At 61.9% G+C, this 115343-nt stretch carries 102 protein-coding genes, 2 tRNA genes and 1 riboswitch (2 of these 105 cut by a window edge); of the genes, 52 read left to right on the top strand and 52 right to left on the bottom strand.

Annotation, left to right across the window (positions count from 1 at the left end):
- The 3 genes in view from thiB to SM765_RS12405 are tightly spaced (each overlapping or abutting the next) and all read left to right on the top strand, a layout consistent with a single transcriptional unit that may run on beyond the window.
- A protein-coding gene (gene thiB, locus SM765_RS12395) for a thiamine ABC transporter substrate binding subunit (protein ID WP_274838093.1) crosses the window boundary here: on the top strand, window positions 1-690 show its 3' portion. Its footprint begins 288 nt before the window's first position; only the last 690 of its 978 coding nucleotides appear in the window; the start codon falls outside the window, past its left edge; it ends in the stop codon at window positions 688-690.
- On the top strand, window positions 666-2222 hold the full coding sequence (locus tag SM765_RS12400; protein ID WP_274838092.1) for an ABC transporter permease family protein: 1557 nt from the start codon (window positions 666-668) through the stop codon (window positions 2220-2222). The genes thiB and SM765_RS12400 overlap by 25 nt, the downstream gene beginning before the upstream one ends.
- Window positions 2209-2901, top strand: a complete 693-nt coding sequence (locus SM765_RS12405; RefSeq protein WP_274838091.1) for a thiamine ABC transporter ATP-binding protein — start codon at window positions 2209-2211, stop codon at window positions 2899-2901. Before SM765_RS12400 ends, SM765_RS12405 begins: the two co-directional genes overlap by 14 nt.
- 122 nt (window positions 2902-3023) lie before the next feature.
- Here SM765_RS12405 and SM765_RS12410 read toward each other — a convergent pair whose 3' ends face one another.
- Window positions 3024-3473, bottom strand: a complete 450-nt coding sequence (locus SM765_RS12410) for a 6,7-dimethyl-8-ribityllumazine synthase (RefSeq protein WP_065271908.1) — start codon at window positions 3471-3473, stop codon at window positions 3024-3026.
- Between the two features lie 82 nt (window positions 3474-3555).
- A riboswitch (FMN riboswitch) is annotated at window positions 3556-3814 on the bottom strand.
- A gap of 58 nt (window positions 3815-3872) precedes the next feature.
- On the opposite strand from SM765_RS12410, the gene SM765_RS12415 reads away from it, so the two are divergent.
- A complete protein-coding gene (locus SM765_RS12415) occupies window positions 3873-4481 on the top strand; it encodes an FMN-binding negative transcriptional regulator (RefSeq protein WP_274838090.1) in 609 nt (202 codons plus the stop codon).
- A gap of 34 nt (window positions 4482-4515) precedes the next feature.
- On the opposite strand, the gene SM765_RS12420 is transcribed toward SM765_RS12415, so the two are convergent.
- The 3 genes from SM765_RS12420 to SM765_RS12430 all read right to left on the bottom strand — a co-directional run bounded on the left by SM765_RS12420 (window position 4516) and on the right by SM765_RS12430 (window position 6346).
- Window positions 4516-5241 (bottom strand): anti-sigma factor, encoded by a 726-nt coding sequence (locus SM765_RS12420; RefSeq protein ID WP_274833126.1) that lies wholly within the window; start codon window positions 5239-5241, stop codon window positions 4516-4518.
- Window positions 5226-5780 (bottom strand): sigma-70 family RNA polymerase sigma factor, encoded by a 555-nt coding sequence (locus SM765_RS12425; RefSeq protein ID WP_368981540.1) that lies wholly within the window; start codon window positions 5778-5780, stop codon window positions 5226-5228. The genes SM765_RS12420 and SM765_RS12425 overlap by 16 nt, the downstream gene beginning before the upstream one ends.
- 146 nt (window positions 5781-5926) lie before the next feature.
- A complete protein-coding gene (locus SM765_RS12430; RefSeq protein WP_274838088.1) occupies window positions 5927-6346 on the bottom strand; it encodes a DUF7282 domain-containing protein in 420 nt (139 codons plus the stop codon).
- Window positions 6347-6519: 173 nt separating this feature from the next.
- On the opposite strand from SM765_RS12430, the gene SM765_RS12435 reads away from it, so the two are divergent.
- From SM765_RS12435 to SM765_RS12455, 5 genes are all read left to right on the top strand, one after another.
- Entirely contained in the window at window positions 6520-7122 is a 603-nt protein-coding gene (locus SM765_RS12435) for a glutathione S-transferase (protein WP_065271912.1), read from the top strand.
- A 214-nt stretch (window positions 7123-7336) separates the two neighbouring features.
- Window positions 7337-7897: a ubiquinol-cytochrome c reductase iron-sulfur subunit gene (gene petA, locus SM765_RS12440; RefSeq protein ID WP_065271913.1), complete on the top strand. Its 561-nt coding sequence runs from the start codon at window positions 7337-7339 to the stop codon at window positions 7895-7897.
- Window positions 7898-7908: 11 nt separating this feature from the next.
- Window positions 7909-9240, top strand: a complete 1332-nt coding sequence (gene petB, locus SM765_RS12445; protein ID WP_065271914.1) for a cytochrome b — start codon at window positions 7909-7911, stop codon at window positions 9238-9240.
- A gap of 19 nt (window positions 9241-9259) precedes the next feature.
- Complete coding sequence (locus SM765_RS12450; RefSeq protein ID WP_065271915.1) at window positions 9260-10051, top strand: cytochrome c1; 792 nt, start codon at window positions 9260-9262, stop codon at window positions 10049-10051.
- A gap of 98 nt (window positions 10052-10149) precedes the next feature.
- Window positions 10150-10572, top strand: coding sequence for a GFA family protein (locus tag SM765_RS12455; protein ID WP_274838087.1), 423 nt, complete (start codon window positions 10150-10152; stop codon window positions 10570-10572).
- Between the two features lie 33 nt (window positions 10573-10605).
- Here SM765_RS12455 and mtaB read toward each other — a convergent pair whose 3' ends face one another.
- Both mtaB and dapF read right to left on the bottom strand, forming a co-directional pair.
- A complete protein-coding gene (gene mtaB, locus SM765_RS12460) occupies window positions 10606-11868 on the bottom strand; it encodes a tRNA (N(6)-L-threonylcarbamoyladenosine(37)-C(2))-methylthiotransferase MtaB (protein ID WP_274838086.1) in 1263 nt (420 codons plus the stop codon).
- Window positions 11865-12707, bottom strand: coding sequence for a diaminopimelate epimerase (gene dapF / locus SM765_RS12465; RefSeq protein ID WP_274838085.1), 843 nt, complete (start codon window positions 12705-12707; stop codon window positions 11865-11867). Before dapF ends, mtaB begins: the two co-directional genes overlap by 4 nt.
- Before the next feature lie 188 nt (window positions 12708-12895).
- Here dapF and SM765_RS12470 point away from each other — a divergent pair.
- The 11 genes from SM765_RS12470 to SM765_RS12520 all read left to right on the top strand — a co-directional run bounded on the left by SM765_RS12470 (window position 12896) and on the right by SM765_RS12520 (window position 24777).
- Window positions 12896-12971: transfer RNA gene (locus SM765_RS12470), tRNA-Lys, on the top strand.
- A gap of 281 nt (window positions 12972-13252) precedes the next feature.
- The gene (locus SM765_RS12475) at window positions 13253-14449 is read left to right on the top strand and encodes a class I SAM-dependent methyltransferase (RefSeq protein ID WP_274835208.1); all 1197 of its coding nucleotides are present in this window, start codon (window positions 13253-13255) and stop codon (window positions 14447-14449) included.
- Window positions 14450-14791: 342 nt separating this feature from the next.
- Window positions 14792-15808, top strand: coding sequence for an ABC transporter ATP-binding protein (locus tag SM765_RS12480; RefSeq protein ID WP_274833134.1), 1017 nt, complete (start codon window positions 14792-14794; stop codon window positions 15806-15808).
- On the top strand, window positions 15805-16899 hold the full coding sequence (locus SM765_RS12485; RefSeq protein ID WP_274835207.1) for an ABC transporter ATP-binding protein: 1095 nt from the start codon (window positions 15805-15807) through the stop codon (window positions 16897-16899). The genes SM765_RS12480 and SM765_RS12485 overlap by 4 nt, the downstream gene beginning before the upstream one ends.
- 66 nt (window positions 16900-16965) lie before the next feature.
- Window positions 16966-18492 carry an ABC transporter substrate-binding protein gene (locus tag SM765_RS12490; RefSeq protein WP_274839017.1) on the top strand — a complete coding sequence of 509 codons (1527 nt, stop codon included), beginning with the start codon at window positions 16966-16968 and terminating at the stop codon, window positions 18490-18492.
- A gap of 88 nt (window positions 18493-18580) precedes the next feature.
- Complete coding sequence (locus SM765_RS12495; RefSeq protein ID WP_065271933.1) at window positions 18581-19525, top strand: ABC transporter permease; 945 nt, start codon at window positions 18581-18583, stop codon at window positions 19523-19525.
- Between the two features lies 1 nt (window position 19526).
- A complete protein-coding gene (locus SM765_RS12500) occupies window positions 19527-20408 on the top strand; it encodes an ABC transporter permease (protein WP_274838083.1) in 882 nt (293 codons plus the stop codon).
- 17 nt (window positions 20409-20425) lie between these two features.
- Window positions 20426-22216, top strand: a complete 1791-nt coding sequence (locus tag SM765_RS12505) for a gamma-glutamyltransferase family protein (protein WP_274838082.1) — start codon at window positions 20426-20428, stop codon at window positions 22214-22216.
- The gene (locus SM765_RS12510) at window positions 22213-22959 is read left to right on the top strand and encodes a DUF1028 domain-containing protein (protein WP_274829942.1); all 747 of its coding nucleotides are present in this window, start codon (window positions 22213-22215) and stop codon (window positions 22957-22959) included. The genes SM765_RS12505 and SM765_RS12510 overlap by 4 nt, the downstream gene beginning before the upstream one ends.
- Window positions 22960-23055: 96 nt before the next feature.
- Window positions 23056-23796 (top strand): FadR/GntR family transcriptional regulator, encoded by a 741-nt coding sequence (locus SM765_RS12515; protein ID WP_065273639.1) that lies wholly within the window; start codon window positions 23056-23058, stop codon window positions 23794-23796.
- 42 nt (window positions 23797-23838) lie between these two features.
- Window positions 23839-24777 (top strand): acetamidase/formamidase family protein, encoded by a 939-nt coding sequence (locus SM765_RS12520; RefSeq protein WP_274838081.1) that lies wholly within the window; start codon window positions 23839-23841, stop codon window positions 24775-24777.
- Window positions 24778-24816: 39 nt separating this feature from the next.
- Here SM765_RS12520 and SM765_RS12525 read toward each other — a convergent pair whose 3' ends face one another.
- The 8 genes from SM765_RS12525 to atpD are packed head-to-tail and all read right to left on the bottom strand — an operon-like array spanning window position 24817 to window position 31197.
- Window positions 24817-25698 carry a F0F1 ATP synthase subunit gamma gene (locus tag SM765_RS12525; RefSeq protein ID WP_274838080.1) on the bottom strand — a complete coding sequence of 294 codons (882 nt, stop codon included), beginning with the start codon at window positions 25696-25698 and terminating at the stop codon, window positions 24817-24819.
- Window positions 25685-27325, bottom strand: coding sequence for a F0F1 ATP synthase subunit alpha (locus SM765_RS12530; protein ID WP_274838079.1), 1641 nt, complete (start codon window positions 27323-27325; stop codon window positions 25685-25687). Before SM765_RS12530 ends, SM765_RS12525 begins: the two co-directional genes overlap by 14 nt.
- Window positions 27291-28073 carry a F0F1 ATP synthase subunit B family protein gene (locus SM765_RS12535; RefSeq protein WP_065271940.1) on the bottom strand — a complete coding sequence of 261 codons (783 nt, stop codon included), beginning with the start codon at window positions 28071-28073 and terminating at the stop codon, window positions 27291-27293. Before SM765_RS12535 ends, SM765_RS12530 begins: the two co-directional genes overlap by 35 nt.
- A gap of 4 nt (window positions 28074-28077) precedes the next feature.
- Window positions 28078-28368: a F0F1 ATP synthase subunit C gene (locus SM765_RS12540; protein WP_065271941.1), complete on the bottom strand. Its 291-nt coding sequence runs from the start codon at window positions 28366-28368 to the stop codon at window positions 28078-28080.
- A 2-nt stretch (window positions 28369-28370) separates the two neighbouring features.
- Complete coding sequence (locus SM765_RS12545) at window positions 28371-29108, bottom strand: F0F1 ATP synthase subunit A (RefSeq protein ID WP_274838078.1); 738 nt, start codon at window positions 29106-29108, stop codon at window positions 28371-28373.
- A 19-nt stretch (window positions 29109-29127) separates the two neighbouring features.
- A complete protein-coding gene (locus SM765_RS12550) occupies window positions 29128-29421 on the bottom strand; it encodes an AtpZ/AtpI family protein (protein ID WP_274838077.1) in 294 nt (97 codons plus the stop codon).
- Window positions 29418-29807, bottom strand: coding sequence for a F0F1 ATP synthase subunit epsilon (locus SM765_RS12555; protein ID WP_274838076.1), 390 nt, complete (start codon window positions 29805-29807; stop codon window positions 29418-29420). The genes SM765_RS12550 and SM765_RS12555 overlap by 4 nt, the downstream gene beginning before the upstream one ends.
- Window positions 29797-31197 carry a F0F1 ATP synthase subunit beta gene (gene atpD, locus SM765_RS12560; protein WP_274838075.1) on the bottom strand — a complete coding sequence of 467 codons (1401 nt, stop codon included), beginning with the start codon at window positions 31195-31197 and terminating at the stop codon, window positions 29797-29799. Before atpD ends, SM765_RS12555 begins: the two co-directional genes overlap by 11 nt.
- A 207-nt stretch (window positions 31198-31404) precedes the next feature.
- On the opposite strand from atpD, the gene SM765_RS12565 reads away from it, so the two are divergent.
- From SM765_RS12565 to SM765_RS12575, 3 genes are all read left to right on the top strand, one after another.
- The gene (locus tag SM765_RS12565; RefSeq protein WP_065271946.1) at window positions 31405-31842 is read left to right on the top strand and encodes a hypothetical protein; all 438 of its coding nucleotides are present in this window, start codon (window positions 31405-31407) and stop codon (window positions 31840-31842) included.
- Between the two features lie 70 nt (window positions 31843-31912).
- Complete coding sequence (locus SM765_RS12570) at window positions 31913-34657, top strand: cation-translocating P-type ATPase (RefSeq protein ID WP_274838074.1); 2745 nt, start codon at window positions 31913-31915, stop codon at window positions 34655-34657.
- Window positions 34644-35381, top strand: coding sequence for a sulfite exporter TauE/SafE family protein (locus SM765_RS12575; RefSeq protein WP_274835196.1), 738 nt, complete (start codon window positions 34644-34646; stop codon window positions 35379-35381). Before SM765_RS12570 ends, SM765_RS12575 begins: the two co-directional genes overlap by 14 nt.
- On the opposite strand, the gene SM765_RS12580 is transcribed toward SM765_RS12575, so the two are convergent.
- The 6 genes from SM765_RS12580 to SM765_RS12605 form a co-directional block, all read right to left on the bottom strand.
- Window positions 35382-35627, bottom strand: a complete 246-nt coding sequence (locus tag SM765_RS12580; RefSeq protein ID WP_274829950.1) for an acyl carrier protein — start codon at window positions 35625-35627, stop codon at window positions 35382-35384.
- Window positions 35624-36787, bottom strand: a complete 1164-nt coding sequence (locus tag SM765_RS12585; RefSeq protein WP_274838073.1) for a dihydrolipoamide acetyltransferase family protein — start codon at window positions 36785-36787, stop codon at window positions 35624-35626. Before SM765_RS12585 ends, SM765_RS12580 begins: the two co-directional genes overlap by 4 nt.
- Complete coding sequence (gene pdhA, locus SM765_RS12590) at window positions 36784-38787, bottom strand: pyruvate dehydrogenase (acetyl-transferring) E1 component subunit alpha (protein ID WP_274833150.1); 2004 nt, start codon at window positions 38785-38787, stop codon at window positions 36784-36786. The genes SM765_RS12585 and pdhA overlap by 4 nt, the downstream gene beginning before the upstream one ends.
- Complete coding sequence (gene acsA, locus SM765_RS12595; protein ID WP_274838072.1) at window positions 38784-40535, bottom strand: acetate--CoA ligase; 1752 nt, start codon at window positions 40533-40535, stop codon at window positions 38784-38786. The genes pdhA and acsA overlap by 4 nt, the downstream gene beginning before the upstream one ends.
- Window positions 40536-40704: 169 nt before the next feature.
- Window positions 40705-43977: an efflux RND transporter permease subunit gene (locus SM765_RS12600; protein ID WP_274838071.1), complete on the bottom strand. Its 3273-nt coding sequence runs from the start codon at window positions 43975-43977 to the stop codon at window positions 40705-40707.
- On the bottom strand, window positions 43974-44990 hold the full coding sequence (locus SM765_RS12605) for an efflux RND transporter periplasmic adaptor subunit (RefSeq protein ID WP_082996059.1): 1017 nt from the start codon (window positions 44988-44990) through the stop codon (window positions 43974-43976). Before SM765_RS12605 ends, SM765_RS12600 begins: the two co-directional genes overlap by 4 nt.
- Before the next feature lie 351 nt (window positions 44991-45341).
- Between SM765_RS12605 and SM765_RS12610 the strand changes: the two genes are divergently transcribed.
- Together SM765_RS12610 and SM765_RS12615 are read left to right on the top strand one after the other, a co-directional pair.
- A complete protein-coding gene (locus tag SM765_RS12610; RefSeq protein WP_274838070.1) occupies window positions 45342-47531 on the top strand; it encodes a thiamine pyrophosphate-dependent enzyme in 2190 nt (729 codons plus the stop codon).
- Window positions 47528-48562, top strand: a complete 1035-nt coding sequence (locus tag SM765_RS12615) for an ACP S-malonyltransferase (RefSeq protein ID WP_274838069.1) — start codon at window positions 47528-47530, stop codon at window positions 48560-48562. Before SM765_RS12610 ends, SM765_RS12615 begins: the two co-directional genes overlap by 4 nt.
- 3 nt (window positions 48563-48565) lie before the next feature.
- On the opposite strand, the gene SM765_RS12620 is transcribed toward SM765_RS12615, so the two are convergent.
- Window positions 48566-49000: a MerR family transcriptional regulator gene (locus tag SM765_RS12620; RefSeq protein WP_274838068.1), complete on the bottom strand. Its 435-nt coding sequence runs from the start codon at window positions 48998-49000 to the stop codon at window positions 48566-48568.
- 73 nt (window positions 49001-49073) lie between these two features.
- Here SM765_RS12620 and SM765_RS12625 point away from each other — a divergent pair, with 73 nt between their 5' ends.
- A complete protein-coding gene (locus SM765_RS12625; RefSeq protein WP_274838067.1) occupies window positions 49074-49700 on the top strand; it encodes a cation efflux transmembrane domain-containing protein in 627 nt (208 codons plus the stop codon).
- A gap of 63 nt (window positions 49701-49763) precedes the next feature.
- Here the strand turns inward: SM765_RS12625 and SM765_RS12630 are convergent, their stop codons facing one another.
- Window positions 49764-51266, bottom strand: coding sequence for a malonate--CoA ligase (locus SM765_RS12630; protein WP_274838066.1), 1503 nt, complete (start codon window positions 51264-51266; stop codon window positions 49764-49766).
- A 133-nt stretch (window positions 51267-51399) separates the two neighbouring features.
- Entirely contained in the window at window positions 51400-51966 is a 567-nt protein-coding gene (locus tag SM765_RS12635; protein WP_274838065.1) for a hypothetical protein, read from the bottom strand.
- Between the two features lie 129 nt (window positions 51967-52095).
- Here SM765_RS12635 and SM765_RS12640 point away from each other — a divergent pair, with 129 nt between their 5' ends.
- Together SM765_RS12640 and SM765_RS12645 are read left to right on the top strand one after the other, a co-directional pair.
- Complete coding sequence (locus SM765_RS12640; protein WP_274838064.1) at window positions 52096-53037, top strand: DMT family transporter; 942 nt, start codon at window positions 52096-52098, stop codon at window positions 53035-53037.
- Between the two features lie 91 nt (window positions 53038-53128).
- Window positions 53129-53626: a GNAT family N-acetyltransferase gene (locus SM765_RS12645; protein WP_274839018.1), complete on the top strand. Its 498-nt coding sequence runs from the start codon at window positions 53129-53131 to the stop codon at window positions 53624-53626.
- A 90-nt stretch (window positions 53627-53716) separates the two neighbouring features.
- On the opposite strand, the gene SM765_RS12650 is transcribed toward SM765_RS12645, so the two are convergent.
- A complete protein-coding gene (locus SM765_RS12650; RefSeq protein WP_274838063.1) occupies window positions 53717-55279 on the bottom strand; it encodes an alkaline phosphatase D family protein in 1563 nt (520 codons plus the stop codon).
- 139 nt (window positions 55280-55418) lie between these two features.
- The gene (locus SM765_RS12655) at window positions 55419-55850 is read right to left on the bottom strand and encodes a MarR family winged helix-turn-helix transcriptional regulator (protein ID WP_274838062.1); all 432 of its coding nucleotides are present in this window, start codon (window positions 55848-55850) and stop codon (window positions 55419-55421) included.
- A 112-nt stretch (window positions 55851-55962) separates the two neighbouring features.
- Between SM765_RS12655 and SM765_RS12660 the strand changes: the two genes are divergently transcribed.
- On the top strand, window positions 55963-56391 hold the full coding sequence (locus SM765_RS12660; RefSeq protein WP_274833161.1) for an organic hydroperoxide resistance protein: 429 nt from the start codon (window positions 55963-55965) through the stop codon (window positions 56389-56391).
- A gap of 101 nt (window positions 56392-56492) precedes the next feature.
- Here the strand turns inward: SM765_RS12660 and SM765_RS12665 are convergent, their stop codons facing one another.
- Window positions 56493-57359, bottom strand: a complete 867-nt coding sequence (locus SM765_RS12665) for a branched-chain amino acid aminotransferase (RefSeq protein ID WP_274829965.1) — start codon at window positions 57357-57359, stop codon at window positions 56493-56495.
- A 161-nt stretch (window positions 57360-57520) separates the two neighbouring features.
- On the opposite strand from SM765_RS12665, the gene SM765_RS12670 reads away from it, so the two are divergent.
- The 5 genes from SM765_RS12670 (at window position 57521) to dxs (ending at window position 61992) form a co-directional block, all read left to right on the top strand.
- The gene (locus SM765_RS12670) at window positions 57521-58033 is read left to right on the top strand and encodes a MarR family winged helix-turn-helix transcriptional regulator (RefSeq protein WP_065271965.1); all 513 of its coding nucleotides are present in this window, start codon (window positions 57521-57523) and stop codon (window positions 58031-58033) included.
- Window positions 58030-58731, top strand: coding sequence for a response regulator (locus tag SM765_RS12675; RefSeq protein ID WP_065271966.1), 702 nt, complete (start codon window positions 58030-58032; stop codon window positions 58729-58731). Before SM765_RS12670 ends, SM765_RS12675 begins: the two co-directional genes overlap by 4 nt.
- Before the next feature lie 155 nt (window positions 58732-58886).
- On the top strand, window positions 58887-59135 hold the full coding sequence (locus SM765_RS12680; RefSeq protein WP_065271967.1) for an exodeoxyribonuclease VII small subunit: 249 nt from the start codon (window positions 58887-58889) through the stop codon (window positions 59133-59135).
- A 4-nt stretch (window positions 59136-59139) separates the two neighbouring features.
- On the top strand, window positions 59140-60024 hold the full coding sequence (locus SM765_RS12685) for a polyprenyl synthetase family protein (protein ID WP_425537309.1): 885 nt from the start codon (window positions 59140-59142) through the stop codon (window positions 60022-60024).
- A 39-nt stretch (window positions 60025-60063) separates the two neighbouring features.
- Window positions 60064-61992 carry a 1-deoxy-D-xylulose-5-phosphate synthase gene (dxs, locus tag SM765_RS12690; protein WP_274838061.1) on the top strand — a complete coding sequence of 643 codons (1929 nt, stop codon included), beginning with the start codon at window positions 60064-60066 and terminating at the stop codon, window positions 61990-61992.
- Between the two features lie 78 nt (window positions 61993-62070).
- Here the strand turns inward: dxs and SM765_RS12695 are convergent, their stop codons facing one another.
- On the bottom strand, window positions 62071-62958 hold the full coding sequence (locus tag SM765_RS12695) for an SDR family oxidoreductase (RefSeq protein ID WP_274838060.1): 888 nt from the start codon (window positions 62956-62958) through the stop codon (window positions 62071-62073).
- Between the two features lie 125 nt (window positions 62959-63083).
- Between SM765_RS12695 and SM765_RS12700 the strand changes: the two genes are divergently transcribed.
- On the top strand, window positions 63084-65090 hold the full coding sequence (locus SM765_RS12700; protein WP_274838059.1) for a hydantoinase/oxoprolinase family protein: 2007 nt from the start codon (window positions 63084-63086) through the stop codon (window positions 65088-65090).
- A gap of 75 nt (window positions 65091-65165) precedes the next feature.
- Here the strand turns inward: SM765_RS12700 and msrA are convergent, their stop codons facing one another.
- Together msrA and msrB are read right to left on the bottom strand one after the other, a co-directional pair.
- On the bottom strand, window positions 65166-65681 hold the full coding sequence (gene msrA, locus SM765_RS12705) for a peptide-methionine (S)-S-oxide reductase MsrA (RefSeq protein ID WP_274835181.1): 516 nt from the start codon (window positions 65679-65681) through the stop codon (window positions 65166-65168).
- Window positions 65678-66127 carry a peptide-methionine (R)-S-oxide reductase MsrB gene (msrB, locus tag SM765_RS12710; protein ID WP_065271970.1) on the bottom strand — a complete coding sequence of 150 codons (450 nt, stop codon included), beginning with the start codon at window positions 66125-66127 and terminating at the stop codon, window positions 65678-65680. Before msrB ends, msrA begins: the two co-directional genes overlap by 4 nt.
- 164 nt (window positions 66128-66291) lie before the next feature.
- On the opposite strand from msrB, the gene SM765_RS12715 reads away from it, so the two are divergent.
- Entirely contained in the window at window positions 66292-66816 is a 525-nt protein-coding gene (locus SM765_RS12715; protein ID WP_425537264.1) for a glutathione peroxidase, read from the top strand.
- A 7-nt stretch (window positions 66817-66823) separates the two neighbouring features.
- Here the strand turns inward: SM765_RS12715 and SM765_RS12720 are convergent, their stop codons facing one another.
- From SM765_RS12720 to ade, 4 genes are all read right to left on the bottom strand, one after another.
- Window positions 66824-67723 carry a DMT family transporter gene (locus tag SM765_RS12720; RefSeq protein WP_274838058.1) on the bottom strand — a complete coding sequence of 300 codons (900 nt, stop codon included), beginning with the start codon at window positions 67721-67723 and terminating at the stop codon, window positions 66824-66826.
- A 165-nt stretch (window positions 67724-67888) separates the two neighbouring features.
- Complete coding sequence (locus SM765_RS12725; RefSeq protein ID WP_065271973.1) at window positions 67889-68182, bottom strand: HU family DNA-binding protein; 294 nt, start codon at window positions 68180-68182, stop codon at window positions 67889-67891.
- 142 nt (window positions 68183-68324) lie between these two features.
- Window positions 68325-69791 (bottom strand): AMP nucleosidase, encoded by a 1467-nt coding sequence (locus SM765_RS12730; RefSeq protein ID WP_274838057.1) that lies wholly within the window; start codon window positions 69789-69791, stop codon window positions 68325-68327.
- Entirely contained in the window at window positions 69788-71590 is a 1803-nt protein-coding gene (gene ade, locus SM765_RS12735; RefSeq protein ID WP_274838056.1) for an adenine deaminase, read from the bottom strand. The genes SM765_RS12730 and ade overlap by 4 nt, the downstream gene beginning before the upstream one ends.
- A 182-nt stretch (window positions 71591-71772) precedes the next feature.
- On the opposite strand from ade, the gene SM765_RS12740 reads away from it, so the two are divergent.
- Window positions 71773-72543, top strand: a complete 771-nt coding sequence (locus SM765_RS12740) for a class II aldolase and adducin N-terminal domain-containing protein (RefSeq protein WP_274838055.1) — start codon at window positions 71773-71775, stop codon at window positions 72541-72543.
- Window positions 72544-72586: 43 nt separating this feature from the next.
- On the top strand, window positions 72587-73786 hold the full coding sequence (locus tag SM765_RS12745; RefSeq protein WP_274838054.1) for a hypothetical protein: 1200 nt from the start codon (window positions 72587-72589) through the stop codon (window positions 73784-73786).
- 3 nt (window positions 73787-73789) lie between these two features.
- Here the strand turns inward: SM765_RS12745 and SM765_RS12750 are convergent, their stop codons facing one another.
- Window positions 73790-74728, bottom strand: a complete 939-nt coding sequence (locus tag SM765_RS12750) for a GlxA family transcriptional regulator (RefSeq protein ID WP_065273644.1) — start codon at window positions 74726-74728, stop codon at window positions 73790-73792.
- A gap of 78 nt (window positions 74729-74806) precedes the next feature.
- Here SM765_RS12750 and SM765_RS12755 point away from each other — a divergent pair, with 78 nt between their 5' ends.
- From SM765_RS12755 to SM765_RS12765, 3 genes are all read left to right on the top strand, one after another.
- Window positions 74807-75970, top strand: a complete 1164-nt coding sequence (locus SM765_RS12755; RefSeq protein WP_065271978.1) for an acyl-CoA dehydrogenase family protein — start codon at window positions 74807-74809, stop codon at window positions 75968-75970.
- Between the two features lie 353 nt (window positions 75971-76323).
- Window positions 76324-78363: an acetate--CoA ligase family protein gene (locus tag SM765_RS12760; protein WP_274835174.1), complete on the top strand. Its 2040-nt coding sequence runs from the start codon at window positions 76324-76326 to the stop codon at window positions 78361-78363.
- The gene (locus SM765_RS12765) at window positions 78360-79160 is read left to right on the top strand and encodes a carnitinyl-CoA dehydratase (RefSeq protein ID WP_274838053.1); all 801 of its coding nucleotides are present in this window, start codon (window positions 78360-78362) and stop codon (window positions 79158-79160) included. Before SM765_RS12760 ends, SM765_RS12765 begins: the two co-directional genes overlap by 4 nt.
- Window positions 79161-79269: 109 nt before the next feature.
- Here SM765_RS12765 and queG read toward each other — a convergent pair whose 3' ends face one another.
- From queG to SM765_RS12790, 5 genes are all read right to left on the bottom strand, one after another.
- Window positions 79270-80322: a tRNA epoxyqueuosine(34) reductase QueG gene (gene queG, locus SM765_RS12770; RefSeq protein ID WP_274838052.1), complete on the bottom strand. Its 1053-nt coding sequence runs from the start codon at window positions 80320-80322 to the stop codon at window positions 79270-79272.
- 21 nt (window positions 80323-80343) lie between these two features.
- Window positions 80344-81009: an FtsZ-binding protein FzlA gene (gene fzlA, locus SM765_RS12775; RefSeq protein ID WP_065271982.1), complete on the bottom strand. Its 666-nt coding sequence runs from the start codon at window positions 81007-81009 to the stop codon at window positions 80344-80346.
- A gap of 64 nt (window positions 81010-81073) precedes the next feature.
- Complete coding sequence (mtgA, locus tag SM765_RS12780; protein WP_065271983.1) at window positions 81074-81808, bottom strand: monofunctional biosynthetic peptidoglycan transglycosylase; 735 nt, start codon at window positions 81806-81808, stop codon at window positions 81074-81076.
- 313 nt (window positions 81809-82121) lie between these two features.
- On the bottom strand, window positions 82122-86654 hold the full coding sequence (gene gltB / locus SM765_RS12785; protein ID WP_274838051.1) for a glutamate synthase large subunit: 4533 nt from the start codon (window positions 86652-86654) through the stop codon (window positions 82122-82124).
- 75 nt (window positions 86655-86729) lie between these two features.
- Entirely contained in the window at window positions 86730-88169 is a 1440-nt protein-coding gene (locus SM765_RS12790) for an NAD(P)-dependent oxidoreductase (protein WP_065271985.1), read from the bottom strand.
- Between the two features lie 238 nt (window positions 88170-88407).
- Here SM765_RS12790 and SM765_RS12795 point away from each other — a divergent pair, with 238 nt between their 5' ends.
- Complete coding sequence (locus SM765_RS12795; protein WP_274838050.1) at window positions 88408-89211, top strand: undecaprenyl-diphosphate phosphatase; 804 nt, start codon at window positions 88408-88410, stop codon at window positions 89209-89211.
- A gap of 100 nt (window positions 89212-89311) precedes the next feature.
- Here the strand turns inward: SM765_RS12795 and SM765_RS12800 are convergent, their stop codons facing one another.
- Complete coding sequence (locus tag SM765_RS12800; RefSeq protein ID WP_274838049.1) at window positions 89312-90301, bottom strand: complex I NDUFA9 subunit family protein; 990 nt, start codon at window positions 90299-90301, stop codon at window positions 89312-89314.
- A 242-nt stretch (window positions 90302-90543) separates the two neighbouring features.
- Here SM765_RS12800 and SM765_RS12805 point away from each other — a divergent pair.
- A tRNA-Leu gene (locus SM765_RS12805) sits at window positions 90544-90630 on the top strand.
- Window positions 90631-90741: 111 nt separating this feature from the next.
- Here the strand turns inward: SM765_RS12805 and SM765_RS12810 are convergent.
- The 3 genes from SM765_RS12810 to SM765_RS12820 form a co-directional block, all read right to left on the bottom strand.
- Window positions 90742-92925 (bottom strand): methyl-accepting chemotaxis protein, encoded by a 2184-nt coding sequence (locus SM765_RS12810; RefSeq protein ID WP_274838048.1) that lies wholly within the window; start codon window positions 92923-92925, stop codon window positions 90742-90744.
- A gap of 305 nt (window positions 92926-93230) precedes the next feature.
- The gene (locus SM765_RS12815) at window positions 93231-94103 is read right to left on the bottom strand and encodes a ribokinase (RefSeq protein WP_274838047.1); all 873 of its coding nucleotides are present in this window, start codon (window positions 94101-94103) and stop codon (window positions 93231-93233) included.
- Between the two features lie 521 nt (window positions 94104-94624).
- A complete protein-coding gene (locus SM765_RS12820) occupies window positions 94625-96880 on the bottom strand; it encodes an NADP-dependent malic enzyme (protein ID WP_065271990.1) in 2256 nt (751 codons plus the stop codon).
- 323 nt (window positions 96881-97203) lie between these two features.
- On the opposite strand from SM765_RS12820, the gene SM765_RS12825 reads away from it, so the two are divergent.
- Window positions 97204-98025: a flagellin N-terminal helical domain-containing protein gene (locus SM765_RS12825; RefSeq protein WP_065273645.1), complete on the top strand. Its 822-nt coding sequence runs from the start codon at window positions 97204-97206 to the stop codon at window positions 98023-98025.
- A gap of 111 nt (window positions 98026-98136) precedes the next feature.
- On the top strand, window positions 98137-100770 hold the full coding sequence (gene mutS, locus SM765_RS12830; protein ID WP_274838046.1) for a DNA mismatch repair protein MutS: 2634 nt from the start codon (window positions 98137-98139) through the stop codon (window positions 100768-100770).
- 101 nt (window positions 100771-100871) lie between these two features.
- On the opposite strand, the gene SM765_RS12835 is transcribed toward mutS, so the two are convergent.
- Window positions 100872-101432, bottom strand: coding sequence for a nucleotide exchange factor GrpE (locus SM765_RS12835; protein WP_065271992.1), 561 nt, complete (start codon window positions 101430-101432; stop codon window positions 100872-100874).
- A 9-nt stretch (window positions 101433-101441) separates the two neighbouring features.
- Window positions 101442-102506 carry a heat-inducible transcriptional repressor HrcA gene (gene hrcA / locus SM765_RS12840; RefSeq protein ID WP_065271993.1) on the bottom strand — a complete coding sequence of 355 codons (1065 nt, stop codon included), beginning with the start codon at window positions 102504-102506 and terminating at the stop codon, window positions 101442-101444.
- Window positions 102507-102649: 143 nt separating this feature from the next.
- Between hrcA and rph the strand changes: the two genes are divergently transcribed.
- The 4 genes from rph to SM765_RS12860 are packed head-to-tail and all read left to right on the top strand — an operon-like array spanning window position 102650 to window position 105495.
- Window positions 102650-103363: a ribonuclease PH gene (gene rph, locus SM765_RS12845; protein ID WP_065271994.1), complete on the top strand. Its 714-nt coding sequence runs from the start codon at window positions 102650-102652 to the stop codon at window positions 103361-103363.
- Window positions 103360-103974: an RdgB/HAM1 family non-canonical purine NTP pyrophosphatase gene (gene rdgB, locus SM765_RS12850; protein WP_274835166.1), complete on the top strand. Its 615-nt coding sequence runs from the start codon at window positions 103360-103362 to the stop codon at window positions 103972-103974. Before rph ends, rdgB begins: the two co-directional genes overlap by 4 nt.
- 8 nt (window positions 103975-103982) lie before the next feature.
- On the top strand, window positions 103983-105137 hold the full coding sequence (gene hemW, locus SM765_RS12855) for a radical SAM family heme chaperone HemW (protein WP_274838160.1): 1155 nt from the start codon (window positions 103983-103985) through the stop codon (window positions 105135-105137).
- A gap of 4 nt (window positions 105138-105141) precedes the next feature.
- On the top strand, window positions 105142-105495 hold the full coding sequence (locus SM765_RS12860; RefSeq protein WP_274829988.1) for a YbaN family protein: 354 nt from the start codon (window positions 105142-105144) through the stop codon (window positions 105493-105495).
- Here the strand turns inward: SM765_RS12860 and SM765_RS12865 are convergent.
- The 7 genes from SM765_RS12865 to SM765_RS12895 all read right to left on the bottom strand — a co-directional run bounded on the left by SM765_RS12865 (window position 105485) and on the right by SM765_RS12895 (window position 112940).
- The gene (locus SM765_RS12865; protein ID WP_274835165.1) at window positions 105485-106381 is read right to left on the bottom strand and encodes a ParB/RepB/Spo0J family partition protein; all 897 of its coding nucleotides are present in this window, start codon (window positions 106379-106381) and stop codon (window positions 105485-105487) included. The two genes, SM765_RS12860 and SM765_RS12865, sit on opposite strands and share 11 nt — an antisense overlap.
- Window positions 106382-106394: 13 nt before the next feature.
- Window positions 106395-107204, bottom strand: coding sequence for a ParA family protein (locus SM765_RS12870; protein ID WP_274829989.1), 810 nt, complete (start codon window positions 107202-107204; stop codon window positions 106395-106397).
- Window positions 107197-107814: a 16S rRNA (guanine(527)-N(7))-methyltransferase RsmG gene (gene rsmG / locus SM765_RS12875; RefSeq protein WP_274835164.1), complete on the bottom strand. Its 618-nt coding sequence runs from the start codon at window positions 107812-107814 to the stop codon at window positions 107197-107199. Before rsmG ends, SM765_RS12870 begins: the two co-directional genes overlap by 8 nt.
- Complete coding sequence (gene mnmG, locus SM765_RS12880; RefSeq protein WP_274838045.1) at window positions 107811-109685, bottom strand: tRNA uridine-5-carboxymethylaminomethyl(34) synthesis enzyme MnmG; 1875 nt, start codon at window positions 109683-109685, stop codon at window positions 107811-107813. Before mnmG ends, rsmG begins: the two co-directional genes overlap by 4 nt.
- Window positions 109686-109697: 12 nt before the next feature.
- Window positions 109698-110984: a tRNA uridine-5-carboxymethylaminomethyl(34) synthesis GTPase MnmE gene (gene mnmE / locus SM765_RS12885; protein ID WP_274835162.1), complete on the bottom strand. Its 1287-nt coding sequence runs from the start codon at window positions 110982-110984 to the stop codon at window positions 109698-109700.
- A gap of 31 nt (window positions 110985-111015) precedes the next feature.
- Window positions 111016-112287 carry a transcription termination factor Rho gene (gene rho, locus SM765_RS12890; RefSeq protein WP_065272000.1) on the bottom strand — a complete coding sequence of 424 codons (1272 nt, stop codon included), beginning with the start codon at window positions 112285-112287 and terminating at the stop codon, window positions 111016-111018.
- 197 nt (window positions 112288-112484) lie between these two features.
- Complete coding sequence (locus tag SM765_RS12895) at window positions 112485-112940, bottom strand: CopD family protein (protein ID WP_274833187.1); 456 nt, start codon at window positions 112938-112940, stop codon at window positions 112485-112487.
- A gap of 414 nt (window positions 112941-113354) precedes the next feature.
- Here SM765_RS12895 and SM765_RS12900 point away from each other — a divergent pair, with 414 nt between their 5' ends.
- The 3 genes in view from SM765_RS12900 to coaE are tightly spaced (each overlapping or abutting the next) and all read left to right on the top strand, a layout consistent with a single transcriptional unit that may run on beyond the window.
- A complete protein-coding gene (locus SM765_RS12900; protein ID WP_274835312.1) occupies window positions 113355-113954 on the top strand; it encodes a Maf family protein in 600 nt (199 codons plus the stop codon).
- Complete coding sequence (locus SM765_RS12905; protein ID WP_274829995.1) at window positions 113951-114784, top strand: shikimate dehydrogenase; 834 nt, start codon at window positions 113951-113953, stop codon at window positions 114782-114784. Before SM765_RS12900 ends, SM765_RS12905 begins: the two co-directional genes overlap by 4 nt.
- Window positions 114781-115343 carry the 5' portion of a dephospho-CoA kinase gene (gene coaE, locus SM765_RS12910; RefSeq protein WP_274835161.1) on the top strand. It continues 31 nt past the right edge of the window, so the window shows 563 of its 594 coding nt (coding positions 1-563); the start codon lies at window positions 114781-114783; its stop codon lies beyond the right edge, outside the window. Before SM765_RS12905 ends, coaE begins: the two co-directional genes overlap by 4 nt.

Below are 115343 nucleotides of genomic sequence, written 5' to 3' on the forward strand. Positions count from 1 at the left end.
TTTGCGGATCATTCGGTCAGCGCCGAGTTCGATCTGCCCATCGCCTGGGAAGACGCGACCTTTGTGCCTTATGACTGGGGCTATTTCGCCTTTGTCCACAATGCGGATGCCGATGTGCCGGGCGATTTCAAATCTCTGGCCGCCAGCGACACCCGGATCGTGATCCAGGATCCGCGCTCCTCCACCCCCGGTCTGGGCCTGTTGATGTGGGTGAAGGCCGCTTACGGGGATGAGGCGCCTACGATCTGGGAAGGTCTTGCCGACAATATCGTCACCGTGACCAAGGGCTGGTCCGAGGCCTATGGCATGTTCCTAGAGGGCGAGGCCGACATGGTGCTCTCCTATACCACCTCGCCCGCCTATCATCTGATCGCGGAAGAGGACGCCAGCAAGGCGGCCGCGTCGTTTGACGAAGGCCACTACATGCAGGTCGAAGTCGCCGGCAAACTCGCCGCGAGCGACCAGCCCGAGCTGGCCGATCAGTTCCTTCAGTTCATGGTCTCGGATGCCTTTCAGTCCGTCATCCCCACCACCAACTGGATGTATCCGGCGGTGACACCCGAAGACGGTCTGCCCAAGGGATTTGAGACACTGATCACCCCGGAGAAATCGCTGCTGCTGCCCGCCGATCAGGCTGCGGCTGTGCGTGATGCGGCGCTGGACGAATGGCGCGGCGCGCTCAGCCGCTAAGCCCGGCTGCGGGATATGGCGCCGCCCTGCTGGTGGCGGCGCTGATCCTTGGCACGCTGGCAGCGGTTGCCTTGCGCGCCGAACCCGGGCGCGGGCTGGTCACCGCCGATTGGGCGGCCGTGCGGTTCACGCTGCTGCAGGCGGGCCTGTCGGCGCTGTTCAGTGTCGCCCTTGCGGTGCCCGTGGCCCGCGCGCTGGCGCGGCGGCGCTTTGCCGGGCGCAGCCTGCTGATCGCCCTTTTGGGCGCACCCTTCATCCTGCCGGTGATCGTTGCCATCCTTGGCCTGCTCGCGGTCTTTGGCCGCGCGGGCTGGGTCAGCGATGCGTTGGGACTGTTCGGACTTGAACCCCTCAGCATCTATGGTCTGCACGGTGTTGTGCTGGCCCATGTCTTTTTCAACCTGCCGCTGGCAACGCGGCTGATCCTGCAAGGCTGGCAGGAGATCCCCGCCGAACGTTTTCGTCTGGCCGCACAACTGGACGCAGGTCCGCGCGCCATGTGGCAGCTTTTGGAGGCACCGATGCTGGCCCGGGTGGTGCCCGGCGCGCTGGCTGTTGTCTTTGCCATTTGCCTCTCCAGCTTTGCCGTGGCGCTGACGCTGGGCGGCGGTCCCCGCGCAACCACCATTGAACTGGCGATCTATCAGGCCTTCAGTTTCGATTTCGATCTGGGCCGCGCGGCGCTGTTGTCGGCGGTGCAATTGCTGCTGACCGCGCTGGCGGCCATGATCGCCCTGCGCGCCCCGGTGGGCGAAGGGTTCGGCAGCGGGCTTGACCGAATGCTGCGCCGCTGGGACGGGCGCGGCGCCATGGCGCGCGGCTCTGATGGCTTCTGGATCCTCTTTGCCGCCCTGTTCCTGCTCCTGCCGCTGCTGGCGGTGGTACTGTCAGGGCTGCCGGGAGTGCTGTCGCTGCCCGCCTCGGTCTGGCAGGCCGCGGGGGCCTCAATCCTGGTGGCAGGCGCCAGCACCCTGATCCTGCTGGCGTTGGCCCTGCCGATGGCGCTGGCGGCGGCGCTGGGGCGCCCAATGCCAATGGAGATCGCCGGACTTCTGGGACTTGCCGCCTCTCCGCTGGTGATCGGCACCGGGCTGTTCATCCTGATCTATCCTGTGGCCAGCCCCTTTGCGCTGGCGCTGCCAGTGACGGCGCTGGTCAATGCGGTGATGGCGCTGCCCTTTGCCATGCGGATCCTGATCCCGGCGGCCCGCGATGTCATCACCCGGCACCGGCGGCTTGCGCTCTCTCTTGATATGACCGGGCGACCCTTTATCCTGTGGGTGGTCCTGCCGCGTATGCGGGCGCAGATCGGATTTGCCGCCGGGCTGGCGGCGGCGCTGTCGATGGGGGATCTTGGAGTCATCGCCCTTTTTGCCGATCCCGAGGTCGCCACCCTGCCCTTGCAGGTCTACCGGCTGATGGGCGCCTACCAGATGCAGGCGGCAGCGGGCGCGGCGCTGGTGCTGCTGTGCCTGTCGATGGGGGCCTTCTGGATCCTGGACCGGGGAGGACGCTGGCATGCTGAAGCTTGAACATATCCGCATCGACAATGGCGGCTTTATCCTGACTGCTGATTTCGCGATTCCCCCCGGCGCGCGGGTTGCGGTCATCGGCCCTTCCGGCGCGGGCAAGACCACCCTCATCGAGGCCGTCGCCGGGTTTCTGCCCCTCTCCGGCGGGCGGATCCTCTGGGGAGAGAGCGATATCAGCGATCAATTGCCCGGCAAGCGTCCGGTCGCCATGCTGTTTCAGGATGGCAATCTGTTTCCGCATCTGACTGCGGCGCAGAACGTCGGGCTGGGCCTGCAGCCGAACCTGCGACTGAGCGATGCCGAACACGCCCGCGTCGCGCAGGCGCTGGAGCGAGTCGGTCTTTCAGGCATGGAGGCGCGCAAACCTGCCGCCCTGTCCGGCGGACAGCAAAGCCGCGTCGCGCTGGCGCGGGTGCTGGTGCAGGGGCGGGATATCCTGCTGCTGGATGAACCCTTCGCGGCACTGGGTCCTGCCTTGAAGGCCGAGATGCTGGATCTGGTGGCGGAACTGGCAACGGAGAGCGGCGCAACGCTGTTGATGGTGAGCCATGACCCCGGCGACGCCCGGCGCATTGCCGATCAGGTGGTGCTGGTGGCCGAGGGGCAGGCTCATCCGCCCCGGCCAACGGCGGATCTTTTGGACAACCCGCCGCCTGCCTTGAAGGCTTATCTGGGGTAGTTTGTTTTCAGAAGGGCAATTCAGCGTCCGACCGAGGTGGAAGCGGAACGCGCCCGCCGTGGGGGCGGGCGGACGCGTGCCTGCCGCTGAAGCGGCAGGCTGTTGGTCACAAATACGAAGGTTTACGCAGCCTGCGCCAATCCCTTTGCCTGTTCCCGCGTCTTGGTGATCATCAGCGCAGCCTGCGCCGCCTCGCGGCCCTTCTGAACGAAATGGTCGCGGTAGATCGCCATGTGGTGATCGGTTTCCTGGAAATGATGCGGGGTCAGCGAGACGGACAGCACCGGCACGCCGGTGTCCATTCCTGCACGCATCAGCCCGTCCACGACCGCCTGCGCAACGAAATCATGCCGGTAGATGCCGCCATCCACCACCAGCGCGGCGCAAGCCACGGCGGCGTATTGGCCGGTCTTGGCCAGCTCCTGCGCCATCAGCGGCATCTCGAATGCGCCAGGCACGTCAAAAACATCGATCTGCTCGGCCGGGATCAATTCCTGAAATCCTTCGAGCGCGCGATCGACGATATCGGCGTGCCAATTGGCCTTGATGAATGCATATCGGGTGTGTGTCATGGTTATCTCCTATAGGTTCGACACGTCACCCAAGGCGATAACGAACGGCAGGAGCCCCGCCCCGAAAAAGGCAGTCCCTGTCGCACGTTCTCTTCCATCCGGACTATAACCGTCGGCTCTGGCCTCTCACCAGATCTGCTTGTCACTTTCCTGACTGCTCCACAGCTTAATCCGAAAACCGGTTCCCACTTTTCTGGCTGTGGACGCGCTTGTCCAAGCCACCGGAACCGATGTTCGTCTCATTGGCTGTGGGTTCACGCCCCGAAAAGCCGCTCGCGGGCTGACGGGGACACGCCCCGCATACCGCCGGTGGGGAATTTCGCCCCGCCCTGAGAACAGGCGGAACTTGCCAACAGCGGGCCGGTGTTTCAAGTCTGTTCGCGACGTCAGGAGATCAATATGCACCCCAATCCCATTTATCATGATGCAGACCGCGCGCAGAATCTCGATTTTGCCCGGACGCGCGCCTTTGGCGTGCTGGCGGTTTCCACGGCGGAGGCGCCGCTGATCAGCCATGTTCCATTTTTGCTGAGCGAAGACGGCACCTCTGCCGATCTGCATCTGGTGCGGTCGAACCCGATCACCCGGATGCTGAAAACCCCGCAGCCTGCGCGGCTGGCCGTCAGCGGGCCGGATGGCTATGTCTCGCCCGATTGGTACGGGCTGGCCGATCAGGTGCCGACGTGGAATTACGTGGCTGTGCATCTGACCGGCAGGCTGGAGCAGCGCCCGCAAGATGAACTGCTGGATCTTCTGGACCGGCAATCGGCGTATTACGAGGCGCGGTTGCTGCCAAAACCACCCTGGCACAGCGACAAAATGGAGCCGGAGGCGCTGGAACGGATGATGCGGATGATCGTGCCGGTGCGGCTCAGCATCGAAACGGTGGAGGGCACCTGGAAGCTGAGTCAGAACAAGCCTGAGCCCGCCCGCACGGCGGTCGCGGATCAGATCACCACCGGTTTTGGCGCCGAGCTGGATGATCTGGCCCGGATGATGCGCCCCTGATCCCCGGACTGCCCCGCGCGGGTCGGGGCAGCAATCACAGGGTCTCGACGGCGGCCGCAGCCAGAACCTCGCCGGTGGGGGCACCGGTGGGCGAGCCGCCTTCCGGTTCGTCCGAGATCGCCAGCGTCGCCCCGGCAAACTGCTGCGCCAGCTCCGCAGGCAGGGTCACGAAAATCTCATTCTCTTCCGGCAGCACCCCAAGGGAGACCGGCGCCTCGGCCCCGTCGGCGATCAGCCACAGTTCCAGCGCCCGGCCGGGACGCGGCGCGCCCTGATCACGCCGGATCAGCAGAAGGTTCTGCTCCGCATCGAGCCCGGCGGCCACGAAGAGGTCGCCATCGGCCGAGGCCAGATCAACATGATAGGCCGGCGAGAAATCCGGGCGCGACAGAATCGGCACCAGCACCAGCGCCGCCACCATAACCAGCGCCGCCGCCAGCGCGCCAAGCCCCATGCGCCAGGCCGATAAGATGCGCCGCACGCCTTCTGGACCTTCCGGCGCGGCGTCGATCTGCGCCATCAGCGCCGCCTTCACCCGGGCGGGTGGCGCGGTCTCGGGCACCTCTTCGGCAAGGCTGGCAAAATGCGCCTCCCAGCGATGCACCTCTTCCCGCAGGGCAGGCTCCGCCGCCAGGCGCGCCTCAAAGCTGCGCCGTGCCTCGGCATCCAGAAGATGCAGCACGTATTCGGCGGCGAGGAACTCGTCGTCGAAGGGAGGCTCTGCCTGAGGGGTATCGGTGCCGCTCATCGGGTCAGACATTCTTTCAGTTTCTGGAGGCTGCGACGCAGCCAGGTACGCATCGTATTCAGCGGAACGCCATGGCGTTCTGCCAGGGTCTGGTAATTGTCTCCTTCCAGATAGGCGCCGCGCACGGCCTCTGCACGGTCCTGCGGCAATTCCTCCATGCAGGCGTTCATGCGGGCCTGCTCGGACCGGGCAATGGTAGTGGCTTCGGGGCCGGGGTTACTGTCCGGCACCTGCTCCAGCAGATCACCGCCGTAGCCCTGACCGGACATCCGCGCCTGACGGGCCCGCAGCTGGTCAATCGACAGGTTCCGGGCGATGGTGATCAGCCAGGTCATCGGACTGTGCCCGGTCACCGCATAGCTATCCGCCTTGGCCCAGATCCGCAAAAACACCTCTTGCAGGGTATCTTCGGCCTCGCCGCGGTTTTTCAGCACCCGCAGGCAGACGCCGAACAGTTTGGCACTGGTCGCATCATAGAGCGCTGCGAAAGCACGCCGGTCGCGCAGGGCGATTCGTGCGATCATCGTCTCGATCTCTGCTGGTGTTGTCATATCTGCCCGGCCCTGATTTCCCATCTAGGTAGACAGGTCGCACAGAAAGTCAAAACACCCGGCGCAGAACGCCGGGTGCCCTGCCTCCGCTCTTAGTCTTGCAACCAAGAAGGAGGCATCTGGCCAGCGGTCAGCCAATGTCTGTTTTACTTGGCGGTGATGACGGTCATCACCAGGTTGCCGTCCATCTTGACCGGGCCGTCTTCCTTGGCGCCAAGCGTGTATTCGAACATGCCGGTCTTCATGCCGCCGTCCTCGCCGTGGACCATCAGCATCAGCATGTCCCCTGCCGCGACCTCTTCGGTCAGGATGGCGGCGACATCGGCGGTTTCACCTTTGCGCAGCGGCGCGTGCCCCACAACCGGGCCCGGCTTCATGTCGGCATTGGTGCGGTGCACCACCAGCCAGCCGTTTGCGGGCGCCACAACCTGGCTGGCGCTGACCATGCCGTTTGCAACCGACTGATCCTCAGCCATGACCATGGGCTTCATATGGCCACCGGCGAACACCGGGGCGGACAGGGCGGCAGTGGTTACCAGAGCGGCAGACAGAATAGCGGATTTCATTGTGAAACTCCTTCCAAGAGATGTGTTTCAAGCGTTCGAATTGGCGAACCAATGTCGGTTCACCCCGAACTCACGCAGCCGCCGCGAAAAAGTTTCAGCGCGCCCCAGATTTTTTTCACATTGTATTGTCCCGCTGGCGATCTAGGGTGGCGGCAAACCTTGGGAGGTCCATCATGAAACTCTTTCACTCGCCCGCCTCGCCCTTTGTGCGCAAAGTCATGGTGCTGCTGCATGAAACCGAGCAACTGGAGGATGTGGACATTGTCGATGTGCACACCACGGCCATCGCCCCCAGCGACGATCTGAAGGCCAGCAACCCGCTGGCCAAGATCCCGGCGCTGACCCGGGCCAGCGGGCCAACCCTTTATGACAGCCGGGTGATCTGCGCCTATCTGGACCATCGCGCGGGCAGCAATCTTTATGCGCGTTCCTGGGACACCAAGGTGCTGGAGGCGACCGCGGATGGCATGATGGATGCAGCGGTCCTGATGACTTATGAACGGCGTCTGCGTCCCGAAGGCATGGTCTGGGAAGACTGGATCGAAGCTCAGCTAGGCAAGGTGCTGGGGGCCTGCTCGGCGCTCAACAGTCGCTGGATGGCGCATCTGAAAGGACCGCTGGACATGGGGCAGATCGCCGTCGCCTGCGCCCTCGCCTATCTCGATTTCCGCCACCCGACCTCGAACTGGCGCCACGGCAACGAGGCGCTGGCGGACTGGTTCGCGGAATTCGAATCGCGTCCCTCGATGCAGGCCACCCAGCCGCCAGCCGCCTGAACCGCAGCCTGCGACCGGGGATGGGCCTGTCAAAACAACAGTGGCTTTTGTGACAGTCTGTAAAAAGAAACTGCCCACGCGACACAACGGCGCGTATATCACGGCTGGACGAAAGGGCTTCTCCCCGCTAGATACGCGCGATAAGGCACTGCGGGTTTCTTGCAGTGTATGCGCATGTTTGCCCTAAACGGGCGCTGGAATTGGAGAAAACCTCGTGTCCCACGCAGAAGACAACGAAGGAACCCGGAGAGATTTCCTCTACTACGCCACTGCCGGCGCCGGGGCAGTCACCGCAGGTGCCGCAGTCTGGCCCCTGGTCAATCAGATGAACCCCTCTGCTGACGTCAAGGCGCTGTCCTCGATCATGGTGGACATCAGCGGCGTGGAAGTGGGAACACAGATTTCCGTAATGTTCCTTGGTAAGCCGGTGTTCATCCGCCGCCGGACCCAGGCCGAAATCGACGAAGCCCGGGCGGTTGAACTGTCCGCGCTGATCGATCCGGCCTCGGAAAACCCGAACAAGCCGGGCACCGACGCATCGGACGAGAACCGCACCATGGACGAAGCCGGCGAATGGCTGGTCATGATGGGTGTCTGCACCCACCTCGGCTGTGTGCCGCTGGGCGATGGCGCTGGTGACTTCAACGGCTGGTTCTGCCCCTGCCACGGTTCGCACTACGACACCGCAGGCCGGATCCGCAAAGGCCCCGCCCCGCAGAACCTGCACGTACCGGTCGCCGAGTTCCACGACGACACAACCATCAAGCTGGGATAAGGAGACGCCACATGTCCGGTATTCCGCACGACCATTACGAACCGAAGACTGGCGCAGAGAAGTGGCTGCACAGCCGCCTGCCCATCGTCGGTCTGATCTACGACACAATCATGATCCCCACCCCCAAGAACCTGAACTGGTGGTGGATCTGGGGCATCGTTCTGGCCTTCTGCCTGGCGCTGCAAATCGCCACCGGCATCGTGCTGGTGATGCATTACACTCCGCATGCTGATCTGGCCTTTGCCAGCGTTGAGCACATCATGCGTGACGTGAACGGCGGCTTTATGCTGCGCTACCTGCACGCAAACGGCGCCTCGCTGTTCTTCATCGCGGTCTACATCCACATCTTCCGTGGCCTGTTCTACGGCTCCTACAAGGCGCCCCGCGAAATCACCTGGATCATCGGCATGCTGATCTTCCTGATGATGATGGGCACCGGTTTCATGGGCTACGTTCTGCCTTGGGGTCAGATGTCCTTCTGGGGCGCGACCGTGATCACCGGCCTGTTCGGCGCCATTCCCTTCATCGGTGAGCCGATCCAGACCTGGCTGCTGGGCGGACCCGCTGTTGGCAACGCGACGCTGAACCGCTTCTTCTCGCTGCACTACCTGCTGCCCTTCGTGATTGCTGGCCTCGTGATCGTCCACATCTGGGCTTTCCACACCACCGGCAACAACAACCCGACCGGTGTTGATGTCCGTAAAGGATCCAAGGAAGAAGCCGAAAAAGACACCCTGCCGTTCTGGCCCTACTTCGTGATCAAGGATTTCCTGGGTCTGGCCATCGTTCTGGTGATCTTCTGGGCCGTCGTCGGCTTCATGCCGAACTACCTGGGTCACCCCGATAACTACATCGAAGCCAACCCGCTGGCGACGCCTGCACACATCGTTCCCGAATGGTACTTCCTGCCGTTCTACGCGATCCTGCGTGCCTTCACCTCCGAAGTCTGGGTGGTTCAGATCGCCTCCTTCATCACCGGCGGTATCGTCGATGCGAAGTTCTTCGGCGTGCTGGCCATGTTCGGTGCCATCGCGGTGATGGCTCTGGCGCCCTGGCTGGACACCAGCCGCGTGCGTTCGGGTCGCTACCGTCCGATGTTCAAGTGGTGGTTCTACCTGCTGATCATCGACTTCTTTGCCCTGATGTGGCTGGGTGCGATGCCCGCAGAAGAGCCCTATGCATCGTTCTCGCTGATCGCATCGGCTTACTGGTTCGGCTACTTCCTGGTGATCCTGCCGCTGCTGGGTGTCATCGAGAAGCCGACCGCAATGCCGGCCACCATCGAAGAGGATTTCGACGCCCACTATGGCAAGAAATCCGGCGAAGCCACTCCTGCCGAGTAATCTAGAAGGACAGCTACCCATGTTGAAGAAACTCGCAACCGGTGCCGCCTTCGCTCTGGCGCTCATTCCTGCCGCAGGTTTTGCGGCAGGCGGAAGCGGCCACGTGGAGGACTTCCAGTTCTCTTTCGAGGGCCCCTTTGGCACCTATGACCAGAACCAGCTGCAACGCGGTCTGCAGATCTACACCGAGGTCTGCTCGGCCTGTCACGGTCTGAAGTTTGTGCCGCTGCGCACCCTGTCCGACGAAGGCGGCCCCGGCCTGCCCGAGGATCAGGTCCGCGCCTATGCCGCTGAAAACTTCGAAGTGTTCGATGCCGAGCTGGACGATTTCCGCCCCGCAAAACCGGTTGACCACTTCCCGGCGAACACCTCGCTCGGCGCCCCCGACCTCAGCCTGATGGCCAAGGCGCGCGCCGGTTTCCACGGTCCCTACGGATCGGGTCTGAACCAGCTGTTCAAAGGCATGGGCGGTGCCGAATACATCGCCTCGCTGCTGGACGGTTACACCGGTGAGACCAAGGAAGAAGCAGGCACCACCTTCTACGGCAACACCGCCTTCCCCGGCGGCTGGATCTCGATGGCGCCGCCGCTGTCGGATGAGCAGGTGGAATTTGCTGACGGTCACGCCAACGACGTGCACCACATGGCGCAAGACGTCGCGGCCTTCCTGATGTGGACCGCAGAGCCCAAAATGATGGCCCGTCAGACCGCCGGTTTCGTCGGCGTACTGATTCTGACCGTTCTGTCGGTACTGCTGTACCTGACCAACAAACGCCTCTGGGCGCCCCACAAGGGCAAGAAGACCTCCTAAGCCAGGTCTTCCCCTGATGCAGAAACAGAAAACCCCCGCCAATGGCGGGGGTTTTTCTTTGTGGTTGCGGCACCAGCCATGCCCTCTAGGGTCTGTCCATGACCAGATACACCGGAAAATGCCTTTGCGGCGCCGTCACCTATGTAGCAACAGGGCAGCCGCGCGTTGTCGCGCAATGCCATTGCGAGGAATGCCGAAGGATCAGCGGGACAGGTCACACAGTCGGCGCCATGTTCCCGATAGAGGCCGTCACCATCAGCGGTGAAGTCAGCACCTTCAGATACCAGTCCGGAAAGGCCTCAGAGGTTACCAAGGCCTTCTGCGGTAGCTGTGGATGCCCGATCTACGGACAGAACACCCGCACCCCCGATCACCTGACCCTGTCGCTTGGCACGATGGACGATGCGGAGGGTCTGGAGGTCGAAGTCGTCGTATTTGCACGCGACCGGCAGCATTGGGACCAACTCGGCCCTGACGTGCTCTCCTTTGCAGGCCAACCCGACTGGACGCCCGAAGGCTGATCCCCGCGCAGAAGCGCAGGGAGGGCCGATTATTCAGGCAGTCAGCTGGCCCTTGGAGGCGCCTGTGATCACCGCAGTCACGATCTGCCCCTCATCCTGCGCCGCTTCGAAGGTCACCTCAGTGAACTGCTCTGTGCGGCCCATATGGGGGTTTTCCATCAGGATCCGATGCGTGCGCCCTACCTGCGCAGCAAGGTGTTTCTGAACCTGCGCATCGCCTGCGGCGCGCAGACGGGCAGCGCGGTCCTTGATCACCTTGCCATCCACCTGTTTGGGGATTTTCGCCGCAGGCGTGCCTTCCCGTTTCGAATAGGGAAAGACATGCAGCCAGGTCAGATCGCAATCCGTCACCAGCTTCAGCGAGTTTTCGAAATGCGCCTCACTCTCGGTCGGAAAACCGGCAATGATATCGGCACCAAAGGTCATATCGGGGCGCAGTTTACGCGCCTCCTCGGCAAATCGGATGGCATCGTCGCGCAGATGGCGCCGGGCCATACGTTTGAGAATCATGTCGTCGCCATGCTGCAGGCTCAGGTGCAGATGCGGCATCAGACGCGGCTCGGTGGCGATAGCCTGCATCAGATTCTCGTCCACCTCGATCGAATCGATGGATGAAATGCGCAAACGCGGCAGATCCGGCACCAGCTTCAGGATCCGCATCACCAGATCGCCCAGTTTCGGCTCAGCAGGCAAGTCCGCACCCCAAGAGGTCAGATCCACCCCGGTCAGCACCACCTCGTTATAACCCTTGTCCACCAGCCGCTTGATCTGGTCCACCACCACACCAGCAGGGACCGAGCGCGAATTTCCGCGGCCATAGGGGATGATGCAGAAGGTGCAGCGGTGATCGCAGCCGTTCTGAACCTGCACATAGGCGCGGGAGCGGGTGCCGAATCCATCGATCAGGTGGCCTGCGGTTTCGGTAACCGACATGATGTCATCGACCTGAACCTTCTCGGTCTCGCCAATGAAATCAGGCCCCTTTGCGATCTCAGCCCAGGTGTCCGGCTGCATCTTTTCGGTATTGCCGATGACGCGGGTAACCTCTTCCATCGCGGCAAAGGTCTCGGGCTCGGTCTGGGCAGCGCAGCCAGTGACGATGATCGGCGCCTCCGGGTTTTCCCGGCGCAGGCGACGGATTTCCTGGCGCGCCTTGCGCACCGCCTCGGCCGTCACCGCGCAGGTGTTCACCACCACGGCATCCTCCAGCCCCGCCGCGCGGGACAATTCCTTCATCGCCTCGGTTTCATAGGCGTTGAGGCGGCAGCCCAGCGTGGTGAACTTGGGCGCTGTCATCGCAGCGAATCCAGGAATTCGGCGGTGAAGGTGCCGCTGAAGACATGCATGGTCGGACCGGTCATCCAGACACCATCCTCGCGCCAGTCGATCCACAGGGTGCCCCCATCCAGGTCAATGCGCACCCGGCGCCCTGTGAGGCCCCTGCGGGCCGCTGCAACCGCTGTGGCGCAGGAGGAGGAGCCAGAGGCCAGAGTCACGCCCACACCGCGCTCCCACACCCGCATACGGATATGATCAGGGCCGACAATATGGGCCACCTGCACGTTGGTACGTTCAGGGTAGAGCGGATGATGCTCATAACGCGGGCCGAACTCCGCCAGCGGGATGAGATCGGCGTCCTCGACAAAGAAGGTACAATGCGGATTGCCCATACCAGTGGCCGTCGGCCCGCCCTCGATCGGCAGCTCCAGCGTGTCCATCTCCTCGGCCAGCGGAATTTCCTGCCAGTCCAGCTGCGGCTGGCCCATATTGACCGAAGTCAGGCCCTCGCCCGCTTCGCGCGCATAAAGATCACCGCGGTCGGTGGTCAGGTGCAGCGCATCCTTGCCGGTCTCACGCATCAGATGGCGGGCAATGCACCGGGTGGCATTGCCACAGGCCGCCGAGGTCGAACCATCCGCATTGTAGAAGGTCAGATGCGCATCGCCTGCACCGTTTGAGATCACAGCGAGTTGATCGAACCCCACACCGAACTGCCGGTGCGCGATTCCCTGCGCCAGCGCGGGCGTGATCGCGATGTCCTGCGCACGCGCGTCGACAACGACAAAGTCGTTGCCCAGCCCGTGCATCTTCATAAAGGGGAAACCGATGTTTTCTGTCATGCTCATGGCGGGCATATAGACCTCGTGCAAAGATGAATCCAGCCTTGTGCCAATAATCTTGAAAAAAGGGGTTGACCCCCCGCCGTACTCCCCCTAGATACGCCGCCTATCGGGACAGCATGGATGACCAAGCCAAGCGACACCGACGCGAATTAAGCGCTTGATCCTTCGGGAGTATTTCGCTTAGACAGCACAAAGATAGTGGGCCGTTAGCTCAGTTGGTAGAGCAACTGACTTTTAATCAGTGGGTCGCAGGTTCGAATCCTGCACGGCTCACCACTTTCTTCAAGACACTCAAATCACTGATCACACACCGATAGATACATCGGTGCGAATGCTCCGGTTTTCCCGGACGCAAACCATCCCCGAACGATAACCACGCCTGCACACGCTTGCCGCAACTGCCCAATCCAGACGCAGAAGTTCGGCGTGATTCCCTCTTCACAACCGCCCCCCCTCCAACCTTCGCCCAAGGCACAAGCCATGCGGACCTCAAAGCTTTCCTTAATCCTCTTGTGGCAGGACTCGGGCACAAAAAGTGACTAGAAGGGTCAATCTGAATGACGAAGGCTTCAATTTCCTCCTGCCCGGTTTGCGAGAATGCACTTGGGAATCTGACGCTTGAGCGCCGCCCGCAGGTCCCCTCGCTTCAGAACGTCGCCCTGGAAACCCCGGATGCCGCGCGAACATTTCCGACCGGGGCGCTGCATATCCTGCGCTGCGCTGCCTGTGGTTTCGTCTGGAACGATGATTTTGACCCGTCCCATATTTCCTATGATGCAGGATACAACAACGACGTCACCGCATCACCCTATTACCTGGCCCACCTTGATGCCATGGCCGACCGAATTCTCGCCTCGGTGCCCGAAGATCAGCCCATTCACTATGTTGAAATCGGCTGTGGCGAGGGCGATTTCATGGCCCTGCTTCACGCGCGTGGAAAAGGCCGTGTTGCCTCGCTGACCGGATTTGACCCTTCGTTCACCGGCGATGACAACCTGCCTGACGGCGCCGTGGTCCACCGGGTCATGTTCACCCCCGATCAGATCGATAAAATTCCCGCAGAGGCCAATGTCATCTGCTCACGCCACACGATCGAGCATATCAACGATGTTCAGGCCTTTGCCGAGGCGCTGGCGGCGTCAATGACGCCGGAGCGGAGCCTTTTTCTGGAAACGCCGGACGCCGATTGGATTCTGCGCAACCTGGCCTTTCAGGACTTCTTCTACGAGCATTGCTCGATCTACACGCCAAGATCCGTTGCAACGCTTCTGGCCCGCCATGGGTTGGCCTGTGAGGTCACGCCCGTCTATGACGATCAGTACATGTGGATCTCGGCCCGGATGAGGCCGTCACAGGAGGCATCCGACCCCACCCTGCCGACAATCGACGATGCCGCGGCCAAACGGTATGTGTCCGAGACCAATCAAATCAGGTCTCAGTGGCAAGGCTATCTTGAGACCCGGCGCAAGGTGGGGCCCATCGCGCTTTGGGGTGCGGCTTCCAAGGGCGTGACCTTTTCCCTGCTTTTCAACAGCGCAGAGGACGCGCCGATTGACTTCGCCATTGATCTCAACACTGCAAAGCAAGGCTGTTTCATGCCGATAACCGCCACTCCGATCCTCCCGCCCGAAGCGGCGCGCGATCAGGGGGTGCGGACCATCATTATCATGAACCCCAATTACGAGGCCGAGATTCGCCAGCACATCAGCGACCTGGGCTGTGGCGACGTGGAAATCACAGTTCTCAATCACTAGCGACAGATCCCAAAGGCGCATTCCCAGCATCGGGCGCGGCGTGAGCGCGATCACGCCGCGGGCCTGCCGCTGCGTCCGGCGTTTTCAGCTCTCCCTTTTTCAACGAGGCGTCCGTGCGTTGCCCGCTGAAAAACAACCCTTTCCGCCACCCGCCAAAGCTGAGCGCGCCCGCTGCGCCTGAACCTTCGGCACACCCCTTCCTTCCCGCCTGCCTAAATTTTCGTCAGATTTTCCCGGTGGTCCGCCTGGATGATATCGAGGGCGTTGACAGCTGCCCAATTTGAACCAATAGTGAATTGGTACAAATGATCCAGACCAATCCAAAGGCCGGGGAGGCCGCATATGCCAACAGGGCAGATTCAGACAGATGCAGAACCGGCGGATATTCTGCGCCTCGAAGACTTTACACTGCGGTTTCGTGGCCAGGAGAAGGCCACCGTCAACGGTATGAGCCTGAAAGTCTCCCCCGGTGAAATCCTGTGTATCGTCGGCGAATCGGGTTGCGGCAAAAGCGTAACCGCAATGTCGATCATGGGGTTATTGCCCAAAGGATCCTCAGAAGTTCTGTCCGGAAATCTCGATTTCCTTGGGAAATCCTACGATCTGCGTCAGGAAAACCTGCCCGCCGATCAACGTGGCAATCAGATCGCGATGATCTTTCAGGAACCGATGACCTCGCTCAACCCGTCCTTCACGGTTGGTGACCAGATCGCAGAAACCGTGCTGCAGCATCAGGGTGGTACCCGGGCCGAGGCAATGGAACGCGCCCATCAGATGCTGGAGAAGGTCGGCATTCCCGCGCCACGTCAACGGCTTGGCGAATATCCGTACCAATTGTCCGGTGGTATGCGTCAGCGGGTGATGATCGCCATGGCGCTGGCCAATGATCCGCAGCTGCTGATCGCCGATGAACCCACCACCGCGCTGGATGTGACCATTCAGGCGCAGATCCTTGATCTGATCTGCGATCTGCGCCGCGACACCGGCATGGGCACCATCATGATCACCCATGATCTGGGGGTCGTTGGCGAAGTGGCCGATAGCGTTGCCGTCATGTACGGCGGGGAAGTGGTCGAACAGGGCTCCACCAAGGAAATTTTCGCCAATCCCCAGCATCCCTATACCATCGGCCTGATGAGCGCGATGCCGCGCCTTGATCGCCCCGGCGAACGTCTGGCCACGGTACCCGGTTCGGTTCCGGCGATCCGCAACATGCCCGAAGGCTGCCGGTTCCGCTCGCGCTGCGCCTTTGCCGCTGCCGCCTGCAGCACGCGGCCCGATCTCCGAACGCTTGCAGACGATCACAGCGTCGCCTGCCATTTCGCCCCTCTGGAAACCCATGTGGCGGTGCAGGCATGAGCAGCAAGGACATGATTCTCCGCACCGACGCGCTGACCAAACATTTCGGCGGCGGCGGTTTTCTGAAAAAATCCCCCGTGGTGCAGGCAGTCGACGGGATCTCGCTTGAGGTGAAACGCGGCGAGACCTTTGCCATCGTCGGCGAATCCGGTTGCGGCAAATCCACCCTCGCGCGGCTGCTGATGCGGCTGCTGGAGCCCACGTCGGGGGAGGTCGTCTTTGACGGCAAGGATATCAGCCATGCCGCCGGACCGGATCTGACCCGGCTGCGCCGCGATATGCAGTTCATCTTTCAGGATCCGTTTTCCTCGCTCAACCCGCGCATGACCGTGGGCAAGCTGATCGCAGAACCGCTGGAGGTCCACGCCCCCGAGCTGAGCGCCGCCGAACGCCGCGCCAAGGTGGCCGACATCATGCAGAAGGTCGGCCTGCCCGCAGAACACGCGGGTCGCTATCCGCATGAATTCTCCGGCGGGCAGCGGCAGCGGATCGGTATTGCCCGCGCCCTGATCACCGGACCAAAACTGGTCATCGGAGACGAGCCGGTCTCGGCGCTGGATGTCTCGGTACAGGCGCAGGTGATCAACCTTCTGGGTGATCTCAGCCGCGAACTGGGGGTAACGCTGGTCGTCATTGCCCATGATCTGGGCGTGATCCGCCACATGAGCGACCGTGTCGCCGTCATGTATCTGGGCCGTATCGTGGAAATGGGCACCGCCGAAGAGGTCTTCAGCGCCCCGCGCCATCCCTACACCCAGGCTTTGCTGGCCTCGATCCCGGCGCCCCGCGCCGAGGGCGAGGACCGCATCACGACCCTGACTGGCGAGATGCCCAGCCCCGCTGCACCGCCGCCCGGCTGCCGGTTTCACACCCGCTGCCCCTTTGCGCGGCCGGATTGCAAAACCACGGTGCCGGATCTTTCGACTGTTGAGGGCGCATCACATCAGGTGGCCTGCCACCACTGGCAGGAGATCGACGCTCCGGCCGGTGCGCCGCAGCAGGCCCCCCATTCCGCCGCTGCCGAAGAACGGTTTGCCCTGTACCGCGCCGCCATCGAAGGCGCCAAGGTCACCCCGCTGACGCCGGAATAATCCCAACAGACCCCCCCCAGAACCAACCGTAACCAAAAGCAAGACCCGACAGAGAGGACCAAGACGATGAAACACTTGAAACCCACCCTGATGGCTGCCCTTCTCGGCGCCACCGCATTGGGGATGATGACCACCGGCGCCAGCGCCAAGGATCTGCGCATCGGCCTGCAATCGGACGCCGACGTGCTGGACCCCGATCAGTCGCGCACCTTCGTGGGCCGCATCGTCTATGCCTCGCTCTGCGACAAGCTGGTCGACATCACCCCGGATCTGGAAATCATCCCGCAGCTGGCCACCGCATGGCAGGTGTCCGAGGATGGCATGTCCGTCACCATGCAGCTGCGCGAGGGCGTGGTGTTCCACGATGGCACCCCCTTCAACGCAGAGGCCGTGGCCGCGAATATCGAACGCTCCAAGACCCTTGATGAATCACGCCGCAAGTCCGAGCTGTCCTCGATCACCACGACCGAAGTGACCGGCGAGTATGAGATCAAGCTGAACCTCAAAGGCCCCGACGCGACGCTTCTGGCGCAGCTGGCCGACCGTGCCGGCATGATGATGTCGCCCACCGCCGCTGCGGCAGCAGGCGTGGATTTCGGCCTCAACCCGGTCTGCTCCGGTCCGTTCAGCTTTGAAGAGCGTGTCGCCCAGGACAAGATTGTCCTGAAGCGGTTCCCGGACTACTGGAACGCCGACAAGATCGCCTTTGACAGCGTGACCTTCCTGCCGATCCCGGACACCACCGTGCGTCTGGCCAACCTGCAGTCGGGTGATATCGACATGCTGGAGCGTCTGGCCGCCACTGATCTGGCACAGGCCAATGCAGATGCGAATATCGCTGTCGCCGACGCGGTTTCGCTGGGCTATCAGGGCATCACCTTCAACCTCAACAACGGTGAAAAGGGCGACAACCCCTGGGGCAACGACGCGCGCCTGCGTCAGGCGTTCAGCTATGCCATCGACCGCAACGCGATCAACCAGGTGGTCTTTGAAGGCGCCTTTGCCGCTGGCAACCAGCCCTATCCGCCGACCTCGCCCTGGTATGACGCCGACTACCCGGTTCCGGGCCGCGATGTGGCCAAGGCCAAGGAACTGCTGGCCGAAGCCGGGTATCCTGATGGTCTGGAGCTGGAAGTTCAGGTCCCCAACACCACCGTTCCGCTGCAGCTGATGCAGGTGGTTCAGGCCATGGCCGCCGAAGCAGGCATCGACGTGAAGATCGTCTCGAAAGAGTTCGCCACCCTGCTAGCCGATCAATCCGCCGGTGACTACACCGCCAGCCAGATCGGCTGGTCCGGCCGGGTCGATCCCGATGGCAACATCCACCAGTTCATGACCACGAACGGTGGCCTCAACGACAGCAAATACTCGAACCCTGCCGTGGATGAGGCGCTGAACGCGGCCCGCGTTGCCGCCAGCACCGAGGCCCGCAAGGCGTCCTATGATGCCGCGCGCGACGTGCTGGTCGAGGAATCGCCGATTGTCTACCTCTACCATCAGACCTGGATCTGGGCGCATAACACCAATCTGGAAGGCTTCACCGCTTATCCGGACGGGATGATCCGCCTCGAAGGCGTCACCTGGAACGAGTGATACCCACCCTGCGCCGCCCCGCCCTGCGCGCGGGCGGCGCAGATCTTCTGGCCCTTCGGGGTCGCAGCCAATCCGTCAGGTCTGCCCGATGTTCCTGTTCCTCATGCGCCGCATCCTGATCGCGGTGCCCACGATCATACTGATCTCGATCTTTGTCTTCGCCCTGCAAAAGCTGCTGCCGGGGGATCCGCTTCTGGTGCTGGCCGGAGAAGAGCGCGACCCCGAGGTACTGGAGCTGCTGCGCGAGAAATACCGCCTGAACGATCCCATCATCGTGCAGTATTTCACATGGATCACCAATGCCCTGCAGGGAGACCTCGGGATTTCGCTGCGCACCAACCAGCCGGTCACCGAGCTGATGATGCAGAAACTGCCGGTGACGCTGCAACTGGCGGCGATGTCGATGATCTTTGCCCTGACTATCGGCGTACCTGCGGGCATCCTGTCGGCCTACCGCAAGGGTACGCTGACCGATTACCTGGCCAATGTGGTTGCCCTTTCGGGTCTGTCGATCCCCAACTTCTGGCTTGGCATCATGCTGATCCTGCTGGTGTCGGTGAAATGGCAGCTGCTGCCCGCATCCGGCTATGTGCCCCTGTCCGAGGATTTCGCCCAGTCGATCCGCACCATGTTGATGCCTGCCTTCGTGCTGGGCACCGCCCTTGCCGCCACGATGATGCGGCACACCCGCTCGGCCATGCTGGGCGTGCTCAGCGCCGATTACGTCCGCACCGCCCGCGCCAAGGGGCTGACCGAACGCCGCGTGGTCCTGAAACACGCCTTCCGCAACGCACTGACCCCGATTGTCACCCTGACCGCGCTGCTGTTCGGCGAACTGGTGGCTGGCGCCGTCCTGACCGAGCAGATCTTCACCATTCCCGGCTTTGGCAAGATGGTCGTCGATGCGGTGTTCAACCGCGACTATGCGGTGGTGCAGGGTATCGTTCTGGTGACCGCGGTCGGCTTTATCTTTATGAACCTTCTGGCCGATGCGCTGTATTTCATCCTCAATCCACGGCTGAGAGGGCAATAATATGACCGAAGCAACAGCCCCCTTCACCCCCGAGCAGGATGCGATCAGCGACGGCAGGAACCGCGTCTGGAAGAAGTTCCGCTCTCACCGCAGCGCCCTGTTCGGCGGCATTCTGGTGGCCTTCTTCGTGGCGATTGCCCTCTTGGCCCCCGTGCTGCCGATCCCCGATCCCGCCGCCACCGACTGGGGCGCCGTGCGCAAGGCGCCTTCGGCCGCCCATTGGATGGGCACGGATGAGATTGGCCGCGATGTGCTGTCCCGCCTGATCTGGGGGGCGCAGGCCTCGCTTCTGGCCGGTGTGGTCTCGGTCGGGATTGCCCTCGCCCTTGGCGTGCCGCTCGGCATTCTGGCCGGCTATTTCGGCGGCTGGACCGATGCGGTGATCTCGCGCTGCACCGAAGCCCTGCTGGCGGCTCCCTTCCTGATCCTGGCGATTGCGCTGGCGGCCTTTCTTGGTCCGTCGCTGACCAATGCGATGATCGCCATCGGGATCTCGGCCACGCCGATCTTCATCCGCCTGACCCGCGGGCAGGTGCTGACCGTGCGCTCCGAAGACTACGTGGACAGCGCCCTGGCCATCGGCCTGCCGACGCCCAAGATCCTGCGCCGCTATATCCTGCCAAACGTGCTGCCGCCGATCCTCGTGCAGGCAACGCTGACCATTGCCACGGCGATCATCGCCGAGGCCTCTCTGTCCTTCCTCGGCCTTGGCCAGCAGGCGCCCGCGCCCAGCTGGGGGTCGATGCTGAACACAGCGAAAAATTTCCTCAATCAAGCCCCCTGGATGGCCATGTGGCCGGGCATCTCGATTTTTCTCGTGGTGCTGGGCTTCAACCTTCTTGGCGATGGTCTGCGCGATGCGCTGGACCCCCGCGAGCACTAGACCAAACGGAGACATAGATGTCCGATTTTACAACACGGCCCGAAATCCGGGGCACCTTCGGGGTCGCAACCTCGACCCATTGGATTGCCTCGACCGTCGGCATGAGCATTCTGGAAAAGGGCGGCAACGCATTTGACGCCGCCGTCGCAACCGCGCTGGTCCTGCAGGTGGTCGAACCACATCTGAACGGTCCGGCCGGCGATATGCCCGCGATCTTCCACAAGGCGGAAACCGGCGAAACCAAGGTGGTCTGTGCACAGGGCGTGGCGCCCAAGGCGGCGACCATCGAAGCCTACACCGAACAGGGGCTGACCCTGATCCCCGGTTCGGGTCTGCTCGCAACCGTTGTTCCCGGCGCCTTTGACGGCTGGATGATGATGCTGCGCGACCACGGCACCATGTCCCTGCGCGAGGTGCTGGAACCGGTGATCGGCTATGCTCGCGATGGCCATCCGGTGCTGCCGCGTGTGGCCAATACCATTGCCGGTCTGCAGGAATTCTTTGAAACCGAATGGCCGACCTCGGCTGCTGTCTGGGCCCCGGGTGGCGAAGCGCCGAAACCCAACGCCCTGTTCAAGAATCCAGATCTGGCGCGCACCTATGAACGTCTGGCCGAAGCGGGCGAAGCCGCAGGTGAGGACCGTGTCGCCCAGATCGACGCCGCCCGCACCGAATGGCGCGAAGGTTTCGTGGCCGAGGCGATCTTTGACTATCTGAAAGAGGCCCATGTGATGGATGTCTCGGACGAGAAACACAGCGCGGTGCTGGCGCCCGACGACCTGAAGGACTGGCGTGCCACCTATGAGGACACCCTGTCTTACGAATACGAAGGCTGGACGGTGCACAAGACCCACGCCTGGAGCCAAGGGCCGGTGATGCTGCAGGGCCTTGCCATCCTCAAAGGCTTTGACCTTGGCGCGATGGATCCCTTCGGCGCCGAGTTCGTGCACACCGTGACCGAAGCGATGAAGCTCGCCTATGCCGACCGCGAGGCCTATTACGGCGACCCTGCCCAGTCCGAGATCCCGATGGAGTACCTCCTGAGCGAGGAATACAACGCCGAGCGCCGCAAGCTGATCACCGACAAGGCCTCGACCGAGCAGCGCCCGGGACGGGTGCCGGGCTTCGAACATCTCGCCGACGCCTATGTCGAGCGCGCGGCGCGGGACTTCAACGTCGGCCAGGTGGCGGCGCAGGAACCGACCATGTCGCACCTCACCGAAAAGCGCGGCGATACCGTGCATCTCGACGTGATCGACCGCTGGGGCAACATGGTCGCCGCGACACCTTCAGGCGGCTGGCTGCAAAGCTCCCCGGTCATTCCGGGCCTCGGCTTCCCGCTCAACTCCCGCGCCCAGATGTTCTGGCTGGAGGACGGTCTGCCGACCTCGCTGGCGCCGGGCCGCCGCCCCCGCACCACCCTGACCCCCAGCTATGCGGAAAAAGACGGTGTGCAGATGGTCTTTGGCACCCCCGGCGGTGACCAGCAGGACCAGTGGCAGCTGATCTGGTTCCTGCGTTTCGTGCATTTCGGCATGGAACTGCAGCAATGCATGGATGCGCCGCTGTTCCATTCCATGCACTTCCAGGGATCCTTCTTCCCACGCGAAGTGCGCACCGCCGAAATGATGGTCGAGCCCAACTTTGGCGAGGCGGTAATCGCCGACCTGCGCGCCCGGGGTCACAACGTCGTGGTGGCGGATCCCTGGACCGTCGGCCGCCTGACCGCTGCCCTGCGCGAGCCGGACGGCATGCTGCGCGCGGCGGCGACCCCGCGCCTGATGCAGGCCTATGCGGTCGGCCGATGACCTGGTCGCTGATTGCCAAGAATCCCGAGGATGGCGCGATCGCTGTGATCGTCGCCTCCCGGTTCTTCGCCTGCGGCGCGGTGGTGCCCTTTGTCGGGCCGACTGTCGCCGTGGCGTCGCAGGCCTTCTGCAATCCGGTCTGGGGCACCGAGGGACGCAGGCGCATGGCCGCCGGTGAAAGCGCCCAGGCGGTGCTCGCCGATTTCGCCCTTCGCGATCAGGGGCAGGCGATCCGCCAGGCCCATATGATGGATGCCGAAGGTCGCTTTGTCGCCCATACCGGCGCCGATTGCGTCGACTGGGCCGGGCACCTCTTGGCCGAGGATCATTCGGTGGCGGGCAATATGCTGACCGGCCCCGAGGTGATCGAGGCAACCTCGGCGGCCTACAAGGACAACGCGGATCTGCCCTTTGCCGAGCGTCTGATCGTGGCCATGCAAGCCGGAGAGGCCGCAGGTGGCGACAAACGGGGCCGTCAGGCCGCCGGACTGGTGATCCATCGCGGACAAGAGCATGCCTGGCTCGACATCCGGGCCGATGACCACGCGGACCCCCTAGGTGAGCTGGCCCGCCTCTGGGAGGTCGCGCAGGAACGCTATGTGCATTTCTCCAAGGGCATGCCCACGGCCGAGAAGTTTTCTGGCCTGCCCACCCGCGAAGGCATCGACGCCGATATCGCCGCGGCAGAGGCCCGCCGCATCGCAGAAGGACGCCCCAGCAAATCGCAGGCCGTCGATTATTGATCAAACAGCGCCCGGTATGCCCCGGGCGCTGTTGTTTTTACCCTTTGCGCCATTTTTTGCTTCAATATGCAGACCCTGTCTGAGAAAAAGTCTGTCATGTCATCACACTCCCGCAGCTCGTCTATCGAGCCGATCAAACAAAAGGTTCTGGCCCTGATCAAATCGGGCAGCCTCGCCGCGGACGGAAAACTGCCCACCGAACGGGTTCTGTCGGAACAGTTCGACGTCAGCCGCAGGGCGGTGCGTCTAGCCCTCGACAGTCTGGAAGAACAGGGGCTGGTCTGGCGCAAACAGGGCAAGGGCACCTTTGCCGGACAGCCCGCCGACCCAACCGGAGACCTCGCAGCCAAGATCGCCGGGGAAACCAACGCGCTACAAGTGATGGAAGCGCGCCTGTGTATCGAGCCGGAGCTTGCCGCGCTGTGTGCCAAACGGATGCAGCCGGATGAGCTGATGCGCCTGCGCCGTCTGGCCCAGCGGCAGTTTGAATCCAACGGTCCGGAAGCGATCGAACTTTGGGATGGCGCCTTTCACCGGCTGATCGCCCAATGCGCCCGCAACCGGCCATTGCTGACCTCCTTTGCCCTGCTTGACCGGATCCGCGAGAACCCGGAATGGATCCGCATCCGCGCCCGTGCCCGAAGCGGCCCGTCGCTGGAAGTGTCGCATTGCGAGCACGTGACCATCATCGAGGCGATTGCCACCGGCGACAGCGATGTGGCCCGCACCGCCATGCGCGAACATCTGACCACCCGCTTTGACGCGCTGCGGAGCGAAATGGACCCCGGCGACGACAGCTGGGAGACCGAACTGTTCGACATAGACACCGGCAAGTAACAGCGGCGTACAGATCACAACGGAACCGGCAGGAGACGCATCATGACATCCACCCTTCCCGCATCGGTGCAGAGCTGCCACTGGGGCTTTTTCGACGCGGCCCATCCGCCTGCCCTGTCCATCGACAGCGGCGAAGAGGTCATCATCGACACCGTCTCGGGCGGCCCCGACATGTTGCCCGGAGATGGTTTTCACGTGCCGCCGGAATTGCTGGAAATTCACGCCGCCGGTCTGCCGGGCATGCCGGGCCATATCCTGACCGGCCCGGTCGAGGTGCGCGGCGCCCAGCCGGGCGATGTGCTGCAGGTCGATATCCTCGATATCTCGCTACGGCAGGACTGGGGCTACAACATGATCCGGCCCTTGGCCGGGACGCTGCCGCTGGAATTTCCCAAACGCCAGCGCACCATCCTGCCGCTGGACGCCGAGCGGCAACTGGCCCACCTGCCCTGGGGCACCGATCTGCCGCTGGCGCCGTTCTTTGGGGTCATGGGGGTGGCGCCGTCGCCGGAATGGGGGCGGATCTCCACCATCGAGCCGCGTCGCCATGGCGGCAATATCGACAACAAGGAACTGATCGCGGGCACCACCCTGTACCTGCCGGTTCTGGCACCGGGCGCGCTGTTTTCCTGTGGCGATGGTCATGCCGCGCAGGGCGATGGCGAGGTCTGCGTCACCGCCATCGAAACGGCGCTGCGCGGGCATTTCCGCCTGACCCTGCGCAGGGACCTGTCGCTGGACTACCCACAAGCAGAAACGCCATCGCATCACATCACCATGGGCATGCATCCCGATCTGGATGTCTGCGCCGAAATGGCCCTGCGGGACATGATTGCCGTGGCCGAGGCGCGATTGGGGATCAGCCGGGAAGACGCCTATATGCTCTGCAGTCTCGCCGCCGATCTGCGCATCACCCAGACGGTGAACCGCGAAAAAGGTGTGCATATGATGATGCCGAAAAGCCAGCTGCAACGCCCGTAACGGCGCCTGTATCCAGTCCGCCGCGCCGACACAGGACTGTCAGGCTGGATCACCCTGATCCACCGCCTCGAAACCTGAAATGATATCCAGTAGTTCGCGGGTAATTTCCTCCTGCCGTTTCTGGCGATAGGCATCCATCAGCTCTTCGCGGTGATCGCTGATATTGCCTTCCGCCCGGCGCATGGCAGCCAGACGCGCAGCGTGTTCGCTGGCCAGGGATTCGGCAAGCGCGCGATAGATCTGCACAAAGATCCGCTGCCCGATCAGCCAGGAGAACAGCTTGGTCGGCGCCATGCGGTAGGTCGGCAGGCTGCGCGATGGCCAGGGTTTGCGGGCCAGAGCATCGAGATCCCCGCGCGGCACCGGCAGCAGCGGCCACTCGGTCGGCACCGCCAGCGAAGCCCCGGCGCGGCGGTTGAACAAAAGCGAGACTGTCCCGACGCCCGCTTCGGTCCAACGGTCGATTTCCACCGCAACCGCATGCACCGTGGCCGTCAGACCGGCGGCCGATCCGGGCAGCGCAAACAGCGCATCGGGCATATGCCCTTCTGCCTCCATATGCGCGGCCACCCGCTGGCCCAGCACGCAGAGGCGGCAATCGCTTTCCTCCAAGAGCCGCGCGACCGCGCGACCACCAATTCGGTCGTTGAACCGCCCGCATAGCCCCCGGTCAGAGCCGATGACGATCAGCGCCGATCCCGGCGCCACCTCTGCGGGTGACCCCACCTGCGGCTGCAGAGACTGATCACGCAGCACAGCCCGCAACCCAAGATCCACCGTGCGTTCATACTCCAGCATCGCCGCAGCGGCGCGTTCGTACTGGCGGATACTGACCGAAGAGAGACTTTTCATGGTGCGTACGATGGAATGGATCTCGGCGGTGGTGTGCATCCGCGCCGAAAGCGCCTCAAGCGTCTGCATCACCCACTCCTTCGCGCCGCGGCGAATGCGGATCATCGGGATAGAACCCGGTCAGCGCCGCCTGCATCGCCGTGATCAGGGCCGCCCGCTGCGCCGGGTCCAGCGGCGCGCCGCCCTCGATGGCATCGCAGATCTCGGGACAGGTCCGGCGGGCGGCCCGAGCCGCATGCAGCCCCGCATCGCTGACCCTGTCAGCAGGAATGGCATCGAACAACCCTTCGGTCGCGGCCAGCAGCGCCGCGATCTGGTCCGCCACCTCAAGCAGGTGATGTTCACGCTGCTTGAGGATTTCCCGCACCCGCAGCCCCCGGTCCAGCCGCTGCCGTGTCTCGGCATCGATCTGGGTGCCAAAGCGGGCAAAGGTCTCCAGCTCTTCGAATTGCGCGTAATAGAGCCTCAGATCTCCCGCCACGGCGCGAAAGGCAGGCAATTGCGCCTTGCCGCCAACGCGGCTGACCGAGGTGCCGATGTCGATGGCCGGCAGCCTGCCCTTTTCGAACAGCGAGGGCGACAGGTAGATCTGCCCGTCCGTGATGGAAATGAGGTTGGTGGGAATAAAGGCGGAAATATTCTGCGCCTGAGTTTCGATCACCGGCAGAGCAGTCAGCGAACCGCCACCGTGTTCTTCGCGCAGCGGGGTGGCGCGTTCCAGCAGCCGCGAATGAATATAGAAAATGTCACCGGGATAGGCCTCGCGGCCGGGCGGGCGGCGTAACAGAAGCGACAGCTCGCGATAGGCGCGGGCATGGCGGGTCAGATCGTCATAGACGATCAGCACATCACGCCCTTCGTCCATGAAATGCTCAGCCATGGCAGTGGCCGCATAAGGCGCGATGAACTGCAACCCCGGCGCGTCCTCTCCGCCGGCCACCACGACAATGGTGCGCTCCAGTGCGCCGCCCTTGCGCAGGCTATCGATCACCCGCGCCACCGCCGAAGCCCGCTGCCCGATGGCGCAATAGATCGAGATCACCCCGGTGTCGCGCTGGTTCAGGATGGTATCGACGGCGATGGCCGTCTTGCCGGATTGCCGATCACCGACGATCAACTCGCGCTGACCACGCCCGATGGGCACGGCGGCATCGATCGCCTTGATCCCGGTCTGCAGCGGCACGCTGACCGGGGCGCGGTGCATGATGGGCGGGGCCGCACGTTCGATGGGGGCGCGGTCGCGGCACTGCAACGGTCCAGCACCATCGATGGGCTGCCCCATCGCATCGACAACCCGCCCCAGCAGCGCGGCACCAACCGGTGTGTCAACGACGCGGCGTGTGCGGTGCACCTTGTCACCGGGGCGGATGCCGACGCTGTCACCCAGTACAATTACCCCGATGCGGTCGGTAGCCAGGCTGGAGGCGATACCAGTCTGCCCACCGGCAAAGACCACCAGCTCATCCGCCCTGAGGTCGGGAAACCCGGCGATCCGCGCAATGCCATTGCCAACAGAAAGCACCCGGGCAACATCGGTGATTTCGGCCACCGGGGCGGTTTCGGCAAGGATCCGGTCCATCCGGTCGACCAGCCCTGCGGCAATCCGGCCCGCCATGCCCTGCCCGTCTGTGCGCTTGTCATTGCGCCCGCCGTTCTGCCCGTCATGCGGCATCGGCAGCCTCGCTTGCCACGGCATCCAGGCTTTCTTCGATCAGCAGGCCCAGCCGGTCCAGATAGCGCCCTGCCGACCAGTCCAGCACCTGATGGCCCAGCGTCAGACGGATGCCAAAGGTGACATCCCCGGCGGTGGCATAATCCACCTTTATACCCTCTGCGATCTCGTCGTGGATGGCGCGGGTCAGGTGGCGCCGCGCCGCGCTTGGCAGCTCCATGCTGCATTCCACCAGCGCCGCCCCCGGCATGCCTTCCGCTGCCCGTTCCAGCCGCCTGCGCTCCTCAAGGTCGAGCGAGGACAATTGCCGGGCGAACTCTGCCGCCATCTGCTCCGCCAGATCGGCCCCGGCGAAATCCGCCAGAACACGGCGCAGCGCCTGCCCCACGTGGGCGGCTGTGCGCTTTTGCATCTCCAGCACGATTTCAGTGCGGTCCTCCTGCAAATGGTCCAGCCAAGCCGCACGTTTCTGCTCCATGTCTTCGCGCAGATCGGCCTCCAGCTCTTGGCGCAACGCCTCGGCTGCGGCGCGGGCCTTTGCCATCTCGGCCTCCCTATGGCTGTCCAGCGCCTGCCGCTCGGCCCGCAGCGCTTCGGCTTCGGTGACAGCCTCTTCACGCACGCGGCGCGCATCGCCAAGCCGCTCGGCAATCCGTTGTTCCCGCTCGGCCATTGCCTTGGTCACAGGCCCGTAGAGAAAGCGTTTCAGCAACCAGATCAGAACGAGGAAGTTCACCAGTTGCGCCGCGACGGTCAGCCAGTCGATCTGCACCGGATCATCCTCCGCCCGGGAGCGCCGCAGTCAGAGCGGCGATGTCCACGAATGGGTTGGCAAACAGCAGAATCATCGCCACCACGAAACAGTAGATCGCGGTGGATTCGATCATCGCAAGACTGACGAAAAGGGTGCGGGTGATCGTCGGGGCGGCGTCCGGCTGCTGTGCAAGGGACTGCAGCGCCTGCGCCGCGGCCCGGCCTTCGGCCAGCGCGGGGGCGATGGCACCGATGGTGATGGTCAGCCCCGCCGTGACAATCGAGGCGATGGCGATCCAGACGGAAGCGTCCATGATCAGGGTTCCTTTCGTGTTTGGCTGTGACCGGTTTGGTTGGCAGGGGAGGCGCCAGCACCAGACGATGGCGATCGGCTGCTGCGGGCGCCCGAGGCAATGTAAACCATCGCCAGAACGGCAAAGATATAAGCCTGAATCAGGCCAGTCAGCAGGCCCAGAACCTGCATGACCACCGGGAAGAAGAACGGCGCCACGCTGATCAGGATGCCGACGATGATCGTGCCGCTCATGACATTGCCGTATAGGCGCACGGCCAGAGCAACGGTCCGCGATGCCTCTGACACCAGATTGAAGGGCAGCATGATGGGGCTGGGCCGCACATAGGTCTTCAGGTAACCGCCGATCCCCTGCCGAGCGATGGAAAAGGCGGGCACTGCCACCAGCACCGCGATGGCCAGCGCCGCAGTGGTGGAGAGGGAGCCGGTAGGCGGCACATAGCCAGGCACCACCGACAGCAGGTTGGCGGCGGCGATGAACAGGAACAGGGTTCCGATAAAGGGCAGATAGCGCGCGCCGTCACCGCCGCTAATCTCGGAAATCTGGTCGCGGATGGCGGTAACGATGACCTCCAGCATGACCTGCCAGCGGGAGACCTTTTCGCCCGTCGACAGGCGCGAGGTGACCAGCCAGGATCCGGCGGCCAGCAGCGCCATCACCAGCCAAGTGAACGCCACGGTGGCGGTCAGCTGCAACCCGTGCCATTCGGCCAATACCCATTGATCGGGACTGATCTGCATCACGGTGTCTCCGCCTGTGTCATTCATCACTCCCTTCGCGCTGCACCCAGTACCAGGCGTTGAGACAACCCAGCGCCGCACCAGCCAAAAGCAGGATCAGCGTCCAGGACCGGTGCGACTGGACGTGTCCATCGATCCAGACGCCCAGCGCGACGCCCAGAACCACCGGCACCGCAACTGACCAGCCGACAAGACCGAACATCCCCAGCCCATAAAGCGCGCTGCGCTGCGGGTGTTTTTGTGCCACCTGTTTCCGACGGGCCTTGCGGACGATCTCTTCCGCCTCCTCTGCGTCGGGCCGTTCGCCGTTCATAGCGCCTGCTCCAACTCCAGGAACCGGCGCACGATCTGTGCCTCCAGCCGAGCCAAGGCGGCGCGGGCGGCCCGTTCGCTTTGCTCGGCGGCGCGGAAATCGGCCTGCGCCCGCTGTTGCACCGTCTGCAGATCATCGCCCAGCACCGCGCCGGAGGTGGAGACCAGCACCTCATCCCCGACCTTCACCAGTGTTCCGGAATGGATCCCAGCATAGCGCACCTGCCCGCCCTTCTCCTCGTAAGTCAGGATGCCCGGGGCCAGCTGAGAGACATAATCGATATGGTGCGGCAACATCCCGAATGCGCCATCCGGCCCTTCGGCCACGATACGCACAACCTCCAGATCAAGGCACATCCGGTCGGGCAGCAGGATCTTAAGCCGCATGTCCCGCCCCCTCTTTCTGCGCTAGATCCGCCACGGTTCCGATCATGTAAAAGGCGCTTTCGGGGTGGTCGCGGAATTCATCGTTCAGGATGCGCTCACAGGAGGTCAGCGTGTCGCTCAGCGGCACGAAACGCCCCGGTATGCCGGTCATCTTTTCGGTGGAGTAAAACGGCTGTGTCAGAAACCGTTCGATCTGCCGGGCGCGGCGCACGGTGGCGCGGTCCGTTTCAGAAAGCTCCTCCAGCCCCAGCATGGCGATGATATCCTTGAGATCCTCGTACTCGGCCAGCGTGTTGCGCACCGCGCTGGCGATCATGTAGTGGCGGGTGCTGACAACCCCCGGCGTCAGCATCCGGGAAAAGGATTTCAGCGGGTCGATGGCGGGATACAGCCCTTCGGAGGCCTTCTTGCGCGACAGGGTGATCGAGGCTGACAGGTGCGAAAACGTATGCGTCGCCGCCGGGTCGGTGAAATCATCGGCCGGCACGTAGACCGCCTGAATCGAGGTCATGCTGCCCCGGCTGGTGGAGCAGATCCGCTCTTCCAGATCGGCCAGCTCGGTGCCCAGCGTCGGCTGATAACCCACCCGCGACGGGATCCGCCCCAGAAGGCCCGAAACCTCGGAGCCGGCCTGCACGAAACGGTAAATATTGTCGATCAGCACCAGAACATCGCGGTTCAGATCGTCGCGGAAATACTCGGCAATGGTCAGGGCCGCATGGCCGACGCGGAACCGCACGCCGGGGGTTTCATTCATCTGGCCAAAGACCATCACGGTGCGGTCCAGCACCCCGGCCTCCTCCATGTCGCGATGCAATTCCTCGGCTTCGCGGCAGCGTTCCCCGATGCCACAGAACAGGCTGATGCCCTCGTATTCGGCGACCATATTGTGGATCATCTCGGTGATCAGAACGGTCTTGCCGACACCGGCGCCCCCGAACAGCCCCGCCTTGCCGCCGCGTTCCAGCGGGCTGAGCAGGTCAATCGCCTTGATCCCCGTCTCAAACAACTCACCCTCGGCCCGGCGCCGGGACAGCGGCACCGGCGTGCCATGGATCGATCGGCGCGGCATGTCACCGGGCAGCGGGCGTCCGTCAATGGGATCGCCGAACAGGTTGACCATGCGTCCCAGCAGGGCAGGCCCCACCGGCACCGAGAGCGGCAGACCGGTGTTGCGCACCGGCATGCCAAGGCGCAGCTCCGTGTTGGGGTTCAGGATCAGCCCGCGCGCAGTCTCCCGCCCCGGCAGGCTGGCGACCTCGATGGTGATCGCGGGATCGGACAGGGTGACCAGACGAGTGCCGATTGCAGGCAGCTCTGCTGCGAACCGGACATCGGCGATGCTGCCCTCGATAGCAGTGATATGGCCAATGGATGCGCTGTCGGACACGTCGGATCCTTTTGTTGCACCTGTGCTGCAAGCCTATCAGAAACAGGCGTTTGGTGCTGATATTATGACCCATCGGCACATTCACATTGATTGGAGTCAATTCAATGACACGGGAATCAGACTATTCTGCCTATGATTTCCGCACCCGGGCGGAGCGGATCCGCTACACCCGGTGTTTGTCTTATGACGCACAACCAAAGGTGTCCCATGGCCAAAACTCAATCTGAATCGAAAACTTCCGGCGGCTTTGATCAGGCGGCGCAGGCTCTGTTTTCCGCCAATCCTCTGCTGGGCCCGCAGGCGCATCAATTCTGGGAAGTCCAGGAAAAGATCCTGCAAGAGGCCGAACAATTTTCAAAACACTGGTTCGACCGCCGCCACACGGCGGCCCGCACCGCATTGCAGGCCACGGCAGAGCTGTTCGGCACTGCTCCGGTCGATCCGGGTGCGGCGGCCAAGGTGCTGCACGACTGGCAGATGCAATCCGCCGAGCGGGTGGCCGAAGACGTCCAGGAATGGGTCGATTTCTGCACCCGCAGTGCAGAATATGTCACCGCCGGTGAAGTCAGCGCCAATAAGGAAACGCTGGATTCGGTCTCCGCTGCGGTCGAGGATGCAGAGCACGGCCACGCAATTCCGGTGTGACCCGGCCGCCACCTGACATTTCCGGATGGGCAGTTTCCAGGTTGTCCCGCACCGCGTGACGGAGAGTGATATGGCACCGGTGACGGGCACAGCACCAGACGCCTTGCCTTTCGCCCTGCCTGCAGCGGATGTCGCTGCGGCGCTGGCCTGCGATCCGACCCGCGGCCTGAACGCCGCCGAAGTTGCCGCCCGCCGCGCCCACCACGGCAGGAACCAGCTGCGGGCCCAAAAGCCGCAAAGCGCGCTGCTGCTTCTGGCGCATCAGTTCCGCAGCATCATCATCTGGCTGCTGGCCATGGCAGCCGGGCTGTCCTTTGCTTTTGGTGACATTCCAGAAGGTCTGGCGATCCTGGTGGTGATCCTGTTCAACGGCGCCATCGGTTTTTTCACCGAATTGCGCGCGGTCCGCTCGATGGAGGCATTGCTGCGCATTGCCGAGGTCAGGACGCTGGTGCGCCGCGACGGCAGAGTGCGCCGGATCGATGCCCGCGCGCTGGTTCCGGGAGATATCGTGATCCTCGATGCCGGAGACATCGTCACCGCCGATCTCCGTCTGCTTCAGGCCTCGAACCTGCAAAGCGATGAATCGATCCTGACCGGGGAATCCCTGCCCGTTTCCAAGAGTATCGACCCGGTCGCCCCGGAGGCCGGGATCCCGGACCGTCACAACATGGTGTTCAAGGGGACCGCGATCACCCGCGGCGCCGGAGAGGCCATCGTCGTGGCCACCGGAATGACAACCGAAATCGGCCAGATCAGTGCCCTGACAGAAACCGCCGAGGCCGAGATATCGCCACTGGAGCGGCGGCTGGACAGGCTCGGCCACCGGCTGGTCTGGCTGACGCTGGCTCTGGCCGCGTTGATGATCGCAGCGGGCGTTCTGCGCGGTCACGCGCTGATCGACATGATCCGCACCGGCACGGCGCTGGCGGTGGCGGCGGTGCCCGAAGGCCTGCCGATCGTCGCCACCCTCTGTCTGGCGCGCGGCATGTGGCGCATGGCGGCGCACAATGCGTTGATCACCCGGTTGTCCTCGGTAGAGACTCTGGGGGCAACGACGCTGATCCTCACTGATAAGACCGGCACACTGACAGAGAACAAAATGGCGGCGGTGCGCTACCTGTTCGAAGGCGCCGAGGTCCGGCCCGCGAAAAATGCCGCCGCACCGGCTGACGACCGCTTCGATCTGGCGCTGCGGATCGGGGTTCTGTGCAACAATGCCGAAACCGGCAATTCGGCCACCGGAGACAGCGCCAGCGGTGAGCCAATGGAGGTTGCACTGCTGCACGCCGCCCAAGCAGCCGCGATGACCCGTGCGGGGCTTGAGCAAGATTTTCCCCAGGTGGCCGAACACGCCTTTGACCCCGAGCATAAGATGATGGCCAGCGTCAACCGCGCCGCGGACGGGGACCGGGGCGGGTTCATCTACGCCATCAAAGGCGCGCCCGAAGCGGTGATCGAAGCCTGCGACACTCACTTGCTGCCGGATGGTCCGGCGCCGCTGGACGGCCCAGCGCGGCAGGAATGGGCAGCCCGGCAAAGCGCCGCCGCGCGCGAGGGGTTGCGGCTGCTGGCGCTGGCAATCAAACACTCCGAAATACCCGACGAAAATCCCTATCAGGGCCTGACGCTGGTGGGGTTGGTGTGTTTCCTTGACCCGCTGCGCGCTGATGTGCCCGATGCGATCCGCGCCAGCCTGGCGGCCGGGGTGCGGGTCGCGATGATCACCGGCGATCATGCAGACACCGCGGCAACAATTGCGCAGGACGCCGGTTTAACTCTGGGCGACCTCACGGTGATCGAAGGCGATGACCTGCGGGATTTCGACCCTGATACAGCGGATTCTGCCTTGCGTGACAGGGTGCTGGCGGCAGATGTCTTTGCCCGTGTGGCGCCGGAAACGAAACTGACACTTGTGCGCCTGTTCCAGCAGGCCGGGCATGTGGTTGCCATGACCGGCGATGGCGTCAACGATGCCCCGGCGCTGAAGAAATCGGACATCGGGATCGCCATGGGTAAACGCGGTACACAGGTCGCGCGCGAGGCCGCCGATGTGGTGCTGAAAGACGATGCCTTCGGCACCCTGATTGAGGCCATGTGGCAGGGGCGGGTGATCTTTGACAATATCCGCAAATTCGTCGTCTACCTGATGTCCTGCAACGTCAGCGAGGTGCTGGTTGTCGGCATCGCCGTCGGCGCCGGTCTGCCCGCACCGCTTCTGCCCTTGCAGATCCTGTTCCTGAACCTCGTGACCGACGTGTTTCCAGCCTTTGCACTGGGGCTGGGCAAAGGAGACAGAGCGATCATGTCCCGGCCGCCCCGCGATCCCTCGGAGCCCATTGCCGGACGGCCGGAATGGGCGTTGATCGGTGTTCTCAGCCTGCTGATCACCGGCGCGACACTGTCGGGGTTTGCTCTGGCGCTCTACTGGCTGCGACTGGAGACCGGGCAGGCGATCACGGTGGCCTTCGTGACACTGGCCCTGACGCAGCTGTGGAATGTCTTCAATGTGCGGGGGAACAGCGGGCGACAACTTGTCAACGACGTGACGGGGAACCCATACATTTGGGCAGCGCTGGCCCTTTGTGCTGGTCTGGTGGCACTGGCGTTGTGGCTGCCGTCGCTGTCGGCGCTGCTGGATCTTCCCGACCCCGGCCTGTCGGGATTGGGTCTGGCTGCAGCGCTCAGCCTGGTGCCGTTGATTGCCGGGCAAATCCTGCTGTTGTTCAACCTCACACCGGGACGTGACCGCGAGCAGGGAACGCAGCCGTCAGGCCGGGCCAGCCTTCGGGGGCGCGACGTTGAACGCGGTTGATCTGCTTCTGGCTGGATCCGTGGTTTTCACAGCGGCCTTTCTGCGTGGTTATTCGGGGTTCGGTTTTTCGACCGTCCTGATGGCAGGGCTGATCTTCTGGCTGCCTGCCAGCCAGATCGCGCCGATGTCCATCGCGCTTGAGATCATCGCATCTCTGGGACAATCGCGCAGCGTGCTCAGGGATGTGGAACGCCGCGCCCTTGCCTATCTGCTGCTGGCCGGGTTGATCGGCAATCCAATCGGGGTGGCACTGCTGGATCATGTACCGGATCAGGCGATGCGGATCGGCGTGCACGTCTTGATCATCGGCGCGGTTCTGACGCTGCTGCTGCGGCCCATCCGGCCCACAGTTCCAACCGCCATGGTTCTGTCCCTCGCCGGCTTCATTGCCGGTGTGGTCAATGGCGCCACTGCAATGAGCGGGCTGGTGCTGGGCCTGTTCTTCACCACAACCGCGATCAGTTCACGGGCCATGCGGGCGACGATGATCGCCTATTTCTTCTTCACCGATCTCTGGGCTGGCGCGCTTCTGACGGTATCCGGTCATTACAGCGGGCAGATCCTTTGGCATATCGCAGCCGCCCTGCCCCTGCTGTTCATCGGCCTGTGGCTGGGCTCAATCTGTTTTGCCCGCTATGGAAGCCACGACAGGCGTTTTCGCCGCATCGTGCTGTGGCTGCTTCTGGCGCTGTGTCTTATCGGCTTGGGCCGGGCTCTACTGTAGTCAGGACACCCTGGCGGAGAGATACTCCACCAGATGATCGAAACTGTCCATCTGGGGATAATCCGCTTCGGGCATCTCCAGAGCGAACCGTTTGCCCAGCGCGGTGACGAGGTTCAGGAAATCGATTGAATCGATGTCGAACTCATCCCGCAGATCGGCGCTGCTGTCGATGTCGTCCAGCGGGATATCCGGCGCGATCCGGGTCAGCTCTTCGCCAAGGGCCTGTTCTATCTCGGTGCGGGTCATAGGGTTTCGGGCTCCTGTAGAAATCGGTCGATGGCGCGCAGGAACAGCGCGCCGCGATGGCCGTCGCTGACGCGGTGGTCTGCGGCCAGTGTCAGGGTTGCGATCTGGCGCGGCACCACCTTGTTTTCCACCACCCAGGGGCGCAGCGCGGGCGTACCGATGCCGACGATGGCCACCTGTGGTGGGTAGATTACCCCAAACAGCCCGTCGATGCCGCGGTCCCCCAGACTGGTGAGGGTGATGGTGGCATCCGACAATTCGCGCGCCTTGAAGCGGCCCGCGCGCACCCGTCCGATCAGATCGCGCATCTGCGCCATCAACCCGTCGCGCTCCTGCGCGGCCACATCGAACAGCGCGGGCGCCACCAGCCCTCCACCGCGCAGCGCGATGGCAAGACCGATATGGGCCTCCTTGGCTGGGGTGAAGGTGCCACCTTCGAAATGGCCGTTGAACTCGGGGTATTTCTTCAGCGCCCGCGCCATGGCGCGCAGGTAGAACACCGGCGGTAGCACACGGTCCTCGGGCGCGCGGGTTTCGTTCATCTCAGTGATGAAGTCATCAAGCGTGGTCAGATCCACCTGATGGCTGAGGTAGAAATGCGGAATTTCCCGTTTGGAGCGCGACATCGCGGCGGCAATCGCCTGCCGCATGGCGCTGAGGCCAGTGTCCTGCGGCGCAGTCTTGCCGCCTGCCGTGATATGGGCGGCGACATCTGCGTGGTGGATCGGCTGGCCGGTGGGGACGGAGATTGCACTGAGGTCCACACCCTTTTCAGCCGCCAAGCGTCGTGCCGCTGGAGAAGCGACAATGCGTGTACCGGTGGGAACAGATGGTGCCGGTTGCGGAGGCTCTGCGACCGCCCGGAGTTTGGGCTTTTCGGACTCTGGCACAGGCGCAGATTCAGCAGTCCGCCCATCTGCTGTCTCCCCGGTATCGATCCGTGCCAGCGGCGTTCCTACGGGCACGCTCTCCCCGATGCCAACCAGCCATTCCGTCACCGTTCCGGTCTCGTAGCACTCTATCTCGATGGCGCCTTTCTGGGTTTCCACCACGGCTATGATATCGCCGTGCGTGACGGGTTGGCCCACGGCCACCACCTGTTCCATCAGGGTGCCCGCCTCCATATCCGCCCCAAGCGAGGGCATGAGGAAATCGCTCATGGGGTCGCCCCCATCACCCGGCGAACGGTGGCGAGGATCTCCGCCACCTGCGGGATCGCCGCCTGTTCCAGATGCGCCGCATAAGGGATCGGCACCTCGGCGCTGCACACCCGGGCCAAGGGGGCGTCCAGATCCCAAAAGGCCTCTTCCGCCAGGATCATGCCAATCTCAGCGGCCAGGCTGCCGCTCTTCCAACCCTCATCCACCATTACCGCGCAGCGGGTCTTGCGCACCGAGGACAGGATCGTCTCCCGGTCCAGGGGCCGCAGGGAGCGCAGATCGATCACCTCGGCGTCGATCCCTTCCTGCGCCAGCGCCTCGGCCGCCTCCAACGTCTTGAACAGGGATCCACCATAGGTGATCAGCGAGATATCGGTGCCCTCCCGCCGGACCACGGCGCGGTCGATATTCACCGGACCAGCATTCTCCGCCAGCTCCCCCTCGCGGTTATAGAGCATGACGTTTTCAAAGATCAGCACCGGGTCAGGATCGTTGAGTGCGGTCCAGAGCATGCCACGCGCGTCCTCCAGCGTCGCAGGCGCCAGCACCCGCAGGCCGGGGATATGGGCATACCAGCCTTCCAAAGAGTGCGAATGCTGCGCCGCCAGCTGCCGCCCCGCGCCGGTGGCCATGCGGATCACCACCGGCACCCCGAACTGGTTGTTCGACATATGGCGGAAGGTGGCGGCGGTGTTGAGGATCTGGTCCAGCGCCAGCAGCGAGAAGTTGACCGTCATCACCTCGACGATGGGCCGCATCCCGGCAATGGCAGCGCCAATCCCGGCGCCAGTGAAACCGGATTCCGACAGCGGTGTATCGCGGATGCGGTCCTCACCGAACTGATCGAGCAGCCCCTTGGAGACCGCATAGCAGCCACCGTAACGGCCAACGTCCTCTCCCATCAGGAAGACACGGGAATCGCGGGTCATGGCATCGATGATGCTCGCGCGCACTGCGGCGCGGTAGGTGGTGGTGACAGGTTTTCCGGGCGGCGCGACTTCGGGCGGCGCGGGCCGATCAGGCGACATTACATATTTGGCGAGGTCCGCCACCGGCTCCTCTGTGCCACTCTCGGCAAAGGCGACGGCCTCGGCAATCTCGGCATCGACCTCAGCGGTGATGTCATCCACTTCACCCGCGTGCAGCAGATGATTTTCCTCGGCCCAGGTCTGGAAGCGCACGATTGGCCCCTTGGCGCGCCAGTCGGCGACCTCCTCCTTGGGGCGGTAAAGCTGGGCATCGAACATGGAATGAGCGCGGAAACGGTAAGTGCGGCATTCCAGAAATTGCGGCTTGCCGGAGTCGGCAATCGCCTTCAAAGCCTTCCGCGCAGCGCCTTCAACGGCGACGATATCCATGCCATCCACAACGTGGCTGTCGATGCCATAGCTGGCCGCCTTGGCGTGAATGTCGGTCTGCGATTCCGAGCGGTCCAGCGCCGTGCCCATGGCGTAGCCGTTGTTTTCGCAGACAAACAGAACCGGCAGATCCCAGAGGGCCGCAAGGTTCAGGCTCTCGTGGAACTCCCCTTCGGCAACCGCGCCTTCGCCAAAGAAACAGGCGGTGACGGCTTCGGCCCCTTGCATCCGGTCGGCCAGCGCAAGGCCAGCGGCCAGAGGCAAGCCACCGCCGACGATGGCATTGCCGCCGTAGAAATTGTGATCGCGGCTGAACATGTGCATCGAACCGCCCCGCCCCCCGGCGCAGCCTTCGGCCTTGCCGTACATTTCCGCCAGGACGCGGCCCATGGGCACCCCGCGCATCAGCGCATGACCGTGTTCGCGGTAGGTGGCGACCACCCGGTCCTGCGGGCTGAGCAGCGGGATGATGCCCGCCGCAACCGCTTCCTCCCCATCATAGAGATGCAGGAACCCACGGATTTTTTCGCGGGAGTAGAGTTCGGCGCATTTGTCCTCGAAATGGCGGATGCGGATCATCGCCTTCAGCAGATCGCGGACATGGACGTGGTCAAGGCGGGGTTTCACATGGTCGATGCTCATGTCTCGTCACTTTCCAGGGTTGAGATATCGCCCTCGGGCAGTCCCAGCTCGCGTGCTTTCAGAAGGCGGCGCATGATCTTGCCGCTGCGGGTCTTGGGTAGGTTCTTGCGAAAGGCGATCTCTTTCGGGGCGACCGCGGGCCCCAGCCGTTTGCGGGCGTGCCCCAGCAGATCAAGCCGCAGATCCTCATCCGGCTCATACCCCGGTTTCAGCGCCACATAGGCCTTCACCAGCTCACCCGCGGTTTCATCGGGAATGCCGATAACACCGACCTCGGCAACGGCCTCATGCTCCATCAGGGCGCTTTCGACCTCAAACGGGCCAATCAGATGCCCGGCGCTTTTGATCAGGTCATCAGCGCGGCCCACGAACCAGAAATACCCGTCCGCATCGCGCATCGCGAGGTCACCGGTCAGGTACCAGCCATCGCGGAAGCATTTGTCATAGCGCGCCTGTTCATGCAGGTAGCCACGCATCATCGACGGCCAGCCGGGACGCAAGGCCAATTCTCCCATCGCCTGCGGCTCGGTCAGGGCGCGCAGAGAGTCTCCTTCCGGGTCCATTTCGACGATTCCCGCCTCGATCCCTGGCAGCGGCCTTCCCATTGAGCCGGGTTTCACATCCATCGCGGCATAATTGGCGATCATGATCCCGCCGGTTTCGGTCTGCCACCAATTGTCGTGGAACGGCTGGCCAAAGGCCGCGTTTCCCCAGATCACCGCCTCGGGGTTCAGCGGCTCGCCGACGCTGGCCATGAACCGCAAGGCGGGGAAATCACGCCCCTGAAGCGCCTCGGTGCCAGCCTTCATCAGCATGCGGATGGCTGTTGGCGCTGTGTACCAGACGTTGACGCCCTCGCCTTCCAGAATGTCATACCAGCGAGCGACGTCAAACTCGGCCTCGTCAACGATCATCGAAACGCGGTTGGTCAGGGGCGCGACGATCCCGTAGGACGTGCCGGTAACCCAGCCCGGATCGGCGGTGCACCAATAGGTATCGCCCGCCCGCAGATCCAGTGCGATGCGCCCGGTCCAGTTGTGGGCGACCACCGCCTGATGCACATGCACGACGCCCTTCGGCTTACCCGTGGTGCCCGAGGTAAAATGCAAAAGGGCAGTGTCCTCGGGGTCCATGGCTTCGGTGGTGAACTCCTCCGAGGCATCCGCCATCAGGTCGGTCAGCGGCAGGGTATCCTCTGCCGCCTCGTCGATGACAAAGACCTTCCGCAGATCCGGCAGATCCGGGCGCAGGGCTTTCACCTTGCGCTTATAAAGCCGCGCGGTGGTGATCAGCGCATTGGCACCGCCGATCTCCATCCGCGAGCGGATCGGCTCGGGGCCAAAGGCCGAAAACAGCGGACAGAAGGTGCAACCTGCCTTCAGCGTGCCAAGGGCGGCGATGTATAGCTCCAGCACCCGCCCCAGCAAGGCATAGACCCGATCACCCTTTTGCAGACCCTGGCTACGCAGCATATTGGCGAAGCGGTTGGTTTCCGTCTGTAGCGCGGCGTAGGTAAAATCCTGCTGAGAGCCCGATTTCGAAATCCAGCGCAGCGCCAGCTGCTCCCCATGGCCGGATGCCACGTGGCGGTCCACGGCCTCATGCGCGATGTTCATCCTGCCATCGGACAGCCCATCAATCAGCGCCTGCGCGTCGTCCCAGGAAAACCCGGCGCAGAGGGTATCGTAATCGGTCATATTGGCAGCGGCCCTGACGCTGTCCGGTTTTGTGATCGGCGCTGTCGCCATGGTGATCCTCCCCTCCGCTTGCCGCGCCACGCCGGGGCGCGTCTTTGACAATCATAGGTGGCGGGATGGCCCGCGCAGATGACCAGGATCAAAGCGCGGCGCTTTTCCCTCCTTCTGGAAACGACCGGCGATAGGGGCACGGCGGGGCAAGCCCCGCCAAACCGATGCACTATGCCGTGTCGCGACCGCCGCGGAACGCCCAGTAGATCGCCGGGATGACCAGCAACGTCAGCGCGGTAGAGGTCGCCAGCCCGAACAGCAGTGAAATCCCCAGCCCCTGGAAAATCGGATCGACGAGAATAAAAGCCGCGCCCGACATCGCCGTGATCGCCGTCAGGAAGATCGGCAGGAAGCGCACGCCCCCCGCCGCCAGCAGCGCATCATGCAATGATCGCCCGTTGTCCTGTTCGCGGCGGATGAAATCCACCAAAAGGATCGAGTTCCGCACGATAATCCCGGCAAGGCTGATGAAACCGATCATCGATGTCGCCGTGAAGGGCGCATCCATCGCCCAGTGGCCCAGGGTGATCCCGATCAGAGTCAGCGGGATCGGCGTCATGATCACCAGCGGTAGCTTGAAGCTGCGGAACTGGCCGACGATCAGGAAATAGATCCCGATGAGCGCCGCACCAAAGGCTGCGCCCATATCGCGGAAGGTGACATAGGTGACCTCCCACTCGCCATCCCACAAAAGGATCGGATTGCTCTCATCCATCGGCTGACCGTAAAGGGTGACCTCGGGCTTCATCCCCTCGGGCCAATCGCGGGCGTCGATCTCCTCCTGCACCGCGATCATGCCGTAAATCGGCGCTTCGAACCGGCCCGCCAGATCGGCGGTGACCATCTCCAAATCCAGCCCGTTCTTGCGGAACACCGGCCATGAGCCCTGCTCGACCGAGACGCGTACCACCTCGCCCAGTTCCACGTTGCCCTCACCGATGCCGGCGGGACCACGGGCGGGCAAGGGTGTCGCCAGCAGCGCTTCGGTGACCTGACGGCGCTCCTCGCTCAGCTTCAGACTGATCGGGATGGGCCGCACCCCGCCGCCGCGCTGGGAATAACCAACAGTGGTGCCATGGAACAGCAGCGACAGTGTGTCATAGACCGCGCTTTGCTCCACCCCGTGGAAATCAAGGCTGGCCTGATCGATCTCGATCCGCAGCCGTTCGGGCGGGTGACCGAAACTGTCGTCCACATCGACGATGAAATCCACGTCCGTAAAGATCTCGCGCAGGCCGGTGGCCACCTCGCGGCGGGTTTCAGGATCGGGGCCATAGACCTCGGCCAGCAGCGTCGCCAGAACCGGCGGTCCGGGCGGCACCTCGACCACCTTGACCGATGTGCCTGCGGGCAGATCCACCTCGGCCAGCCGCGCGCGCAGGTCCAGCGCGATGGCATGGCTTTGGCGATCACGCTCTTCCGAGTCGGCCAGGTTGATCTGCAGGTCGCCCAGTTCCGGGTTCTGCCGCACGAAGTAATGCCGCACGAGGCCGTTGAAGTTGAACGGCGCCGCAGTACCTGCATAGGCTTGGATGCTTTCGATCTCGGGGATTTCGGCAGCCGCCTGCGACAGTGCGAACAGGGCGCGCTCGGTGTCTTCCAGTGTCGCGCCTTCCTGCAGATCGACGATCACCTGCACTTCGGACTTGTCATCAAAGGGCAGTAGTTTCACGACCACCGACTGGGTGCCGAACAGGGTGACCGAGGCCCCGGTGGCCACAAAGACGAGGATCAGGAAAATGGCCGCGCCGCTGCGGCTGGCCAGCAAGGGCCGGGCAATGGCGCGATAGATGCGGGCCATGCGGGAATCCTCGCCGTGACCATCCTCTGCCCCATGAGCCGCAACAGCGCCCGGTTTCTGCCGCTGAAGCCGCAGCATGATCCAGGGTGCAAAGATCACCGCCACGAAAAAGCTGAGGATCATCGCCGCCGAGGCATTGGTGGGAATGGGACTCATGTAGGGGCCCATCATGCCGGAGACAAACAGCATCGGCAGCAAGGCAAAAACGATGGTGAGCGTGGCGATGATGGTCGGATTGCCCACCTCGGCTACCCCGCGCAGGGCGACCTTGGTCTTGTCGCCATTGGGATCCAGCCGCCAATGGCGGGCAATGTTTTCCACCACCACGATGGCGTCATCGACCAGGATTCCGATCGAGAAGATCAGCGCGAAGAGCGACACCCGGTTGATCGTGAACCCCATCAGGTAGGAGGCGGCAAAGGTCATCAGGATGGTGGCGGGAATGATGATCAGCGTCACCACCCCTTCACGCCAGCCGATGAATACCACGATCATCAGGAAGATCGACACGCTGGCCCCCGCAAGGTGCGAGAACAGCTCGTCCGATTTCTTCTGCGCCGTCTCACCGTAGTTGCGGGTGACCTCAACCTCCAGCGCATCGGGCAGGAAATCGCGTTCGGCGATCTCCAGCCGCTGCAGCAGCTCCTTGGCCACGTTGACAGCATTGGCGCCTTCGCGTTTGGCAAAGGCAAGCGAGACCGCCGGTCGTGGTGTGGCCTCTCCAGGGTGCAGGGTCCAGGCGCGGTTGTCGGCATCGGCGGGCGCAATGCTGACGCGGGCGACGTCCTTGACGTAGACCGGACGCCCGTCACGGGTGGTGACCAGCAAAAGGCCGAGATCGGGCTGGCCGACCAGGCTCTGCCCGCTCAGCAGATCGCGGGAGGCACCGGTCTGGCGCACCCGGCCCAACAGCTCGGAGCGGTTGGCATTGCGCACCTTCTCGGCCAGTTGCTCCAGCGTGACACCATAAAGGGCAAGCGCCGCCGTGTCCGGCTCCACCCGGATTTCCGTGCGGCTGTCACCGACGATATAGGTGCGGCCCACGTCCTCAGCCTTGGACAGTTCCGACATCAGCTGCGAGGCGACTTCGCCCAGGTTTGCCCTGTCCCACCGCTCTGCCTCATCGCGCGGCAGATCCGCGCGCGGGGCGAGTGACAGAACCAGAATAGCGACGTCGTTGACCCCGCGCCCGATGATCAGAGGCTCCGGAATGCCGATGGGCAGTTGGTCGAAATTGGCTCGGATTTCGGAATGCACCCGCAGGATGGCGTCATCCTCTGGAACGCCCACCTCGAACCGGGCGGTGGCCATGATACGATCATCAAAGCTCTGGCTGTAGACATGTTCGACGCCGGGCAGGCGCTGCAGCAGTGCCTCGATCGGTTTGGCGACAAGCTCCACCGCGTCATCGGCGGCCAACCCGTTGGCCTGGATGAAGACATCGACCATGGGCACCGAGATCTGCGGCTCTTCCTCGCGCGGCAGCAGCAGCAGGGCCACAAACCCCAGAATCAGAGCCGCAATCAGCAGCAGCGGCGTCAGCGGTGAGTTGATAAAGGCGCGTGAAATGGAACCCGCAATGCCCAGCGATTCCCCGGCCCCGTCATCGGTGCGCGCGTCGGTGTTGGGTGTCGTGCTCATTGCTGCGCCGCCTCATAGGGGGTCAGCCGGTCGCCGGGCTTCAGCCCCGCCAGAACCTCGATCCCGCCATCAACACGCACGCCAGGCTGCACCACCACTTCGGCATCGCTGTCCAGCCGGGCAAAGGTGACGCCATGGCGCTGCTGCAGATACCCTTCGGGCACCACGATGGCCGGACGTTGCCCGGTGGCGATCAGCAGCCGCACCCGTTCCCCGACAAAGAAATCGCCCAGCCCTTCGGCCTCCACATCGACCACGACCTGACCGGCCACCAGCTCGGGATAGATCTTGGCGACGCGTCCGTCGCTTTGCACCTCGGTGTTGGTCAGCGCGCCGCGCGCCAGAATGCGCACGGTTTCACCGGTTTCCAGATAACGGGCGTGGCGTTCCGGCAATTCGGTGCGCAGCACGAAATTCTCGGTGGCGATGGTGGCGATGGTTTCGCCGGGATTGACGAACATGCCGTCCACCACCGGCACGCTGAGGATCCGACCCGCTTCGGGCGCCAGCACGATCCCCTCGGCCTGACGCGCCTGCAACAGATCCCGCTGGGCCTGCTGGGCGGCCAGATTTTCCTCGGCCACGTTCAGCGCCGTCTGCGCCTGATCCACCGCCGTCTTGGGCGAAGCGCCCCGCTCGCGCAGCTCCAAGGCGCGGGTCAAATCGATCCGCGCAAGGGCGATCTGCGCCTCCAGCGCCCGGATGCCGGCCTCGACCCCGGCGATCTCAAGCGCCAGCTTTTCATCGACGATCCGCGCCAGGGTCTCGCCGCTTGCGACGCTGTCGCCTTCCTCCGCGCTCAGCTCGTACAGGTTGCCGGACAGGCGGGCGCGGGCCAGGGCGCGTTTCACGCTTTCGACCTTGCCGAACACAGGCCGCCAGTCAGAGACCTCGGTCATCTCAACATCAAAAGCCTGCGCATGGACCCCGTTTGAGGCCAGCAGGCAGATCACCGGCAGCAAGGCACGCAGTGATGAAATTCGGAGCGGCAAGGCTCGGGGCGAAAAGCGCATATTCGTTCCTCTTCAGGGCCTGGGGTCGCGCAACATGACTGGTTCCGCACCGAAAGCTTTGGCCGACACATTCGCAGGGCGAAATGTATCGGGCTTTGACCTAGCTCAACCAACCATCCCAAAGGTTGCATGAAAAACAAAGCTTTTGATCATGGAAACGCCGAAAATTGCGCCCTGATGGGGCCGGTCCGGGAGCGTTCCCCCGTTGAAACCCAACCTTGATCCTTTCCAAATCGCCTTTGACATACGCTCACTCATTCCATTGCGTCATGAATTGAGCTTGCATACTCATTGGAAATCCGCCCCCATCTGGAGGATAACCCCAACCGGACACTGACATGAGGACATCAGATGGATCGCGCCCAGATCGTGCATCAGAATTTTCTGGACCGGGTTGCAGCCGGACAGTTGCCAGCCGGAGCTTCACCGCGCAGCGGGCTTGCCCCCGATACAGCCGTCGCGGTCTACCGCGCCCAGGTGCTGAGCCGGGCGCTGGATCTGACCAGCCGCGCCATGCAGAAGGCCGGTGAGGGGTTCTATACCATCGGATCCTCGGGACACGAAGGCATGGCTGCCGTTGCCCGCGCCCTCCGCGCCGATGACATGGCCTTCCTCCATTACCGCGACGCCGCCTTCCAGATTGCCCGCGCCGATCAGGTGCCGGGGCAGCGCATCGCCTGGGACATGCTGCTGTCCTTTGCCTGTTCTTCCGAGGATCCCACCTCGGGCGGACGGCACAAGGTTCTGGGCTCCAAGGCACTGATGATCCCGCCGCAGACCTCCACCATCGCCAGCCACCTGCCCAAGGCGGTCGGTGCCGCCTATTCAGTGGGTGCGGCCCGGCGCCATCGCCCGGAACACCAGCTGCTGGCCGATGACAGCATCGTCATGTGTTCCTTTGGCGATGCCTCGGCCAACCATTCCACCGCGCAGGGCGCGATCAACGCGGCGGGCTGGACCTCGGTGCAGTCGATCCCGCTGCCGCTTCTGTTCGTCTGCGAGGATAACGGGATCGGTATTTCCACCAAGACGCCCACCGGCTGGATCGAAGCCTCGATGGCGGGGCGGCCCGGTATCAAGTATTTCAAGACCGACGGGCTGGATCTTTGCGAGGCCTACGCCACTGCGCTGGAGGCCGCCGAATACGTGCGGACGCGGCGCAAGCCCGCCTTCCTGCACCTGCGCACCGTGCGTCTTTATGGCCATGCGGGCGCCGATGTGCCCACCACCTATCTGGCAAAGTCCGAGGTTGAAGCCGACGAGGCGAACGATCCGCTGCTGCACTCCGTGCGCCTTCTGGCCGAGGCAGGCGCGCTGGAGCCGCAGGAGGCGTTGAAGATCTATAACGACACCTGCGACCGCGTGGAACGCATCCGGACCGAGGTCGTCACCCGCCCGCATCTGAAGACCGGCGCCGATGTGGCCGCCAGCCTGATCCCGCCCGCGCGGATCTGCGCGCCGACCAATGGCGTGCCACCGGAAAAACGCGCCGAGACCTTTGGCAGCGACATGCGCGCCATGGACGAGCCGCAGCCGATGTCCCGCCTGATCAACTGGGCACTAACCGATCTGATGCTGGAGCATGGCGAAATCGTCATGATGGGCGAGGACGTGGGCCGCAAGGGCGGCGTCTATGGCGTAACGCAGAAGCTGCACCAGCGGTTCGGCCCCGACCGGATGATCGATACGCTCTTGGATGAACAATCCATCCTTGGGCTGGCCATAGGCATGGGCCACAACGGCTTCCTGCCGATGCCAGAGATCCAGTTCCTCGCCTATCTGCACAACGCCGAGGACCAGATCCGCGGCGAGGCGGCGACGCTACCGTTCTTTTCGAACGGGCAGTTCTCGAACCCGATGGTGCTGCGCATTGCCGGGCTTGGCTATCAAAAGGGTTTTGGCGGGCATTTCCACAACGACAACTCCTTGGCCGTTCTGCGCGACATTCCGGGGATCGTCATCGCCTGCCCCTCGGACGGGGCCGAGGCCGCGATGATGATGCGCGAAGCAGTTCGCCTTGCCCGCGAGGAGCAGCGGGTGGTGGTCTTTGTCGAGCCTATCGCACTTTATCCCATGCGCGACCTGCATGAGACCAAGGACGGCGGCTGGATGCGCGCCTACCCTGCCCCGGATCAACGCATTGCACTGGGGGACGTGGGCATAGATGGCGATGGCACCGATCTGGCCATCGTGACCTATGGCAACGGGCGGTATCTTTCGACACAGGCCAAGGCAGAGCTGGAAGCCAAAGGCATCAAGACCCGCATCATCGATCTGCGCTGGCTGGCGCCGCTCCCGGCGGAGGCGCTGCTGGAGGCCACCAAAGGCTGCAAACACGTGCTGATCGTCGATGAATGCCGCACCACCGGCAGCCAGTCCGAGGGGTTGATGGCGCTATTCACCGAAAACGGCGTCACGTCGCTCGCCCGCCATGCGGCGGGGGATTGCTTTATCTCGACCGGGCCCGCCTATGCGGCCACTCTGCCGTCCAAGGATAGCATTCTGGCCGCCGCCCTTGACCTGACCGGAGGTGCAAAATGACCCGCAAGGCCGTACTGATCTGCCCCGGACGGGGCACCTACAACAAACCCGAACTCGGTTACCTGCACCGCCACCATGGCGACAAGGCCGCGCTGTTTGCGGGCTTTGACGCCCAGCGCGGCGCCGCAGGACAGGAAGAGGTCACCACGCTGGACGGGGCCACCCGGTTCTCGGTCTCGAAATATTCCCGCGGAGATATCGCATCGCCGCTGATCTATGCTGCTTCGCTGGCAGATGCGCAGTCTCTGGCGAAGGATATCGAGGTTGTCGCGGTCACTGGCAATTCCATGGGCTGGTACATTGCCCTGGCCGCCGCCGGGGCGCTCAGCGCCGAGGACGGCTTTACCGTGGTCAACACCATGGGCACGCTGATGCAGGAGCAATTGATCGGCGGGCAGCTGGTCTATCCTTTCGCAGGTGCAGACTGGCAGAACGATCCCGCCCGCAAGGCGGAGCTGCTTGCGATCGTGGCCGAGATCAACGCTCGCGCTGGTCACGACCTGGCCCTGTCTATTGATCTGGGCGGTATGCTGGTCTTGGCCGGGAACGAGGCGGGCCTGTCTGCCTTTGAGGCTGCCGTGCCGGTGGTCGAAGAGCGGTTCCCCATGCGCCTGGCCAATCACGCGGCCTTCCACACCGCCCTTCAAGCCCCCGTCGCTGCCGAGGGGCGCAAACGTCTGGCCGCGGGCATGTTCAGCCAGCCCAAGGTGCCGCTGATCGACGGGCGCGGTCATGTCTGGTGGCCCGGCGCCACCGATACGCAGGCGCTGTGGGACTACACGCTGGGGCATCAGGTGGTGGAGCCATACGATTTCACCCGTGCGGTGCAGAACGCAGCGCTAGAGTTTGCGCCGGATCTCTTCATCGTCACCGGCCCCGGCACCACGCTGGGCGGCGCGGTGGCGCAATCGCTGGTGCACGCGGGCTGGCAGGGTATGAGTGGCAAGGCTGATTTCAAGGCACAGCAGGCCAAGGCGCCCTCCCTGATCTCCATGGGCGATGATGCGCAGCGCGCGATTGTAACGGGTTAGGGTCTAATCAGCCCTGCGAACAGGCTCGTGATCGGCGGCGCATTGGCTGTGATCGCCAAGCGCCGTCAGCACCTTGCAATGACCGCCATTGCCCCCGTCACACAGATGGGAAATACGCTCCAGCTCTGTCGCCAGTTGCTGTAGCCGTGCAATGCGCGCGCGCACCTGATCAAGCTGCGCGCGGGCGATGCGGTTGGCCTCGGCGCAATCCTCGCCCAACTCACCATCCAAGGCCATCAGCACCTTGATGTCCTCCAGCGCAAAGCCAAGGTCGCGGGCGTGTTTGATAAAGCCCAGCGCCTCCAGCCCCTCCTGACCATAGCGGCGCTGGTTGCCCGCATTGCGCCCAGCAGGCGGCAACAAGCCGATCTCCTCGTAGTATCGGATGGTGGGCACCTTGACCCCGGTGGCCTTGGACAGCGCGCCGATGGAAAACATCGTGGATCCCTCTTGAACCTCTAGTGACTAGAGCCATTAGGTTGACCTCGAATCGGAACAAAGGACAAGGGCAATGGCAGGATGTTGCGGGCATGAGGCGCGGTTTGACGGGGTTTCAGCGGCCTATAAACGACGTCTCTGGATCGTGATCGCGATCAACGCGGGCATGTTCGCGGTGGAGATGGGCGCGGGCCAGATGGCAGGCAGTCAGGCGCTGAAGGCGGACGCGCTGGATTTCCTCGGCGATGCGCTGACCTATGGGATCTCACTGGCCGTCATCGGTGCCAGCCTGCGCACCCGCGCGCTGGCGGCGCTGGCAAAGGGGATCAGCCTCTTGTTGATGGGGATTTGGGTGTTCGGATCGACCCTCTACCACGTGTTTGTTCTGGGCGTGCCACAGGCCGAGGTGATGGGCGTCATCGGGTTCATGGCCCTGGCGGCCAATGTGACCTCGGTCCTCTTGCTGGCGGCCTATAAGGACGGGGATGCCAATGTACGCTCGGTCTGGCTGTGTTCGCGCAACGATGCCATCGGCAATGTGGCGGTGATGATCGCGGCGCTGGGGGTCTGGGGGACAGCCACCGGCTGGCCGGACCTAATCGTGGCCGGGATCATGGCAGGGCTGTTCCTGAATTCCGCCTGGCAGATCCTTGTGCAGGCCATTCAGGAACGCCGCGAGGATCTGGCGCATCAGCACTAAGGACTAGGGCGGTGCCTGCCGGGGGGCAGGCAGGCGCAGCCCGACCTATCGGCCGGGCGAAACTCAGGCAAACAGCCCGGCGTAATCTTCGCGCAGGGCCTTTTTCTGCACCTTGCCCATGGTGTTGCGCGGCAGGGCATCGAGCAGGATCACCTCTTTGGGCTGCTTGAACTTCGCCAGATGCCCCGAAAGCGCGGCCTTGACCGCCTCGGGGCTGGTGCCTTCGCCCGTGGGGACAACCACGGCCACCACTGCCTCGCCGAAATCAGGATGCGGCACGCCGATCACCGCGCTTTCCAAGACGCCGGGGAGATCGTCGATCAGACTTTCCACCTCTTTGGGGTAGACGTTGAAGCCGCCGGTGATCACCAGATCCTTTGCCCGGCCGACGATGGTGACATAGCCGTCTTCGTCCATGCGGGCCATGTCGCCGGTGATGAACCAGCCATCAGGCAGCAGCTCCTCGGCGGTCTTTTCCGGCATCTGCCAGTAGCCCTGAAACACATTGGCCCCGCGCACTTGGAGGACGCCAGTCTCACCCGTCGGAACTTCCTTGCCCTCCGCCATGATCCGCGCCTCGACCCCTGGCAGCGGGAAGCCGACGGTACCGGCGCGACGCTCGCCGTCATAGGGGTTCGAGGTACTCATATTGGTTTCGGTCATGCCGTAACGTTCCAGAATACGGTGCCCGGTCCGGGCCTCCCATTCCTCATGCGTGTCCACCAACAAAGGCGCCGAGCCGGAGATGAACAGGCGCATGTTCTCGGCGCGTTCGCGCGTCAGGCGCGGATCCGCCAAGAGGCGCGTGTAGAAGGTCGGGACCCCCATCAGCGCCGTGGCGCGCGGCATGGCGTCGAGGATCTCGTCTGCGTTGAAGCCCTTGAGAAACACCAGCCGCGCGCCCGCCAGCAGCGCCACATTGGTGGCCACGAACAGCCCGTGAGTGTGAAAGATCGGCAGCGCGTGGATCAATACGTCCTGCTCGGTGAACTGCCAGTAGTCGCGCAGCATCAGCGAGTTCGACGCGAGGTTCTCATGGCTCAGCATCGCCCCCTTGGAGCGCCCGGTGGTGCCCGAGGTATAGAGGATCGCCGCCAGATCATCCGGCCCGCGCGGCACCGGATCAAAGCCGCCACGCCCCACGACGGCATCGGTCAGGCTGCCCAGACCCTTGCCATCCAGCGTCACCACGCGGGCGTCACCTGCGATTTCGGCAATGTCATCTTCGCGGGCGGGATCGCAGACCACCACGCGGGGGCTGGCATCGCCCAGGAAATAAGCCACCTCGGGCGTTGTATAGGCGGTGTTGAGCGGCAGAAAGACGCCCCCGGCCATCACCGTACCAAGGTAAAGCTGGATCGCCTCGATGGTCTTTTCCACCTGCACCGCCACCCGATCACCGGGCTGAACCCCCATCGCCACCAGCGCCGCCGCGTTGCGCTCGGCGCCTGCAAACAATTCGCCGAATGTCATGCTGGCCCGCGCCGGGAAAGTGGCGAAATTGCGCGTCTCGTGGCCAATTGAGGCGGCCCGCAGCCGGGAAATCAGGTGGTTGGCATCATACATCGGCTGGCTCCTTCATCAACGCAGGTATCTGCGCCAGAGCGGGGCGGGAAATCAAGCCATTGAGCGTGGTCGTGTCTGCTAATCGTGTTGGTTCGGTTTGAGGCCCTTAGTGACACACTATTAGAAGAAGGTGCTATTTTCTGGTGATGGTTGTGTTGACATCCAGCGGCTCACCATCAGAAGAAAAAGTGACTCCGACCGACACACTGTGGGCAAGCAATCGGTCCAGAAACCCGACTCGAATTGGCCCGCTTATTGGAGCACCGGCGCTCACCAGAACACCATCATCGTCGCGATTGTAAAACCTCATCGAGCTCGACTTGTTTTCAATCAATGTCGCTTTGAAACCATTCAGGTTGAACCAGTTGGCCATTTGTTCGGGATTGTTCAGTTTTGCGGCCAATAGGAAAACACAGACATTCACTTTCTCCAATGTGTTTAGATGGTTCCAGCGCATCAGAGAAGAACCGTACCGTGGTTCGCCCCCAGTATCCGCAACGCAACCATCGACATGTTGAAATTTGGCCAGAGCCGTCTGGTATCGACGAAACTCAGGGGCGCTCAATCTTTCGACTTGTTGGCTCAGTGGCATCCCAAAGATAAGGAACTCTGGTGCGTCATTGTCTTCTGCAGAGCCAACGGAAGGCAACAGAAAGACACTCATCATAGCCAAAATGATCGTCCGCACTTTTTTCTTCATGGTCTTGAGGTTGGTCCAGAAGGCGCGATTATTCAAGATACCGAACGACAGACATGTCCACACCACCACCCAACACGATTTGCAGACATCTCCTTGATCTTTGCCTCGTACAGGCGCAGGTTTCTGCCCATGACGAAATCCTTAACATCGCATCGACCTATTCTGGCGATTCTACTCAAGGTGGCGGCCATCGGGTTGTTCACCATGCTCTCGGCGCTGATCAAGGCCGTGACCGAGGATGTTCCGACGGGCGAAGCAGTGTTCTTTCGCTCCTTCTTTGCGATTCCCGTCATCGTTGTCTGGCTCGCCCTGCGCGGTGATCTGCGCGATGGGCTGAAGACCAAGAACCCGATGGTGCATGTCTGGCGGGGTCTGGTCGGGACCTCGGCCATGGGGATGACCTTTCTGGGGCTTGGCCTCTTGCCCCTGCCAGAGGTCACGGCCATCGGCTATGCCACGCCGATCTTCACGCTGATCCTGGCGGCGATCTTTCTGGGGGAGACCATTCGTCTGGTGCGGATCTCGGCGGTGGCCATCGGCCTTGTCGGGGTGATGATCATGATCTGGCCGCGGCTGGGTTCGGGCGCGGATCTGTCGGACGGGGCAACGCTGGGCGCGCTATTGGTGCTGGGCGCGACCATCGCGCGGGGGTTCGTGCAGATCCACGTGCGCCGCATGGTGATGACCGAACCCACCGCCGCCATTGTCTTCTATTTCTCGCTGACCGCCTCGGGCCTTTCGCTGCTGACGCTGCCCTTTGGCTGGGTCATGCCCAGCGCCGAGGTTCTGGCGATGCTGATCGGGGCGGGGCTTGTGGGCGGCATCGCGCAAATCCTCGTGACCTCATCCTACCGGTTTGCGCCTGCCTCGATGCTGGCGCCCTATGATTATGTCTCGATGATCTTTGCCATCCTGCTGGGGTATTTCTGGTTCGAGGAATTGCCCACCTTTATCATGCTGGCGGGGGCGACGCTGGTCATTGCGGGCAATGCACTGGTGATCTGGCGCGAAAGCCGCCTGGGGCTGGAGCGCGGCAAGGCGCGGGCGCTCACCGATCCCAAGGGCGGATAGGTCAGGGCGACAACGACAATGTGATTGGCGTGGATATGTTGCACCGCGCCACTATGCGGCGCAGTGACCATACCCGCCACGGATCGCCGTTTTGACTGAACCCTCTCCCATATCCCGCCGCCCCGCGATCACGCTGACGCGCCTGACAGATGTACCGCCCGAGCAGGTTCTTGCGCATATGTCCGATCCACGCGTGGCCACGCATCTGCCCTTGATGACGACAGGCTGGGACGCGGCCATGGTGCGCCATTTCATCGAAGTAAAGGAGACGCGCTGGCAACAGGACGGCTTGGGTCACTGGGCGATTCTGGCCGATGGGGCCTATGTGGGATGGGGCGGCTTTGAAAAGGAAGGGGAGGAATGGGATCTCGGGCTGGTTCTGCGGCCAGACTGCTTTGGCCTTGGGCCGCGCATCTCGCGGCACCTGCTGGAGTTTGCACGACATGATGCGCGCATTCCCTATGTCACCTTCCTGTTGCCCCCTTCGCGCAAATCGCTGGGTGCCCTGTCCCGGCTGGGTGCGCGGTTTCTGGAAGAGATCGACTACGATGGCTCCCGTTTCCTGAAATTCCGTCTCGATACTGCCTAAAGGCTTTGGCACGCCGCGATGAACGACATTGGCCCGGGACAATGCCCCGGGCCGTTGGGTCTGTGACTGCTCCCAGTCCTGATGGGCTGATCAGATGCTGGGGCCCTTGGGGTCCAGCGTGATCTTCCACAGCTCCTGATCGGCGCGGTCCATCAGGCGCACGGTCATCTGCTGGGTGGCACCGTCGATGTCCACAAGGCCGAAGAACTGCAACCCTTCGGAGGGCGGCAGGTTGGCTTCGCCCTCTTTCGGGGCCTTCACGAATTTCACCTCGGGACCAAAGGTGCCATCCAGCGCGTTCGGGCCGAATGTACCGGCATGGAGCGGGCCGGAGACGAACTCCCAGAAGGGGTCGAAGTCCTGGAAGGCGGCCTTGTCAGGGTTGTAGTAATGCGCCGCGGTGTAGTGCACATCGGCGGTTAACCAGACGATGTTGTCGATCTTGGCGGTCTTGATGAAGCGCAGCAGGTCGGCGATTTCGAATTCGCGGCCCTTGGCGCTGCCATCGTCACCGTTCGAGATCGCCTCGACCCGCTCACCATCGCGCACAACCAGACCGATGGGCATGTCACAGGCGATGACCTTCCAGGTGGCGGTCGATTTCGCCAGCTCACGCTTGAGCCATGCGATCTGCTCGGCGCCCAGAAGCGTGGTGGCCTCATCCGCAGGGTTTTCCTGCAAGCCAAGGCTGTTGCCCGCGCGATAGCTGCGCAGATCGAGGAAGAAGACGTCCAGCATCGGACCATAGCCGATCTTGCGGTAGACCCGGCCGGGTTCTGCGGGCGTGTAGCTGATCGGGGTCATCTCGTGGAAGGCCTTGGCCGAGCGGGCCGCCAGCACGTGCACGTTCTTCTCGGTGTAACGGTCGTCGCCGCTCAGATCCTTGGCGTCGGACCAGTTGTTCACCACCTCGTGGTCATCCCACTGGAAGAAGGTCGGGCAGAGCGCGTTCATTGCGCGCACGTGCTCGTCCATCATGTTGTATTTCCACTGGCCGCGGAATTCATCGAGGGTTTCGGCCACTTTGCGCTTTTCCTCGATCAGGGTGGAGTTCTTCCAGATCAGCTGACCGTCCTTTTCGACCTCGTCCTGCATCGGGCCATCGGCATAGATGGTATCGCCCGAGTGGATGAAGAAATCGGGGCGGTGCTGGGCCATGGTCGCATAGGTGCGCATGCCTTCGTCATCGATGCCCCAGCCCTGACCGGCGGTGTCGCCCGACCAGGCAAAACGCACATCGCGGCGCGCGGTCGGCGCGGTGCGGAACTGACCGACGATGGGGTCCGATGTCGCCTGCAGATCGTTCAGATCCGCAGCCACAAAACGGTAGAAGATATCCTGATCCGACGGCAGGCCATCAACCATGCGCTTGACGGCGAAATCGTTGCTGGGGCCTGCGGTCAGCGGCGCCAGCTGGCGCGCATTGGCAAAGCTTTCGGTGGTGGAGACTTCCATCATCACCCGCGCGGGGCGGTCGGTGCGGGTCCAGATCATGCCGGACATGGTGTCCACGTCGCCGGACTGAACGCCGTGCGTAAAGACCGGGCGTGCCGAAGCACGCGAAATCGAGGGCGCCGCCAGCGAGGCAGCAAAAGCGGTACCGCCCGCCAGGAAAGCCCGGCGGCTGGGGCGCATAAAGCGATGAGAAGACATGAGATTCCCCTGTCTGTTACATTGGATAGGTGGCGCCAGACAGACCGCGCCAATGTAAAATCTTTCCGTGCTCAAAATGAAACTTTAGCGAACGTTTTGTGACCCCCTGCCCGCGCGGTAAAAGGACGGGCTGGCCAGGTCAGGCGGAGTCCAGCCGCGCACGCAGGGCGTTTACCCGGTCGCGCAATTCGATCAGCTCATTCAGATCGCCGCCCATCGCCTCGATGACGCAGGTGGAAATTTCCTGCGCCTCGGCCTGCAGGGCCTGCCCCTTGTCGGTCAGGGACACGATCAGGCTGCGCTCATCCTCGGGATTGCGGCGGCGGGTCAGGTAGCCTGCGCTTTCCATCCGCTTCAACAGCGGCGTCAGCGTATTGGTTTCCAAATCCAGCCGCTTGCCCAGATCGCTGACCTTCTGTTCGTCCTGCTCCCACAGGGCCACCAGCACCAGATACTGCGGATAGGTCAGGCCCAAGGGCGCCAGCAGGGGACGGTACAGCCGCGTCAGCGCGTGGTTCGCCGAATAGAGCGAAAAGCACAGAAGATCGTCGATTTTCAGGGTCCTGTCCATGTCTTCAGATTTATGTCGCGCACGCTTTAATCGCAAGCGGTTGATTTTCGGCCTGTGATCCCTATTTAAATCGTACACGATTTAATCGCACACGACTCAAATAGGAGACAACATGTCCATCACCCCGATCTACACCGCAGGCGCCACCGCAACCGGCGGCCGCGACGGCAAGGCCAGCATCCACGGTAGCGAGGTTCATTTCGATCTGGATCCGCCCCGCGAAATGGGCGGCGGCGGTAAAGGCAGCAACCCGGAACAGCTTTTCGCCGCCGGATATGCGGCTTGCTATATCGGTGCGATGAAATTCGCCACGACCCAGGACACATCCCTGGCCAAGGTGCCCGACGATGTTTCTGTCGATGCTGCGGTTGGCATCGGCCCGCGCGCCGAAGGCGGCTTTGGCCTGTCGGTCACCCTCAAGGTCTCCATGCCCGGTGTGGACAAGGCCGAAGCCCAGCGCATCGCCGATGCGGGCCACGCCATCTGCCCCTATTCCAACGCCACCCGCGGCAATATCGAAGTCACAACCGAGGTGGTTTGACCCGCCCGCTACCGGGCGCCCACCGCATCGCAGGTGCTGAAACGGAAAAAGCGCGGGCCAATCGGTCCGCGCTTTTGCATTTTACCAACAGATCTGACGGATCAGCTGCGCACCAGCGCCTCATAGGCCTCGGCGATCTCGCGGGTCAGCGCGCCGACTTCGAACGTGTAGGGGCCGATCTCGCCCACCGGGGTGACCTCGGCAGCGGTGCCGGTGAGCCAGCACTGTTCAAAGCCTTCCATTTCCTCGGGCATGATGTGGCGCTCGTGCACGGTGATGCCACGGTCCTTCAGCATGCCGATCACGGTCTGACGGGTGAGACCGTTGAGGAAGCAATCGGGCAGCGGCGTATGCACTTCGCCATCCTTCACGAAGAAGATATTGGCGCCGGTCGCCTCAGCCACGTAGCCGCGGTAATCCATGAACAGCGCATCCGAGCAGCCCTTGGCCTCGGCCTTGTGCTTGGAGATGGTGCAGATCATGTAAAGGCCAGCCGCCTTGGCGTGCACCGGGATGGTTTCCGGGCTCGGGCGTTTCCACTCTGCGATGTCCAGCTTGGCGCCCTGCATCTTGGCGTCGCCGTAATAGGCACCCCAGCCCCAGACAGCGACCGCCATCCGCACCGGGTTCTTGGCCGAAGCCACGCCCATGTCTTCACCCGCGCCGCGCCAGACCAGTGCGCGCACATAGGCATCGGTCAAACCCGAAGCCTTCAGGGTCTCTTCCTTGGCGGCTTCGATCTGATCCACGGTATAGGGCATCGGCATGTCCAGCGCCTCGGCAGAGGCAATCAGGCGCTCGGAGTGTTCGCGGCTCTTGAAGATCTTGCCGTTATAGGCGCGCTCGCCCTCGAAAACGGAAGACGCATAATGCATCGCATGGGTCAGGATATGCACCTTGGCATCCCGCCATTCGACCATCTCCCCGTCCATCCAGATCAATCCGTCACGGTCATCATATCCGGCCATGCCGCACCTCCACTAAATCCATCGATGTTTTCATAAGTTGCGCTTGAAATGACCGGAGCGGACATATTGTTGCGCCAAAGCTGCGATTCGATACATCTTCACCCTTGGAATGTCAATAACGCTGACTTAAACTGCCTGTGAGAGCAGTGGAGGGGACAGCCATGCCGGAAGGGCGTTCAGGACAGGGTTTTGGCGGCGAAAGCCTGTTGTTTCTGACGGACGAACAGCTCCGCCAGGGGATCGAGGCGGTGTTCTTTGCCTACCGGGGTTTTACCGCAGATCCCGACCGGATCCTCGCCGAAATGGCCTATGGTCGGGCGCATCACCGGGCGATCCACTTTATCAACCGGGCGCCGGGCACCACGGTCAACAACCTGCTGACCATTCTGGGCGTCACCAAGCAATCGCTGAACCGGGTACTGCGCACCCTGATCGAAGACGGGCTGGTCGAAAGCAGGGTCGGCACCGCCGACAAGCGGGAACGGCATCTTTACCTCACCGAAAAGGGCGTGGCCTTGGAAACGGCACTGTCCGATGCCCAGCGCGCCCGCATGCGCAGCGCCTATAAAGAAGCCGGCCCCGAGGCGGTACAGGGCTTCAAGAAGGTGCTGGAAGCGATGATGGATGCGGATATGCGCCGGGTCTATGCCAAGCTGCGGGAAACCGGATCATGAGCACCAACGACGCACATCTGATGATTGTGGATGATGATGAGCGCATCCGCAGCCTTTTGAAGAAGTTCCTGATGCGGGCCGGGTTCCTTGTGACCGCCGCGCGCGATGGCGCCCATGCCCGGCGGCTGCTGGCCGGGCTGGATTTCGATCTGATCATCATGGATGTGATGATGCCCGGCGAGGATGGTGTCAGCCTGACCCGCGCGTTGCGTGAAACCATGACCACGCCGATCCTGCTGCTGACCGCCAAGGGCGAGACCGATGACCGCATCGCCGGGCTTGAGGCCGGGGCCGACGATTACCTCTCCAAACCGTTTGAGCCCAAGGAGCTGCTGCTGCGCGTCAACGCGATCCTGCGGCGGATGCCCGATACCGTGGCCGAGGACAGCATTCCCAAGGTTCTGCACCTCGGCGCCATCCGCTATGACATCGAACGGGGCGAGATGTGGCAGGGGGACGATCTGATCCGCCTCACCGGCACCGAAAGCCAGCTGATGAAGATCTTTTCCGCCCAGCCCGGAGAGCCGATCAGCCGGGCAAAACTGGTCGAGGATCTGGGCCGCGACCGGGGCCAGGCGCAAGAACGCGCCGTGGACGTGCAGATCACCCGCCTGCGCCGCAAGATCGAACCCAACCCGAAACAACCGCAATACCTGCAAACCGTGCGCGGTGCGGGCTATATGCTGGCGCCGGACTGAGCCACCCCCGGCCCCGCCCCAGACCGGTAACGCTGCCGCCTTTCCACGGCGCGTTTATGCCGCTCTCACACCTCGACTTTGACGTGCAGATATGATCTGAACGCCCTGCCCGTCTCCGCCCGGGCGCATGTGGAAGAACTGACAGAGGCAGCCAGATGACCGAGACCCAGACCCCCGTCGAAGAGATGAGCTTTGAACAGGCCATGCACGAGCTGGAACGCGTGGTGGATCAGCTGGAACGCGGCGATGTGGCGCTGGATGCCTCGATCGCGCTGTACGAACGCGGCGCGGCGCTGAAGAAACGCTGCGAGGACGAGCTGAAGCGCGCCGAGGAAAAGGTCGCCGCCATCACCCTGGATGCAAATGGCACCCCGACCGGCACCCAGCCGCTGGATGCGGGCTGAGGGCATGACCACGGAGATGCAGGCGGACACGCGCGCCTTTCAGGCGGCGCTGCTGGATGCCCAGACCCGGATCACCGCCCATATGGACATGCGGCTGAGCGGCACCGACCGCCTGCACGACGCCATGCGCTACGCCATGGTCGGCGGCAAGATGCTGCGCGGATTTCTGGTGCTGGAAAGCGCCCGCTTGCATGGTGTCGATGCAACCGCCGCGCTGGATGCGGCGCTGGCCATCGAATGCGTGCACGCCTATTCGCTCGTGCATGACGATCTGCCCTGCATGGACGATGACGACCTGCGCCGGGGCCAGCCGACCCTGCACCGCAAATGGGACGAGGCCACGGCGACGCTCGCCGGGGATGCCTTGCAGACATTTGCCTTTGAACTGTTAGCTGCCGATCACATCGGCCCGCAGGCGCTGGTGCTGATCCGGGCGCTGGCGCAATCGGCGGGCAAGGATGGCATGGTTTCAGGGCAGATGATGGACATCGCCGCGGAAACCGCAGGCATGCCGCTGACACTTGACGAAATCACCCGGCTGCAAGCCCGCAAGACCGGTTGCCTGATCGAATGGTCCGCCACCGCCGGTGCGGTTCTGGCCGACGCGGATACCGGGCCTTTGCAGGCCTACGCCTCGGCGCTGGGGCTTGCTTTTCAGATCGCTGACGACATCTTGGATGTTGAAGGCGATGCCAGCAAGGTCGGCAAGGCCCTGCGCAAGGACGAAACTGCTGGCAAGGCCACCTTTGTCTCCCTGCTGGGGCTGGAACCGGCAAAAGCCCGCGCAGAAGAGCTGTGCGGCACCGCCTGTGCCGCGCTTTCTTCCTATGGGGAAGAGGCTGCAATCTTGAAGGACGCCGCCCGCTTCGTTATTGCGCGCGATAGCTAACCTGCGCACCATTTGCTGCGCCACTCCCGAGGAGGAGCCATGTCTGAGAGGCCCCATACCCCGCTACTGGATCAGATCGCCCGCCCGGCGGATCTGAAAGGCCTCAGCGACCGCCAGCTGACGCAGGTCGCGGACGAGCTGCGCCAGGAGACCGTTTCGGCCGTTTCCGAAACCGGCGGCCACCTGGGCGCAGGCCTTGGCGTGGTGGAACTGACAGTGGCGCTGCACGCGGTGTTCGACACGCCGCGCGACAAAGTGATCTGGGATGTCTCCCACCAGTGCTATCCGCACAAGATCCTGACCGGGCGCCGCGACCGCATCCGCACCCTGCGCAAGAAAGACGGGCTGTCCGGTTTCACCAAACGCGTCGAATCTCCCTACGACCCCTTTGGCGCCGCCCATAGCTCCACCTCGATCAGCGCAGCGCTGGGGTTCGCCGTCGCCCGCGATCTTGGGGGCAACGTGCCCGAAGGGCTGGGTGATGCCATCGCCGTGATCGGCGATGGCGCCATGTCGGCTGGCATGGCCTTCGAGGCGATGAACAACGCCGGCCATCTGGGCAAGCGGCTGATCGTGATCCTCAACGACAATGAAATGTCGATTGCCCCGCCGGTGGGCGCGCTGTCGTCCTACCTGTCGCGCCTTTACGCCGAAGAACCCTTTCAGGAGCTGAAGGCCGTGGCCAAGGGCGCTGCCTCCTTGCTGCCAGAACCCTTCCGCGAAGGCGCCAAACGCGCCAAGGACATGCTGAAGGGCATGGCCGTCGGCGGCACCCTGTTTGAATCCTTAGGCTTTTCCTACCTCGGACCCATCGATGGGCACGACATGGACCAGCTTTTGCCGGTGCTGCGCACGGTCAAGGCGCGCGCCTCGGGACCGATCCTGATCCATGTGCTGACGAAAAAGGGCAAGGGATACGCCCCCGCCGAACGTGCCGATGACAAAGGCCACGCCACGGCGACCTTTGACGTCATCACCGGCAAGCAGAACAAGCCGCCGTCGAACGCGCCGTCCTATACCTCGGTCTTTGGCGACGAGTTGGTGAAGCTGGCCGCGAAGGACGACAAGATCTGCGCAGTGACCGCTGCCATGCCCGATGGCACCGGCCTGGGGCTGATGGCCGAACGCTACCCCTCGCGCACCTTTGACGTCGGGATCGCCGAACAGCATGGCGTCACCTTTGCCGCCGCACTGGCCGCCGGGGGGATGAAGCCCTTCTGCGCGATGTATTCCACCTTCCTGCAACGCGGCTATGATCAGGTGGTGCACGATGTGGCAATCCAGCGCCTGCCGGTGCGTTTCGCCATCGACCGCGCTGGTCTGGTGGGCGCCGATGGCGCCACCCACGCAGGCAGCTTCGACATCGCCTATATGGCCAACCTGCCCGGCATGGTGGTGATGGCCGCCGCCGACGAGGCCGAACTGAAACACATGGTCGCCACCGCCGCGGCCCATGACGACGGCCCCATCGCCTTCCGCTATCCGCGCGGAGAGGGCGAAGGCGTCGATATGCCCGAAGAGGCCGAAGTTCTGGAGATCGGTAAGGGCCGGATGATCCAGAAAGGCGCCCGCGTTGCGATCCTGTCTTTCGGTACCCGTCTGGGTGAGGTGAAAAAGGCGGCCGAGTCCCTGTCTGCCAAGGGGATCACGCCCACTATCGCGGATGCGCGGTTCGCCAAACCCTTGGACCGCGAGATGATCCTGCAGCTGGCCGAAGGTCACGAGGCGCTGATCACCATCGAAGAAGGCGCCGTGGGCGGTTTCGGCAGCCATGTGGCGCAGCTCCTGGCCGAAGAAGGCGTCTTTGATTCCGGCCTGAAGTTCCGCTCGATGGTGTTGCCCGATACTTTCATCGATCAGGCCAGCCCGGCGGATATGTACGATACCGCAGCGATGAACGCCCCGCAGATCGAAGCCAAGGTGCTGGAGGTTCTGGATATCGCGACGATTGGGGAAAAGCGGGCCTGATAGCAGGCCAATAGGTCTGGGACTGCCTGGGGAGGCAGGCGCAGGCCGGGCCGCAAGCGCCCAGGCCGATTGGTCGTACTACAAGGCTGGCGGATCCGCCGGGGGCGTGTAACTTTCCAGATCCTCAGCCATTTTCACCGCGCGCAGGCCCGTGCGGTAATCGGGATAGGCCAGCGTGACGCCCAGTTCCTCCTTGATGCGGGTATTCCGAACGCGCTTGTTCTCACCGTAGAAACTGCGCGCCATCGGGGTCATCCCGGCCTCCTCGAACGGCACTTCGGCAGGCACCGGCAGGCCCAGCAGCTCGGCGCCGTAGCCCAGCACATCCTGCGGCGGGGCGGGTTCATCATCGCAGACATTGTAGATCGCACCCTGATTGGGTCGGTCGATCGAGGCCTCCAGCACCGTCGCGATATCCTCCACATGAATGCGGGAAAACACCTGTCCGGGCTTCACGATGCGCCGCGCTTTTCCCGCCATCAGCTTGGCAAAGGGACCGCGGCCGGGACCGTAGATGCCCGCGAGACGAAAAATGTGCAGCGGTAGATCCGGGATCGCCCGCCATGCCGCCTCGGCCTGTGCGCGCCAGTTGCCGCGGCGGCTGGAGGGAGCGACGGGCGTGTCCTCATCCACCCAGGCGCCGCCCTGATCGCCATAGACGGCGGTGGTGGATAGATAACCGACCCAATCGAACTGTCCGGACGCAGCGCGCGCCGCCAGTTCGTCCCGCAGCGCCTCCATCACCGGATCGCCGCCCTCATTCGGACCAACCGAGGACAGCACATGGGTGACGCCATCGAGCGGAAGCATTGCGCCGGGCCATTGCAGCAGCTCTACGCCCTCATCCGGCTGGGCTTCACCCAGATCCCGCGTGGTGCCGATCACCCGCCAGCCCCGCGCCAGCATTCGCCGCGCCAGTGCCCGGGCCGAGTAGCCATATCCGATACAGAGAAGTGTTTTTGTCATGCCCCAATAGATGCGTCGCAGAGAGCCGCCCGGCAAGGGCGGAAATATCCGCGATGACGCAAACGGGATGGACCGGGGCGAAAACGCCGCTAAACCGGGGGCAGCGAACGGAAAAGGATCAGGCGATGGCGCTGCTACTCGGTGTGGATACGGGCGGGACCTATACGGATGCGGTGCTGATCCGCGACGAGGAAGAGGTGATCGCATCGGCCAAATCTCTGACCACCCGCCACGATCTAGCCATCGGCGTCAGCGGTGCGGTGCGGGCAGTGCTGGACCAGTCCGGCGTCGCGCCGCAGGAGATTTCGCTGGCGGCATTGTCCACCACCCTGGCCACCAATGCGTTGGTCGAAGGGCAAGGTGGACGCGTGGCGCTGATCTATATCGGCTTTGCCCCCGAAGATCTGGAACGTCACGGGTTGCGCGATGCGCTGAAAGGCGATCCGGCGCTGGTGTTGGGGGGAGGGCATACCCATGCCGGAAGCGAGGCTGCGCCGCTTGATACAGACGCGCTAATGGCCCTTTTAGAGACTGAATCGGCGGGGGTGAGCGGCTATGCCGTGGCCGGTGTCTTTGCCACCCGCAACCCCGCGCATGAGCTGGAGGCCGCCCGGATCATCACCGAAGCAACCGGCGCGCCGGTCACCTGTTCGCACCAGCTATCGGCAAAACTCAACGGGCCGAAACGGGCGCTGACAGCGGTGCTGAACGCGCGGCTGATCGGGATGATCGACCGGCTGATCGGGCGGGCGCAACACACATTGGCGGACCTCGGGATCACGGCGCCGATGATGGTCGTGCGCGGCGATGGCGCCCTGATGTCGGCAGAACAGGCGCGGGAACGCCCCATCGAGACGATCCTCAGCGGCCCGGCAGCCTCGATCGTCGGCGCGCGCTGGATGACCGGGGTCGACACCGCGCTGGTCAGCGATATCGGCGGCACCACCACCGATGTGGCGTTGATCCGGGACGGCAAACCGGCCATCGACCCTGCCGGGGCACGGGTCGGAGATTACCGGACCATGGTAGAGGCTGTGGCCATGCGCACAACCGGCCTGGGCGGCGACAGCCAGGTCCATATCCAAAGCGAAGGGTTGAACGGCGGGGTGACCCTGGGTCCGCGCCGGGTGGTCCCGGTCTCTCTGATCGCCCATCAGGCGCCGGAGGTGGTGCATGCGGCGCTGGACCGGCAGGTCAACGCAACGGTTGTCGGGGAACACGACGGCAGATTTGTCCGGGCGATCCCGGGTCAGCCGACCAGCGGCCTTGGGGAGCGGGAGGCGGCCCTGCTGAACAAGATTGGCACCGATGTGCATCCCCTTGGCGCCGTGCTGCGCACCCGGATGGAGCAAGGCGCCCTGAACCGGCTGGTGGATCGCGGGCTGGTGCAGTTGGCCGGCGCCACCCCGTCGGATGCCTCCCATGTACTGGGTCGCCTGAACGATTGGGACAGCGCAGCCGCCGAAAAGGCGCTGACCATCTTTGCCCGCCGCCGCATCGGCAGCGGCGACCCACTGGCCCCCGATGCCGAAACCCTGGCCCGTATGATCATCGACCAGCTGACAGAACAGACATCATTGGCTTTGTTAGAGACTGCTTTTGCCGAAGAAGGCGACACATTCGGACTGCCTGCGGATCAGCTGGCCCGCCATATCCTGCTGCGCAGGGGATTGGAAAATCACCGGGGCATGCTGTCGCTCAGCGCGGCGCTGAACGTGGATGTGGTGGGGCTTGGTGCCTCGGCCCCCAGTTACTATCCGGCGGTGGGAGAGCGCCTGCATTGCCGGATGATCCTGCCCGAACACGCCGGGGTCGCCAATGCCATCGGCGCCGTCGTCGGCCGCGTCACCCTGCGTCGCAGCGGCACCGTGACTTCCCCTGCCGAGGGGAAATTCCGGGTACATCTGGAGGATGGGCCGCAGGATTTCAGCGCCTCAGAGGACGCGCTGGCCTTGCTTGAAACCCATCTGAGCCAAGAGGCAGAGAAAGAGGCCCGCGCGGCAGGGGCCGAGGATATCCATGTGCATGTGGAACGGGACATCCGCACCGCCCAGGTCGAGGCGCGCGAGGTCTTCGTCGAAGCCTTCATCACCGCCGAGGCCAGCGGCCGTCCGCGTGTGGCACTGGGCTGATACCCAGAAATAAGGAACCCGCCCTTGCGGCAGCAAGGACGGGTTCAGCACCTTATATTCCGATGATATCAGGCTCTATTCCGCAGCATCGGCCCGTTTTGGCAGCACCCAGTCGGGGCGCGGGAAATGGCAGGTATAGCCATTCGGCAGACGCTCCAGATAGTCCTGATGCTCGGGTTCTGCCTCCCAGAAATCACCGACAGGTTCCAGTTCCGTCACCACCTTGCCGGGCCAGATGCCCGAGGCATTCACATCGGCAATGGTATCTTCGGCCACGGCCTTTTGCGCCTCGTCCACATAGTAGATGGCCGAGCGGTAGCTCATCCCGATGTCATTGCCCTGCCGGTTCACCGTGGTCGGATCGTGGATCTGAAAGAAGAATTCCAGCAGTTCCCGGTAAGAGGTCTTTTCCGGATCAAACAGGATCTCGATCCCTTCGGCGTGGGTTCCGTGATCGCGGTAGGTGGCGTTGGGGACATCGCCGCCGGTATAGCCGACACGGGTCTTGATCACCCCGGGGCGTTTGCGGATCAGGTCCTGCATGCCCCAGAAACAACCGCCGGCCAGGACGGCACGTTCAGGATTGCTCATCTGTTATCCTCCACTTGGTCGATATAGTCGCCATAGCCTTCGGCCTCCATCTCGTCGAGAGGAACGAAGCGCAGTGACGCCGAGTTGATACAATAGCGCAGGCCACCCCGGTCCAGCGGGCCATCCGGGAACACGTGGCCCAGATGGCTGTCACCATGAGCCGAGCGGACCTCGGTACGGATCATGCCCAGAGAGCGGTCTTCCAGTTCGGCCACATGCGCCGGTTCGATGGGTTTGGTGAAACTGGGCCAGCCGCAGCCGGATTCATATTTGTCGGACGATGCGAACAGTGGCTCCCCCGAGACGATATCCACATAGATGCCTGGCGCCTTGTTGTGCAGCAACTTACCCGTGCCGGGGCGTTCGGTGCCGGATTTCTGCGTGACGTAGTACTCTTCGTCTGACAGGGCGGCAATGGCATCTGGATCTTTGGTGTATCGCGTCATGTCGGGTCTCCGGCAAATCGTGGTGAGTCAGTACATGGGCTGATGCAGCGGAAATGCAAAGCGATTATTGCCCATCTCGCGCTCTTGTGCGGCAGCGGGGCATCCCGGAATGATCCAAACCGGTGCCCGATCCGTAGCCCTGATAACAACAGTGGAGAGTGAAAATGGTTCGAATGTGGGTATTGGCGGCGCTGTTAATGGTGGGGCAGATGGTGCAGGCGGCACCAGTCGGGGGCGTCTTTGCCTCCATCGATGGCGGTAAAATCGACATATCATCCTTCCGGGGGCAGCCGGTTCTGGTGGTGAACACCGCCTCGCGCTGCGGCTTCACCAAGCAATACGACGGGCTGCAAACGCTCTATGACCGATACAAGGACCGCGGCCTAGTGGTGCTGGCCGTGCCGTCGAATGATTTCAAACAGGAATTGTCCAGCGCCGAAGAGGTCAAGGAATTCTGCGCCCTGAACTATGATCTGACCCTGCCGATGACCGATATCACCCCGGTGCGGGGCGATGGGGCGCATCCGTTCTTCCGGGCGGTGCGGGCGGAAACCGGATTTGAGCCGGGCTGGAACTTCAACAAGATCCTGATCGCCGCCGATGGCACGGTTGCGGGCACCTGGGGTTCCATCACGCGGCCTCTGTCGGGGCAGATCACCGGCGCCGTCGAAGCCAACCTGCCGCGATAACAGAAATCTATTCTGCGGGTTTCGCTGCGACTTTGGCCGCTCTGCCCGGCTGACGGGACAATTGCACCGCCAGAATGCCGCCGGTGACAATCAGCACCCCGACAATATCAAGCGGCCCCAGTTTTTCACCCAAAAGAAGGCTGGCAATCGCCACCCCGAAGACCGGGTTCAGAAAGTGGAAGGTGGCGGCACGCACCGCGCCAATGCGGTTCAACAGCAGCACCCAGATAAAGGTCGCGGCAAGCCCCGGCACCAGCGTAGTGTAGGCAAAGGCCAGTGCCAGCGGCAGGGTCGGATTTACAAAGATATCCTCGAACAGCGGCGCCGCGATAAACAGGCAGGCCGATCCGATCAGCATCTGCAACCCGACCACCATCATGAAATTGCCGCCCGATGTGGCCCCGCGCAGGGCCAGAGTTGCCAGGGTCAGGGCCAGAACGCCGACACCGCAAAGCACCATGCCGAACAGATCGACCCCGGCGCTGATCCGGGTGCCCATGATCAGGGCAACGCCGACAACACCGGCCAGAAGGCCGACAATGCCCAGGGGTTTCAGACGTTCCCGGAACACCAACCAGGAGGCCAGTGCTACCAGCAAAGGCATGGTGGAGGCGATGATCGCCGCCAGCGACGCTTCGATCGTCTGCATGGCGACAAAGTTCAGCCCCAGATACAGCGCATTCTGACAAATCCCGAAAATGATGGTCGCGCGCCACTGTCCGCGTGTCAGCCGCCAGGTCTGTCCCATTGCCAGCGCAATGGAAATTCCGATCAGGCCCGAGATCAGGAACCGCACCGCCAGGGAAAACAGGGGCGAAGCATCCACGACGATGATCCGCGCAGAGGTGAAAGCCGAGGACCACATCAGGGCAAAGGTCAGCCCCATGGCGATTGCACGAATGTCCAAAGCTGATCCTCCCCTGAATTGCCCGGACAGTCCCGCAAATGGCGCCGGGGCGCAAGGCCCGCTCACATCACAGTGAGACATCCCGGCTGGTCTTGGGCCCAAAAAGAAAGGGCCGCCCGAGGGCGACCCAAATTCCTGTCAGATCCAAAGGATCCGGTCCGAGACTTATGCGTCTTCGTTGACGCTGTCTTTCAGAGCCTTGGCGATGGTCATTTTGACAACCTTGTCGGCTTCTTTCATGAACTTTTCGCCAGTGGCAGGGTTGCGCACTTCGCGCTCGGGGCGCTCGCGGCAATAGATCTTTCCGACACCGGGCAGGGTCACGGCGCCGCCGTTGGAAACTTCACGCGTGATCAGCGCGCAGACGGCGTCCAGAGCGGCACCAGCTGCTTTCTTATCGCTGCCCATTTCCTCAGCCAGCGCTGCGACAAGCTGGGTTTTGGTCATCGGTTTGGACATTCTTAGCTCTCCTTAAAACTGCCCGAACTGTGGGGCCTCATTGCGTGACATTATCGTTATGTTGTGCGGTAACACAACGCGTAGCGATAGCAAAGATCGTGAAAACAAGCGAATTTCCGCAGAAATTTGGGGAAAACTAGCCTCAGAGGAAGGCCGTTTCATCAAAAGAGCGCAGTTTTCGGCTGTGAAGCCGCTCCAATGGCATGCCGCGCAGCTGCTCCATTGCCCGAATTCCGATCTGCAAATGGCGCGCAACCTGGGTCTGATAGAAGTCCGACGCCATGCCGGGCAGCTTCAGCTCGCCATGCAGCGGCTTATCCGAGACACAGAGCAATGTGCCATAGGGAACCCGGAAGCGATAGCCATTTGCGGCGATCGTCGCACTTTCCATATCCAGCGCGATAGCGCGCGACTGGCTGAGCCGCTGCACCGGGCCGGACTGGTCGCGCAGTTCCCAGTTGCGATTGTCGATGGTGGCGACGGTACCGGTGCGCATGATCCGCTTCAGATCGTAGCCTTCGAACTCGGTGACTTCGGCCACGGCCTGTTCCAGTGCGATCTGGATTTCCGCCAGCGCCGGGATCGGGGTCCAGACAGGCAGGTCATCATCCAGCACGTGATCCTCGCGCAGGTACGCATGGGCCAGAACGAAATCGCCCAGCGCCTGCGTGTTCCTGAGGCCGGCACAATGGCCAACCATCAGCCAGGCATGCGGCCGCAGCACCGCGATATGATCGGTGGCGGTTTTGGCATTGGACGGGCCAACGCCGATATTAACCAGCGTGATGCCGCTGCCATCCGCCCGTTTCAGATGGTAGGTCGGCATCTGCGGCAGTTTGGCGATGGCTGGAATGTCGGCATCTGCATCGGTGATCTCATGATCGCCGGTGCTGACAAAACTGCTGTAGCCCGAGGCCGGATCGGCCAGCTGCGCGCGCGCATAGGCTTCGAACTCGGCCACGTAGAACTGGTAGTTGGTGAACAACACGTGGTTCTGGAAATGGGACGGATCAGTTGCCGTGTAATGGGCCAGCCGCGCCAGCGAATAATCGACACGCTGGGCGGTGAACAGCGACAGGGGGCCGCTGCCATTGGCGGGCTGATGGGTGCCGTTGACGATGTCATCATTCGTCGTGGACAGATCCGGCACATCGAACACATCGCGCAGGGTAAACCCGGCGGCGCCTTCCTGCGGCACCGTCAGATCGGGACGTGCAGCCACCGCGAAATGCACTGGAATCGGCGTATCGGAGGCACCAATTGTCACCGGCTGTCCGTGGTTCTTGATCAACAACCCGATCTGCTGGATCAGGTAATTGCGGAACAGATCCGGGCGCGTCACCGTGGTGGCATAGGTGCCCGGCATCGACACGTGGCCAAAGCTGAGCCGCGAATCCACCTGCGCAAAGGAAGAAGTGGTAAAGCGGATTTCAGGATAGAAGGCGCGGATGCGCTGATCCTGCGGTCCCGTGTCCGACATCACAGAAAGGAAGGCATCACACAGGAATTCCGTGGCCTGCCGATAGAGCAGCTCCAGCCGCTCCACGGCCTGCGCCGCGTCGGTGAATGTCTCGGGGGCGGGATGTTCAGGCAGGCGAATGGTGGTCATGAAATCGGCTCTAACACGGGGATTTTCTTGAATGTACGCACATCCACCAGCCCCAGATCCGAAATCCGCAGCTCTGGAATTACCACCAGCGCCAGTAGGGAATGCTGCATATAGGCGTTGTTCAGCTTGCAGCCACAGGCCTCCATCGCCTCGACCATCTTCTGCGCCTTGGCGGCAACCTCGGTCGCGGGGCTGCTGGACATCAGGCCCGCGATAGGCAATTCGACCAGCGCCAGCTCCTCTCCGTCGCGGAACAGGGTGATACCGCCGCCAACCTCGGCCAGGCGATTTGCGGCCAGCGCCATCTGCTCCCGGTCGGTGCCAACCACGATCATGTGGTGGCTGTCATGCGCCACGGTCGAAGCCATCGCCATGGACCCCTGATAGCCAAAGCCCGAGACGAAGGCATTGGTGACGCCGCCCGTGGCCTGATGGCGTTCGACCAGCGCGATCTGGCAGACCTCGCCGGTGCCTTGGACCAACCCGTCGACCACCGGCAATTCCGCCTTCAGCGCCTTGGTCGGGGCCTGGTTCTCCACCACGCCAATCACATTGGCGGTAACCGAGTTCGCCCCCTCCGGCGCATTCAGTTCAAAATCACCCGCCGACAGCGCGTGGCCCAGATGCACGGTACCCGTGGCGCTCTCTGGCCAGTCATAATGCGGGCATTCAACAGTAATAGAGCCGTTTTCTGCCACGATCTGCCCGCGCGCGATCACCAGTTCGATGGGCAATTCGCGCAGGTCCGAGGTCAAGATTACATCCGCGCGCCGCCCAGGGGTGATCGAGCCAAGCTCGCGCTCCAGCCCAAAGTGCGTCGCCGTGTTGATGGTGGCCATCTGCAGCGCGATTACCGGATCACAGCCGCAGGCGATGGCGTGGCGCACCACCCGGTTCATATGGCCATCGTGCACCAGCGTGCCGGAATGGCAGTCATCGGTGCAGAGAATGAAGTTGCGCGGATCCAGGCCCTTTTCCGTCACAGCGGTGATCTGGCTTTCGACGTCATACCAGGCCGAGCCCAGCCGCATCATTGACCGCATGCCCTGACGGACCCGGGCGATGGCATCGGCTTCGCAGGTACCTTCGTGATCATCCGCCGGGCCACCGGCCACATAGGCCGCGAAATCCGGTCCCAGATCGGGAGAGGCATAATGCCCGCCTACTGTTTTACCTGCCCGTTGGGTGGCGGCGATTTCCGCCAGCATCTTGGGATCGGCGTTGGCGACGCCGGGGAAGTTCATCATCTCACCCAGACCGATGATGCCGGGCCATGTCATCGCCTCGGCCACGTCTTCGGCGGTGATCTCATATCCGGTGGTTTCCAGCCCCGGCGCCGACGGCGCGCAGCTGGGCATCTGGGTGAAGATATTGACCGGCTGCATCAGCGCCTCGTCATGCATCATACGCACGCCATCAAGGCCCAGAACATTGGCGATCTCATGCGGGTCAGTGAACATCGAGGTGGTGCCATGCGGGATCACCGCGCGGGCAAATTCCGCCGGAGTCAGCATGCCGGATTCGATATGCATATGGGCATCGCACAGGCCGGGAACCATAAAGCGACCGTTGGCCTCGATCACCTCTGTCTCCGGTCCGGTGCAATAAGAGGCGTCCGGCCCGACATAGGCAATGCGCCCCGCGACGATGGCGATGTCGTGCCCGTCCAGCACTTCACGGGTGTGGACATTCACCCATCTGCCCTGACGGATCACCGTATCTGCGGGCGCGCGGCCTGCGGCGACTTCGATCAGTTTCGGGGCGGAATCGGGCCAGCTGGGAAATGCGGTCTGTGTCATGCGCCAATTGTTCTGATTGCGCTCACAAGTGCAAGGGCCGAAGGCATCCTGTCATCAAAGGATCACCTTCTGCACAAAGCGAAAAATCCCCCTTGCCACTTCCCTGTCGGCGGAGGAGGCTGGAACAAGATGATCAATAAGGCCCGAAACAGGCTCTAACTTGGATATATGGAGAGGTTCCCATGACCGTCACGGATCTGCGCCCCGATGCCGACCGGCAGAATATCGAACACTGGCAGGAGCGGGTGGACCTTGCGGCGACCTTCCGCTGGACCGAGCGGCTCAATATGCACGAAGGCGTGGCGAACCATTTCAGCCTCGCGGTGAACCCCGAAGGCACGCGGTTCCTGATGAACGCCAACCAGATGCATTTCACCCGCATCACCGCCTCGAACCTGTTGCTGCTGGATGCGGATGATCCGGCCACGATGAACCGGCCCGATGCCCCCGATCCCACCGCCTGGGGGCTGCATGGCTCGATCCACCGCCTGTGCCCGCACGCGCGCTGCGTGATGCATGTGCATTCGATCTTTGCCACGGTTCTGGCCTCGCTCGCCGACAGCAACCTGCCTGCCATCGACCAGAACACCGCGACCTTCCATGACCGTTACGTGATCGACGATGGCTATGGCGGTCTTGCCTTCGAGGATGAAGGCGCCCGCTGCGCTGCCATGCTCACCGATCCCAAGAAGAAGGTGATGATCATGGGCAACCATGGGGTTCTGGTGATCGGCGACACGCCCGGCGATACCTTCAACCGGCTCTACTATTTCGAACGCGCGGCCGAGACCTATATCCGCGCCCTGCAAACCGGCCAGCCGCTGCGCTATCTGTCGGACGAAGTCGCCGAAAAGACCGCTGCCGAGCTGGACGCCTATCCTGGGCAGGCCGAAGCACACCTGCGCGAGATCAAGGCAGTACTGGACAGCGAGGGGTCAACTTACGCAAGCTGAGGCGGGGCCTGTCCCCGCATGAGTTGTTGATGAGGGCTGCCCGATGCATGCGATTGCCGATACCACCCGTCTGACGGCAGAGGGCGTGATCACCGCCGATCAGGCCCGCATCATCGAATCCCGCGCCCGCGAAGCGATGATAACCCTCGGGGTCAACGTCATCCTGTGCCTCGGGATCCTCGCGGCGACGGGCGGCTTCATCTTCTGGCTGGCCGATCCGCTGCCCGTGGCGATTGCGGGCCTGCTGATGACCCTCACCGGGCTGGCGATCCTGGCCCGGGGGGGCGAGATGTTCCACATGTTCGGCAATGCTGCCACGCTGATCGGCGCAGGCATGCTGATCGGTGGCGCCACGCTGGAACTGATGGACAATTACGAAGAGATCGCGGGCTGGGTCCTGTTGCCTGTGGGTGGTTTGCTGCTGGCAGTTCTTGCCCTGCGGTACTGGCGCGGCGGGCTATCGTCGCATTTCGTGCTGGGGGCGCTGATCCTGATGGCGCTGGCCGTCCATATCATCGGGATCGAAGCGCTGAGCAGACAACACGATATCGGCTCACCGCTGCGCAACTTTGAAATGCTGTATTATGCGGCGCTGCTGGCGGGGATCGGCGCGCTGATCGACGTGCGGCTGGTCACCGCCTTTGCGCTGGCGCCTTTTGCTCAGGCGCTGGAAACGGGCAGCGCCTATTTCCACGCCGCCTACGTGTTCTATTCCCCGGAACCTACCCTATCGATTCTGCAGATGTCTGCGCTGATCGCCCTGTGCCTGTGGCTCGCCCGCAGCCAGCCGGAACGCATTGCGCGGCATCTGCGCATTCTTGTCATGCTGGCCTTTGTGGTGGCCAACCTCTGTGCGCTGGTCGGTTCGCTCTGGGGGGATTTCGTGGGCGAAACCATCTGGGGGCCGGGACGCTACTACGGCAGCGTCCATCAGGACTGGGACAGCTTCAATGCCGCCCGCACCGCGTTTCGGGACACCGCGCTGGAGCTGTCGGCCAATCTCTATTCCATCCTTTGGGCGCTTGCGCTGGCGGGCATGGTGGTCTGGGCGGCGATGCGCAATGAACGCGGTCTGTTCAATGCGTCGCTGACCTTTGGCGGTATCCACGCCTATACCCAGCTGTTCGAGAGCTTTGCCGATGAACCGCTGGCCTATGTGATCGGCGGACTGGCAGCGGTTCCGCTGGCCTGGGGGATCTGGCGGCTGAACCTGTGGATCACTGCCCGGCAAGCGGCCCCCTAACCCCTACCCCCGGCGCATCTGGCGCGGGGTACTGCCGAACTCCTGCCGGAAGGCACGTGTCATGGCGCTGGGATCCTCATAGCCGCAGCGCAGGGAAATCTCGGCCACGCTGAGCGTGGTTTCCAGCACCAGTTTGCGCGCCTGTATCAGCCGCAGCCTGCGATAGACCGCTTGCGGCGGCGCGCCCAGTTCCGCCTTCATCCGCGCCTCCAGATCCTTTTGACTACGGCCCACCCGGCGGGCGACCTCTCCGATGGGCAACGGCATCTCCAGATTCGCCTGCATCAAGTCGATGGCCCGCACCAACGACCGGCTGCGGGCCAGTGGGATGACCTGACCGCCAGTGGCCTCCGGGCTCATGAACAGCGCCGCAAGCTCCAGCCGCAGCGCTTGGCCGTGGCGTTCCGCGATCAGATCCAGCATCAGCTCGAAGGCAGCCAGCGCGCCGGAACAGGTGACCCGATCCCCGTCCCGCACATAACGCAACCGCTGCGCATCGACCGAGGGGAAGGCTTCGGTGAAACCCTGCAACTCTTCCCAGTGGATGGTGGCCCGGTGCCCGTCCAATAGCCCCGCAGATGCCAGCAGCCAGGCCCCGGCATCAAACCCCGCCATCACCGCGTAGCGCCGCGCCGCAGCCCGCAGCCCGCGCAGTGCCTTATCGGTGGCCAATGGCCGGTAATGATAGCTGGGCATGGCGATCAGCATGTCGCCGCCGTATTCAGCGAGCCGCCCGTGCGCGTTGACCTCCATCCCCGCCGACGACACCGCCGTGCCGCCCTCCAGCGTCAGAAAGCGCCAGTCGTAGATCTGCCGCCCGGCCAGCGTATTGGCCGCGCGCATGGGCTCGACTGTATTGGCCAAACAGTGACCCGAGAAATCATCAAACAGCAGCACATCCACCTGCTGCGGTGCGGCGCGATCTTTCACCCAACTTTGCATGATTTTCTCCATCTTCGCATGAAATCTACCTATATCCCGCGTAGTCTCCCGGACAAGCGAACAAGAAGGATTCCGCAGATGCAGTTTGGGATGACCGAAGAACAGTCGATGATCGTCGACACCACCCGCGCCTTTGTCGAAAAAGAGCTGTACCCGCATGAGCTTGAGGTGGAGCGCAGCGGTCATCTGCCGATGGAGCTGATCAAGGAGCTGCAGGCCAAGGCGATGGAAGCGGGTCTTTATGCCGCCAACATGCCCGAAGAGGTGGGTGGCGCCGGGCTCGATACGCTCAGCTGGCTGATGTACGAAAAGGAACTGGGTCGCGCTAACTACGCGCTGCACTGGACCTGCGTTGCGCGCCCGTCGAACATCCTGCTGGCCGGCACCGACGAGCAGAAGGAAAAGTACCTCTACCCCTGCATGAAGGGCGAAAAATGGGATTGCCTGGCAATGACAGAGCCGGGCGCCGGGTCCGATCTGCGCGGCATGACCGCCACGGCGCGGGCGGATGGGGATGATTACATCCTCAACGGCACCAAGCATTTCATCAGCCACGCCGATATTGCCGATTTCGCCATCGTCTTCATGGCCACGGGTGAAGAGGATACCCCGCGCGGGCCGAAAAAGAAGATCACCGCCTTTTTCGTCGACAAGGGCACGCCGGGCTTCAGCGTGCGCGACGGCTACCGCAATGTCAGCCACCGCGGCTATACCAACGCGGTGCTGGAATTCGACGATTGCCGCCTGCCGAAATCCGCCATTCTGGGTGAGGTGGACAAGGGGTTCGAGGTTGCAAACACTTGGCTAGGCGCAACGCGACTGCAGGTTGCGGCCACCTGCCTTGGCCGCGCCGAACGCGCCTTGCAGCACGCGGTGGAATACTCCGCCGAGCGCAAGCAATTCGGCCAGCAGATCGGCAAATTCCAGGGCGTGTCCTTCAAACTGGCGGATATGGCGACCGAGCTGAAGGCAGCAAACCTTCTGACCTGGGAAGCAGGCTGGAAATTCGATCAGGGCAGCGTCACCGAAAGCGACATGTCCATGGCGAAACTGAAGGCAACTGAAATGCTGGCCATGGTCGCGGATGAGGCGATCCAGATTCACGGCGGCATGGGCCTGATGGACGAGCTGCCGCTTGAGCGTATCTGGCGCGATGCCCGGGTTGAACGGATCTGGGAAGGCACCAGCGAAATCCAGCGCCACATCATCAGCCGGGAGTTGCTGCGTCCTCTGGGCGGATAACCCCCGGTGGTGAAGACCATATTTCCCTGCTACCGGCCGTTTTTCACTCATTGGATGAGCGCCGGATTTGGGTCAGATTTCGCGACCTGTTTACGGTACGCCTCTGTCGCAGACCTGATACCGTCGGGTTCCTGTGCAAACAAAGTGCAGCGATCTCCCGGGAAAAAAGGCAGTTCAAAAACGACAACCCCCCGGACCCAAAAGGAACCGGGGGGCGTTCTGAAATCGCGGTCTAAAGCATCCCTACTCAATCCGCACAACCATAAAGGGATCATTTCGTTAATGAAACGTTATCAGCGCGGCTATAATTCCGCCCTTGGCCCAAAATTTTTCAGTTTGCATGGGGTTTCAGCATGACTCCGCGCCTGTCACGACTGTTGCGGCCCGAAACAATCGCCGTCATTGGCGGCGGCGACTGGTGTCGGCTGGTGGTTGAGCAATGCCGGTCGATGGGATTCGCTGGCCAGATCTGGCCGGTTCACCCCAAGGCCGAAGAGATCGCAGGTCTGCCCGCCTATGCATCGGTGGCGGATCTGCCCGCTGCACCGGATGCCAGTTTCATCGGGGTGAACCGCTTTGCCACTGTGGATATCGTCGCCGACCTTGCCGCCCGGAATGCCGGCGGCGCGGTCTGTTTCGCCTCCGGTTTCCTCGAGGCCCAAGCCGAGGATGCCGAAGGCGCTGACCTGCAGGCCCGATTGCTGGAGGCCGCGGCCGAGATGCCGATCCTCGGACCGAACTGCTATGGCTTCATCAACTATCTGGACGGCGCGCTCTTGTGGCCGGACCAGCATGGCGGGCAACCCACCGACAGCGGTGTGGCCATCGTCACCCAAAGTTCGAACATCGCCATCAACCTCACCATGCAGCAACGTGGCCTGCCCCTTGCCTATGTGGTGACAGCGGGCAATCAGGCGCAATCCGGCATCGCCGACATTGGCGCCGCCCTGCTGGAAGACGACCGGGTGACGGCCCTTGGTCTGCATATCGAAGGCTTTGGCGATCTGCGGGCCTTCGAGGCCCTCGCCCAACGTGCCCGGGAACTGGGCAAACCAATTGTTGCCCTCAAGGTTGGAAAATCAGCCGAGGCCCAGGCAGCGACCGTCTCCCATACCGCATCGGTCGCCGGGGGGGATGCAGGGGCTACGGCGCTGCTCGCCCGCCTTGGCATTGCGCGGCTCGACGATCTCTCTTCTTTCCTTGAGACGCTGAAACTGCTGCACGTCACCGGGCCTCTCACCTCAAACCGGATCGCCTCGATCAGCTGTTCTGGCGGCGAGGCCAGTCTGGCGGCGGATACGGCCCATGACCTTGATGTGGTCTTTCCGCCGCTAAACGAGCGCCAGACGACCAACCTGCGTGCGGCACTGGGGCCGATGGTGGCACTGGCCAACCCGCTGGATTACCACACCTATATCTGGCGCGACGTCGATGCGATGACCCGCGCCTTTTCCGCGATGATGGACCCCTCTCTGGCGATGACCCTGCTGATCGTCGATTTCCCGCGCCCCGATCGCTGCTCGGCCGCGGACTGGGACTGCGCGATTGAGGCCGCAATTGGCGCCCGCCAGCAGACCGGCGCCAATGTGGGGATGGTAGCCTCCCTGCCCGAATTGCTGCCCGAGGAGGTCGCGGCGCAGCTGATGGCGGCAGGCGTGGTGCCCTTCTGCGGATTGCGCGAAGCGATCATCGCCTGCGAAGCCGCCGCAGGATCCCCCCTGCCCGCTGCCGAGCCGCTGTTGCTGCCCACGCCGACGGTGGATCCCGATCTTATCCCCGAGGCCGAAGCCAAGCGGCGCCTTGCGGATTACGGACTGCGTATCCCGAAATCCCATCGCGCAAAAACACCGGGCGCAGCGCGCGCCAGCGCAGCCGACATTGGCTACCCGGTAGCGCTGAAAGGTGAAGGCGTTGCCCACAAGACCGAGGCGGGCGCCGTGGTTCTGAACCTGATGTCCGGCGGCGCCGTAAGCGCGGCCGCCGAGCAGATGCATGCCTCCTCCTTCCTGGTCGAAGAAATGATCACGGATGCGGTGGCCGAACTGCTGATCGGCGTAGTGAAGGATCCAGCACATGGCTTTGTCCTGACCCTCGCCGCCGGTGGAACCCTGACCGAATTGATGCAGGACAGCGTCTCACTTCTGCTGCCCGCCAGCGACGCGGCCATCGAGGCTGCGCTCAGCTCCCTGCGTATCGCCCGGGTGCTCGACGGCTATCGGGGCAGACCCGCCGCAGACCACGCGGCCATCCTGCGCGCCGTTCGCGCGGTCGGCTCTTATGTGCTGGACCACGCCGAAGGACTGGAAGAGATTGAGATCAACCCGCTGATTTGTACCGCCGACGATGCCATCGCGGCGGATGCGCTGATGCGCAGAAAGGACTGGATGAGATGACCGACACAGATACCGCACAGAGCCCCGTCAAAACCCGCCGCGAAGGCGCCATCCTTGAGGTGACGCTGGACCGGCCAAAGGCCAACGCCATCGACCTGAAGACCAGCGTTGTCATGGGCGAGGTATTCCGCGAATTCCGCGATGATCCCGAATTGCGCGTCGCCATCGTGACAGGTGGTGGTGACAAGTTCTTCTGCCCCGGCTGGGATCTGAAGGCTGCCGCGGATGGTGATGCCGTCGATGGCAATTACGGCGTTGGCGGCTTCGGCGGCCTGCAGGAAATGCGCGAGATGAACAAACCGGTGATCGCAGCGGTGAACGGCATCGCCTGTGGCGGTGGGTTGGAACTGGCGCTGTCAGCCGACATGATCATCGCCGCCGATCACGCCACCTTTGCCCTGCCGGAAATCCGTTCGGGCACGGTGGCCGATGCGGCGTCGATCAAACTGCCCAAACGCATCCCCTATCACATCGCCATGGAGCTTTTGCTCACCGGGCGCTGGTTTGACGCGGAAGAGGCGAACCGTTGGGGTCTGGTGAATGAAATCGTCGCCGCCGATCAGTTGATGGACCGCGCCTGGGAGCTGGCCCGGCTGCTCGCCTCTGGCCCGCCGCTGGTCTATGCGGCGATCAAGGAAATCGTGCGCGATGCCGAAGATTCCAAGTTCCAGGACGCGATGAACCGGATCACCCAGCGGCAATTGCGCTCGGTCGATGTACTCTATGACAGCGAAGATCAGATGGAAGGGGCCCGCGCCTTTGCCGAGAAACGCGATCCGGTCTGGAAGGGCCGCTAGAGCTTTTCAGGCTGAGCCTGAAACGATAGATCGCCTGAGACACGTCGCTAAGCGTCTGCCCGAGCGGGCGGACGCGTGCCTTCCGCTGGCGCGACAGGCGTGAAAAGCTTCAACTCCCTTTGATGCGCTGCACCGCCCAGCGCGCGGCATCGGCGACCACGGGATCCGCATCCTCGGTCAGCCGCGCCGCCACCGGGCCAAGGGCGGGATCGCCAGAATTGCCGATGGCATATAGAACATTGCGCACAAACCGATCCCGCCCGATCCGCTTGATCGGCGAGCCCGAGAACATCGCCCGGAACGCCGTATCGTCCAGCGCCGCCAAATCGGCCAGACGCGGCACGCTGAGCCCCTCGCGGGCGGCATAACGCATGTCGCTGGCTGCAACCGCGAATTTGTTCCACGGGCAAGCGGCCAGACAATCGTCACAGCCATAGATCCGGTTGCCCATCTTGCCGCGCAGCTCTTCGTCGATCGGGCCTTTGTACTCGATCGTCAGATAGGAAATGCAGCGCCGTGCATCCAGTTGATAGGGCGCGGGAAAGGCATCTGTCGGACAGGCCGCAAGACAGGATCGGCAAGACCCGCAATGATCCCGCTCTGGCGCATCGACCGGCAGCTCCAGCGTGGTAAAAACAGAGCCTATGAAGGCCCAGTTGCCCCAATCCCGGCTGACCAGATTGGTATGTTTACCTTGCCAGCCCAGCCCGGCCGCCTGCCCCAGCGGCTTTTCCGGCACCGGCGCAGTATCGACAAAAACCTTCACCTCGGCAGGATCGCCCGCCTTCTCCGCCTCGGCAATCAGCCAGCGGGCCAGACGTTTCAGGCGTTTCTTGACCAGATCATGGTAATCCTTGCCACGCGCATAGACCGAGACCGCGCCCCGGTCAGGCTGGTCCACAACCGCCATTGGGTCTTCGTCGGGGGTATAGCTTTCGGCGAGCATGATCACCGATTTCGCCTCGGGCCACAGCTGCGCCGGATCACCGCGCCAATGGCTACGCTCCGCCATCCAGCCCATCTGCCCGTGATACCCCGCCTCCAGAAAGGCCTGCAGCCGCGCGGGCACCTCGGGCACATCCCCCGGGCGGCAGATCCGGCAGGCGACGAACCCTTCGTCCAGCGCCTGGCGGATCAGCTTTTCCTTCAGGGCAGCGCTCATGCCAACACCGGCAGGCGCAGATCAAAAATCGAGGTCGGCATAATGCGGCGGCGGCCGGAAGCCGGGGATCTGATCAGCCAGGATCGACCGGAATGCCGGGCGCGACTTGATCTTGGCATACCAATCCTTCACGGCGGCAGAGCGGTTCCAATCCACATCGGAGATATAATCGAGCGATGACAGATGCGCGGCGGCAGCAAAATCCGCCAGCGTCATGCTGTCCCCCGCCAGCCAGCGCCGGTGGTCCAGCAGCCAGGCCATGTAATCCAGGTGATACTTGATCGCCCGGGCGCCAGCCTTGACGTTGCGGCTGTCAGGATAGCCTTCGCCGGTGACCTTCTTGTTGACCCGCTCATAGAGCAGTTTCGAGGTCACCTCGTGGTGGAACTTGTCATCGAACCAGCTGACCAGACGGCGCACCTCATAGCGGCCATCGGGATCAGAGGGCATCAGCGACGGCTCGGGGCGGCTTTCCTCCAAGTATTCGCAGATCGCCGCGCTTTCCGACATCATCTTGCCATCAAGACGTACCACCGGAACCTTGGCCGCCGGGTTGCGCCGCAGGAAATCGGGATCTTTCTCCCAATAGCGTTCTTCGACCAGTTCGACCTCGATCTTCTTTTCCGCCAGTGACAAGCGGACCTTGCGACAAAACGGTGAGAGCGGGACATGATACAGGCGTGCCATTGGCGGGTGGAGTCTCCTGAAGCGTGCGGGATAGAACCAGCAATGCCCGCTTGTGGCAAAAGTTTCAATCCTCGAAACAGGCTGATCGTCCATCTGCGCGGATGGTGGCCGCCCCATCCCGGATCTGCGCCGCCCGTTGACGGACGAATTTTGACGGCCGCGACGCCGATCTACCCTTGGGATCCGGCAGCACCGCCGCGATCAGCGCCGCCTGACGCGCGGACAAAGCATCCGGACCGACGCCGAAATACTGCCGCGCCGCCGCCTCGACGCCAAAGACGCCTTCGTCCATCTCTGCGACGTTCAGATAGACCTCCAGAATGCGCCGCTTGCTCCAGATCGCCTCGACCAGCGGGGTCATCAGTGTTTCCAGCGCCTTGCGGATCCAGCTGCGTCCCTGCCAGAGGAATACGTTCTTCACCACCTGTTGGGAAATCGTCGACCCGCCACGCTGACCGCCCTCAGCCAGTGCCGCACGGATCGCGGTGACATCAATACCCCAATGCTGGCAATACCGCGCATCTTCCGCCGCCACCACGGAGCGCGCCATGACCGGCGCGATATGGTCAAACGGGACCCATTCCCGATCCACCTCACCCAGCCTGCGCTGTTCGCTCCAGATCGTATGGGTGATCGGCGGGTTCACCACCGAATAGAGCGCCACCAACGCCACAGCCAGCAGGGCAGCCGCAAAAAAGGCTCTAAGAACCCATTTGCGCACCCACCTCAAGGGCCAGGTCATCCGGCGCAGCAGAGACGCACTGCGCGGGCCCGGCTTTTTCTTCGCTGCCTTAGCCATACCCCCTCTATACGGCAGAGCCACCCGTGGCTGCCACCGTGAAATCCGCCTGCTGCTCCGGAGCCCTCATCGCATGCCCAAAACGGGCACGGGACAAAGGGACGGCTCAGGCAGAATTGCGGAGGCTCCGCGCCGCAGGCGGGGAAACCGCCATTGTGCTTGAACCGGTCCTGTCCCGGGACAGGCAGGGGTCAGGCGATGTAGGCGCCGGGGCTTGCTGCTCGGGTGACTCGGAGAAACACTCCCCCAAAAAGAAAAAGCCCCGCAGGCGGGTCGCCTGCGGGACAATTTGATAGCGTTGTTTTCGTTCGGCTTATTCGGCGGGAACGGCAGCCTGCTCTTCCGAGATCGGATGCGTCAGCTTGTTCAGCATTTCCTTGGGGCAAACCTGCAGGAAATTACCCTTCTCGATGTCCCAGTGTTGCAGGATCTCCGCGGCCTTGCGGCTTCCGGTTTCCTCAAGATGACGCTCGATCAGGCCTTTCAGCTGCGCTTCCCAATGCGTCACGGTGACCGGGCAGGTAACCAGCGATTCCATGTTCATCATGGTCTCGGCCTTGCCCTCGGGGTCATAGAGATAGGCCATACCCCCGGTCATGCCGGCACCAAAGTTGGCGCCGATCGAACCCAGGATCACCGCAACGCCGCCGGTCATATATTCACAACCGTTGGAGCCGCAGCCCTCGATCACCACCTTGGCGCCCGAGTTGCGGACCCCGAAACGCTCGCCCGCGCGGCCCGCTGCGAACAGGTAACCGTCCGTAGCGCCATAAAGCACGGTGTTGCCAACGATGGTGTTGTCGCTTGCCACCAGCGGCGAGGCCATCGGAGGACGCACGACGATCATGCCACCCGACAGGCCCTTGCCGACATAGTCGTTGGCATCACCGGACACTTCCAGTTTCAGACCCGGCGCCGCAAAGGCCCCCAGGGACTGACCGGCCGAGCCTTGCAGCTTCACCGTCAGGTGGTTGGGCTGGAAGGAATTGCGCATGCCGAAGTTGCGCACGATATGACTCGACGTGCGGGTGCCCACGGTGCGGTGGGTGTTCTGCACCGCATAGGACAGCTGCATCTTTTCGCCATCCTGCAGGAACCGCGCCGCATCGCGCACGATTTCCGCATCCAGCGTATCCGGCACCGCATTGCGGTCCTTGTCGCGGTTGTAAACGATGCTGGCAGAGCCATCGACGGTGATCAGCAGCGGGTTGAGGTCGAGATCATCGAGATGCGCCGACCCGCGAGAGACCTGCGCCAGCAGATCCGCACGGCCAACCACTTCATCCAGGCTGCGCGCACCGATGGAAGCGAGGATTTCCCGCACTTCCTGCGCATAGAAGGTGATGAGGTTCACCACCTTGTCGGCGTTGCCGGTGAACTTGTCACGCAGGCTTTCGTCCTGGGTGCAGACGCCCACCGGGCAGGTGTTCGACTGGCACTGACGCACCATGATGCAGCCCATCGCGATCAGCGCGGCGGTGCCGATGCCGTATTCCTCGGCGCCCATCATCGCGGCCATGACGATGTCACGACCTGTGCGCAGACCACCATCGGTCCGCAGAGTCACGCGGCCCCGCAGGTTGTTCATCGCCAGCACCTGATGCGCTTCGGTCAGACCCATTTCCCAGGGCAGACCCGCGAATTTGATCGAGGTCGCGGGCGAAGCACCGGTGCCGCCATTGGCGCCCGAGATCAGGATGATGTCGGCCTTCGCCTTGGCAACGCCAGCAGCAATGGTGCCAACACCAGAGGAAGCCACGAGTTTCACCGTCACCTTGCAGCGCGGGTTGATCTGTTTCAGGTCATAGATCAGCTGCGCCAGATCCTCGATCGAGTAGATGTCGTGGTGCGGCGGCGGCGAAATCAGCGTCACGCCCTTGGTCGAATGGCGCAGACGGGCGATCAGGTCGGTAACCTTCATCCCCGGCAGCTGACCACCTTCACCCGGCTTGGCACCTTGAGCGACCTTGATCTCCAGCTCTTCACACTGGTTCAGGTATTCGGCGGTGACACCGAAACGGCCAGAAGCCACCTGCTTGATCTTGGCCGAGGGGTTGTCGCCATTGGGTTCGGGCACAAAGTGTGCCGGATCCTCGCCCCCCTCACCGGAGTCCGATTTGGCGCCGATGCGGTTCATCGCGACGTTCAGCGTCTTGTGTGCCTCGGGCGACAGCGCCCCCAGCGACATACCCGGCGTCACAAAGCGTTTGCGGATCGCGGTGATGCTTTCCACTTCCTCCAGCGGCACCGGTTTGCCCAGTGGCTTGATGTCCAGAAGGTCGCGCAGATGGATCGGCGGATTGCTTTGCATCTTGGCCGAATACTGCTTCCACATCTCGTAGGACGCCTTGTTACAGGCCATCTGCAGCATGTGCATCGAGCTGGCTTCCCAGGCATGGGTCTCACCCGATTTACGCGCCTTGTAAAAGCCGCCAATCGGCAGAACGTTCTGCTGTTCTGCCCATGCGGTGCCGTGGATTTCCTCGGCCTTGACCTGGATACCCGACACACCGATGCCGGAAATCCGGCTGGTCATACCCGGGAAGTATTCGGCGCACATGGCGCGGGACAGGCCTACGGCCTCGAAGTTGAGACCGCCACGGTAAGAGGAGATCACCGAGATGCCCATCTTGGCCATGATCTTCAAAAGGCCCTGATCGATGGCTTCGCGGTAGCGGCTGACGTTTTCGGTCAGGCTGCCGTCCAAGAGGCCGCGTTCGATACGGTCTGCCAGCGAATCCTCGGCCAGATATGCGTTCACCACGGTGGCGCCACAACCGATCAGCACCGCAAAGTAATGCGGGTCGATACACTCGGCCGAACGCACGTTCAGCGAACAGAAGGTCCGCAGACCCTTGCGGGTCAGATGCGAATGCACGGCGGAGGTCGCCAGGATCATCGGCATTGCAACCTTATCCGCATTCGAATGCTGGTCGGTCAGAACGATATGGCCAGAGCCGGAGCGCACCGCCTCTTCGGCCTCGGCGCGAATGCGCTGGAGGGCCGCGTTCAGCGAGCCTTTGCCTGCCACGAAGGTACAGTCGATCTCGACCAGCGGCGCGTTGAGGCTCTCCATCAGCTTGTCCCACTGGGCGTTGCCGACAAAGGGGCTTTCCAGAACGAAGATCTCGGTCTGGCTGCTGTCCTCGTCCAGAACGTTCTTGAGGTTCCCGAACCGCGTTTTCAGCGACATCACCCGGTATTCACGCAGGGAATCGATCGGCGGGTTGGTCACCTGGCTGAAGTTCTGACGGAAGAAATGCGACAGCGGGCGGTATTTCTTGGAGAGAACCGCCGACGGGGTGTCATCGCCCATCGAGGCGAGGGTTTCCTTGCCGTCCTCAGCCATCGGCGCAAGGATCTGTTCCAGTTCTTCGATGGTGTAACCGGCAGCAATCTGGCGGCGGCGCAGTTCTTCGCCCTGGAACAGCGGCTTTTCCGTCACCGTGGCAAGCGACTCGTCCAGATCGTTGATCTTTTCAACCCACTCGCCGAACGGCAGCGCGGCGGCCAGCTTGTCCTTGATCTCGGTGTCGTGGAACAGCTTGCCCTTTTTCATGTCCACGGCCAGCATCTGACCAGGGCCAAGCGCACCCTTTTCCACCACGTTGGCTTCGTCGATCGGAACCATGCCCGCTTCGGACCCCGCGATCACCAGACCATCGCCAGTGACGACATAGCGCATCGGGCGCAGGCCGTTACGATCCAGACCGGCGCAGACCCAGCGACCATCGGTCATTGCCAGCGCGGCCGGGCCATCCCAAGGCTCCATCACGGAGTTGCAGTAGGAATACATGTCGCGCCAGGCTTCGGGCAGTTCGACCGCCTGTTTCGACCAGCTTTCGGGTACCAGCATGGTTTTCGCCATGGGGGCGGAGCGGCCCGCGCGCACCAGAACCTCAAACACCGAATCCAGCGCCGCCGAGTCGGAAGACCCGCCCGCGATGATCGGTTTGATGTCCTCGGCATAGTCGCCAAAGGTGGAGGAGGCCATGCGGATCTCGTGGCTCTTCATCCAGTTGACGTTGCCCTTCAGCGTGTTGATCTCACCATTGTGGGCCAGCATGCGGAACGGCTGTGCCAGCCACCACTGCGGGAAGGTATTGGTGGAATAGCGCTGGTGATAGATCGCAAAGGCAGATTCAAAGCGTTCGTCCATCAGGTCGGGATAGAAAACCGCAACCTGTTCGGCGAGCATCATGCCCTTGTAGATGATCGACCGGCAGGACAGCGACGCGATATAAAGACCACCAATCCCGGCAGCAGCGGCTGCTTTCTCAATCCGGCGACGGATCACGTAGAGTTCCCGCTCAAAGGTGTCTTCGTCCACGCCCTTGGAGTTGGAGATCAGGATCTGCTCGATCTCGGGGCGGGTGGCGTTAGCCTTTTCACCCAGGCAGGTCACATCGACGGGCACGTGGCGCCAGCCATAGATGTAATAGCCCATGCGCAGAACTTCGGTTTCCACGATGGTCCGGCAGGTTTCCTGAGCCCCGAAATCGGTACGCGGCAGGAAGACCTGACCAACCGCGATCAGCTGATCGGTGTGCGGCTCGTGGCCGGTGCGCTTGATCTGGTCATAGAAGAAGGGAACCGGGATCTGCACGTGGATGCCCGCACCATCGCCGGTCTTGCCATCGGCATCGACCGCACCGCGGTGCCAGATCGCCTTCAGCGCGTTGATACCGGCTTCGACCACCTTGCGGCTGGCGCTGCCATCCTGCGAGACGACCAGACCCACACCGCAGGAAGAATGCTCTTCTTCCTCGGAATAGAGACCGTTTTCTGCCATCCACTTGCGCTTGGCTTCTTCGGCGCGGACCCATTCTGCATCATATTTCGTCATGTCATTTTCCTTTGCCTGGCGGGGGCGCCTCGCCTGTTTCAGGGGCGCGCATCCGCGTGGGACCGAAGTCTTTGGTTATTCAGCTGCGACGGCTGCCTTTGCGTTGAACCGCTCCAGGATCGCCTCGGCACAGTCACGGCCATCCTTGATGGCCCAGACCACCAGGCTCGCACCGCGCACGATATCGCCCACGGCATAGACGCCGGGCAGATCGGTTGCGCCGGATTTGAATTCGGCCTTGACGGTGCCCCAGCGGGTGACCGGCAATTCGGGCTGGCCCCAGAGGGTGGGCAGATCTTCGGGTTCAAAGCCCAGCGCCTTGATCACAAGATCGGCCTCTTCGACATAGTCGGCACCTTCGATCACCTCGGGAGCCTGACGGCCGGTGGCATCGGGGGCACCCAGACGCATTTTCTGCACCATCACGCCAGTCACCTTGCCATCCGCATCGGCAAATCCCTTGGGCGCCGACAGCCATTCAAAGACGACGCCTTCTTCTTCGGCGTTCTGCACTTCACGCTGCGAACCGGGCATGTTGGCACGGTCGCGGCGATAAAGGCATTTAACCGATGTCGCGCCTTCGCGGATCGAGGTCCGCACGCAGTCCATCGCGGTGTCACCACCACCGATCACGACGACCTTCTTGCCTTCGGCATTCAGCTCGCCGCTGTCGAATTCGGCAACCGTGTCGCCAAAGCTGCGCTTGTTGGAAACGGTCAGGAAGTCGATCGCCTTGACGATGCCTGCCGCGCCGCTGCCCGGCATGGCCAGATCGCGGGATTTATAGACGCCGGTGGCAATAATCACCGCGTCATGCTTGGCCCGGAGATCAGCAAAGGAGATGTCCTCGCCCACGTTGCAGTTCATCACGAATGTAACGCCGCTGTCTTCGAGCAGTTTGTTGCGGCGCATTACCACGTCTTTTTCCAGCTTGAAGCCGGGAATGCCGTAGGTCAGCAGCCCGCCGGCCCGGTCATAGCGGTCATAGATCGTGACCTGCACACCCGCGCGGCGCAGCATGTCCGCCGCCGCCAGACCACCGGGGCCGGCACCGATGATGCCAACGCTTTCGCTACGCTCATGCAGCGGTGCAAAGGGTTTGACCCAGCCGTTTTCCCAGGCGGTGTCGGTGATGTATTTCTCCACCGCGCCGATGGTGACCGTGCCATGGCCGGATTGCTCGATGACACAGTTGCCTTCGCACAGGCGATCCTGCGGGCAGATGCGGCCGCAGATTTCCGGGAATGTATTGGTCGCCTGGCTGGTGGCATAGGCTTCTTCCAGACGGCCGGTCGCGGTCAGACGCAGCCAGTCGGGGATGTTGTTGTGCAGCGGACAATGGGACTGGCAATAGGGCACGCCACACTGGCTGCAGCGGCTGGCCTGCTCTTCTGCCTTCGCCTGGGCGAACTCCGCATAGATTTCGTCGAAATCTTCCTTGCGCGCTTCCGCGGTCCGCTTCTCGGGCATGTCGCGTTCGATCTGCACGAATTTGAGCATTGGTTGCTTGGCCACGGGGGGACTCCATTTTTAGCTTGCTCCGGCCGTCATAGATCGAAGCGCGGCGGATTAAAAGTCAACTGTACTGACCTATTTTGTCAGTTCTCGCTTTCTGATACCCGCTGGAGCAAAAAAGTACAGTGATTTTAGATCCGGATCGGACCTAAGTGCTGCGCTTCCCATCCGGGCGCAAATTTACTAAAGAAAATTGACCGCTTAGGACCCCTCCGGTCCGATACAGGAGCGCCCGGCCATGCCTCTCTTTCAACTCGTCCTGGTCGCCCTCATTCAGGGCATCACCGAATTCCTGCCGATTTCCTCCTCCGGGCACCTGATTCTGCTGCCTGCGCTGACCGGGCTGGACGATCAGGGGCAGGTGATCGACGTGGCCGTTCACGTCGGCACACTGGCGGCCGTGGTGATCTATTTCTGGAAGGATGTGCGCACCGGCTTGATTGGGTTGCCGCGTCTGGCCTGCGGACATGTAGACACCGAAGGTGCCCGACTGGCGCTGGGGCTGATCGTCGCAACAATCCCCACGGTCCTGTTCGGCGCCGCCCTGCATTTCACCGGATTCAGCGACGCGCTACGCTCCACCGCTGTCATCGGCTGGACCATGCTGATCTTTGGCATTGTCCTTTATGTCGCCGATCAGAAGGGCGCGAGCCTGAAATCTGCACAAGACTGGGGCATGCGTGATGCGCTGATCATGGGGTTGTGGCAAATGATCGCGCTGATCCCCGGCACCTCGCGGTCCGGCATCACCATCACCGGTGCCCGGCAGTTGGGCTATACCCGCACCGAAGGCGCACGGATTGCCATGCTGATGTCGATCCCCACCATTATCGCCTCGGGCGTTCTGCTGGGGGCTGAAGTCGCGGTCGAGGCAAATACCGCCCTGATGCGCGACGCCGCCATCGCCGCCGTGCTGGCGCTGGTCTCGGCCCTTGCAGCCCTTAGCCTGATGATGAGGTTGCTGAGATCGGTCAGCTTCACCCCCTATGTGATCTACCGGGTGGTTCTGGGCGTTGTGCTGCTGATCGTCGCCTATAGCTGAGATCCCTCTGCACCGATCAGACAAAGAACAATCAAAGAAAAAGCGCGGCACCAGATGGTCCGCGCTTCATGATCTTTTATGGGGTCTGCCGCCAATGCGATCAGGCGTCGCCCTTTAGGTTGCGGGCCGAGGCGGTCATCACGTCGTATTGCCCGGAGGGGCGGAATTTCCACAGGTAATCCGGCAGGATCGGACCCATCAGTTCCGGCTCGATCCCCAGATCGGCGAACCCTTTGGCGCCCTCAGATACCACATTGTCGCGGCGCAGGTTCTTCAGCTGGTCGCGGGTCAGCACCTTGTTCTCGATCAGCTGGAAGCTGGCGGCCTGAAGCATGTCAAACCCGAAAGCCACGATACCGGCAACAAATCGCGGCAGCGACAGCACCAGACGACGGCGATGGATAACCGACAGCATCTCCTGCATCAGCGCGGCAAAGCTCTTCACTTCCGGCCCGCCCAGCTCGTAGATGCCCGGCTCGGCCTGGCCCAGCACACCGGCAACGGCGGCGCGCGCCACATCATCCACATAGACCGGCTGGAACAGGGTCTTGCCGCAGGCAATCGGCAGCACAGGCGACAGCCGTGTCATCGAGGCGAAGCGGTTGAAGAACTGATCTTCGGTGCCAAAGATGATCGAGGGACGCAGGATCACTGCAGCCGGGAAAGCCTCCTGAACGGCGGCTTCGCCTGCGGCCTTGCTGCGGGCATAGTCGCTGTCGCTTTCGGCATCGGCGCCAAGGGCAGAGATATGTACCAGCTGCTGGACACCCTGTTCGGCAGCGATCCGGGCGATGCGGCCCGCGCCTTCGGCCTGGACGGCATCAAAGGTATTCTTGCCCAGCTCGTTCAGAACGCCGACGCAGTTCACAACCGCATCCGCGCCCTGCATTACCGCCGCGACAGAGGCATCGTCGCGGATATTGCAGAAGACAGGCTCAACCTGACCAGGGACACCGTAGGGTTTTACATGCATCGCCTCGTTCGGGCGGCGCACGGCGACCCGGACCCGCCAGCCTTCCTTGGCCATCCGGCGCGCAATGTATCGACCGACAAAACCAGATCCGCCATAGATCGTGACCAGTTTGGACATCTTTTGGCTCCTGCAGTTAGCTCTTGACCCGATCTACCGGGCCAGCGGGTTTCAAACAAGGCGCAAAATCGTGTCCGGACCCACAGTTTCATGATAAATCGCTGGCTTTACCGCCGCCACAGGCCCCGGCCTTCACGGGGTCCCGGCCGCGGGGCCCGGAATCCGGCTGCAAATTGCCACCCGATGCAAAAATCCGTTTGACGCTCCTGCCGCCGGTGCGTATACGCCGCTGCACGACACCTGCCCAGGTGGCGGAATTGGTAGACGCGCTAGCTTCAGGTGCTAGTGTCCGTATGGACGTGGAGGTTCGAGTCCTCTCCTGGGCACCATAATCCTTTGTCGGAACCCCCCACAGTTTCAGATGTCAAAGACGCCCCGCAGGGCGCCCTTGAATGATGTCTTGCCTCAGTTCAGACTGATATTCAGCCCTGCTTCCTGCTTTAGAAATCCTGCCACTTGTCGATGGCGGCGTTGCCATCCGTGGCAACGGCAGGTGTCGCCTCGCTGAAATCCCAGTCCGCGTCACCATGGGCCGTTGGCATGCTTGGCGCTGCTTCAGGGGTGTTGGGCATTGCCGTGATATTACCACCGGCTGCGATTTTGAAATGAGCAACCAGCTCGGCCAGCTTGGTGGCGTCACTGTTCAGCATGTGCCCTGCTGCGGTGGCCTCTTCCACCATGGCGGCGTTCTGCTGAGTCACCTGATCCAGCTGCACCACGCCGGTGTTGATCTCACCAAGGCCCGTCGATTGCTCCACAGCGCCTTCGGCGATATCGGTGACCAGACCAGAGATATGGTTCACCCGCTCGACAATGTTCTGCAGCGCCTCCCCGGCCTTGCCAACCAGATCCACACCTCGTTCCACCTGTCTTGAGCTATCGCCGATCAGCGTCTTGATTTCCATCGCCGCATCCGAGGACCGCTGCGCCAAAGCCCGCACTTCGGAGGCAACCACGGCAAAGCCTCGGCCTGCTTCGCCTGCACGGGCGGCCTCGACCCCCGCGTTCAGCGCCAGAAGGTTGGTCTGGAAAGCGATGTCGTCGATGACACTGATGATCTGGGCGATATGGGTCGAGGATTGCTCGATCTCGGTCATCGCCGAGACTGCACTTTGCACCACGACGCCACTGTTCTCGGCCTCTTTCTTGGCCTCGTTCATGATGTTTTCAACGCTGCGGGCGCCATCGGCAGCGGATTTGACCGACGCCGTCAGCTCGTCCAGCGCAGCAGCGGTTTCTTCCAGCGTCGCGGCCTGGCTCTCGGTGCGGTGTGACAGATCATCCGAAGACTGGCTGATCTCGGCGGCGCCGTTGCGGATGCTGGAGGCCGATTCCACCACTTTCGTCACTGTGCCGTTCAGATTTTCGACGGTCCGGTTGAAATCCAGACGCAACTGTTCGTAATCCTCGGGGAACCGGTCGGAGATGCGGGTTGTCAGATCACCGCTTGAGAGTTCCGACAGCCGCGCGCCGAGGCTGGCAACGACCTTGGCCTGATTTTCACTATGTGCCTTTTGAGTCTGCTCCATCTCACGCTGGCGGACCAGGGCTGCATGGAAGACGCCCAGACTGCGGGCCATGTCGCCGATTTCGCCTTTGTCCGGAAGGCCTGTCATCTCGATGTTCAGATTGCCCTCAGACAGGGAAATCATCCGGTTGCTGATCCGGTTCAGGAGACCACACAGCCATTTCCCCAGACCCAGCGCCATGGCGCCGGCCAGAACCATCGCCACGATGGCCGCGCCGATGCCGGTGTTGCGGATCGTGTTGGTGATCGCCGTGATCGCATCCAAGGGGACAAGCGCATTGCCCACGGCAACCAGATTTCCGGAGAAGTCACGGATTTCAAACGGGCTGCCCGCATAGGCATGGCCGCCAAGGTCATAATCCGACGTCTCTGCCGCCTCGCCTTTCACAAAACCTGCAATGGCAGCCGCATCCAGAAGAGCGGGACCGTCGTAACTTCCGGTCAGTCGGCGGATCTCTTCGCCAGTGCTGGAGAACAAACTGATATCGCTGTCTGGCAACAGGTAGATTTCAAGCGCGGAATCGCCTCCTTCGGTCAGGCTTTCGACCAGCGCGCTGTCGAATTTGAGGCCGATTTCAACGCTACCCACGTGGCTGCCATCATGGCTGATCGGGGCGATACCGCGGATACCGATGCCCGCGCGTCCCCGTTCAAGGCCCGAAACTGGCGCCTGCGTCTTGTTCGCGGCTACAACGGAATGGCGGAACCCGGATAGGTCATCGCCAAACTTCTCGGGCTTGTGCACCCGGAACAGAGACAGCGCCTCTGGAGTGTGAAACTGGAACTGAGCGATCCCGGCACTCGTTGCCAGTCCTTTGAAGTTTTGGGCAAAAATCCGGTCAAGCGTGTCTCGGTCCTGCTCTGCCACGGCGCGCTGCACGTCCGACATAGCAGCCACGGTCTGGGCCGTGGTCAGGGCGAGCCGCTGGCGCCCTTCGATCTCGGAACTGACACGAGCCTCGAACTGACGCAGCTCGCGGAGTGTTCCCTCATCCGAGACTGTCCCCAGGCCCATGAACAAAGGCACAGTGACAATCGCGATCGCAACCAAAGAACTGACCAACAGCGCAACAACAATCCGCATTCTGAGGGACATCGTTAAAAACTCCTATCAACAGAGTCTTTTCCTAGCGCGAAGAGGCTTAAGAATTTGCATACTTAAATCACGACATGTTGATCTTTTCGCACCTACGGGTATTGAGAAGCCGCCTGAACCTTGGCTCCATATTTAGCATTTATTCGAATAAGTTACGATTTCAGAACCATGGGCGGACGGATCCCGGGCGCATGAGCAGACCAGAATATCGCCCGATTAAATCACCGAGAATAACAAGAGAAACCGGATCGACCGGCGTTAGAAATCTACCCGTTCGGTAGGCTCAGTACGGGTCCGGGGAGGCATCAAAGCCGACTGTCCTGAACCTCTTTCAGATCGGGAATGACATCGGCGGTGCCATGGCGAGTCACCATCAGGGCCGCCGCGCGGGAGGCTTGCGCCATGGCCTGCGCCATCGGCATTCCGCGATCCAGACCGGAAAGGACATAACCGGTAAAGGTGTCTCCTGCCCCGGTGGTATCGACCGGGGTGACCGGCAAGGCTGGAATATCCTGCACCGCGCCTGTGGTGCCATGGAAATGGCGCGCGCCCTCTGCCCCGAGGGTAACGATCACATCTTCAACGCCCAGCGCCTCGGGCGGTTTGCCGGTGGCCTCCTGCAACTGGCGCGCCTCGACCGCATTCAGGAACAACAGATCCAGATGCGGCAGGACCGCTGCAACCGCTGCCGCGTCAAAAGGCGCTGCCGCATAGGCCACGCGCAGCCCCAGATCACGGCCCATCCGCGCTGCATCGACCTGCAGGTTGGTTTCGTTCTGCATCACCAGAATATCCCCGGCAGAGGCAGCCGACAGGGCCTGACCGATCTGATCCGGGCTGATCGCGTGGTTGGCGCCGGGAAACAGGATGATCTGGTTTTCGCCGCTTTGATCCACCGCGATAATGGCATGGCCTGTAGGGCTATCAATCTGCGCAATGTGGCGGGTGTCGACGCCGTATTCCAGCAACCGGTCCACCGCCCATCTGCCATCCGGGCCAACGGCACCGATGTGGCAGACATGGCTGCCGGCCCGGGCGGCCGCGACCGACATATTGGCCCCCTTACCGCCCAGAAACTGGTCCAGACCCGAGGCCGCCAGTGTCTCACCCGCCACCGGAAGATGCGGCAGCGCGTAGACCATGTCAGCGTTGATCGAGCCCAGGTTCCAGATCGCCACAATTTCTTCCTTATTTCAGATACTTAAAATTAAGTACCCCTGAATATTTCTCGGTCAACCGAAAAATTGGTATATAAGTGGTAAATTTTGCGTTGATCCAATAGGCCCCAATACGGGATATTGGGGATACCGCTTCTTTGAGCCACTACTGATTGCGCCTGCCACTTAACCGGTTTCGAAAGCATCCTGCTTTCACGGTGGGCCAAGACCGACTTGGTGCTTTAGAAGAGGAGAGGTTTATGAGAGTAAAAGTACGTCAGTACACTCGCATTCGCCTCGGCCAGCAGGAGTGCGTTGGCGCGCACACCCGCCGTTGGCCGAAACCAAAGCAGCTTACGCTGCCATTTAGTTAGTTGGTACGCTAACTGGTACACGCACCCCTCGGGGTGCGTGTACGCTTATGAGGATACGCACATTTTTGTGCTTTTCGCAATCTGATTTTTCACCCAGTTCGGTGAATAACAGACTGAGAAACAAAGACGAATCTAAAAAAATTTTCCCTCACAATTACTTAGCTCTTCCTAGCCGATATTACAGGCTGCCAGAACCGCCATGTTCAGCACGTCATTAGCGGTCGAGGTGGTCGAGCAGATCTGGATCGGCTTGTCCACGCCCGCCAGGATCGGGCCGACCACGGTGGCACCGCCCATTTCCTGCATCAGCTTGACCGAGATGGAGGCCGAGTGCCGGGCAGGCACGATCAGGATGTTGGCGGGGCCTGACAGACGCTGGAACGGGTAATTCTCCTGCGCCTTGGCATTCAGCGCCACATCCACGGTCATTTCGCCTTCGTATTCGAAATCGACGCCGCGCTTGTCCAGAACGCCCGGGGCGATATGCATCTTTTCCGCCCGCTCGGACACCGGGTAGCCAAAGGTCGAGAAGCTGACAAAGGCCACGCGGGGATCCAGCCCCATGTGCCGGGCCACACCAGCAGCGCGTTCGGCAATCGTCGCCAGATCGTTCTCATCCGGCCATTCATGCACCAGCGTATCGCCAATCAGCACGATCCGGCCCTTATGCAGCAACGCGGTCACGCCGGCCGCGCCGTGTTTGGCATCGGCGTCAAAGACGTGGTTGATCTGATCCAGAACATGCGCGGATTTGCGGGTGGCACCGGTGACCAGACCATCGCCATGCCCATGCGCCAGCATCAGCGCCGAGAAGACGTGCCGGTCACGGCCCACCAGACGGTGGATGTCCTTACGGTCGAAGCCCTTGCGTTGCAGGCGGTTGAACAGGAAATCCTTGTAGGTGTCGAAATGCTGGGTGTTGGCGGCATTGACCACCTCCAGTTCGCGCACCGCATCGCCAAGGCCGGCGGCCTCCAGCTTGGCCTTCACATCATCGGCACGGCCAACGACCAGCGCCTTGCCAAAGCCGGACCGCTGATAGGTAACGGCAGCGCGCAGCACACGGGGATCGTCGCCCTCGGCAAAGATCATCCGCGACTGGGCCGAGCGCGCGCGGGCGTTGAGGCCGCGCAGGATCGAAGCCGTCGGGTCCATCCGGCTTTTCAGGCTGATCTCATAGGCTTCCATGTCGATGATGGGACGACGCGCGGCACCCGTATCCATGCCCGCCTTGGCCACGGCTGGGGGAATCCGGTGGATCAGACGCGGATCAAACGGTGTCGGGATGATGTAATCGCGACCAAAAGTCAGCGATTTGCCATAAGCAAGCGCCACCTCATCCGGCACATCCTCGCGCGCCAATGCGGCCAGCGCATGAGCACAAGCGATCTTCATCTCGTCGTTGATGGCGCGCGCATTGATGTCCAGCGCGCCGCGGAACAAGTAGGGAAAGCCCAGAACGTTGTTCACCTGGTTGGGATAGTCCGAGCGGCCCGTGGCGACGATGGCGTCGACGCGGACCTCGTGGGCCTCTTCCGGGGTGATTTCGGGATCCGGGTTTGCCATGGCAAAGATCACAGGGTTGTCGGCCATGGAGGCAACCATCTCCTGCGTCACCGCGCCTTTGACCGACACGCCAAGGAAAACATCGGCGCCTTCCATTGCTTCCTCAAGCGTCCGCAGCTCAGTCTTGACCGCATGGGCCGACTTCCACTGGTTCATACCTTCGGTACGGCCCTGATAGATCACACCCTTGGTGTCACAGACGATGCAGTTGTCATGCCGCGCGCCCATGGATTTCAGCAGCTCGATACAGGCGATACCTGCCGCACCCGCGCCGTTGAGCACGATCTTCACGTCTTCGATCTTCTTGCCAGAAATATGCAGCGCATTGATCAGGCCCGCCGCACAGATCACAGCGGTACCGTGCTGGTCGTCATGGAAGACGGGGATATCCATCTCTTCCTTCAGGCGCTGCTCGATGATGAAACATTCGGGCGCCTTGATGTCCTCAAGGTTGATGCCGCCAAAGGTCGGGCCCATCAGCTTGACCGCGTCGATGAACTTGTCCGGATCTTCGGTGTCGAGCTCAATGTCGATCGAGTTCACATCGGCAAAGCGTTTGAACAGGACAGATTTCCCCTCCATCACCGGTTTCGATCCCAGCGCGCCCAGGTTTCCAAGCCCCAAAACCGCCGTCCCGTTGGAGATGACAGCCACCAGGTTGCCCTTGTTGGTATAATCATAGGCGGTTTCCGGGTTCGCCGCGATCGCTTCGCATGGCACCGCAACACCGGGGGAATAGGCCAGGGAGAGATCCCGCTGCGTGGTCATCGGGACGGTCGCATTGATTTCCCATTTGCCGGGTGTCGGCTCCAGATGGAAGGCAAGCGCCTCTTCGTTTGTGATCTTCGCTTTGGGCATGGGCTGTAGGTGTCCTCTCCTAATCGGGCACAGTCTTATCCCAGCCCTGCGTCCCTCTCAATCCGATCCGGAAAGAAAACGACCCCTAAAAAGCAATAATATTTCAAATAAAACTTGATAGATTCCGTCGGCTTTTCGCCACAATCTCGACCGATCCGCGCTATATTCCGTTAATAATACTTAACAGCTTCTGTGTGACGCGTGGCTATAAGGCCGCAAACCGGCGCCAGAACAGCACATGTCAGAACGGCATACGACCATTTCTGAAAAGTCACACCCGCCGCCGCAATACCGGCGGGCAGGGTAAATTTGGGATGCACGATATGACAAGTATCAACTCCAACACCGGCGCCGCCACAGCGCTACACCTGCTGGGAGGGACGACACAGCAGCTGGAAACCGTCCAGAACGAGGTCGCAACCGGAAAAGAGGTGAATACCGCCAAAGACAATGCCGCGCTATGGGCGATTTCCCAGATCATGGAGGCCGATGTCTCCGGGCTGCGGGCAACCTCTGATGCGCTGTCGCTGGGTGAGTCCACCGTCGCCGTCGCCTCGGCTGGTGCGGAACGGATTTCCGAAGCTGTCATCGAAATGAAGGAACTGGCACTTACGGCAAGCAGCGGCCTTGTTGACTATTCCAAGATCGAAGCGCAGCTGGCCCAGAAGACGGAGGAAATCAATTCGATCATTTCTTCCTCCCAGTTCAACGGTGCCAACCTGCTGGCCACAAATGTGGACGGCAATGGCGCAACCGGCCTTAGTATTCCAACCGGAGCAGACCTGTCGTTGCTGACAGTGGATGGTGTCGATTTCGAAAGCGACCCGTTGTTCGATATCAACAACCGCACCCAGGTCACGGATCAGGCAAGCGCCCAAACCGCGCTGAGCGAGATTACCGGTTTCCTGCGCTTTGCCATCGAAGGTGCCGCTGCACTTGGGGCCTCGGCCAATGGACTGGCAGAAGAGAACAAGACCGTGCAGAACCTTGCTGATGCCACAAAGAAGGGGATCGGCGCCCTGGTGGATGCCAATATAGAGGAATCCGCGGCGCGGCTGGTTGCGCTTGATGTGCAAAAACAGCTGGGCACTACCTCTTTGTCGATTGCGAACTACAGCCCGCAATCGATCGGCGTGCTGTTCTGATCAACGCCGGCCCGCCAGGGTCTGAGCAACAGATTGCAAATCCGGGTAATCGGGTTTTCCTTGGACCGTCCGCATTGTAAATGTCGGGCAAATAACCCCGGGGGAGCTCGCATGACCGTTACGCCCATGATGGCGCAATATCTTGAGATCAAAGCAGCGCATCCCGATGCGTTGCTTTTTTATCGGATGGGCGATTTCTACGAGATGTTCTTTGACGACGCGGTCAATGCCGCAGAAGCGCTGGACATCGCCCTGACCAAACGGGGCAAACACGACGGCGAGGATATTCCCATGTGCGGCGTTCCCGTGCATGCCGCCGAAGGGTATCTGCTGACCCTGATCCGCAAGGGGTTCCGCGTCGCGGTAGGCGAACAGCTGGAAAGCCCGGCCGAAGCCAAGAAACGCGGCTCCAAATCCGTGGTGAAACGGGATGTGGTGCGGCTGGTGACTCCCGGCACGCTGACCGAGGATTCCCTGCTCGAAGCACGGCGTCACAACTTCCTGGTTTCCTATTCCGAGTTGCGCGACGAAGCGGCCTTGGCCTGGGCGGATATTTCCACCGGGGCGTTTCACGTGATGCCCATCGCCCGCGTGCGCCTGTCGCCGGAATTGGCGCGGCTGGCGCCATCGGAACTGATCGTCGCTGATGGCGCGCCTTTTGATGCGACCCGCCCGCTTGCAGATGAATACAAGATCCCGCTGACCCCGCTCGGCAAGGCAAGTTTCGACAGCACGGCGGCAGAAAAACGCATCTGCACCTTGTTCAACGTCGGTGCGCTGGATGGGTTCGGCACCTTCACCCGCGCCGAGGTCTCAGCCATGGGTGCGCTGATCGACTATCTGGAGATTACGCAGAAGGGCAAACTACCGCTGTTGCAGCCGCCGGTACAGGAGGCGCAGGACCGCGTGGTGCAGATCGACGCCTCCACCCGCGCCAGCCTGGAACTGACCCGATCCCTGTCGGGCGGGCGCGCCGGATCGCTGTTGTCTGTGGTGGACCGGACCGTGACGCCGGGCGGTGCCCGTCTTTTGGAACAACGTATGGCAAGCCCCTCGCGCACGTTGGATGTGATCAGCGCGCGATTGGCGGCACTGGATTTCGCGGTCGAGGCGACGCAGCTTTCGCAGGACATCCGCGCGGCGCTGCGCAAAACCCCGGATCTGGACCGCGCCCTGTCGCGACTTGCGCTGGAACGCGGTGGTCCGCGCGATCTGGCCGCCATCCGCAACGGGCTGGTGCAGGCCGAAACCATCGCCGAGATGTGCGAAGGTCAGGATTTACCCGAACTTATCGCGTGTGCCGTGCGCGATCTCCTTGGCTTTGACGATCTTCTGTCGCTGCTGGATGCCGCGCTGGTGGCCGATCCGCCGCTGCTGGCCCGTGACGGCGGGTTCATCGCGACCGGCTATGATCCCGAACTGGATGAGGCGCGCACCCTGCGCGATGAGGGACGCTCGATCATCGCCGGGATGCAGCAGAAATATGCGGAGCACACAGGCATCACCTCGCTGAAGATCAAGCACAACAACGTGCTGGGCTATTTCATCGAAACCACCGCGACCCACGCGGAAAAGATGCTATCGGCGCCGCTGTCCGAGACTTATATCCACCGTCAAACTACCGCAAATCAGGTGCGTTTCACCACGGTGGAGCTGAGCGAGATCGAAACCCGGATCCTGAACGCAGGAAACCGGGCGCTGGAGATCGAAAAGCGGCTCTATGAAAGGCTTTCCACCGCCATTCTGGACACCGCTGCGCGACTCAATACCGCTGCCAAAGGGTTGGCAGAGCTGGATCTGATCACCGCATTGGCCGATCTGGCGCGCGGCGAAAACTGGACCCGGCCCAAGGTGGACGCTTCCCGCGCGTTTCACGTGGAGGGTGGGCGCCATCCGGTGGTGGAACAGGCGCTGCGGCAACAGGGCGGTGATACCTTTGTGGCCAATGATTGCGATCTGTCGGCTGGGGATGGCGCCGCGATCTGGTTGCTGACCGGTCCCAACATGGCCGGTAAATCGACCTTCCTGCGCCAGAACGCGCTGATCGCGCTGCTGGCGCAGATGGGCAGCTATGTTCCCGCCGAAGCCGCCCATATCGGGTTGATCAGCCAGCTGTTCAGCCGTGTCGGGGCCTCGGACGATCTGGCGCGCGGACGCTCGACCTTCATGGTTGAAATGGTGGAAACCGCCGCGATCCTGAACCAGGCCGATGACCGTGCTCTGGTGATCCTTGATGAAATCGGGCGCGGCACCGCGACCTATGATGGGCTGTCCATCGCCTGGGCCACGTTGGAACACCTGCACGAGGTGAACCAGGCCCGCGCTCTATTCGCGACCCACTATCACGAGATGACCCAACTGGCCGGAAAACTGGAGGGCGTCGAAAACGCCACCGTCACCGTCAAGGAATGGGAAGGCGAGGTGATCTTCCTGCACGAGGTCAAAAAAGGCGCCGCCGACCGCTCCTACGGGGTGCAGGTGGCGCAGCTTGCCGGCCTGCCAGCTTCGGTTGTGGCGCGGGCGCGCGATGTGCTGGATATGCTGGAACAAGGCAGCCGCGAAGGCGCTGGCGCAAAGATCCAGATCGACGATCTTCCGCTCTTTGCCGCTGCCCCGCCGCCGCAACCAAAACCCGCCGCAGGTCCATCACCGGTCGAGGAATTGCTGGAGAGTATCCACCCCGACGATCTGACCCCGCGCGAGGCACTGGAGGCGCTCTACCGTCTGAAAGACGCCACTGCGTAAATGCAAAGCTGTATTAATGCAAAAAGGCGACCCGCAAGGGCCGCCTTTTTCAATTCTGAATGCCGGGTCCGAGGCGATTTACACCAATAACCCCGGCAGCCTTATGCTGGGGTCGAGGAGACCCCGACCTGCGCCGGCCGCAGCAGGCGGTCGTGCAGCATGAAACCTTCGGCGGAAACCTGAATAATTTCGCCTGCCTTGGTGCCGGGCACCGGGGCTTCGAACATGGCTTCGTGCACCTGCGGGTCGAACTTGTCACCCACTGCGGGCGAGACAACGCGGATGCCGTGCTTTTCAAACACGCCCAGCAGCGCCCGCATGGTCAGCTCAACACCTTCGATCAGGGCCGAGGCCGCCTCTTTCTGTTCGTCGGTTACCGATTCAACCGCGCGCTTCATGTTGTCGAACACCGGCAGCATGTCACGGGCCAGCTTTGAGCCGCCATATTGCTCGGCTTCGCGGCGGGCCTTGTCGCCCCGCTTGCGCGAATTCTCGGCATCCGCCAGAGCGCGCATGAACCGGTCCTTCAGCTCATCACGCTCGGCCCGCAGGGCATCCAGCTCCAGCGCCGCGTCATCAAATTCTTCGGTCTGTGCCGCCAGCTCTTCTGCTTCGGCATTTGCGATATCGTCGAGAAAATCGTCGTTCTTGGGCTCTGCCATTTTTCACCTCTAACTCCGGTCTGACAGCAATTTGCCGACCAGTTGTGCCGTATAGTCCACGATGGGCACAATCCGTCCGTAGTTCAGGCGGGTCGGGCCAATCACCCCCACCGCGCCAATCACCTTTCGATCCGCGTTCATATAAGGAGACACCACCAAAGAGGAACCCGAAAGTGAGAAAAGTTTGTTCTCCGAGCCAATAAAAATGCGCACGCCCTCGCCCTCTTCGGTGAGTTCCAGGAATTCGGCAATATCCTGCTTGCGCTCCAGATCATCGAACAGGCTGCGGATCAGATCCAGTTCTTCTGTGACGCCATTATCGGCAAGCAGATTCGCACGTCCCCGCACGATCAGACGCGCCTGGTCGCTGCCGTCTTCTTCCCAGGCGGCCAGACCGCTTTCGATCAGCTGATGCGCCAGGTTGTCGATCTCCTGCCGCCGGGTGGCGATCTCTTCCTGCATGTCAAGGCGCACGTCACTCAGCGTGCGCCCTTCGACGAGGGCATTCAGGAAATTGGCCGCCTCGCGCATCGAACTGGGCGTCTGCCCCGGCGGCGGGGTGAACAGCCGGTTTTCCACGTGACCGTCGGAAAACACCAGCACCACCATCGCCCGGTCATGACCCAGCGAGACGAATTCGATATGGCGGATCTCGGCCTCATGCTTTGGCGTCAGGACCAGCGAGGCACCCTGCGTCACCCCGGAAAGCGCCGCCCCGACACGGTCGAGCATACCGCTCACATCGCCGGAATTGCGACCCAGGGTGGCGTCGATCTTTTCGCGGTCCTGCGCCTTCAGGTCCTCGACCTCCAGCAGGCCATCGACGAACATCCGCAGACCCAGCTGCGTCGGCACCCGTCCGGCGCTGACATGTGGGCTGTCGAGCAGGCCCAGAAACTCCAGATCCTGCATCACGTTGCGCACCGTCGCCGCGCTGACCTTTTCGCTCAGCGAACGGGTCAGGGTACGGCTGCCGACGGGATCGCCGCTTTCCAGATAGGATTCCACGACCGCCCGGAACACATCCCGCGACCGGTCGTTCATGTCTTTCAGGATATTGTTTGCGTCTGTCATGAGCATTTTCAGCGGTTACACGCTACATAGATAGGAAGGCTTTTCCGGATTGCCATTAAAGAGGCCCACACGCAAAGGTCAATCATGCTTGCATACCGCGCGCAGGCAGGGCTATCCGAAGGCCAGCAAAAAAAGGATTACTCATGCGACCCTCTGGACGACAATTGAACGAGATGCGCCCGATTTCCATCGAAACCGGATTCACCAAACATGCCGAGGGATCATGCCTGATCAAGGCTGGCGACACCCATGTTCTGTGCACCGCCACCATCGAAGACCGCGTGCCGCCCTTTATCAAGGGATCCGGCCTTGGCTGGGTGACGGCGGAATACGGCATGCTGCCCCGCGCGACCAACACCCGGATGCGCCGCGAAGCCTCGGCTGGCAAGCAAGGCGGCCGTACCGTCGAAATCCAGCGCCTGATCGGCCGTGCCCTGCGCGCCGGCGTGGACCGCGTGGCCTTGGGTGAACGCCAGATCAGTATCGACTGTGACGTGCTGCAGGCCGATGGCGGCACCCGCTGCGCCTCGATCACCGGCGGCTGGGTGGCCCTGCGTCTGGCAGTCAACAAACTGATGAAGGCCGGCGATGTCAGCATCGACCCGCTGGTTGATCCGGTGGCAGCCGTATCCTGCGGGATCTATGCCGGCCAGCCGGTTCTGGATCTGGACTACCCCGAAGATTCCGAAGCCGGCGTCGATGGCAACTTCATCATGACCGGATCCGGCAAACTGATCGAAGTGCAGATGTCCGCCGAAGGATCGATGTTCTCGCGCGAGCAGATGAATTCCTTGATGGATCTGGCCGCAAAAGGCACCGCCGAACTGGCAGAAATGCAAAAGGCAGCCTGCGCATGAGCCGAAAGTTTGAAGGCGATCGGCTGTTGATCGCCACGCATAACAAAGGCAAGCTTGAGGAGATGGCGCATCTCCTCAAGCCCTTTGGCGTCTCCGTTGTCGGCGCCGCCGAAATGGATCTGCCAGAACCTGAGGAAACCGAGGACACCTTTGTCGGCAACGCCCGGATCAAGGCGCATGCCGCGGCCAAGGCAACCGGGCTCCCTGCCCTGTCCGATGATTCCGGGATCACCATCGACGCCCTAGATGGGGCACCGGGCGTCTATACCGCAGACTGGGCGGAAACCGGCAATGGCCGCGACTTCATGATGGCCATGACCCGCGCCCATGACGAGCTGGAAGCCAAGAACGCCCCCCACCCGCGTACCGCGCAGTTCCGCTGTACGCTGGTTCTGGCCTGGCCCGATGGGCACGACGAGGTGTTCGAAGGCGTCGCCCCCGGTCATCTGATCTGGCCGATCCGCGGCGAGGCTGGTTTTGGCTATGATCCGATGTTCATACCTGATGGCTTTGACGTGACCTTTGCCGAGATGGACCGCTGGGAAAAGAACAAGATCAGCCATCGCGCAAACGCCGTGGCAAAGTTCATCAAAGGGTGTTTCGGGGAATGACCCATCCCGTGGATGACTGGCGCAATGGGGGCTTTGGCCTCTATGTGCACTGGCCCTTTTGTCAGGCCAAATGCCCCTATTGCGATTTCAACAGCCACGTCACCGCAAACATCGACCAAAGCGTCTGGGTCAAAGCCTATCAATCTGAGCTGGCACGTGTGTCCGAGCAGCTTCCGGGCCGCGTGTTGAATTCGATCTTCTTTGGTGGCGGTACCCCTTCGCTGATGCATCCCGACACCGTTGCCGCCGTGATCGAGGCCGCGCGGGATATCTGGCCCTTTGCCAATGACATCGAAATCTCGCTCGAGGCGAACCCCGGATCGGTCGAGGCTGGCCGGTTTGCAGGCTATCGCGACGCGGGAGTAAACCGGATCTCGATGGGCATTCAGGCGCTAAACGACGCCGACCTGCGCCGCCTTGGCCGTATCCATTCCGTGGCTGAAGCCAAGGCCGCCTTTGACATTGCGCGCAATTGTTTTGACCGCGTCAGTTTCGACCTGATCTATGCCCGGCAAGGTCAGACGCCGCAGGACTGGCAGGCAGAGCTGACCGAAGCGCTGTCTATGTCTATCGACCACCTGTCGCTCTATCAGCTGACGATCGAAGAAGGCACCGCCTTTGGCGACCGCTATGCCCGGGGTAAACTGCGGGACCTGCCCAGCGATGACAGCGCCGCAGACATGTACCAGCTGACACAGGACATCTGCGCCGCCCATGGCATGCCCGCCTATGAGGTTTCCAACCATGCGGTTCCCGGCGCGGAGAGCCGCCACAACCTGATTTACTGGCGCTACGGCGACTATGTGGGCATCGGCCCCGGCGCCCATGGTCGTATCACTCTGGATGGCGCCCGCTATGCCACCGAAACCCACCGCGCCCCCGGCGCCTGGCTGCAAGCCGTTTCTAACGGTTCTGGCGAAAACCTGCGGGAAGCCCTGGAGCGCGAGGATGCCGCTGTCGAATGCCTGATGATGGGGATGCGCCTGCGGGAAGGACTGGATATGGAGCGCTACGCACAACTCTCTGGCACGCCGCTGAACCCTGACAAGCTACAGGACCTTGCCAAGATGGGAATGATCTCTATCTCAGAACAAAGACTGCATGCCACGGACAAGGGACGTGCGGTGCTCAACGCGATCCTTCGCGATCTCTTGGTGGACTGACCCAATGCGCTATATCTACGCCGGACTAGGGATTTGTTGCGTAGCATTGGCAATCGTCGGGGTTATCCTTCCCCTGCTCCCCACCGTGCCCTTCCTGCTTCTGGCAACATTCTTTTTCGCAAACTCCTCGGAACGGCTGCACGACTGGATCATCTCTCACAACATCTTCGGGCCAATGATCCTGGATTGGCGCGAAAACGGCGCCATCCGACCAACCGCAAAAAAGGCGGCAACCGGATCGATTGCCGCCGTTTTTCTGTTGTCTCTGATGCTGGGCGCCCCCTCCCACATCCTTATTATTCAGGCGGTGGTTCTGTCAGGCGTTCTGACCTTTATCTGGTCGCGCCCTAACGGCTGAGCAGATTGCAAAGCTCATCCAACTGATCAAGCGTCTCATAGCTGATCGTCACCGAGCCGCTCTCCCCGCCCGCGATGTGATCAATCGAAACCTTCATCCGCAGCATCGCTGACAGATCGCCTTCAAGCGCGCGGGTATCCGCGTCCTTTTCCACCTCTTTGCGCGGTTTTTTCGGAGACGCGCTCGTTGTGGTACCCGCAGCATCCTTTTTCACCAGATTCTCGGTCGCGCGGACGGACAGCCCGCCTTTGACGATCTTCTTGGCCAGTTCTGATGCATGGTCCGACGTAATCAGCGCCCGCGCGTGGCCCGCGGACAATTTTCGTTCCTGAACAAGCTGTTGCACGTCGGAAGGCAGGTGAAGAAGCCGCACAAGGTTGGCAATATGGCTACGGCTCTTGCCCAACGCCTCAGCCATTTTTTCCTGGGTGTGGCCGAACTTTTCCATCAACTGCTTATAGCTCTGCGCCTCTTCCATCGCATTCAGATCTGACCGCTGAATGTTTTCGATGATGGCGACTTCAAGCATTTCAACGTCGTCATAGTCCCGGATCAGAACCGGAACCTCATGCAACTGCGCTGCCTGCGCGGCCCTCCAGCGCCGTTCACCAGCCACGATCTCGTACGTACCGCCATCGCGCGGACGCACGATCAGCGGCTGCAAGACGCCCTTTTCCTTGATAGAGGCCGTCAGGTCATCCAGATCTTCTTGAAGAAACTGCCGACGGGGCTGATCAGGGTTGGCGGTAACCTTCTCGATTGGCACCAATACTTCGGCATTGCGGGGTGCTTCGGCTTGGGTGCTGACGGGTTCCGGGTTCACATCGGCCATCAGCGCCGACAATCCACGTCCCAATCCGCGAGGTTTGTTCTTTTTTTCTGTCATGGTGCCCTCCCCTTTATGCTGCCAGTCTTTGATGATTGGCGACTATTTCTTCTGCCAGTGCCCGGTACGCCCGCGCCCCCAGCGAGTTCGTATCATAGTTCAGGACTGGTAGCGCATAGGACGGCGCCTCGCTCACCCGTACATTCCGGGGAATCACAGTCCGGAAGACCAGCTCACCCAGGTTGTCGCGCGCATCCTGTTCAACCTGTTGCGACAGATTATTGCGACGGTCGTACATCGTCAGCACTACACCTTCGATCCTAAGATCCGGGTTTGCCGCCTGCCGTACCTCACGAATCGTCAACATTAGCTGCGATACCCCCTCGAGCGCGAAGAACTCACTTTGCAGCGGGATAAGAACCGAATGCGCGGCGACCATGGCATTCACCGTAAGCAGGTTCAGCGACGGCGGGCAATCGATCAGTATGTAATCCCATTCGTATTCGTCCATCGCCGTCTGTCGCAGGGCGTCATGCAATAGGAAGCTGCGCTTTTCGTTGGAAACCAGTTCGATATCGGCGGAACTCAGATCCACCGTCGCTGGAATAACGCAGAGATCCTCGATCTCAGTTGCCCGAATAACCTCGGACAGCGGCGCATCATCAACCAAAAGATCGTAGGTGGTGTAATCCCGATCATCGGCCTCAATTCCCAGGCCGGTGGATGCATTCCCCTGCGGGTCCAAATCAACGACGAGAACGCGCAATCCGCCTTCGACCAGGGCCGCAGCGAGGTTTATTGCCGTCGTTGTCTTACCTACTCCACCCTTTTGATTAGCAACCGCGATGATACGTGGCCCATCCGGGCGGGATAAGTCAGACACGAGCAACTCCCTCTATTTTCAGTACGACCGCGTCGGGTTCAGTTAAACTTGTAATCGGTTCGAAATCGAATCGCCATCGTTGCCGCGCGTTATCCACTTCTTTTTTCCAGTTTGCACCTTTTGGGAACAAGGCGGTGCCTGTCGGGCTGAGGTGACGTTCAGAAAATTCCAGTAGGAGCGACAGATCCGCAAGCGCCCGCGCAGACAGAACATCCGCATTTTGCGGGTCCGCCTGCTCTATTCGCTTTGAAATTACGGTAAGTTTCGCCCCGCACTCCCGTGCCGCCGTACGCAGGAAAGCCGACTTTCGTTGATCCGATTCGATCAGCGTAACCTTGGTATTCGGAGATTCCTCTGCCGCCATAATGGCGACGATAACACCTGGAAGGCCGCCGCCACTTCCCATATCAACCCAGTGGTTTGGCGGAGAAACACATCGGAAAACCTGGACCGAATCGATAATATGACGGGTCCAAAGGTCATCCAGGCTGTTCCGGGAAACTAGGTTGATCTTCGGATTCCATTTTAGCAAAACTTGTTCGAATATTTTTAGCCGGTTGAGTGTTTCACGTGAAACATTCAGCCGTTCCAACAAAGCTTCGGTTGTCATGCAGTACGGCTCCGTAGGGTGGAACTTTTCCGTAATCTCGCCAAAAGCAGGGCCAGTGCAGCCGGCGTCATCCCATCCAGACGTGCTGCCTGCGCCAGGTTTTCAGGACGGGCTCGCTCCAGTTTTTGTTGCAACTCGTTGGAAAGACCTTCGATCCCGACGTATTCAAAATCCCTCGGGATCAGATAGCTCTCATCCCGCTTTAACGCTGCGATCTCTCGCTCCTGCCGGTCGATGTAATTTGCGTAAAGCGCGTCACGCTCCAACTGACGTCGTGTTGTGGTATCGCTGTTCGCGAGTTCAGGTAGCAAAGGGAAAAGATCTTCGAACGACACATCGGGAAACGCCAGGACGTCCAAGCCGGTCCGTTTATTGCCATCCTGATTTACGCGGATACCAGCCTCGGAAACCTGTTTTGGAGTGAACACCGACTTAGTCAGCAAACCACGCGCAGCATCCAAGCGCTCCATCTTCTTTTGGAACATTTCTTTGCGGGCCTGCCCCGCGCAGCCAACCTCAATCGCCAGAGGCGTGAGCCGTTGATCCGCATTGTCGGCCCGGAGGGACAAACGGAATTCCGCTCGGGAAGTAAACATCCGGTAGGGTTCCGTCACGCCATTCGTGGTCAGGTCATCGACCATAACCCCAATGTAGCTGCCGGAGCGACCAAAGACGATCGGGTCCTCCTCCCTGCTCCGCCGCGCAGCATTGAGGCCTGCGACCAGGCCCTGCGCAGCGGCCTCTTCATATCCGGTTGTACCGTTAATTTGTCCAGCCAAGAACAAGCCGGGAACTTCCTTGAGTTCCAAACCCAGTGTTAGCGCCCGCGGATCAATGTAATCGTACTCAATGGCATATCCGGGTTGAATGATCTTGGCGTCTTCCAGGCCAAAGATCGAATGCACGTAGTCCTCTTGAACATCCACCGGCAGGCTTGTGGAAATCCCGTTTGGATAAACGGTGTTATCGTCGACGCCCTCTGGTTCCAGAAAGATCTGGTGCGATGTTTTATCGGAAAACCTGACGACCTTATCTTCAATCGAGGGGCAATACCGCGGTCCGACCCCTTCGATATGACCGCCGTACATAGCAGATCGTTCAAGGTTTTCCCGAATGATCTCATGCGTCTTTTCGTTGGTGTGCGTAATCCCGCAGGACACCTGTTTTGCGGTCACCTGGGTGGTTGCAAAGGAAAAGAACGTTGGATCATCATCCCCGGGCTGCGATTCCAATTCATCCCAACGAATCGTTGTTCCGTCCAACCGAGGCGGCGTACCGGTCTTGAGGCGTCCCAACGGTAATTCAAAGCTATCGAGACGCTCTGCCAGGCTGACCGACGGCTTGTCGCCCATACGGCCGCCAGGTCGCGACACATCTCCGATATGAATAACACCACGCAGAAACGTCCCAGAGGTAAGAATGACAGCCTTCGCCGGGATTTGAGATCCATCTGCCAAGACGACGCCGGTTACCGATTGGCCGGACATGATGAAATCGGTCGCTTCACCTTCGATAATGTCGAGACAGTCCTGCTGTTCGGTAAGCTTGAGCATCTCCCGACGATAGATTGCTCGGTCGGATTGGGCGCGAGGGCCCTGGACGGCTGGTCCCTTCCGCCGATTCAGGAGTCGGAACTGAATGCCGGCAAGATCGGCAACACGCCCCATGACGCCGTCAAGAGCGTCAATCTCCCGCACGAGGTGGCCTTTGCCCAAACCGCCAATAGCCGGGTTACAGGACATCACACCAATGCCTTCGCGTTTCAACGTGATCAGAGCGGTGTTCACACCCATCCGAGCCGCCACATGAGCAGCTTCGGTGCCGGCGTGACCACCGCCGATTACAACAACGTCATAGGCTGAATGTTTCACGTGAAACACTCCTCATTTTCCAAGGCAGAAGCTCGAGAAAATCTCATCCAGGAGATTTTCAACTCCGACACGTCCAACCAACAGTTCAAGCGATCGGATTGCTGATCGCATATCCTCAGCCGCAAGATCATAATGCTCCGGTCCCAGCTCGAGAACCGATTGCGCCTGATGTAAGCTCTTCAACGCGGAAGACAAAGCCTCCCTGTGACGATTTCGGGTGGAGATCCCTGGATGAGCCGAGCGCGACTTCAATACCGTCGCAATGTGCTCAACTAGCCTATCGATCCCCTGCCCCGTTTTCCCGGAAATTGCATCTTCCGCATCATCCCGAGCATCCGCTTTTGGCAGCAGGCGAATATCTCCGTCCTGCATTTCCACGTCAGGCGTTTCGCTAGCTTCCGCCAGAAACACACGGATATCAGCATTCTCGGCCCTCTTCCGCGCCAAGGCAATACCAATGCTTTCGACGTGATCCTCGGTATCGCGCAAGCCGGCTGTGTCCAGAAGCGTGACCGGAAGGCCAGCGAGATCCATCTTTACCTCGATAATATCCCGCGTGGTGCCAGCGTATTCCGACGTAATGGCTGCCTCACGTCCCGCAAGCGCATTCAGAAGCGTCGATTTCCCGACGTTTGGCGCACCAACGATGGCCACCTCAAACCCAGAGCGGATGCGTTCGGCGATTTTGACGCCGGCGACCTCGGTTTCCAAATCCTTTTGAACGCCTGCGAGGAGGCTCGATACCTCGGGCGTAACGTCCACCGGAACCTCTTCATCCGCGAAATCAATGGTGACTTCGATCAAAGAGGCTGCCCGGATCAGATCGCTCCGCCACCGTTCGGCCAGTTGCCCAATCGCCCCAGACAGCACTACCTGGGCCTGTTTGCGCTGCGCCTCGGTTTCGGCATCGATCAGATCGGCAAGACCCTCGACCTGCGCCAGATCCAGCTGTCCGTTCTCCAGCGCGCGACGCGTGAACTCACCCGGTTCTGCCTGACGCAATCCGTCGATTTCGCCAAGCGCATCCAACACAGCAGAAACCACTGCCGTACTGCCATGCACCTGAAATTCAACGACATTTTCACCGGTAAAGCTATGCGGTGCGGCGAAACTCAGTACCAGCGCCTCATCCAGAGGATCACCTGCCGCATCCGTCAGCACCCGCAGTCCCCGTCCAGGAACCGGCACCGCAGTTACGCAAAGCGCGTTCATCGCCTCCAGCGCCTGTGGGCCAGAGACACGAATAACCGATACCCCGGCCTTCCCCTGAGCAGAGGCCAACGCAAAGATCGTATCCATGTGTGGCCGTCCTTTCCTGAGCCGCCGGGTCCTAGGTGTTCATCGAATCGAAGAATTCAGAGTTGGATTTGGTTTGTTTCAGTTTCGACAGCAGGAATTCAATGGCGTCCGTGGTACCCATCGGGTTGAGAATTCGCCGCAAAACAAAGGTCTTAGCCAGATCCCCCTTGTCGACAAGCAGGTCTTCCTTCCGGGTGCCCGACTTTAGAATGTCGATCGCCGGGAAGACGCGTTTGTCGGCAATTTTACGATCCAGGACCAGTTCGGAGTTACCGGTGCCTTTGAATTCTTCGAAGATGACCTCGTCCATACGGCTGCCGGTATCGATCAGCGCGGTTGCGATGATGGTCAGAGATCCGCCTTCTTCGATGTTCCGGGCAGCACCGAAGAAGCGTTTCGGCCGCTGCAGGGCGTTGGCGTCGACACCGCCAGTCAAAACCTTACCCGAGGACGGAACCACGGTGTTAAAGGCCCTACCAAGTCTTGTGATCGAGTCCAAAAGAATCACAACATCTCGTTTATGCTCAACCAGACGCTTGGCCTTTTCGATGACCATTTCCGACACTGCCACGTGGCGCGTTGCCGGCTCGTCAAAGGTGGAGGAGACGACCTCGCCCTTGACCGAACGCTGCATGTCGGTGACCTCTTCCGGGCGTTCGTCGATCAGCAGGACGATCAGGTAGCATTCCGGATGGTTCTTCTCAATCGAGTTCGCAATGTTCTGCAAAATCACGGTCTTACCAGTCCGCGGCGGCGCCACGATCAGGGAGCGCTGACCCTTACCGATGGGCGCGACCAGGTCGATCACACGGGCGGATTTATCCTTGATCGTGGGATCTTCGACCTCCATTTTCAGCCGCTCATCCGGGTACAGCGGCGTCAGGTTGTCGAACGCGATCTTGTGACGGGCCTTTTCAGGATCTTCAAAATTGATCTTGGTGACGTTGGTCAGCGCGAAATAGCGTTCATTTTCCAGCGGCGCCTTGATCTGCCCTTCGACGGTATCACCAGTGCGCAGAGAATACTGACGAATCATGTCGGGCGAGACGTAGATATCATCGGGACCGGGCAGGTAGTTCGCTTCGGGCGAGCGCAGGAAACCGAATCCGTCTTGCAGAACTTCCAGAACGCCGTCGCCGGCAATGTCCCATCCTTCATCTGCGCGTTCACGCAGGATCTGGAACATCATCTCGCCCTTGCGCATGGTCGAGGCGTTTTCGATCTCCAGATCTTCGGCCATGGACAAAAGGTCCTTGGGGCTTTTGGCTTTCAGATCGGAAAGATTCAGGGATTGGACGGTCATCTACATACAGCCTTTGCGTCCCCGGCATCGGGGAGAGGTGTCATTATCAAATCGGAAGACACGAATGCCCGGACGGGCCCGTTGAGGGCCATACATAGGGGCATGTCCACGATGAGTCAAATACCGCCTCAGAGGCCGCCTGAGGCAATGCTTACAACTGTGGCACGCCCGACCCTGTCAGGGGCGTAAGATCGGCCTCAGAACTTGAAAATGACCGATATGACGATGACCACCATCAGGAGCGTCGGCACTTCGTTTGCCATCCTGAACTGTCTTCCCGTCAGGCGGTTCCGCCCGGCTTCGAAATCCTTGATGCGCCACACAAGCCAGGTGTGAAACAGCGTCATACCGATCACACAGGCGCCTTTGGTCCAAGGCCATATATAGGACCAGTCGACCATCCCTGGCGTAAAGACGATGAAAAGGCCGGCGAGCCAGGCGGTGTGCATCGCAGGGCGCATGATCACCTTCATGAGCTTCTGTTCCATGGTCAGGAACACCGGACCCGTCTCTGGCACCTTCTCAGCCTGCTCCACGTGATACACGAACAGACGTGGGAGATAGAAGAGACCCGCCATCCAGCTGAGCACGGCCATGATATGGAGCGACTTTGCATAGGGGTACAGGGTGTACATCCAGTCTGTCAGGTCCATGCGTGTCTTCTCCGCCGTTCGTTTGGGTCACCCTAAAATAAATAAGAAAGATTTAAAGGATGATGTTTTTGTAGGGCCCCCTGTTTTCCGTGGATTACTGAGTGCTTCCTTCCCTTATCCCCAGCGTGGACAAGATTCCACCAGCTGGCGGCTTGAAAGGGTATAAGAATCCTTAACAGCCTTTGTTTTATGGATCGTTAAGTGATCCTTAACCTTGAGCATCGTGGGGATAACTAAGGGATCGATTGTGAAGTTCTGGGATATCCCCGGGTTTGAAGTTATCCCAATCCACGCGGGATGGATGCGGGTGAAACTGGGATGGAATCCGGGCTTTGCCTGTGGGCTTGCCAAAACCGGGGAAAACCATACAAAACGTCCTTAACTTCCGAACCGCTTTCCCACGGGGTTTTCCACATGACTGCCCACATCGTGCTCGCCTCCGGGTCCAGTATCAGGGCCCAGCTGCTGCGGCAGGCAGGCATTCCCTTTGAAACAGATGTGCCGCGTCTTGATGAAGATAGCATCAAGGCAGCCTTGCTGGCAGAGGGCGCGCCGCCCCGGGATATCGCCGATGCCCTGGCCGAGGCAAAAGCCCGCAAGATCAGCAGTAAACATCCTGGTCAGATGGTGATCGGCTGCGATCAGGTGCTTGATTTCAAGGGAAAACTTCTGTCCAAACCGCGTTCTGCCGAAGAGGCGCTGTCGCAGCTTTGTGAGATGCGCGGACAGCGGCATATGCTATTGTCCGCGGCGGTAATCTACCGCGATGGAGAACCATTGTGGCGCCAAGTTGGTCAGGTCCGGTTGCTGATGCGCAAAGCCTCGGATGAGTATCTGCGTGATTATGTGGCCCGCAACTGGGACAGCATTCGCCACGCCGTTGGCGCCTACAAACTGGAAGAGGAAGGCGTGCGGCTGTTCGCCAGTATCGATGGTAGCTATTTTAATGTCTTGGGCCTGCCGCTGACTGAACTTATAAACTACCTTGGACTGCAGGGGATTATCGATCAATGAATGCCGTGAAGATACCTCTGGCCGGGGTCATTGGATGCCCGGTGGCCCATTCACGTTCGCCGCAGATCCAAAACCATTGGCTCCGCAGATACGGAATCGCCGGACATTATGTGCCGATGCACGTGGAACCGCAGGATCTTGAAACCGTGATCCGCGCGCTGCCAAAGGCCGGCTTTGTCGGGGCTAATGTGACCTTGCCACACAAGGAAACGGTGATGACAATCGCCGACAAGGTTACGGATCGTGCCACGCTTATGGGGGCGGCGAACACGCTGATCTTCCGCGAAGATGGATCGGTTCTGGCTGATAATACAGATGGTTACGGATTTATCACCAATCTGCATCAGGGTGCACCGGATTGGAAACCGGACGCAGGTCCTGCGGTGGTTCTGGGCGCCGGCGGCGCCTGCCGCGCGGTGGTTGCCTCGCTGATCGAGGCTGGCGTGACCGAGATCATGCTGACCAACCGAACCCGAGAACGTGCGGACAAGCTGCACAAGGAATTCGGCAAACGTATCAAGGTCGTGGATTGGGTTCTGGCCGGCAATATCGTCGAAGAAGCCGCGCTGGTGGTGAATACCACCTCACTCGGGATGGAAGGGAAGCCGCGCCTGAGGGTGCCGATGGACGGTTTGCGCCCGGGCTGCGTTGTGACCGATCTGGTCTATACCCCGCTGAAAACAGATATGTTGCAAGCCGCAGAGGACGCAGGTTGCACCGTTGTCGACGGTCTCGGCATGCTGCTGCACCAGGCTGTTCCGGGCTTTGAACGCTGGTTTGGCAAACGGCCCGAAGTGGATGAGGAAACACGGGCGGCAGCACTGGCATGACGTTTAAACTGGGTCTCACCGGCTCCATCGGAATGGGCAAAAGCACCACGGCAAAGATCTTTGCCGAACTGGGCTGCGCGGTCTGGGATGCGGATGCGGCGGTGCATCGTCTTTATGCGCCAGGCGGCGCTGCTGTCGCACCGATGCAGGCGCAATTCCCAGAGGCAATTGTCGACGGTGCGGTGGATCGGAGTGCGCTGAAGGATATCATTGCCCGCGATCCCTCTGCCCTGCCCCGGATCGAAAAGATCGTGCATCCGCTGGTCGGGGAAGATCGTGCCGAATTTCGCCGTACTGCTGCCAGCGATATCCTAGTCTTCGATATTCCGCTGTTGTTTGAAACCGGCGGTGAGGCTGCGATGGACGCGGTGGCCTGCGTCACCGTGGATGCGGAAACCCAGAAACAGCGGGTTCTGGACCGTGGCACAATGACGGTTGAGCAATTCGAGCAGATCCTGCAGAAACAGATGCCAATCGAAGAGAAACGCGCCCGCGCCGATTACGTGATCGAGACTGACACGCTGGAACACGCCCGCGCGCAGGTGGAACAGATCCTGGC

This window comes from Pseudophaeobacter sp. 1A09344, assembly GCF_041008745.1.
Classification (GTDB): Bacteria; Pseudomonadota; Alphaproteobacteria; order Rhodobacterales; family Rhodobacteraceae; genus Phycobacter; species Phycobacter gallaeciensis_A.

What these genes read in the sequence shown, in the direction of transcription:
- SM765_RS12400 (WP_274838092.1), top strand. Translation starts at nt 666, where the DNA reads ATGGCGCGGCGCGCTCAGCCGCTAAGCCCGGCTGCGGGATATGGCGCC.
- SM765_RS12405 (WP_274838091.1), top strand. Translation starts at nt 2,209, where the DNA reads ATGCTGAAGCTTGAACATATCCGCATCGACAATGGCGGCTTTATCCTG.
- SM765_RS12410 (WP_065271908.1), bottom strand. Translation starts at nt 3,473, where the DNA reads ATGACACACACCCGATATGCATTCATCAAGGCCAATTGGCACGCCGAT.
- SM765_RS12415 (WP_274838090.1), top strand. Translation starts at nt 3,873, where the DNA reads ATGCACCCCAATCCCATTTATCATGATGCAGACCGCGCGCAGAATCTC.
- SM765_RS12420 (WP_274833126.1), bottom strand. Translation starts at nt 5,241, where the DNA reads ATGTCTGACCCGATGAGCGGCACCGATACCCCTCAGGCAGAGCCTCCC.
- SM765_RS12425 (WP_368981540.1), bottom strand. Translation starts at nt 5,780, where the DNA reads ATGACAACACCAGCAGAGATCGAGACGATGATCGCACGAATCGCCCTG.
- SM765_RS12430 (WP_274838088.1), bottom strand. Translation starts at nt 6,346, where the DNA reads ATGAAATCCGCTATTCTGTCTGCCGCTCTGGTAACCACTGCCGCCCTG.
- SM765_RS12435 (WP_065271912.1), top strand. Translation starts at nt 6,520, where the DNA reads ATGAAACTCTTTCACTCGCCCGCCTCGCCCTTTGTGCGCAAAGTCATG.
- petB (WP_065271914.1), top strand. Translation starts at nt 7,909, where the DNA reads ATGTCCGGTATTCCGCACGACCATTACGAACCGAAGACTGGCGCAGAG.
- SM765_RS12450 (WP_065271915.1), top strand. Translation starts at nt 9,260, where the DNA reads ATGTTGAAGAAACTCGCAACCGGTGCCGCCTTCGCTCTGGCGCTCATT.
- SM765_RS12455 (WP_274838087.1), top strand. Translation starts at nt 10,150, where the DNA reads ATGACCAGATACACCGGAAAATGCCTTTGCGGCGCCGTCACCTATGTA.
- mtaB (WP_274838086.1), bottom strand. Translation starts at nt 11,868, where the DNA reads ATGACAGCGCCCAAGTTCACCACGCTGGGCTGCCGCCTCAACGCCTAT.
- dapF (WP_274838085.1), bottom strand. Translation starts at nt 12,707, where the DNA reads ATGCCCGCCATGAGCATGACAGAAAACATCGGTTTCCCCTTTATGAAG.
- SM765_RS12475 (WP_274835208.1), top strand. Translation starts at nt 13,253, where the DNA reads ATGACGAAGGCTTCAATTTCCTCCTGCCCGGTTTGCGAGAATGCACTT.
- SM765_RS12480 (WP_274833134.1), top strand. Translation starts at nt 14,792, where the DNA reads ATGCCAACAGGGCAGATTCAGACAGATGCAGAACCGGCGGATATTCTG.
- SM765_RS12485 (WP_274835207.1), top strand. Translation starts at nt 15,805, where the DNA reads ATGAGCAGCAAGGACATGATTCTCCGCACCGACGCGCTGACCAAACAT.
- SM765_RS12490 (WP_274839017.1), top strand. Translation starts at nt 16,966, where the DNA reads ATGAAACACTTGAAACCCACCCTGATGGCTGCCCTTCTCGGCGCCACC.
- SM765_RS12495 (WP_065271933.1), top strand. Translation starts at nt 18,581, where the DNA reads ATGTTCCTGTTCCTCATGCGCCGCATCCTGATCGCGGTGCCCACGATC.
- SM765_RS12500 (WP_274838083.1), top strand. Translation starts at nt 19,527, where the DNA reads ATGACCGAAGCAACAGCCCCCTTCACCCCCGAGCAGGATGCGATCAGC.
- SM765_RS12505 (WP_274838082.1), top strand. Translation starts at nt 20,426, where the DNA reads ATGTCCGATTTTACAACACGGCCCGAAATCCGGGGCACCTTCGGGGTC.
- SM765_RS12510 (WP_274829942.1), top strand. Translation starts at nt 22,213, where the DNA reads ATGACCTGGTCGCTGATTGCCAAGAATCCCGAGGATGGCGCGATCGCT.
- SM765_RS12515 (WP_065273639.1), top strand. Translation starts at nt 23,056, where the DNA reads ATGTCATCACACTCCCGCAGCTCGTCTATCGAGCCGATCAAACAAAAG.
- SM765_RS12520 (WP_274838081.1), top strand. Translation starts at nt 23,839, where the DNA reads ATGACATCCACCCTTCCCGCATCGGTGCAGAGCTGCCACTGGGGCTTT.
- SM765_RS12525 (WP_274838080.1), bottom strand. Translation starts at nt 25,698, where the DNA reads ATGCAGACGCTTGAGGCGCTTTCGGCGCGGATGCACACCACCGCCGAG.
- SM765_RS12530 (WP_274838079.1), bottom strand. Translation starts at nt 27,325, where the DNA reads ATGCCGTGGCAAGCGAGGCTGCCGATGCCGCATGACGGGCAGAACGGC.
- SM765_RS12540 (WP_065271941.1), bottom strand. Translation starts at nt 28,368, where the DNA reads ATGGACGCTTCCGTCTGGATCGCCATCGCCTCGATTGTCACGGCGGGG.
- SM765_RS12545 (WP_274838078.1), bottom strand. Translation starts at nt 29,108, where the DNA reads ATGCAGATCAGTCCCGATCAATGGGTATTGGCCGAATGGCACGGGTTG.
- SM765_RS12550 (WP_274838077.1), bottom strand. Translation starts at nt 29,421, where the DNA reads ATGAACGGCGAACGGCCCGACGCAGAGGAGGCGGAAGAGATCGTCCGC.
- SM765_RS12555 (WP_274838076.1), bottom strand. Translation starts at nt 29,807, where the DNA reads ATGCGGCTTAAGATCCTGCTGCCCGACCGGATGTGCCTTGATCTGGAG.
- SM765_RS12565 (WP_065271946.1), top strand. Translation starts at nt 31,405, where the DNA reads ATGGCCAAAACTCAATCTGAATCGAAAACTTCCGGCGGCTTTGATCAG.
- SM765_RS12570 (WP_274838074.1), top strand. Translation starts at nt 31,913, where the DNA reads ATGGCACCGGTGACGGGCACAGCACCAGACGCCTTGCCTTTCGCCCTG.
- SM765_RS12580 (WP_274829950.1), bottom strand. Translation starts at nt 35,627, where the DNA reads ATGACCCGCACCGAGATAGAACAGGCCCTTGGCGAAGAGCTGACCCGG.
- SM765_RS12585 (WP_274838073.1), bottom strand. Translation starts at nt 36,787, where the DNA reads ATGAGCGATTTCCTCATGCCCTCGCTTGGGGCGGATATGGAGGCGGGC.
- pdhA (WP_274833150.1), bottom strand. Translation starts at nt 38,787, where the DNA reads ATGAGCATCGACCATGTGAAACCCCGCCTTGACCACGTCCATGTCCGC.
- acsA (WP_274838072.1), bottom strand. Translation starts at nt 40,535, where the DNA reads ATGGCGACAGCGCCGATCACAAAACCGGACAGCGTCAGGGCCGCTGCC.
- SM765_RS12600 (WP_274838071.1), bottom strand. Translation starts at nt 43,977, where the DNA reads ATGAGCACGACACCCAACACCGACGCGCGCACCGATGACGGGGCCGGG.
- SM765_RS12605 (WP_082996059.1), bottom strand. Translation starts at nt 44,990, where the DNA reads ATGCGCTTTTCGCCCCGAGCCTTGCCGCTCCGAATTTCATCACTGCGT.
- SM765_RS12610 (WP_274838070.1), top strand. Translation starts at nt 45,342, where the DNA reads ATGGATCGCGCCCAGATCGTGCATCAGAATTTTCTGGACCGGGTTGCA.
- SM765_RS12615 (WP_274838069.1), top strand. Translation starts at nt 47,528, where the DNA reads ATGACCCGCAAGGCCGTACTGATCTGCCCCGGACGGGGCACCTACAAC.
- SM765_RS12620 (WP_274838068.1), bottom strand. Translation starts at nt 49,000, where the DNA reads ATGTTTTCCATCGGCGCGCTGTCCAAGGCCACCGGGGTCAAGGTGCCC.
- SM765_RS12625 (WP_274838067.1), top strand. Translation starts at nt 49,074, where the DNA reads ATGGCAGGATGTTGCGGGCATGAGGCGCGGTTTGACGGGGTTTCAGCG.
- SM765_RS12630 (WP_274838066.1), bottom strand. Translation starts at nt 51,266, where the DNA reads ATGTATGATGCCAACCACCTGATTTCCCGGCTGCGGGCCGCCTCAATT.
- SM765_RS12635 (WP_274838065.1), bottom strand. Translation starts at nt 51,966, where the DNA reads ATGAAGAAAAAAGTGCGGACGATCATTTTGGCTATGATGAGTGTCTTT.
- SM765_RS12640 (WP_274838064.1), top strand. Translation starts at nt 52,096, where the DNA reads ATGACGAAATCCTTAACATCGCATCGACCTATTCTGGCGATTCTACTC.
- SM765_RS12650 (WP_274838063.1), bottom strand. Translation starts at nt 55,279, where the DNA reads ATGTCTTCTCATCGCTTTATGCGCCCCAGCCGCCGGGCTTTCCTGGCG.
- SM765_RS12655 (WP_274838062.1), bottom strand. Translation starts at nt 55,850, where the DNA reads ATGGACAGGACCCTGAAAATCGACGATCTTCTGTGCTTTTCGCTCTAT.
- SM765_RS12660 (WP_274833161.1), top strand. Translation starts at nt 55,963, where the DNA reads ATGTCCATCACCCCGATCTACACCGCAGGCGCCACCGCAACCGGCGGC.
- SM765_RS12665 (WP_274829965.1), bottom strand. Translation starts at nt 57,359, where the DNA reads ATGGCCGGATATGATGACCGTGACGGATTGATCTGGATGGACGGGGAG.
- SM765_RS12670 (WP_065271965.1), top strand. Translation starts at nt 57,521, where the DNA reads ATGCCGGAAGGGCGTTCAGGACAGGGTTTTGGCGGCGAAAGCCTGTTG.
- SM765_RS12675 (WP_065271966.1), top strand. Translation starts at nt 58,030, where the DNA reads ATGAGCACCAACGACGCACATCTGATGATTGTGGATGATGATGAGCGC.
- SM765_RS12680 (WP_065271967.1), top strand. Translation starts at nt 58,887, where the DNA reads ATGACCGAGACCCAGACCCCCGTCGAAGAGATGAGCTTTGAACAGGCC.
- SM765_RS12685 (WP_425537309.1), top strand. Translation starts at nt 59,140, where the DNA reads ATGACCACGGAGATGCAGGCGGACACGCGCGCCTTTCAGGCGGCGCTG.
- dxs (WP_274838061.1), top strand. Translation starts at nt 60,064, where the DNA reads ATGTCTGAGAGGCCCCATACCCCGCTACTGGATCAGATCGCCCGCCCG.
- SM765_RS12695 (WP_274838060.1), bottom strand. Translation starts at nt 62,958, where the DNA reads ATGACAAAAACACTTCTCTGTATCGGATATGGCTACTCGGCCCGGGCA.
- SM765_RS12700 (WP_274838059.1), top strand. Translation starts at nt 63,084, where the DNA reads ATGGCGCTGCTACTCGGTGTGGATACGGGCGGGACCTATACGGATGCG.
- msrA (WP_274835181.1), bottom strand. Translation starts at nt 65,681, where the DNA reads ATGAGCAATCCTGAACGTGCCGTCCTGGCCGGCGGTTGTTTCTGGGGC.
- msrB (WP_065271970.1), bottom strand. Translation starts at nt 66,127, where the DNA reads ATGACGCGATACACCAAAGATCCAGATGCCATTGCCGCCCTGTCAGAC.
- SM765_RS12715 (WP_425537264.1), top strand. Translation starts at nt 66,292, where the DNA reads ATGGTTCGAATGTGGGTATTGGCGGCGCTGTTAATGGTGGGGCAGATG.
- SM765_RS12725 (WP_065271973.1), bottom strand. Translation starts at nt 68,182, where the DNA reads ATGTCCAAACCGATGACCAAAACCCAGCTTGTCGCAGCGCTGGCTGAG.
- SM765_RS12730 (WP_274838057.1), bottom strand. Translation starts at nt 69,791, where the DNA reads ATGACCACCATTCGCCTGCCTGAACATCCCGCCCCCGAGACATTCACC.
- ade (WP_274838056.1), bottom strand. Translation starts at nt 71,590, where the DNA reads ATGACACAGACCGCATTTCCCAGCTGGCCCGATTCCGCCCCGAAACTG.
- SM765_RS12740 (WP_274838055.1), top strand. Translation starts at nt 71,773, where the DNA reads ATGACCGTCACGGATCTGCGCCCCGATGCCGACCGGCAGAATATCGAA.
- SM765_RS12745 (WP_274838054.1), top strand. Translation starts at nt 72,587, where the DNA reads ATGCATGCGATTGCCGATACCACCCGTCTGACGGCAGAGGGCGTGATC.
- SM765_RS12750 (WP_065273644.1), bottom strand. Translation starts at nt 74,728, where the DNA reads ATGCAAAGTTGGGTGAAAGATCGCGCCGCACCGCAGCAGGTGGATGTG.
- SM765_RS12755 (WP_065271978.1), top strand. Translation starts at nt 74,807, where the DNA reads ATGCAGTTTGGGATGACCGAAGAACAGTCGATGATCGTCGACACCACC.
- SM765_RS12760 (WP_274835174.1), top strand. Translation starts at nt 76,324, where the DNA reads ATGACTCCGCGCCTGTCACGACTGTTGCGGCCCGAAACAATCGCCGTC.
- SM765_RS12765 (WP_274838053.1), top strand. Translation starts at nt 78,360, where the DNA reads ATGACCGACACAGATACCGCACAGAGCCCCGTCAAAACCCGCCGCGAA.
- queG (WP_274838052.1), bottom strand. Translation starts at nt 80,322, where the DNA reads ATGAGCGCTGCCCTGAAGGAAAAGCTGATCCGCCAGGCGCTGGACGAA.
- fzlA (WP_065271982.1), bottom strand. Translation starts at nt 81,009, where the DNA reads ATGGCACGCCTGTATCATGTCCCGCTCTCACCGTTTTGTCGCAAGGTC.
- mtgA (WP_065271983.1), bottom strand. Translation starts at nt 81,808, where the DNA reads ATGGCTAAGGCAGCGAAGAAAAAGCCGGGCCCGCGCAGTGCGTCTCTG.
- gltB (WP_274838051.1), bottom strand. Translation starts at nt 86,654, where the DNA reads ATGACGAAATATGATGCAGAATGGGTCCGCGCCGAAGAAGCCAAGCGC.
- SM765_RS12795 (WP_274838050.1), top strand. Translation starts at nt 88,408, where the DNA reads ATGCCTCTCTTTCAACTCGTCCTGGTCGCCCTCATTCAGGGCATCACC.
- SM765_RS12800 (WP_274838049.1), bottom strand. Translation starts at nt 90,301, where the DNA reads ATGTCCAAACTGGTCACGATCTATGGCGGATCTGGTTTTGTCGGTCGA.
- SM765_RS12810 (WP_274838048.1), bottom strand. Translation starts at nt 92,925, where the DNA reads ATGTCCCTCAGAATGCGGATTGTTGTTGCGCTGTTGGTCAGTTCTTTG.
- SM765_RS12820 (WP_065271990.1), bottom strand. Translation starts at nt 96,880, where the DNA reads ATGCCCAAAGCGAAGATCACAAACGAAGAGGCGCTTGCCTTCCATCTG.
- SM765_RS12825 (WP_065273645.1), top strand. Translation starts at nt 97,204, where the DNA reads ATGACAAGTATCAACTCCAACACCGGCGCCGCCACAGCGCTACACCTG.
- mutS (WP_274838046.1), top strand. Translation starts at nt 98,137, where the DNA reads ATGACCGTTACGCCCATGATGGCGCAATATCTTGAGATCAAAGCAGCG.
- SM765_RS12835 (WP_065271992.1), bottom strand. Translation starts at nt 101,432, where the DNA reads ATGGCAGAGCCCAAGAACGACGATTTTCTCGACGATATCGCAAATGCC.
- hrcA (WP_065271993.1), bottom strand. Translation starts at nt 102,506, where the DNA reads ATGACAGACGCAAACAATATCCTGAAAGACATGAACGACCGGTCGCGG.
- rph (WP_065271994.1), top strand. Translation starts at nt 102,650, where the DNA reads ATGCGACCCTCTGGACGACAATTGAACGAGATGCGCCCGATTTCCATC.
- rdgB (WP_274835166.1), top strand. Translation starts at nt 103,360, where the DNA reads ATGAGCCGAAAGTTTGAAGGCGATCGGCTGTTGATCGCCACGCATAAC.
- SM765_RS12860 (WP_274829988.1), top strand. Translation starts at nt 105,142, where the DNA reads ATGCGCTATATCTACGCCGGACTAGGGATTTGTTGCGTAGCATTGGCA.
- SM765_RS12865 (WP_274835165.1), bottom strand. Translation starts at nt 106,381, where the DNA reads ATGACAGAAAAAAAGAACAAACCTCGCGGATTGGGACGTGGATTGTCG.
- rsmG (WP_274835164.1), bottom strand. Translation starts at nt 107,814, where the DNA reads ATGACAACCGAAGCTTTGTTGGAACGGCTGAATGTTTCACGTGAAACA.
- mnmE (WP_274835162.1), bottom strand. Translation starts at nt 110,984, where the DNA reads ATGGATACGATCTTTGCGTTGGCCTCTGCTCAGGGGAAGGCCGGGGTA.
- rho (WP_065272000.1), bottom strand. Translation starts at nt 112,287, where the DNA reads ATGACCGTCCAATCCCTGAATCTTTCCGATCTGAAAGCCAAAAGCCCC.
- SM765_RS12895 (WP_274833187.1), bottom strand. Translation starts at nt 112,940, where the DNA reads ATGGACCTGACAGACTGGATGTACACCCTGTACCCCTATGCAAAGTCG.
- SM765_RS12900 (WP_274835312.1), top strand. Translation starts at nt 113,355, where the DNA reads ATGACTGCCCACATCGTGCTCGCCTCCGGGTCCAGTATCAGGGCCCAG.
- SM765_RS12905 (WP_274829995.1), top strand. Translation starts at nt 113,951, where the DNA reads ATGAATGCCGTGAAGATACCTCTGGCCGGGGTCATTGGATGCCCGGTG.